The 115343-nt window shown below is 71.3% G+C and carries 98 protein-coding genes, 1 pseudogene and 1 riboswitch (2 of these 100 cut by a window edge); of the genes and pseudogenes, 34 read left to right on the top strand and 65 right to left on the bottom strand.

Translation table 11 applies throughout. The features are described 5' to 3' along the window. The 3 genes from ACIQ6R_RS29335 to ACIQ6R_RS29345 all read left to right on the top strand — a co-directional run. On the top strand, positions 1-348 hold the 3' portion of the coding sequence (locus ACIQ6R_RS29335; protein WP_404224573.1) for a hypothetical protein. Its footprint begins 204 nt before the window's first position; 348 of the gene's 552 nt are visible here — the last part of the coding sequence; its start codon lies beyond the left edge, outside the window; the stop codon is at positions 346-348. A gap of 3 nt (positions 349-351) precedes the next feature. After that, positions 352-750: an Imm10 family immunity protein gene (locus ACIQ6R_RS29340; protein WP_404224574.1), complete on the top strand. Its 399-nt coding sequence runs from the start codon at positions 352-354 to the stop codon at positions 748-750. A gap of 292 nt (positions 751-1042) precedes the next feature. Beyond that, positions 1043-1444: a hypothetical protein gene (locus ACIQ6R_RS29345; protein WP_404224575.1), complete on the top strand. Its 402-nt coding sequence runs from the start codon at positions 1043-1045 to the stop codon at positions 1442-1444. Positions 1445-1678: 234 nt separating this feature from the next. Here ACIQ6R_RS29345 and ACIQ6R_RS29350 read toward each other — a convergent pair whose 3' ends face one another. From ACIQ6R_RS29350 to ACIQ6R_RS29365, 4 genes are all read right to left on the bottom strand, one after another. After that, positions 1679-2071, bottom strand: coding sequence for a type II toxin-antitoxin system death-on-curing family toxin (locus ACIQ6R_RS29350; protein ID WP_404224576.1), 393 nt, complete (start codon positions 2069-2071; stop codon positions 1679-1681). Next, positions 2068-2262, bottom strand: a complete 195-nt coding sequence (locus ACIQ6R_RS29355) for a ribbon-helix-helix protein, CopG family (RefSeq protein ID WP_404224577.1) — start codon at positions 2260-2262, stop codon at positions 2068-2070. Before ACIQ6R_RS29355 ends, ACIQ6R_RS29350 begins: the two co-directional genes overlap by 4 nt. 231 nt (positions 2263-2493) lie before the next feature. Next, complete coding sequence (locus tag ACIQ6R_RS29360) at positions 2494-3846, bottom strand: class I SAM-dependent RNA methyltransferase (protein WP_404224578.1); 1353 nt, start codon at positions 3844-3846, stop codon at positions 2494-2496. Between the two features lie 77 nt (positions 3847-3923). Beyond that, a complete protein-coding gene (locus tag ACIQ6R_RS29365; protein WP_404181661.1) occupies positions 3924-5987 on the bottom strand; it encodes an APC family permease in 2064 nt (687 codons plus the stop codon). 550 nt (positions 5988-6537) lie between these two features. On the opposite strand from ACIQ6R_RS29365, the gene ACIQ6R_RS29370 reads away from it, so the two are divergent. Together ACIQ6R_RS29370 and ACIQ6R_RS29375 are read left to right on the top strand one after the other, a co-directional pair. After that, positions 6538-7209: a TrkA family potassium uptake protein gene (locus ACIQ6R_RS29370; protein ID WP_121749678.1), complete on the top strand. Its 672-nt coding sequence runs from the start codon at positions 6538-6540 to the stop codon at positions 7207-7209. Continuing rightward, positions 7209-7886: a potassium channel family protein gene (locus tag ACIQ6R_RS29375; protein ID WP_404181658.1), complete on the top strand. Its 678-nt coding sequence runs from the start codon at positions 7209-7211 to the stop codon at positions 7884-7886. The genes ACIQ6R_RS29370 and ACIQ6R_RS29375 overlap by 1 nt, the downstream gene beginning before the upstream one ends. A 126-nt stretch (positions 7887-8012) precedes the next feature. On the opposite strand, the gene ACIQ6R_RS29380 is transcribed toward ACIQ6R_RS29375, so the two are convergent. The 8 genes and pseudogenes from ACIQ6R_RS29380 to ACIQ6R_RS29415 form a co-directional block, all read right to left on the bottom strand. Then, positions 8013-8801: a DUF3159 domain-containing protein gene (locus tag ACIQ6R_RS29380; RefSeq protein ID WP_404181655.1), complete on the bottom strand. Its 789-nt coding sequence runs from the start codon at positions 8799-8801 to the stop codon at positions 8013-8015. 3 nt (positions 8802-8804) lie between these two features. Further along, positions 8805-9203, bottom strand: a complete 399-nt coding sequence (locus ACIQ6R_RS29385) for an OB-fold nucleic acid binding domain-containing protein (protein ID WP_404181652.1) — start codon at positions 9201-9203, stop codon at positions 8805-8807. Positions 9204-9287: 84 nt separating this feature from the next. After that, positions 9288-10004, bottom strand: coding sequence for a response regulator (locus ACIQ6R_RS29390; RefSeq protein WP_404224579.1), 717 nt, complete (start codon positions 10002-10004; stop codon positions 9288-9290). Next, on the bottom strand, positions 9992-12559 hold the full coding sequence (locus tag ACIQ6R_RS29395; RefSeq protein ID WP_404181646.1) for an ATP-binding protein: 2568 nt from the start codon (positions 12557-12559) through the stop codon (positions 9992-9994). The genes ACIQ6R_RS29390 and ACIQ6R_RS29395 overlap by 13 nt, the downstream gene beginning before the upstream one ends. 124 nt (positions 12560-12683) lie before the next feature. Further along, positions 12684-12875, bottom strand: a pseudogene (locus ACIQ6R_RS29400) (ABC transporter ATP-binding protein); the annotation flags it as partial. Between the two features lie 331 nt (positions 12876-13206). Continuing rightward, positions 13207-13959 (bottom strand): DUF3710 domain-containing protein, encoded by a 753-nt coding sequence (locus ACIQ6R_RS29405; protein ID WP_404224581.1) that lies wholly within the window; start codon positions 13957-13959, stop codon positions 13207-13209. Position 13960: 1 nt separating this feature from the next. Beyond that, a complete protein-coding gene (gene dut, locus ACIQ6R_RS29410) occupies positions 13961-14539 on the bottom strand; it encodes a dUTP diphosphatase (protein WP_404181640.1) in 579 nt (192 codons plus the stop codon). After that, positions 14536-15120 (bottom strand): PaaI family thioesterase, encoded by a 585-nt coding sequence (locus ACIQ6R_RS29415; protein WP_404224583.1) that lies wholly within the window; start codon positions 15118-15120, stop codon positions 14536-14538. The genes dut and ACIQ6R_RS29415 overlap by 4 nt, the downstream gene beginning before the upstream one ends. A gap of 57 nt (positions 15121-15177) precedes the next feature. Here ACIQ6R_RS29415 and ACIQ6R_RS29420 point away from each other — a divergent pair, with 57 nt between their 5' ends. Beyond that, positions 15178-15639, top strand: a complete 462-nt coding sequence (locus tag ACIQ6R_RS29420; protein ID WP_404224585.1) for a DUF3093 domain-containing protein — start codon at positions 15178-15180, stop codon at positions 15637-15639. 12 nt (positions 15640-15651) lie between these two features. Here the strand turns inward: ACIQ6R_RS29420 and ACIQ6R_RS29425 are convergent, their stop codons facing one another. The 4 genes from ACIQ6R_RS29425 to ACIQ6R_RS29440 all read right to left on the bottom strand — a co-directional run bounded on the left by ACIQ6R_RS29425 (position 15652) and on the right by ACIQ6R_RS29440 (position 19222). Further along, on the bottom strand, positions 15652-16602 hold the full coding sequence (locus tag ACIQ6R_RS29425) for a hypothetical protein (protein ID WP_404224586.1): 951 nt from the start codon (positions 16600-16602) through the stop codon (positions 15652-15654). Positions 16603-16615: 13 nt separating this feature from the next. Beyond that, the gene (locus tag ACIQ6R_RS29430) at positions 16616-16912 is read right to left on the bottom strand and encodes a DUF4193 domain-containing protein (protein ID WP_003993510.1); all 297 of its coding nucleotides are present in this window, start codon (positions 16910-16912) and stop codon (positions 16616-16618) included. Between the two features lie 405 nt (positions 16913-17317). Continuing rightward, positions 17318-18562, bottom strand: a complete 1245-nt coding sequence (locus ACIQ6R_RS29435; RefSeq protein ID WP_404181633.1) for a sensor histidine kinase — start codon at positions 18560-18562, stop codon at positions 17318-17320. 6 nt (positions 18563-18568) lie between these two features. Continuing rightward, positions 18569-19222: a response regulator transcription factor gene (locus ACIQ6R_RS29440; RefSeq protein ID WP_064730231.1), complete on the bottom strand. Its 654-nt coding sequence runs from the start codon at positions 19220-19222 to the stop codon at positions 18569-18571. Between the two features lie 470 nt (positions 19223-19692). Here ACIQ6R_RS29440 and ACIQ6R_RS29445 point away from each other — a divergent pair, with 470 nt between their 5' ends. Further along, positions 19693-19866, top strand: a complete 174-nt coding sequence (locus ACIQ6R_RS29445; RefSeq protein ID WP_279564697.1) for a hypothetical protein — start codon at positions 19693-19695, stop codon at positions 19864-19866. Positions 19867-20687: 821 nt separating this feature from the next. On the opposite strand, the gene ACIQ6R_RS29450 is transcribed toward ACIQ6R_RS29445, so the two are convergent. After that, positions 20688-21506 carry an inositol monophosphatase family protein gene (locus tag ACIQ6R_RS29450; protein WP_404224588.1) on the bottom strand — a complete coding sequence of 273 codons (819 nt, stop codon included), beginning with the start codon at positions 21504-21506 and terminating at the stop codon, positions 20688-20690. Between the two features lie 8 nt (positions 21507-21514). Then, a complete protein-coding gene (locus tag ACIQ6R_RS29455) occupies positions 21515-22642 on the bottom strand; it encodes a ferrochelatase (RefSeq protein WP_404224590.1) in 1128 nt (375 codons plus the stop codon). A gap of 174 nt (positions 22643-22816) precedes the next feature. On the opposite strand from ACIQ6R_RS29455, the gene ACIQ6R_RS29460 reads away from it, so the two are divergent. Together ACIQ6R_RS29460 and ACIQ6R_RS29465 are read left to right on the top strand one after the other, a co-directional pair. After that, positions 22817-24073, top strand: a complete 1257-nt coding sequence (locus ACIQ6R_RS29460) for an MFS transporter (RefSeq protein ID WP_404181625.1) — start codon at positions 22817-22819, stop codon at positions 24071-24073. After that, positions 24015-25352 carry a D-arabinono-1,4-lactone oxidase gene (locus tag ACIQ6R_RS29465; RefSeq protein WP_404224592.1) on the top strand — a complete coding sequence of 446 codons (1338 nt, stop codon included), beginning with the start codon at positions 24015-24017 and terminating at the stop codon, positions 25350-25352. The genes ACIQ6R_RS29460 and ACIQ6R_RS29465 overlap by 59 nt, the downstream gene beginning before the upstream one ends. Here the strand turns inward: ACIQ6R_RS29465 and ACIQ6R_RS29470 are convergent. After that, the gene (locus ACIQ6R_RS29470) at positions 25276-26124 is read right to left on the bottom strand and encodes a hypothetical protein (RefSeq protein WP_404224594.1); all 849 of its coding nucleotides are present in this window, start codon (positions 26122-26124) and stop codon (positions 25276-25278) included. The genes ACIQ6R_RS29465 and ACIQ6R_RS29470 overlap by 77 nt on opposite strands. Positions 26125-26596: 472 nt before the next feature. On the opposite strand from ACIQ6R_RS29470, the gene sepH reads away from it, so the two are divergent. Further along, positions 26597-27655 carry a septation protein SepH gene (gene sepH, locus ACIQ6R_RS29475; protein WP_404224596.1) on the top strand — a complete coding sequence of 353 codons (1059 nt, stop codon included), beginning with the start codon at positions 26597-26599 and terminating at the stop codon, positions 27653-27655. Positions 27656-27838: 183 nt separating this feature from the next. On the opposite strand, the gene ACIQ6R_RS29480 is transcribed toward sepH, so the two are convergent. Next, a complete protein-coding gene (locus tag ACIQ6R_RS29480; protein ID WP_404224598.1) occupies positions 27839-28690 on the bottom strand; it encodes a sulfurtransferase in 852 nt (283 codons plus the stop codon). Positions 28691-28943: 253 nt separating this feature from the next. Here ACIQ6R_RS29480 and ACIQ6R_RS29485 point away from each other — a divergent pair, with 253 nt between their 5' ends. Continuing rightward, positions 28944-29783 (top strand): VOC family protein, encoded by an 840-nt coding sequence (locus tag ACIQ6R_RS29485; protein WP_404224600.1) that lies wholly within the window; start codon positions 28944-28946, stop codon positions 29781-29783. Here the strand turns inward: ACIQ6R_RS29485 and ACIQ6R_RS29490 are convergent. From ACIQ6R_RS29490 to ACIQ6R_RS29505, 4 genes are all read right to left on the bottom strand, one after another. Next, positions 29772-30422 (bottom strand): thymidine kinase, encoded by a 651-nt coding sequence (locus ACIQ6R_RS29490; protein ID WP_404181607.1) that lies wholly within the window; start codon positions 30420-30422, stop codon positions 29772-29774. The genes ACIQ6R_RS29485 and ACIQ6R_RS29490 overlap by 12 nt on opposite strands. Positions 30423-30508: 86 nt before the next feature. Then, positions 30509-31702, bottom strand: a complete 1194-nt coding sequence (locus tag ACIQ6R_RS29495; RefSeq protein ID WP_404224602.1) for an alkaline phosphatase family protein — start codon at positions 31700-31702, stop codon at positions 30509-30511. Beyond that, complete coding sequence (locus ACIQ6R_RS29500) at positions 31702-32298, bottom strand: DUF5998 family protein (protein ID WP_386317340.1); 597 nt, start codon at positions 32296-32298, stop codon at positions 31702-31704. Before ACIQ6R_RS29500 ends, ACIQ6R_RS29495 begins: the two co-directional genes overlap by 1 nt. Before the next feature lie 62 nt (positions 32299-32360). Further along, a complete protein-coding gene (locus tag ACIQ6R_RS29505; RefSeq protein ID WP_404224603.1) occupies positions 32361-35276 on the bottom strand; it encodes a GNAT family N-acetyltransferase in 2916 nt (971 codons plus the stop codon). A gap of 198 nt (positions 35277-35474) precedes the next feature. Between ACIQ6R_RS29505 and ACIQ6R_RS29510 the strand changes: the two genes are divergently transcribed. Beyond that, complete coding sequence (locus tag ACIQ6R_RS29510; RefSeq protein ID WP_055419832.1) at positions 35475-35756, top strand: HPr family phosphocarrier protein; 282 nt, start codon at positions 35475-35477, stop codon at positions 35754-35756. A 137-nt stretch (positions 35757-35893) separates the two neighbouring features. On the opposite strand, the gene ACIQ6R_RS29515 is transcribed toward ACIQ6R_RS29510, so the two are convergent. From ACIQ6R_RS29515 to ACIQ6R_RS29530, 4 genes are all read right to left on the bottom strand, one after another. Then, on the bottom strand, positions 35894-36589 hold the full coding sequence (locus ACIQ6R_RS29515; RefSeq protein WP_404181597.1) for a GntR family transcriptional regulator: 696 nt from the start codon (positions 36587-36589) through the stop codon (positions 35894-35896). A gap of 197 nt (positions 36590-36786) precedes the next feature. Next, a complete protein-coding gene (locus tag ACIQ6R_RS29520) occupies positions 36787-37551 on the bottom strand; it encodes a M23 family metallopeptidase (protein WP_404224605.1) in 765 nt (254 codons plus the stop codon). 12 nt (positions 37552-37563) lie between these two features. Then, a riboswitch (cyclic di-AMP (ydaO/yuaA leader) is annotated at positions 37564-37728 on the bottom strand. A gap of 191 nt (positions 37729-37919) precedes the next feature. Further along, complete coding sequence (locus ACIQ6R_RS29525; protein WP_404224606.1) at positions 37920-39308, bottom strand: M16 family metallopeptidase; 1389 nt, start codon at positions 39306-39308, stop codon at positions 37920-37922. Further along, positions 39305-40657, bottom strand: a complete 1353-nt coding sequence (locus tag ACIQ6R_RS29530) for a M16 family metallopeptidase (RefSeq protein ID WP_404224607.1) — start codon at positions 40655-40657, stop codon at positions 39305-39307. Before ACIQ6R_RS29530 ends, ACIQ6R_RS29525 begins: the two co-directional genes overlap by 4 nt. 323 nt (positions 40658-40980) lie before the next feature. Between ACIQ6R_RS29530 and ACIQ6R_RS29535 the strand changes: the two genes are divergently transcribed. Beyond that, positions 40981-43437, top strand: a complete 2457-nt coding sequence (locus tag ACIQ6R_RS29535; RefSeq protein ID WP_404181585.1) for a DNA topoisomerase (ATP-hydrolyzing) subunit A — start codon at positions 40981-40983, stop codon at positions 43435-43437. On the opposite strand, the gene ACIQ6R_RS29540 is transcribed toward ACIQ6R_RS29535, so the two are convergent. Further along, the gene (locus ACIQ6R_RS29540) at positions 43434-44603 is read right to left on the bottom strand and encodes a CobW family GTP-binding protein (protein WP_404224609.1); all 1170 of its coding nucleotides are present in this window, start codon (positions 44601-44603) and stop codon (positions 43434-43436) included. The genes ACIQ6R_RS29535 and ACIQ6R_RS29540 overlap by 4 nt on opposite strands. A gap of 319 nt (positions 44604-44922) precedes the next feature. On the opposite strand from ACIQ6R_RS29540, the gene ACIQ6R_RS29545 reads away from it, so the two are divergent. Both ACIQ6R_RS29545 and ACIQ6R_RS29550 read left to right on the top strand, forming a co-directional pair. Further along, positions 44923-45471: a DUF6082 family protein gene (locus ACIQ6R_RS29545; RefSeq protein WP_404181579.1), complete on the top strand. Its 549-nt coding sequence runs from the start codon at positions 44923-44925 to the stop codon at positions 45469-45471. A gap of 136 nt (positions 45472-45607) precedes the next feature. Beyond that, on the top strand, positions 45608-45844 hold the full coding sequence (locus ACIQ6R_RS29550; RefSeq protein ID WP_121749648.1) for a hypothetical protein: 237 nt from the start codon (positions 45608-45610) through the stop codon (positions 45842-45844). A gap of 172 nt (positions 45845-46016) precedes the next feature. Here the strand turns inward: ACIQ6R_RS29550 and ACIQ6R_RS29555 are convergent, their stop codons facing one another. Then, on the bottom strand, positions 46017-47189 hold the full coding sequence (locus ACIQ6R_RS29555; RefSeq protein WP_404224611.1) for a citrate synthase/methylcitrate synthase: 1173 nt from the start codon (positions 47187-47189) through the stop codon (positions 46017-46019). 124 nt (positions 47190-47313) lie between these two features. Here ACIQ6R_RS29555 and ACIQ6R_RS29560 point away from each other — a divergent pair, with 124 nt between their 5' ends. The 4 genes from ACIQ6R_RS29560 to ACIQ6R_RS29575 all read left to right on the top strand — a co-directional run bounded on the left by ACIQ6R_RS29560 (position 47314) and on the right by ACIQ6R_RS29575 (position 52351). Then, positions 47314-48573 (top strand): citrate synthase, encoded by a 1260-nt coding sequence (locus tag ACIQ6R_RS29560; protein ID WP_404224613.1) that lies wholly within the window; start codon positions 47314-47316, stop codon positions 48571-48573. Positions 48574-48627: 54 nt separating this feature from the next. Beyond that, positions 48628-49578, top strand: a complete 951-nt coding sequence (locus ACIQ6R_RS29565; RefSeq protein ID WP_404224615.1) for a sucrase ferredoxin — start codon at positions 48628-48630, stop codon at positions 49576-49578. Positions 49579-49976: 398 nt separating this feature from the next. Then, the gene (locus ACIQ6R_RS29570) at positions 49977-51674 is read left to right on the top strand and encodes an ATP-binding protein (protein WP_404224617.1); all 1698 of its coding nucleotides are present in this window, start codon (positions 49977-49979) and stop codon (positions 51672-51674) included. After that, the gene (locus ACIQ6R_RS29575; protein ID WP_404224619.1) at positions 51671-52351 is read left to right on the top strand and encodes a response regulator; all 681 of its coding nucleotides are present in this window, start codon (positions 51671-51673) and stop codon (positions 52349-52351) included. The genes ACIQ6R_RS29570 and ACIQ6R_RS29575 overlap by 4 nt, the downstream gene beginning before the upstream one ends. A 51-nt stretch (positions 52352-52402) precedes the next feature. Here ACIQ6R_RS29575 and ACIQ6R_RS29580 read toward each other — a convergent pair whose 3' ends face one another. The 3 genes from ACIQ6R_RS29580 to ACIQ6R_RS29590 all read right to left on the bottom strand — a co-directional run bounded on the left by ACIQ6R_RS29580 (position 52403) and on the right by ACIQ6R_RS29590 (position 56944). After that, entirely contained in the window at positions 52403-53995 is a 1593-nt protein-coding gene (locus tag ACIQ6R_RS29580; RefSeq protein ID WP_404224621.1) for a cation acetate symporter, read from the bottom strand. Continuing rightward, positions 53992-54555 (bottom strand): DUF485 domain-containing protein, encoded by a 564-nt coding sequence (locus ACIQ6R_RS29585; protein WP_404224623.1) that lies wholly within the window; start codon positions 54553-54555, stop codon positions 53992-53994. The genes ACIQ6R_RS29580 and ACIQ6R_RS29585 overlap by 4 nt, the downstream gene beginning before the upstream one ends. 265 nt (positions 54556-54820) lie before the next feature. After that, positions 54821-56944: a type IIA DNA topoisomerase subunit B gene (locus ACIQ6R_RS29590; RefSeq protein WP_404181556.1), complete on the bottom strand. Its 2124-nt coding sequence runs from the start codon at positions 56942-56944 to the stop codon at positions 54821-54823. Between the two features lie 440 nt (positions 56945-57384). On the opposite strand from ACIQ6R_RS29590, the gene ACIQ6R_RS29595 reads away from it, so the two are divergent. Further along, positions 57385-57615: a hypothetical protein gene (locus ACIQ6R_RS29595; protein ID WP_055419847.1), complete on the top strand. Its 231-nt coding sequence runs from the start codon at positions 57385-57387 to the stop codon at positions 57613-57615. 111 nt (positions 57616-57726) lie between these two features. Here the strand turns inward: ACIQ6R_RS29595 and ACIQ6R_RS29600 are convergent, their stop codons facing one another. From ACIQ6R_RS29600 to ACIQ6R_RS29630, 7 genes are all read right to left on the bottom strand, one after another. Then, complete coding sequence (locus ACIQ6R_RS29600; RefSeq protein ID WP_404224624.1) at positions 57727-58581, bottom strand: S1 family peptidase; 855 nt, start codon at positions 58579-58581, stop codon at positions 57727-57729. A 146-nt stretch (positions 58582-58727) separates the two neighbouring features. Next, positions 58728-60260, bottom strand: coding sequence for an RNA polymerase sigma factor (locus tag ACIQ6R_RS29605; protein ID WP_404224626.1), 1533 nt, complete (start codon positions 60258-60260; stop codon positions 58728-58730). A gap of 424 nt (positions 60261-60684) precedes the next feature. Further along, on the bottom strand, positions 60685-61572 hold the full coding sequence (gene whiH / locus ACIQ6R_RS29610; protein WP_404224627.1) for a sporulation transcriptional regulator WhiH: 888 nt from the start codon (positions 61570-61572) through the stop codon (positions 60685-60687). Between the two features lie 160 nt (positions 61573-61732). Next, a complete protein-coding gene (locus tag ACIQ6R_RS29615; RefSeq protein WP_404224629.1) occupies positions 61733-64087 on the bottom strand; it encodes an ATP-binding cassette domain-containing protein in 2355 nt (784 codons plus the stop codon). A gap of 122 nt (positions 64088-64209) precedes the next feature. Next, positions 64210-64968: an NUDIX domain-containing protein gene (locus ACIQ6R_RS29620; protein ID WP_404181538.1), complete on the bottom strand. Its 759-nt coding sequence runs from the start codon at positions 64966-64968 to the stop codon at positions 64210-64212. A gap of 131 nt (positions 64969-65099) precedes the next feature. Further along, positions 65100-67019 (bottom strand): glycogen debranching N-terminal domain-containing protein, encoded by a 1920-nt coding sequence (locus ACIQ6R_RS29625; protein WP_404224630.1) that lies wholly within the window; start codon positions 67017-67019, stop codon positions 65100-65102. 684 nt (positions 67020-67703) lie between these two features. After that, positions 67704-69260, bottom strand: a complete 1557-nt coding sequence (locus ACIQ6R_RS29630) for a DUF4192 domain-containing protein (RefSeq protein ID WP_404224632.1) — start codon at positions 69258-69260, stop codon at positions 67704-67706. 143 nt (positions 69261-69403) lie between these two features. On the opposite strand from ACIQ6R_RS29630, the gene ACIQ6R_RS29635 reads away from it, so the two are divergent. Together ACIQ6R_RS29635 and ACIQ6R_RS29640 are read left to right on the top strand one after the other, a co-directional pair. Beyond that, positions 69404-71569, top strand: a complete 2166-nt coding sequence (locus ACIQ6R_RS29635) for a RecQ family ATP-dependent DNA helicase (protein ID WP_404224634.1) — start codon at positions 69404-69406, stop codon at positions 71567-71569. Positions 71570-71852: 283 nt separating this feature from the next. Then, positions 71853-72467, top strand: coding sequence for a hypothetical protein (locus ACIQ6R_RS29640; protein WP_404224635.1), 615 nt, complete (start codon positions 71853-71855; stop codon positions 72465-72467). Between the two features lie 185 nt (positions 72468-72652). On the opposite strand, the gene ACIQ6R_RS29645 is transcribed toward ACIQ6R_RS29640, so the two are convergent. From ACIQ6R_RS29645 to ACIQ6R_RS29655, 3 genes are all read right to left on the bottom strand, one after another. Further along, the gene (locus tag ACIQ6R_RS29645) at positions 72653-73285 is read right to left on the bottom strand and encodes a hypothetical protein (RefSeq protein ID WP_404224637.1); all 633 of its coding nucleotides are present in this window, start codon (positions 73283-73285) and stop codon (positions 72653-72655) included. 68 nt (positions 73286-73353) lie between these two features. Next, positions 73354-74055, bottom strand: coding sequence for a ribonuclease HII (locus ACIQ6R_RS29650; RefSeq protein ID WP_404224638.1), 702 nt, complete (start codon positions 74053-74055; stop codon positions 73354-73356). Positions 74056-74146: 91 nt separating this feature from the next. Then, positions 74147-74758, bottom strand: a complete 612-nt coding sequence (locus tag ACIQ6R_RS29655) for a TetR/AcrR family transcriptional regulator (RefSeq protein WP_404224640.1) — start codon at positions 74756-74758, stop codon at positions 74147-74149. A 184-nt stretch (positions 74759-74942) separates the two neighbouring features. Between ACIQ6R_RS29655 and ACIQ6R_RS29660 the strand changes: the two genes are divergently transcribed. Next, entirely contained in the window at positions 74943-76490 is a 1548-nt protein-coding gene (locus ACIQ6R_RS29660) for an MFS transporter (RefSeq protein WP_404224642.1), read from the top strand. Positions 76491-76842: 352 nt separating this feature from the next. Here ACIQ6R_RS29660 and ACIQ6R_RS29665 read toward each other — a convergent pair whose 3' ends face one another. From ACIQ6R_RS29665 to ACIQ6R_RS29675, 3 genes are all read right to left on the bottom strand, one after another. Then, complete coding sequence (locus ACIQ6R_RS29665) at positions 76843-77742, bottom strand: ADP-ribosylglycohydrolase family protein (RefSeq protein ID WP_404224644.1); 900 nt, start codon at positions 77740-77742, stop codon at positions 76843-76845. A 12-nt stretch (positions 77743-77754) separates the two neighbouring features. After that, on the bottom strand, positions 77755-78414 hold the full coding sequence (locus ACIQ6R_RS29670) for a histidine phosphatase family protein (RefSeq protein WP_404181508.1): 660 nt from the start codon (positions 78412-78414) through the stop codon (positions 77755-77757). A gap of 119 nt (positions 78415-78533) precedes the next feature. After that, positions 78534-79139 (bottom strand): YdbC family protein, encoded by a 606-nt coding sequence (locus ACIQ6R_RS29675; RefSeq protein ID WP_404181505.1) that lies wholly within the window; start codon positions 79137-79139, stop codon positions 78534-78536. Between the two features lie 158 nt (positions 79140-79297). Here ACIQ6R_RS29675 and ACIQ6R_RS29680 point away from each other — a divergent pair, with 158 nt between their 5' ends. Next, positions 79298-79831 carry a TerD family protein gene (locus ACIQ6R_RS29680; RefSeq protein WP_404224645.1) on the top strand — a complete coding sequence of 178 codons (534 nt, stop codon included), beginning with the start codon at positions 79298-79300 and terminating at the stop codon, positions 79829-79831. A 110-nt stretch (positions 79832-79941) separates the two neighbouring features. Here ACIQ6R_RS29680 and ACIQ6R_RS29685 read toward each other — a convergent pair whose 3' ends face one another. Both ACIQ6R_RS29685 and nrdR read right to left on the bottom strand, forming a co-directional pair. Further along, positions 79942-82836: a vitamin B12-dependent ribonucleotide reductase gene (locus tag ACIQ6R_RS29685; RefSeq protein ID WP_404224647.1), complete on the bottom strand. Its 2895-nt coding sequence runs from the start codon at positions 82834-82836 to the stop codon at positions 79942-79944. Positions 82837-83004: 168 nt separating this feature from the next. Next, on the bottom strand, positions 83005-83556 hold the full coding sequence (gene nrdR, locus ACIQ6R_RS29690) for a transcriptional regulator NrdR (protein ID WP_404181496.1): 552 nt from the start codon (positions 83554-83556) through the stop codon (positions 83005-83007). Between the two features lie 566 nt (positions 83557-84122). Here nrdR and lexA point away from each other — a divergent pair. Beyond that, positions 84123-84902, top strand: a complete 780-nt coding sequence (lexA, locus tag ACIQ6R_RS29695) for a transcriptional repressor LexA (protein WP_404181494.1) — start codon at positions 84123-84125, stop codon at positions 84900-84902. 187 nt (positions 84903-85089) lie between these two features. On the opposite strand, the gene ACIQ6R_RS29700 is transcribed toward lexA, so the two are convergent. The 4 genes from ACIQ6R_RS29700 to ACIQ6R_RS29715 form a co-directional block, all read right to left on the bottom strand. After that, positions 85090-87099 carry an ATP-dependent DNA helicase gene (locus ACIQ6R_RS29700; RefSeq protein WP_404181491.1) on the bottom strand — a complete coding sequence of 670 codons (2010 nt, stop codon included), beginning with the start codon at positions 87097-87099 and terminating at the stop codon, positions 85090-85092. A 178-nt stretch (positions 87100-87277) separates the two neighbouring features. Further along, entirely contained in the window at positions 87278-88003 is a 726-nt protein-coding gene (locus tag ACIQ6R_RS29705; protein WP_404224649.1) for a GNAT family N-acetyltransferase, read from the bottom strand. 77 nt (positions 88004-88080) lie between these two features. Continuing rightward, positions 88081-89925 (bottom strand): IucA/IucC family protein, encoded by a 1845-nt coding sequence (locus ACIQ6R_RS29710; RefSeq protein ID WP_404224651.1) that lies wholly within the window; start codon positions 89923-89925, stop codon positions 88081-88083. Positions 89926-90191: 266 nt separating this feature from the next. Beyond that, positions 90192-91574 carry an aminotransferase class III-fold pyridoxal phosphate-dependent enzyme gene (locus ACIQ6R_RS29715; RefSeq protein ID WP_404224653.1) on the bottom strand — a complete coding sequence of 461 codons (1383 nt, stop codon included), beginning with the start codon at positions 91572-91574 and terminating at the stop codon, positions 90192-90194. Between the two features lie 503 nt (positions 91575-92077). Here ACIQ6R_RS29715 and ACIQ6R_RS29720 point away from each other — a divergent pair. Both ACIQ6R_RS29720 and ACIQ6R_RS29725 read left to right on the top strand, forming a co-directional pair. Next, complete coding sequence (locus ACIQ6R_RS29720) at positions 92078-93307, top strand: trypsin-like serine peptidase (protein WP_404224655.1); 1230 nt, start codon at positions 92078-92080, stop codon at positions 93305-93307. Positions 93308-93550: 243 nt separating this feature from the next. After that, positions 93551-94762, top strand: coding sequence for a trypsin-like serine peptidase (locus ACIQ6R_RS29725; protein ID WP_404224657.1), 1212 nt, complete (start codon positions 93551-93553; stop codon positions 94760-94762). 76 nt (positions 94763-94838) lie between these two features. Here ACIQ6R_RS29725 and hflX read toward each other — a convergent pair whose 3' ends face one another. The 6 genes from hflX to miaA all read right to left on the bottom strand — a co-directional run bounded on the left by hflX (position 94839) and on the right by miaA (position 103113). Beyond that, entirely contained in the window at positions 94839-96332 is a 1494-nt protein-coding gene (hflX, locus tag ACIQ6R_RS29730; protein ID WP_404181470.1) for a GTPase HflX, read from the bottom strand. A gap of 146 nt (positions 96333-96478) precedes the next feature. Beyond that, on the bottom strand, positions 96479-98005 hold the full coding sequence (locus ACIQ6R_RS29735; RefSeq protein ID WP_404224658.1) for a M1 family metallopeptidase: 1527 nt from the start codon (positions 98003-98005) through the stop codon (positions 96479-96481). A gap of 186 nt (positions 98006-98191) precedes the next feature. After that, positions 98192-100360, bottom strand: a complete 2169-nt coding sequence (locus ACIQ6R_RS29740) for a RelA/SpoT family protein (protein WP_404224659.1) — start codon at positions 100358-100360, stop codon at positions 98192-98194. A gap of 216 nt (positions 100361-100576) precedes the next feature. Continuing rightward, complete coding sequence (gene dapF, locus ACIQ6R_RS29745; protein WP_404181461.1) at positions 100577-101461, bottom strand: diaminopimelate epimerase; 885 nt, start codon at positions 101459-101461, stop codon at positions 100577-100579. A 105-nt stretch (positions 101462-101566) separates the two neighbouring features. After that, entirely contained in the window at positions 101567-102067 is a 501-nt protein-coding gene (locus tag ACIQ6R_RS29750) for a hypothetical protein (protein WP_404224719.1), read from the bottom strand. Positions 102068-102174: 107 nt separating this feature from the next. Further along, entirely contained in the window at positions 102175-103113 is a 939-nt protein-coding gene (gene miaA / locus ACIQ6R_RS29755; RefSeq protein WP_404224661.1) for a tRNA (adenosine(37)-N6)-dimethylallyltransferase MiaA, read from the bottom strand. A gap of 303 nt (positions 103114-103416) precedes the next feature. Between miaA and ACIQ6R_RS29760 the strand changes: the two genes are divergently transcribed. After that, positions 103417-103590, top strand: coding sequence for a hypothetical protein (locus ACIQ6R_RS29760; RefSeq protein ID WP_404224663.1), 174 nt, complete (start codon positions 103417-103419; stop codon positions 103588-103590). A 24-nt stretch (positions 103591-103614) separates the two neighbouring features. Beyond that, positions 103615-103923 carry an antitoxin gene (locus tag ACIQ6R_RS29765; RefSeq protein ID WP_404181453.1) on the top strand — a complete coding sequence of 103 codons (309 nt, stop codon included), beginning with the start codon at positions 103615-103617 and terminating at the stop codon, positions 103921-103923. A gap of 119 nt (positions 103924-104042) precedes the next feature. Here the strand turns inward: ACIQ6R_RS29765 and ACIQ6R_RS29770 are convergent, their stop codons facing one another. The 4 genes from ACIQ6R_RS29770 to ACIQ6R_RS29785 all read right to left on the bottom strand — a co-directional run bounded on the left by ACIQ6R_RS29770 (position 104043) and on the right by ACIQ6R_RS29785 (position 108201). Beyond that, positions 104043-104765: a class III extradiol dioxygenase subunit B-like domain-containing protein gene (locus ACIQ6R_RS29770; RefSeq protein WP_404224665.1), complete on the bottom strand. Its 723-nt coding sequence runs from the start codon at positions 104763-104765 to the stop codon at positions 104043-104045. Between the two features lie 49 nt (positions 104766-104814). Further along, on the bottom strand, positions 104815-106332 hold the full coding sequence (gene miaB, locus ACIQ6R_RS29775) for a tRNA (N6-isopentenyl adenosine(37)-C2)-methylthiotransferase MiaB (RefSeq protein ID WP_404224667.1): 1518 nt from the start codon (positions 106330-106332) through the stop codon (positions 104815-104817). A gap of 67 nt (positions 106333-106399) precedes the next feature. Beyond that, positions 106400-107059, bottom strand: coding sequence for a response regulator (locus ACIQ6R_RS29780; protein WP_404224669.1), 660 nt, complete (start codon positions 107057-107059; stop codon positions 106400-106402). After that, complete coding sequence (locus ACIQ6R_RS29785; protein ID WP_404224671.1) at positions 107059-108201, bottom strand: sensor histidine kinase; 1143 nt, start codon at positions 108199-108201, stop codon at positions 107059-107061. The genes ACIQ6R_RS29780 and ACIQ6R_RS29785 overlap by 1 nt, the downstream gene beginning before the upstream one ends. Before the next feature lie 111 nt (positions 108202-108312). On the opposite strand from ACIQ6R_RS29785, the gene ACIQ6R_RS29790 reads away from it, so the two are divergent. Both ACIQ6R_RS29790 and ACIQ6R_RS29795 read left to right on the top strand, forming a co-directional pair. Continuing rightward, on the top strand, positions 108313-108798 hold the full coding sequence (locus ACIQ6R_RS29790) for a cation:proton antiporter regulatory subunit (protein ID WP_404181438.1): 486 nt from the start codon (positions 108313-108315) through the stop codon (positions 108796-108798). Between the two features lie 4 nt (positions 108799-108802). Continuing rightward, positions 108803-110035, top strand: coding sequence for a cation:proton antiporter (locus tag ACIQ6R_RS29795; RefSeq protein ID WP_404224673.1), 1233 nt, complete (start codon positions 108803-108805; stop codon positions 110033-110035). A 172-nt stretch (positions 110036-110207) separates the two neighbouring features. On the opposite strand, the gene ACIQ6R_RS29800 is transcribed toward ACIQ6R_RS29795, so the two are convergent. Next, on the bottom strand, positions 110208-110636 hold the full coding sequence (locus ACIQ6R_RS29800; protein WP_404224674.1) for a MazG nucleotide pyrophosphohydrolase domain-containing protein: 429 nt from the start codon (positions 110634-110636) through the stop codon (positions 110208-110210). Between the two features lie 108 nt (positions 110637-110744). On the opposite strand from ACIQ6R_RS29800, the gene ACIQ6R_RS29805 reads away from it, so the two are divergent. Continuing rightward, complete coding sequence (locus tag ACIQ6R_RS29805; protein ID WP_404224676.1) at positions 110745-111740, top strand: TAXI family TRAP transporter solute-binding subunit; 996 nt, start codon at positions 110745-110747, stop codon at positions 111738-111740. On the opposite strand, the gene ACIQ6R_RS29810 is transcribed toward ACIQ6R_RS29805, so the two are convergent. Then, positions 111719-113173 carry an ATP-binding protein gene (locus tag ACIQ6R_RS29810; RefSeq protein WP_404224678.1) on the bottom strand — a complete coding sequence of 485 codons (1455 nt, stop codon included), beginning with the start codon at positions 113171-113173 and terminating at the stop codon, positions 111719-111721. The genes ACIQ6R_RS29805 and ACIQ6R_RS29810 overlap by 22 nt on opposite strands. Before the next feature lie 9 nt (positions 113174-113182). Then, positions 113183-113869: a response regulator transcription factor gene (locus ACIQ6R_RS29815; protein WP_404181424.1), complete on the bottom strand. Its 687-nt coding sequence runs from the start codon at positions 113867-113869 to the stop codon at positions 113183-113185. Between the two features lie 288 nt (positions 113870-114157). Between ACIQ6R_RS29815 and ACIQ6R_RS29820 the strand changes: the two genes are divergently transcribed. After that, on the top strand, positions 114158-114934 hold the full coding sequence (locus tag ACIQ6R_RS29820) for an amino acid ABC transporter ATP-binding protein (protein WP_404181421.1): 777 nt from the start codon (positions 114158-114160) through the stop codon (positions 114932-114934). 91 nt (positions 114935-115025) lie between these two features. Continuing rightward, positions 115026-115343, top strand: the 5' end (the start) of a protein-coding gene (locus ACIQ6R_RS29825) for a glutamate ABC transporter substrate-binding protein (RefSeq protein WP_404224679.1). The gene runs 519 nt beyond the window's last position; only the first 318 of its 837 coding nucleotides appear in the window; its start codon is at positions 115026-115028; the stop codon falls past the right edge of the window.

Genomic DNA, 115343 nt, shown 5'->3' on the forward strand with positions numbered 1-115343 from the left:
GTTCCGGGTTACGAACCACTAGCGGTCGAGGAAGCAGCCTCCCTTCAGGACGAACACCCAGCTGATCACATTCTTGGGGCGAGATGGTTCCCTATCCTCGGAACCGGCGGAGGTGACTTCTACGCCGTCATCGACGATACGGAATCCAGCCGCCGCGCTGTAGCTAGCGTAACGATTGGAGAGCCCACTAGGATCGCAGCTAACAGCCTGGAGGATTTGCTGGACGTCTTCATTGATTGCTTTCTTTCCGGCATCTTCCATAACGATAGCGACGGCTTCTTCCAGGCAGACGATGAGCGCTGGATTGAGCTTGAGGAGCGAGCGGTAAGCAACCGCAGACGAATGTGAGCGATGGAAATTGTGGCGCAGTCGGTTGGTTTCGAAGTCGACGAAGAAGATGAGGTCCGTGAGGCTGGCTTTTCGGAGGGGGCCGACGAGCCAGGTTTCACACTACTGATTCAGCGATCGGACTATGAGCCTGACGAACAGGACATCTCTCTCGGATTCGACACATATTGCCTCGTCAGCGGCGGAAGAAGTCATTACGGCGGACTCCGGCGCGTGGAACGGGATGCCGAGATGATCCGATTTCTTTTCTCCTCGCAGGCAGCTGCTGTGCTTGGAATCTCTGAGAGCCTTACCGTTCGCTTCGAGGCCCCCACTCAGAGCGTGGAAGCTTATTCGAGCGGTCTGCCAGGAATTCTGGACTGGGGTCGAGAAACGGAACGTCCTATCCTGGTGGGCTTTTAGCACCCGATCCATAACGAGCTGCCCGCCGTCTCGAACGACGGGCAGCTCGTTTCAGGTTATACACAGCGATTAGAGAATTACCTCTCACTGCGCAGCTGCAGCATGCATGACTGTTGGACTCGCCAGCCCTGCACTCAATCCCACTGGCCGTACGAGAAAATTACGCTTTCCGCGCCGCGCTCAAAATCCAGCCTGGAAGGGACCCCAAAGGGTGCTTTTTTGAGACTACAATATGCAGCCTCTACGGGAAAGCTTTGCGAATATTCCGACCGCTCAACGGCTGGACCTAGCGATGAAGGTCATGGACTGGACCATTCAAGTGATCGGTCCCATTGAGGTGGAGGCCGTACGCAGCTACATCAATGTAGGCATGGAGGCGGCACGCAGCGCTGTTCGCTCCGGCCAGGAGACGACCCCGTTGCCCGAGGAAACACTCGACGCATGCACCGAGATCGACGATCAAGCGTACGAGCCTGGCACCTCTCACGTGCTGTCTGCCCTTTTGGCATGTGCTGATGCTCCAGGTGGACTCACGGGAGAAGTTCCCTACGACGTGCTGTCCTACTGCTACGAGGGGGTCCTCGAAAGAGAGGATCTGCCACTCGTGAGCCCTGAAGAAGAACACCGAAATGCTCGATGCATTGAAGCGATCGATTTCCAGCAGCGCTGTATCGCACAAGCTCAACCTGCATGAGCTGAACGGCTCCGGTGGAGGCACGCCAGAAGGCGTGCCTCCACCGAACTTTAGGTCGAAAGCCAGCCGAGGTGTCTGGTTCGCGGTGCGGGTCAGTCATCCCACTCTCGACGCCACTTCCCACCGACCGGAACCAGTACGCGGTCTCTCCACTGAATGAACAGATCTCAGGAAGGCGGAAAACACGGAGCCAGCACCGCTTTCCAGACTCTCCCCACCGCACGACGTCAAACGTCAGGAAACGGGGAACCAGACTGCCAGGCGCTTGGCGATGACCGGTACGTCGACGTTGTCCTGCGCGACATCCTCGACGAACGGGCCGGCCACGGAAACGGGCGGCGGGACGGTACTCGCGCTCACGCCGTTGAACCGCAGGAAGACACGCATGGCGAGCCAGGCGGTGCGCATGTTGCCGTCGATCAGCGCGTGATTGCGGGCAACGGAGTGCAGCAGCGCTGCGGCCTTCTCGTGCAGCGTGGGATACAACTCGGCCCCGAACACGTTCGTCCGGGGCCGTTCGATCGCCGACACCAGAAGGCCCATGTCGCGCACGCTGTGCTCGGTACCGTTGATCGTGCGGGCGATGGCCAGGATCTCGTCGATCTGGACGTAGCGCACGTTCGTCACTTCAGGTAGTCCAGAATTTCCGCATCGCTGCCCATCAGCTCGGCCAGAACGTCATCGACCTTCAGCTCGGCCCGGTTCTGCGCCTCACGGATGGCCTCGATGGCAAGTTCCTGCTTGCTGCGACCCTCCCGACGAGCCCGCTCGGTGAGCTTCGCGTCCAGGTCGTCAGGGAGTCGGAGTGTCATCGCCATACGGCCATGATACCTGGCCGGTATCATGGCTGGCGCGTTCGAGCCGCGCCCCCTGAAAACGTGAGGTCCAAGGCACCTGATGAGGAGGTGCGGCAGAGACTTCCGCTGCGAGCGTCATCCGAGCGTCAAGGATCTCCGGGCGCCCCTCTCAAAGCGTCGCCGACGCAAGCCCCTCGCTCACGAATCCGCGGGTCAGCGGGTCAGCGGGTTGTGGAGATCGATCCGTGCAGGTCAGGAGTCCTTGCCCGCAGGTTCGAGGATCGCCACGCACTCCACATGATGCGTCATCGGAAACAGATCGAACACCCGCAGCATCCGCACCCGGTACCCCCCGTCCCGGAAGTACCCCAGGTCCCGGGCCAGCGCGGCCGGGTCGCACGCCACGTACGCGATCCTCCGCGCGCCCAGCGTCGACAAGTGCTGCACCGTCTTCTTGCCCGCCCCCGCGCGCGGCGGGTCGAGGACGATGAGGTCCACCTCGTCGATGCCGGTACGCGGCAGGACTGCCTCGACCTTGCCCTGTTCGATGCGGACGCGGTCGAAGCCGGCGAGGTTGTGCCGGGCGTCCTCGACGGCGCGCTTGCCGGACTCGATGCCGAGGACCGCGCCCTTGTCGCCGACGCGGTCGGCCAGGGCGCCGGCGAACAGGCCGACGCCGCAGTAGAGGTCGAGAGCCATGTCGCCCTTGCGCGGGAGCAGACCCTGCATGACCGCGAGGACCAGGGTGTCGGCGGCCTTGGGATGGACCTGCCAGAAGCCGCCGGAGCCGACCCGGTAGGTGCGGTCGTCCGCGCGCTCGCGGACGAAGGGGCGGCCGTGGACGCGGTGGACGCCGCCGTCCTTCTCCTCCACGCGCATGACCGACACCGGGCGGTCCAGCTCGACGATGGGGAGCCTCGCGCCCGGGCGGGGGGTCAGGATGACCTGCCGGTCCTGCGAGCCGCTCGCCGCGATCGCCTCGACCGACTCCATGCCGATCCAGTCGCGTTGCTCGATGCCCAGCTCGCTGACGCCCTCGGCGGCGATCATGCAGTGGTCGATCGGTTCGACCTCGTGCGAGCGGTGCTTGCGCAGGCCCGCGTTGCCCTCGTCGTCCACGGCGTACTGCACTCGCGTGCGCCACGACGGGACCTGGCCGGCCGGCACCTTGTCGCCCTCGGCCGGCATCACCGTGCCGTCCCAGCCGGCCTCCTCGGGCGTGAGACCCGCGAGGCGCTTGAGCTGCTCGGCGACGACCTCGCCCTTCAGGCGGCGCTGCGCTCCGGGCTTGGCGTGCTGCCAGTCGCAGCCGCCGCAGCGGCCGGGGCCGGCGTAGGGGCAGGGGGCCTCGATGCGGTCCTTGGAGGCGTCCAGGATCTCGACGGCGTCCGCGCGCAGGAAGCGGGCCCCCTCCTCGCCCTCCGTGACCCGGGCCACGACCCGCTCACCGGGCAGCGTGTGCCGGACGAACAGCACCTGCCCCTCGGACGTACGGGCGATGCAGTGGCCGCCGTGGGCGACGGGGCCGATCTCGACCTCGTACTCCTGGCCCACCAGCGAGACCGCCTGGGACTCCGCCTGCGATTTCTTCGGTTCTGCCTGCATGGCGGGGTGACTCCAGAGAACGGACGACGAGAGACGGACGCCGGAAGACGAACGTCAAAGGACAACAGCCGTCCAGTCTACGTCGACGACGAGGACTCCTTCGCCCGGTCGGGCTGGGCCGGACCGCGCCGGACCGCACCGGGCGCGTTCCAGTCCTGCCGCTTGCGGGCCCGGCGCTTGGCGGCCTCGGAGGACTGCAGCTGGTAGGGGACGGAGGTGACCATGACGCCGGGAGTGAAGAGAAGACGGCCCTTGAGGCGGAGCGCGCTCTGGTTGTGCAGCAGGTGCTCGTACCAGTGGCCGACCACGTACTCCGGGATGATCACGGAGACCGCGTCGCGCGGGGACTCCTTGCGCAGGCTCTTGACGTACTCGATGACCGGCCGCGTGATCTCGCGGTACGGCGAGTCCAGCACCTTCAGCGGTACGGCGATGCCGCGCCGCTCCCACTCGTCGCGCAGCGCCTTGGTCTCCGCCGGGTCGACGTTGACGCTGAGCGCTTCCAGCGTGTCGGAGCGCATGAGCTTGGCGTAGGCGAGGGCGCGCAGGGTGGGGCGGTGGATCTTGGAGATGAGGACGACGGAGTGGACGCGGGAGGGCCGCACCATGTCGTCGCTCTGCGCCTCCTCCGGGTCCTCGGGTGCGGCGATCTCCTCGGCGACGCGGTCGTAGTGCTTGCGGATCGCCGTCATCGTGGCGAAGAAGATGCACATGCCGAGCAGGGCGACCCAGGCTCCGTGCGTGAACTTCGTGGCGAGTACGACGACCAGCACCAGGCCGGTGAAGAAGGCGCCGAACGCGTTGATCGCGCGGGAGCGGTGCATGCGGCGGCGCTTGGCCGGGTCCCGCTCCGTGGCCAGGTGGCGGTTCCAGTGGCGGACCATGCCGATCTGGCTGAGCGTGAAGGACACGAACACGCCGACGATGTAGAGCTGGATCAGGCGGGTCGAGTCGGCGCCGTAGACGAAGACCAGGAGCATGGCCGCGCCGGCGAGGAGCACGATGCCGTTCGAGAAGGCCAGGCGGTCGCCGCGGGTGTGCAGCTGACGCGGCAGGTAGCGGTCCTGGGCGAGGATCGAGCCGAGCAGCGGGAAGCCGTTGTACGCGGTGTTCGCGGCGAGGAAGAGGACGAGCGCGGTGGCGGCGGCCAGGATGATGAACAGGAGGCTGCCCTCGCCGAAGACCGCCTCGGCGACCTGCGAGATCACCGGGTGCTGGACGTAGTCCGAGCCGAGCGCGACGCCGTTGTGGAAGAGGTCGGTGGCCGGGTTCTCCGACATGCGGACGCGGGTCGCGGCGGCCAGCGCGATGATGCCGCAGAACATGGTGACGGCGAGCAGGCCCATCAGCGCGAGGGTGTTGCCCGCGTTCTTCGACTTGGGCTTGCGGAAGGCCGGGACGCCGTTGGAGATCGCCTCGACACCGGTCAGCGCGGCACAGCCGGAGGAGAAGGCGCGCAGGAGGAGGAAGACCAGGGCGAAGCCGGCCAGGCCGCCGTGTTCCGGTTTGATCTCGTAGTCCGCCGTCGGGGCGCGCATGGTGTCGTCCAGCACCAGACCGCGGAAGGCTCCCCACGCGATCATGATGAAGACGCCCGCGACGAAGACGTACGTCGGAATCGCGAACAGGCTGCCCGACTCCTTGACCCCGCGCAGGTTCATCAGCGTCAGCAGCAGGATCACGGCGGCCGCGCAGAGCACCTTGTGCTCGACGACGAAGGGGATGGCGGAGCCGAGGTTCTCGATGCCGGAGGAGATGGAGACGGCGACGGTCAGGACGTAGTCCACCAGCAGCGCGCTCGCCACCGTCAGGCCCGCCTTGGGCCCGAGGTTGGTGTTCGCGACCTCGTAGTCGCCGCCGCCGCTCGGGTAGGCGTGCACGTTCTGCCGGTAGGAGGCGACCACCGTGAACATCAGCACGACGACCGCGACCGCGATCCAGGGACTGAAGTGGTACGCCGACACGCCCGCGATGGACAGGACCAGCAGCACCTCGCCGGGCGCGTACGCCACGGAGGAGAGCGGGTCGGAGGCGAAGACGGGGAGGGCGATGCGCTTCGGCAGGAGTGTTTCCCCCAGCCGGTCACTGCGCAGTGCGCGCCCGATCAGGATCCGCTTGGGCACGTCGGTCAGTTTGGACACAACAGAGGATCGTAAGCGTTCGAACGGGCGCCCGCCCACCCGCCACCCCCGATCGGCCCGCCGTCTGCTCTCCGGGTGAATTCGAGGGCTGCCACGGCTGCGGATTCCGCAGGTCGCGGGGTTCGCATGCCTATATGACAAGCACCGTCCGATTGCCGTTCGCTTCCCGGCCGTTGCCGCCCCTGGAGGTCCCATGCACCTGAGCGCAGAGCTGATCGGCGGCGCCGCCACGCTCGTCGGCCTCGGAATCCTGACTCTCGCCAGCATCCGCAGCATCGGCCGGCGCGGCTCGTCGGCCCGGGGGTGAGACGGCCCCTGCGGGTTCTGGGGGCTTGCCGATACGTTGGGTGCGGACGGGGGGACCCGGCTTCCCGGACGGGGAATCCGGCTTCCCGGGGCCCCGAGAGGCGTCAGCGTCGGTGCTCACCGGCATGATGTTCCCCTGCGGCCCGCACACCGGCCGCGACGTGTCGCCAGGCGAGCCGAAAGAGAGACATGAGCAGGACATCCACAGAGGCCGGCGAGCCCGCGGAAAGCGGGGTGTGAGGCGATGCACATCGTCATCATGGGCTGCGGGCGCGTGGGCTCGGCCCTCGCGCAGACCCTGGAGCAGCAAGGGCACACGGTCGCCGTGATCGACCAGGACCCCACCGCGTTCCGTCGCCTCGGTTCCACGTTCGGCGGCCGTCGGGTCACCGGTATCGGTTTCGACCAGGACACCCTGCGCGAGGCGGGCGTCGAGGAGGCCGGCGCCTTCGCCGCCGTCTCCAGCGGTGACAACTCGAACATCATCGCCGCCCGCGTGGCCCGCGAGATGTTCGGCGTGGAGAACGTCGCCGCCCGTATCTACGACCCCCGCCGCGCCGAGGTCTACCAGCGCCTGGGCATCCCCACGGTCGCCACCGTCCGCTGGACGGCCGACCAGATGCTGCGCCGGCTGCTCCCGTCGGGCGCCGAGCCGCTGTGGCGCGACCCCACGGGCGGCGTCCAGCTCGCCGAGGTGCACACCTCGGCGTCCTGGGTCGGCCACAAGATCAGCCGGCTCCAGGAGGAGACCGGTGTGCGGGTGGCGTTCCTCACCCGGCTCGGGGAGGCCATCCTGCCCACCTCGCAGACGGTGTTGCAGGAGGGGGACCTGGTGCACGTGATGATGCGCGCCGACGAGGTCCACAAGGTCGAGGCGTCGTTCGCCAAGGGTCCCGAAGAGGAAGGCGGTCACTGATGAGGGTCGCCATTGCCGGAGCCGGTGCGGTCGGCCGCTCGATCGCGGGCGAGCTGCTGGAGAACGGCCACGAGGTCCTGCTCATCGACAAGGCGCCGACCGCCATCTCGGTCGAGCGCGTCCCGATGGCCGAGTGGCTGCTGGCCGACGCGTGCGAGATCACGTCCCTGGACGAGGCGGCGCTCCAGCGCTGCAACGTCGTCATCGCCGCGACGGGCGACGACAAGGTCAACCTGGTCGTCTCGCTGCTGGCCAAGACGGAGTACGGCGTTCCGCGCGTCGTCGCCCGGGTGAACAACCCGAAGAACGAGTGGCTGTTCAACGAGTCCTGGGGCGTGGACGTCGCCGTCTCCACCCCGCGGCTGATGTCGGCCCTGGTCGAGGAGGCGGTGAGCGTCGGCGACCTGGTCCGGCTGCTGCGCTTCAGCCACGGCGACGCCAACCTGGTGGAGCTGACCCTGCCGGAGGAGTCGGCTCTGGCCGGCATCCAGGTCGGCGACGTGGAGTGGCCCGAGGACACCTCGCTGGTCACGATCATCCGCGGCACCCGGGTGCTGACGCCGTCCACGGAGGACTCCCTGGAGGCCGGCGACGAGCTGCTGTTCGTGGCGGCCCAGGCCCGCGAGGAGCAGCTGGAGGACCTGCTGTCGCCGCGGAAGGGCAGTACGGCGCGCTGACCGACGCGCGACCCGCGACACGACGGTGGGGCGCCCGGAGATCTCCGGGCGCCCCACCGTCGTATGCCGTCGGCGCCGTCGGCGCTGGGCGCGTCGGCCCTCGGACCCGCCGTCTCCCGGGTGCCGTCAGCCCTTGCGGTGCCTGCCGCCGGGCGCCTGGTCCAGGGCGTCCTCGCCCCGTGCCTCGCGCTCGGCCTTCTCGCGCTCCGCCCGCTCCTCCTCGGCCTTCTCCGCCGCCTCCATCTCCGCGAACACGTCGATGGGGGCCGGCGCCTTCGCCAGGAACACCCAGGTCAGCCACACGGCGAGCAGGAACGGCGGGATCTTCAGGGTGACCAGGACCCAGCCGAGCTGCTCGGTGTCCGCCCACCAGTACAGCGGGAAGAGGATGGCGCTCTTGCCGAGCAGGATCAGGCCCCAGGCGTAGCTGGCCTTGGTGTACGCCTTCTTGCGGCCCGGGTTGCGGGTGCGCCAGGAGAGGTTCTCCTTGAAGACCGGGCCGAGGATCAGGCCGATCAGCGGCACCCCGGCCAGCGAGGTGACGATGTACGCCATGGCCAGGCCCAGGGTGTAGAGCATGCCCGGCAGATAGAAGTTCTTGGCGTTGTCGGTCATCATCGCGAAGACCACGCCGAAGGCGACGCCGAAGACCCCGCTGAAGGCGTGCTTGACGGTGTCCTTCATCGCCAGCCGGACCACGACCAGCAGCAGCGACACGGCGAGCGCCGCGATCGCGGACATGTGCAGGTCGTTGTTGAGGGTGAAGATGGTGACGAAGAGCAGGCCCGGCAGCACCGTCTCGATCATGCCCCGCACGCCGCCGAACGCCTCGAACAGCGCGGCCTCCGTCACCGCCCGGGCGTCGTCGGCTTCCGTGTCTTGGGTGTCTTCGGTCGGCTTGTCGAGCGACGTCACCGGCTACTCCCGTCCGAGGGGTCTCAGTTCGTATTTCGGGTTGAAGAGCACCCGGCGGCCCCGGCTCATCGAGATCCGGCCCGATGCGATGAGCTTGCGCCCCGGCTCTATGCCCACGATGGAGCGTCTGCCCAGCCACACCACGTCCAGGGCGGCGGAACCGTCGAACAGCTCGGCCTCCAGGGCCGGGACGCCCGCACGCGGTCGCAGGGTGACCGTGCGCAAGGTACCAGTAACCGACACGATCTGCCGGTCCTGACAATCGCAGATACGGCTGCAGCCGGCGGTGTCGGCGTCCTCGCGCAGTTCCTCGGACTCCAGGTCCTCCTGCGACGAGGAGAGCCGGTCGAACATGCGCCGGAACCGGCCCACCGGCTTGTCGGAACGCGGAGCAGCACTCATATCTGAAGCGTACCGGGGCGCGCCGACAGCCAGACACCCTCTCCGGCCCGGTATAGCGAGACTCACTTCTCGCTCACTTCTGGCTCACTTCTCGAAGCGGTACCCCATGCCGGGCTCCGTGATGAAGTGCCGGGGGTGCGCCGGATCCGCCTCCAGCTTGCGGCGCAGCTGCGCCATATAGACCCGGAGGTAGTTCGTCTCCGTCCCGTACGACGGCCCCCACACCTCCCGCAGCAGCTGCTTCTGGCTGACCAGGCGTCCGGTGTTGCGCACCAGAACCTCCAGCAGATGCCACTCGGTGGGGGTGAGCCGTACGTCCTTCCCGCCCCGGTTCACCTTCTTCGCGGCCAGGTCGACGGTGAACTCCGCGGTGTCCACGACCACGTCGTCCTCGCCGCCCGGGACCGGCTCGGCCCGGCGGACGGCGGCGCGCAGCCGGGCCAGCAGTTCGTCCATGCCGAAGGGCTTGGTGACGTAGTCGTCGGCGCCCGCGTCGAGCGCCTCGACCTTCTCGTCGGAGGAGTGCCGGGCGGACAGCACCAGGATCGGCACCCGGGTCCAGCCGCGCAGCCCTCTGATCACCTCGACCCCGTCCATGTCGGGCAGGCCCAGGTCCAGCACCACGACGTCGGGGTGGCGGGCCGCGGCGAGCTGGAGGGCGGTGGCACCGTCGTGGGCGGCGTCGACCTCGTAGTGACGGGCCTTGAGGTTGATCACGAGGGCACGCACGATCTGCGGTTCGTCGTCGATCACGAGCACCCTCGTGGAGGTCCGGGGGTCTCCCCCGGTCAGGCTCGGCATCGGGCGGCCTGCCTTTCCGCTGTCGCGTCGTCTGTCGTGAGGTGGGCGGTGCCGGCGGGCGTTCCCGCCGCGCGGAGGGTGAGCACCATGGTGAGACCGCCGCCGGGGGTGTCCTCGGCGTCGAGGGTGCCGCCCATCGCCTCGGCGAAGCCCCGGGCCACGGCCAGGCCGAGCCCCACACCGGCACCGCGCGGGGCGTCGCCGTAGCGCTGGAAGGGCTCGAAGATGCGGTCCTTGGCCTCGTCCGGCACGCCCGGCCCCCGGTCGACGACCCGCACCTCGACGCGGTCCGCAAGGGCGCTGGCGGCGACCAGGACGGTGCGACCGGCGGGGCTGTACTTGACGGCGTTCTCCACCAGGTTGGCCATCGACCGCTCCAGGAGCCCGGCGTCGACGGCGACCATGGGCAGCGTCTCGGGGATGTCCAGTTCGACGCTCCCCTCGGACACCCCGCCCAGAGCCATCGGTACCACCTCGTCGACGTCGATCTCGCGGATCAGCGGCGTGACCGTACCGGTCTGGAGGCGGGACATGTCGAGCAGGTTGCCGACGAGGTGGTCGAGGCGGTCGGCACCCTCCTCGATGCCCTCCAGGAGTTCCGCCTCGTCCTCCTCGGACCACGCCACGTCGTCGGCCCTGAGGCTGGTGACCGCCGCCTTGATCCCGGCGAGCGGGGTACGGAGGTCGTGGCTGACGGCGGCGAGCAGCGCCGTGCGGATGCGGTTGCCCTCGGCGAGCGCGCGGGCCCGGTCGGCCTCCTCGCGCAGGCGCCGCCGGTCCAGGACGACGGCGGCCTGGGCGGCGAAAGCGGCCAGGACCCGGCGGTCCTCGGCGGGCAGGACCCGGCCGGTCAGCGCGAGGGCCATGTGGTCCCCGACCGGCATGTCCACGTCCGCGTCCTCCGGGCGCCGCACCGGCGGTCCCGCCCCGGCGCGGCCGGCGCAGGTCCAGGGGGCCACGTCGCCCTCGCGCTCCAGCAGGGCGGCCGACTCCATGCCGAAGGTCTCGCGGACCCGTTCCAGGAGGGCCTCCAGGCTGGTCTCGCCGCGCAGGACGTTGCCCGCGAGGAAGGAGAGGATCTCGGACTCGGCGCGCAGCCGGGCGGCCTGGTGGGTGCGGCGGGCCGCGACGTCGACGACCGAGGCCACGGAGAGCGCGACGCCCACGAATATGGCGAGCGCGAGCATGTTCCGGGGGTCGGCGATGGTGATCCGGTTGACCGGGGGTGTGAAGAACCAGTTCAGCAGGAGGGAGCCGACCGCGGCCGAGGCGAGCGCCGGGTACAACCCGCCCAGCAGGGCGGCGGCCACGGTCAGCGCCAGGTAGAACAGGACGTCGTTGGCGAGCCCTAGGTGAACGGTGTTCAGCAGCAGCGTCAGCAGCACCGGCCCGCCGAGGCCCGCGAGCCAGCCCCAGACGATCCGGGAGCGGCCGAGCCGCGCCCCCCTGGCCACCGGCAGGCCGCGGCCCTTGGCGACCTCCTCGTGGGTCACGATGTGGACGTCCAGGTCGGGGCCGGACTCGCGGGCGACCGTGGCGCCGACGCCGGGGCCGAAGACGTACTGCCAGGCCTTGCGGCGCGAGGAGCCGAGGATGATCTGGGTGGCGTTGACGCCGCGCGCGAAGTCGAGCAGGGCGGCCGGTATGTCCTCGCCGAGCACGTGGTGGAAGGTGCCGCCGAGGTCTTCCACCAGGGTGCGCTGTACCGCCAGCTCCTTCGGGGAGGCCGAGGTCAGCCCGTCGACGCGGGCTATGTACACGGCCAGCACCTCGCCGCCGGCGCCCTTCTCCGCGAGGCGCGCGGCCCGCCGTATCAGCGTCCCGCCCTCGGGGCCGCCGGTCAGGCCGACCACGATGCGCTCGCGCGAGCCCCAGATCTTCGACACGCGGTGTTCGCTGCGGTACTGCTGCAGGTACTCGTCCACCCGGTCCGCCACCCACAGCAGCGCGAGCTCGCGCAGGGCGGTGAGGTTGCCGGGGCGGAAGTAGTTGGACAGGGCCGCGTCGACCTTGTCCGGCTGGTAGATGTTGCCGTGGGCCATGCGCCGGCGCAGTGCCTGCGGTGACATGTCGACCAGTTCGATCTGGTCCGCGCGCCGCACCACCTCGTCCGGCACGGTCTCCCGCTGTCGCACCCCGGTGATCGACTCGACGACGTCGCCGAGTGACTCCAGGTGCTGGATGTTGACGGTCGAGACCACGTCGATACCGGCGGCCAGCAGCTCCTCGACGTCCTGCCACCGCTTGGCGTGGCGACCACCGGGGACGTTGGTGTGGGCCAGCTCGTCCACCAGGGCCACCCGGGGGGCCCGGGCCAGCACCGCGTCCAGGTCCAGCTCCGTGAAGAGCGCGCCGCGGTGCTCCAGCTCCCGGCGCGGCACCTGCTCCAGGCCGTGCAGCAGCACCTCGGTGCGCGACCTGCCGTGGTGCTCCACGAAGGCCACGACGCAGTCGGTGCCCCGCTCCGTGCGGCGGTGCGCCTCGGACAGCATCGCGTACGTCTTGCCGACGCCCGGCGCCGCGCCGAGGTAGATCCGAAGCTTGCCGCGTCCCATGGCCTCATTGTCTTCCGGTCAACGCTGATTGCGCAGCGTCGACCTTACGGCGAGCAATGCCGACAAATCGGGGCGGGGTACGGGATGGGGGTGCTCTTTGACGGAACTCTGACGTCCGCGGCCGTCAGGGCCCGGCCGTCTCCGCGTCCCGCAGCTCCAGCACCCGTTCGGCGAGGTCCAGCAGTGCGGCGTCGCGGGTGGCCACCAGGGCGGTGACCCGCTCACTGCGTACGACCGCCCGCAGCAGCTCCCTCACGGCGTGGCCGGTCTCCGCGTCCAACCGGCCGGTGGGCTCGTCGGCCACGAGCAGGGCGGGGCCGGCTGTTGGCGAGGGCGCGGGCGGCCCTCCTCGCCCAGCTCCGCCGGGTCGCGGCCGTCGACCTCGACCCGTCCGGCATCGAGTAGGTCGAGACCACCGACGGAGACCACCGACGATGTCGAGCGGCCCCGCCGGAAACCGGGCGCGAGTATCGCGAGCGGACCCGACGCCGTTCCACGGTCCGGTCCGGACCGGTTCGTCGAACGTGAGTGGCTTCCCACGTGAGTGGCCTCCCATGGCAGAAGGGCCGCGCCCCGAGCGGGGCGCGGCCCTTCACGCGCGCGTGCGGACGCTCACGCGCGTACGGAAGACCGTACGGAGACTTTACCTACCGGACCTCGGTGATCTCCGGTCCGCGCTGGAGCTGGCCCATGCCGCCGGCGAAGCGGGAGCCTTCCTCCTGCTGGACGCCCTCGGGGACCATCTGCGCGTCGTTCGGCAGCTTGAGGACGATCGGGTCGCGGGGGGCCATCGGGCCGTCGCCGCGGACCACGACCGTGTCCCGGAAGATCTGCTCCAGCAGCCCGGCGGCCTGCGGCTGCACCGCACCCTGGCCCGAGATCACTCCGCGCAGGAACCAGCGGGGGCCGTCCACACCGACGAACCGTACGACCTGGAAGCCGCCCGTGCCGTCCGGCAGCTGCACCGGGACCTGGGCCCGCAGCTCCCAGCCCAGCGGACCCTCGACCTCGTCGATGATGCCGCCCTGCTGGGTGATACCGGAGCCGATCTCCTCGCGCACCTCGCCCCAGATGCCCTCGCGCTTGGGCGCCGCGAAACCCTGCAGCTGGATGGCGCTGTCGCGCAGCACGACGGTCGCGGCGACGATCGCGTCACCCGCGACCTCCACGCGCAGTTCCATGCCGTCGACTCCGGGTACGAACAGGCCGCCCAGGTCCACTCGGCCCTCGGCCGGGTCGCGGACCTCGGTGCTGTCCCAGGGCCCGTCGGGCCGCGGTTCGGGCTCGAGCCGCACGCGCTCGCGCTCTTCGTCCGCCTCGGTGTCGACGCTGTCGACGACCTGCTCGGTCTCGCCGGCCGCGTCCTCGGCGGCATCCCTCTTCTTGCGACGTCCGAACACGTCACTGTCCTTCCCGGTCGGATACGACCGAAGCGTATCGATTCCCACCCGTCGGGCCGCCCTCGGCGACCTGACCGCTTGTGCCGCTTGCACGGTCCAACCCGGCGTGGCCGCCGGTGGACCCGAAGCCCCCTCCGGCCCGCACCGAGTCGGGAAGCTCCGCGACCTGACGGAAGCGGACCCTCTCGACCTGTTGGACGACCAGTTGGGCAATCCGGTCGAAGCGCTCGAACCGCACGGTCTCGCGCGGGTCGAGATTCACCACGATCACCTTGATCTCCCCACGGTACCCGGCATCAATCGTCCCCGGGGCATTCACGAGGGCGACACCGCAGCGGGCGGCCAGACCGGAACGTGGGTGCACGAAGGCCGCGTACCCCTCCGGGAGCGCCACAGACACACCGGTGGGCAGTACGGCCCGCTCGCCGGGGGCGAGTTCGCAGTCGGCGGTAGTGCGCAGATCGGCGCCCGCGTCGCCGGGCTGCGCGTACGTCGGGAGCGGTACGTCGGGGTCGACGCGGCGGATCAGGACGTCGAGTTCCGGCCTCGGCTCCCGGTGTCCGGAATGCGGGAGGGTCACGGGTTCACCTCGAAGGCGCGCGTGCGGCGGACCTGGTCCGGGTCGTCCATGGCGGCGCGGATCTCCGCCTCGCGGCCGTGGTCGACGAAGTGATCGATCTTGACTTCGATGAAGAGGGCGTCGGCGCGGACGGCCACGGGCCCGTCGGGGCCGCCGATCCGTCCGGTGGCGGTGGAGTAGATCTTCCGCCCGGCCACGGCGGTCACCTCGGCCTCCAGGTGCAGCGTCGTGTCGACGGGCACGGGCCGCAGGAAGTCCGTCTCCAGCCGTCCGGTCACCGCGATCGTGCGCAGCAGCCAGTTCAGCGAGCCGAGGGTCTCGTCCAGGGCGGTGGCCAGCACTCCGCCGTGGGCCAGACCGGGGGCGCCCTGGTGAGCGGGCTGGACGGTGAACTCGGCGGTGATCGACACGCCTTCGCCCGCCCGCGCCTGGAGGTGCAGTCCGTGGGGCTGGTCGCCACCGCAGCCGAAACACTGGCCGTAGTGCGCGCCGAGCAGTTCGCCGGGGGCGGGCGCGTCGGGGTGCCGTACGGGTTTCACGGCGTCGGCGGGAGGCTGAAGACCTGGGGAAGTACCACTCACAGGCGCAGACCTTACCCGCGCGTCGGCCGAACACCGATACCGTGCCAAGCTTGGTTCATGCAGCTCTCCACCGCCCCGTACGATGAACGCCTCACCGCGCCGCGCTCCTGGTGGCTGGTCTCCTTCCTGGTGGGGCTCTCGTTCGCCCTGATCCTGCTGCCCTTCGGCACGCTGCCGATGCTGGGCGGCCTGGCCGGCGGGACGGCGGTGGCGGCGGTGGCCGCCAGTTCGTACGGCGCGGTCCGCATCCGGGTCGTGGGCGGCTCACTGATCGCGGGCGAGGCGAAGGTGCCGGTCTCGGCCCTGGGCGAGGCGGAGATCCTCGATCCGGAGGAGGCCCGCGCCTGGCGCACCTACAAGGCCGACACCCGCGCCTTCCTGCTGCTGCGCGCCTACATCCCGAGGGCCGTGCGCGTGCTGGTCACGGATCCGGAGGACCCGACTCCGTATCTCTACCTGTCGACCCGCGAGCCGGAGCGGCTGGTGGAGGCCCTGACGGCGGCGAAGGCTGCGGCCTAGCACCCAGCGGGATCAGTGCCCGCCGTCCCCTCCGGGGCGACGGCCGAGCCCTTTCGGGCCGAGCCTCTTCGTGAGGGCGCCCATGTCCAGCGCGTCCCGCGGCCCCTCCAGCTCCGGCAGTTCGCCGAGGGCGCTCCACGGCACCTGCTTCTTGCGCAGGTCCGCCCGGATTCTGGTGGCCAGCTTTCTGGTGTCGCGGCGGTTCATGACGGCGCCCACGGCCGCGCCCACCATGAACGGCATCAGGTTAGGCAGGTCACGCACCATCCGCTTCATGATCTGCTGACGGAGCTGACGCTTCATGTGGCTGTTCATGGCCGAACCGAGAGTCGACGGCTTGGACACGTCGACGCCGCGTTCGTCCGACCAGGAGTTCAGATACGCGGTGCTGCGCTGAGCGAGGCCGCCGGGCGGTCGTACGCCGTAGACCTCGTGGAGTTCGGCGATCATCTTGAGTTCGATCGCCGCGACGCCGGTGATCTCGGCGGCCAGTTCCGCGGGCATCGCGGGCGGTACGGGCATCATCGCGGCCGCGCCGATCCCCGCTCCGACGGTCGCGGTGCCCTTGGCGGCGCCTGCCACCAGTTGGTCGGCGAGTTCCTCTGGTCCGAGATCGGGGAACTGCCTGCGGAGCGTCGCCAGGTCGCGTACGGGCACGCGCGGCGCCAGGTCGATGATCCGGTCGGCGAGGTGCGCCAGGGCGGCCCTGGCGCGCTGACCGCCGTTGCGGACCCCCTGTCCGGCCTTGTGCCGGAACGCCGCTGCCCGTCGCCGGGCAGCGGGTGCCGACGTCTCGGCGGTCGCCGGGAGGTCACCCCGGTCGGCCACTGATTCGAGCGAGGCCGTCCCCGTATCGGTCGGGCCCCGCTCGTCGTCACGCGCGCCGTAGGAACCGTCGGACGGTCCTTGGTCCGCTTCCCGCCTGGAGAAGCGGCGCTTCCAGGGAGGGGTCGAGCCAGTCACGGCCGACCCCGCCTCAGTCGCAGTCGCGGCAGATCGGCTGGCCGTTCTTCTCCCGGGCCAGCTGGCTGCGGTGGTGCACCAGGAAGCAGCTCATGCAGGTGAACTCGTCCTGCTGCTTCGGAAGTACACGGACGGCCAGTTCCTCGTTCGAGAGGTCGGCGCCGGGAAGTTCGAGGCCTTCCGCGGCCTCGAACTCGTCGACGTCGACGGCCGAGGCGGACTTGTCGTTCCGCCTCGCCTTCAGCTCTTCGAGGCTGTCCGAGTCGACGTCGTCGTCGGTCTTGCGTGGAGTGTCGTAATCGGTTGCCATGGTCGCTCTCCCCCTCTGGGTGTCTGCGGTGTCTTCAGCGCACGTAACGCGTGAGAGGCCGGACTTGTGCCCGACCCGAGGCGGAGATTTTGCCTCACATCAAGGTCTGTTACTCAATCGACACCCAACCGGACCCCTCATGAGTGATCGGCTTGGATGGCGATGGGGACCGTACACGGTCCGAATGCCGCACTTCAAAGGCGTCTCACCGTGTACTTCCCGTGATCAGGACCCCTGAAAACCAGGATTTTCCCGGCTTTCCGACAGGGTGCATGATCACGGAGAGTAGATGGCGGGAAAGCCTCCGCTGTGATCGATCACACAGGCGACTCCAGGGCCGATGGCCTGGAAATTCCGCTCAAAGCGAACATCCTCGGGTCTCGGTGAGATGTCGGGGTCATGATCTCAGACGGACAGCGTCACCCGCATCACGAGCCCTCCGCCCTCGCGCGGCTGTGCGTCGATGTGCCCGCCGTGCGCCCGGGCCACCGACCGCGCGATGGAGAGGCCGAGGCCGACTCCCTTGTCGCTGCCCGTGCGCTCGGTGCGCAGCCGCCGGAACGGCTCGAAGAGGTTGTCGATCTCGTACGCCGGCACGACCGGGCCCGTGTTGGTGACCACCAGGACCGCCTGACCGTTCTCCACGGCGGTGGTGACCTCCACCCAGCCCGCCTCGGCCGCGTTGTAGCGCACGGCGTTCTGTACGAGGTTCAGGGCGATCCGCTCCAGCAGGACGCCGTTGCCCTGGACCACGGCGGGCTCGCGCGTACCGCGAAGGTCCACGCCCTTGGTCTCCGCCTCGGCACGCACCTGGTCGATGGCCTGGCCGGCCACCTCGGCGAGGTCCACCGGCTTGCGCTCGACGATCTGGTTGTCGCTGCGGGCGAGCAGCAGCAGGCCCTCGACGAGCTGCTCGCTGCGTTCATTGGTCGCCAGCAGTGTCTTGCCGAGCTGTTGGAGCTCCACCGGAGCGTTCGGATCGGACAGGTGCACCTCCAGGAGGGTGCGGTTGATCGCCAGGGGCGTGCGCAACTCGTGGGAGGCGTTGCCGACGAAGCGCTGCTGGGCGGTGAAGGCCCGTTGCAGCCGCTCCAGCATGTCGTCGAAGGTGTCCGCCAGCTCCTTCAGCTCGTCGTCCGGGCCGTCCAGCTCGATCCGGCGGGAGAGGTCGGAGCCCGCCACCGCGCGCGCGGTGCGGGTGATCCGGCCCAGCGGCGACAGGACGCGTCCGGCCATGGCGTAGCCGAAGGCGAAGGCGATCACGGCGAGGCCGAGCAGGGCCAGCAGCGAGCGGCTGAGCAGCCGGTCCAGGGCGACCTGGCGCTGGTGGTCGATGCAGTCGCTGATCGCGGCGTTGAACTGCGACAGCGACAGGTTGCCGTTGGTGACTCCCGGGCAGTCGTTGCTCGCGACCTGGAGGTCCTGGAAGTCGACGATCTTGTACAGCGGTTGGTTGCCGGTGCGTACCGCCTGGGCGGCCAGCAGGTAGATGATCGACAGCAGCAGGATGCCGGCGATCAGGAACATGCCGCCGTACAGCAGCGTGAGCCTTATCCGGATGGTGGGCCGCAGCCACGGCAGCGGGGTGGCCGACCGCGGGTCCCAGGTGGGCTTCGGAGGCGCCCCTGGGGGCGCGGGTGTCGTCGCCACGGTCGATCAGATCCGGTAGCCGGAGCCGGGGACGGTGACGATGACGGGCGGCTCGCCCAGCTTGCGGCGCAGGGTCATCACGGTCACACGCACCACGTTGGTGAACGGATCGGTGTTCTCGTCCCAGGCCTTCTCCAGCAGCTGCTCCGCGGAGACGACCGCGCCCTCGCTGCGCATGAGGACCTCCAGGACGGCGAACTCCTTGGGCGCGAGCTGCACCTCATTGCCGTCCCGGAAGACCTCGCGGCGGTTCGGGTCGAGCTTGATGCCGGCCCGCTCCAGGACGGGCGGCAGGGGCACGCTGGTACGCCGGCCAAGGGCGCGCACGCGCGCGATGAGCTCACTGAACGCGAACGGCTTGGGCAGATAGTCGTCGGCGCCGATCTCCAGGCCCTCGACCCGGTCGCTGACGTCGCCGGAGGCCGTGAGCATCAGCACGCGCGTGGGCATGCCCAGCTCGACGATCTTGCGGCACACGTCGTCGCCGTGCACGAGCGGGAGGTCGCGGTCGAGGACGACCACGTCGTAGTCGTTGACGCCGATGCGCTCCAGGGCGGCCGCACCGTCGTACACGACGTCGACGGCCATGGCCTCCCGGCGCAGTCCGGTGGCCACCGCATCGGCGAGCAGTTGCTCGTCCTCGACGACGAGTACGCGCACGTCGCTTGTCCTTCCTGTGTCCACCCGCGTAGCGCTTCTGGGGCGCACGGGGGCAGGGGGCTGGTGGGTGTGTTGCCTCCATCCTGCCCTTTTCGGCCATAAGTCGGCTGTAAGGCGGGTGAGGGGCCCGTGACGAACCCGGAACGGCCCGCGCCGGACGGAACGGCCCGCGCCGGACGGGACGGCCGGGAAAGGCGGCGGGAGCGGGAATGCGGGATTTTCTCGCGCGGTTGAGGTTTCCGCGGAAGGGAGCGGGGGGAGGACGGCTTTACACCCCGCGATCACGCTCTGCCTGTACCGCGTTACCGCGCGGTACGCCGCGGTCCGCTTCCGCAGAGCGGGCGTGGGTGTCCGGCACCGTCGCCGCCCGGCAGGGCTGCGCTGGGCACTCCACCGGAGACGTGATCGTCCCTTTCCGAACGGCACACCCCCGTGCCACCGACCCACGACCCAGGACGAGGGGGCGCAGCATGGACGCTTTCACCGCAGGACTTCTGCAGCGCATAAAGACGACCGAGTCCGACCTGTCCCGGGCCCGCGACGAGGGGGACGAGTTCCTCGTCGAGGTGGAGCTGGGAGAGCTCGACGACCTGCGCCGTCTCGCTGCCGAGCACGGTGTGGAGGTCGGCGCGACCAGCGTCTGACCGGCCCGTGAGCGACAAGGCCCCGGCGGGATCCAGCGCCGGGGCCTTGTCGTGCCGGTTGCCGTCCGGCGGTGAGCGGGCGGGGACGTGGACGCCGGGCGCCGTTCCGCCCGGGCGAGGGCCCGCCCCGGCGGAACGGATAACGGGCAAGGCCGGTGTCCGGCAGGTCGCCGTCCGGCGGTGAGCGGGCGGGGACGTGGACGCCGGGGCCGGTCGGCGCCGGGGCGGCGTACAGAGCCGCGTGGCGGCGTCGGGCCGACGGTCGGTGCCGCCACGCTGTGGGACCGCGGGGGCGAGCCGCGGGGCCGTACGGTGCCGGGTGGCGGGGCGGAAGCGAGCCGTGACCGCGCCGAACCGGTGGCACCACCAGAGCGGATGCCGACGCCGAACCCGCAGCCGGAGTCGGCCACCGCACCACCGGAGCCACGAGTACATCGCACGCGACCAGCTACGACAGTGCCGGACGCCCCGGCACGGCAGGCATGGGCGGTGATCGCGCCAAGCCGGGCGGCGCTCAGGTCGAGGCGCTGGGCGGGCGGTTCGGCGTCCGTGCGCGGACACCCGGCCCCGCAGAGGCCGGGCCGGGTGAGCGCGCCGGATCCACAGCCGGGGTCGGCCGCCGCACCGCCAGGGTGTCGCGCGCGGCCGGTGCCTGCGTCGGGCCGATCGTCGCGGTCGGCCGCCGCGTCGGCACGGTCGCGGGTGGCGCCGCGCGGGGCAGTCTGCCGCTGGGCGTGGTGGGTCCGCCGGACGGCGCGGGCACGGAGTGGCACACGCCGCCCGGGGCTGGCCGACGTGCCGTCCGCCGAACCGCCGGAGGCCTACGCGCCGAAGTCCACCAGGAGCCGCTGGAGGGGCTCGAAGACGCCGGGGGTGGCCGCGATGGTCAGGTCTCCGGACGGGCGCTCACCGAGGCGCCCACCGGTCACCGCGCCCGCCTCCCGGGCGATCAGGTCGCCCGCCGCGAGGTCCCAGGGGTGCAGACCGCGCTCGTAGTAGCCGTCGAGGCGTCCTGCGGCCACGTCGCACAGGTCGATCGCGGCCGAGCCGCCGCGCCGGATGTCGCGCACCAGCGGAATGAGCCGCCGCGCGATCTCGGCCTGTTCGGCGCGGACGTCGGCGACGTAGTTGAAGCCGGTGGAGACCAGTGCCCGGTCCAGGGGTGCCGTAGGGCGGCAGGCGAGCCTGCGTTCGCCGTCCCAGGCGCCCGTCGCCCAGGCCCCGCCGCCCAGTACCGCGTGGTACGCCTCGCCCCGCATCGGGGCCACGACCACCCCGGCCACCCTCTCGCCGTCCTGCTCGGCGGCGACGGAGACCGCCCAGGTGGGCAGCCCGTACAGGTAGTTGACCGTGCCGTCGAGCGGATCGATGACCCAGCGGATGCCGCTCGTGCCCTCGGTGGCGGCGCCCTCCTCGCCCAGGAACCCGTCGTCGGGGCGACGGTCGGCGATCAGGCCGGTGATCAGCTTCTCCGCCGCGATGTCCATCTCGGTGACCACGTCGATCGGGCTGGACTTGGTGGCGGCGACCGCGAGGTCGGCCGGGCGGCCGTCGCGCAGCAGCTCGCTCGCGCGGTGGGCGGCCTCCTGGGCGATCTTCAGCAGCTCGGCGTGGAGGGGATGGGGCGTCACGTCGGTCACGGGGCTCCTCACGCGTAGGGGCTGTCGGCGCCCGCGGCGGCGGGACGGGGGGCGCGGGCGGGGCAGCAGCCGGCCGGGCACAGATGGTGGCTCGCGCCGAGGGCGCCGAGGGCGCACGGCGCGACCTCCTGCCCGAGTTCGTCGGCGGCCCGCTCCAGGACGAGGTCGCGGACCGCCGCGGCGAACCGCGGGTCGGCGCCGACGGTGGCCGAACGACGTACCGGCAGTCCCAGCTCCTCCGCCTTGGCCGTGGCCTCGGTGTCGAGGTCGTACAGGACCTCCATGTGGTCGGAGACGAAGCCGATGGGGGCCATCACCACGGCGGGGGCACCGGCCGCGTGGCGCTCCTCCAGGTGGTCGCAGATGTCGGGCTCCAGCCACGGGATGTGCGGGGCGCCGGAGCGCGACTGGTAGACGAGCTGCCAGGGGTGGTCGACGCCGGTGCGCTCGCGGACGGCGTCGGCGATCACCTGCGCCACGTCCAGGTGCTGGCGTACGTACGCGCCACCGTCACCGTGCTCCTCGACCGGACCGGAGGTGTCCGCGGCGGCGGTGGGGATCGAGTGGGTCGAGAAGGCGATGTGCGCGCCGTCCCGGACGTCGTCGGGCAGCTCGGCGAGGGAGCGGACGAGCCCGTCGACCATGGGCTCGACGAAACCCGGGTGGTTGAAGTAGTGCCGGAGCTTGTCGATCTTCGGCAGCTCCAACCCCTCGGCCTCCAGGGCGGCGAGCGCGTCCGCGAGGTTCTCGCGGTACTGCCGGCAGCCCGAGTACGAGGCGTAGGCGCTGGTGGCCAGGACGAGGACGCGGCGGCGGCCGTCGCGGACCATCTCGCGCAGGGTGTCCGTCAGGTACGGCGCCCAGTTGCGGTTGCCCCAGTAGACCGGCAGGTCCAGGCCGTGCTCGGCGAAGTCCTCGCGGAGGGCGTCCAGCAGGGCGCGGTTCTGGTCGTTGATGGGGCTGACCCCGCCGAAGAGGAAGTAGTGCTGGCCGACTTCCTTGAGGCGTTCCTTGGGGATGCCGCGCCCTCGTGTCACGTTCTCCAGGAACGGGACCACGTCGTCCGGGCCCTCCGGGCCGCCGAACGAGAGCAGGAGCAGGGCGTCGTAGGGGCTGGCATCGAGCACGTCTGGCATGTGTCGATCCTGCCACCCGGCACTGACAGCGGGAAAACGGCGGGGTGCCGACCGTGCGTTTCGCCAGGTCCGCGGGGGTGTTTCCGGGCCGCCGGACGAGTAATCTGTATCGACTGCGTTCGCACCTTACTGAGCCCTTTCCGAGCTGTTACTGAGCCGTCCCCGGAGACCTCGTTGCCCAGCCCCTACCGCGCCCTGTTCGCCGCCCCCGGCACCAAGGCCTTCTCGACCGCGGGTTTCCTCGGCCGGATGCCGTTGTCGATGATGGGCATCGGCGTGGTGACGATGATCTCGCAGCTCACCGGGCGGTACGGACTGGCCGGGGCCCTGTCGGCCACCATCGCGCTCGCCGCCGCCGTGGCCGGACCGCAGGTCTCCCGTCTGGTGGACCGGTACGGCCAGCGTCGGGTGCTGCGCCCGGCGACCCTCGTGTCGCTCACCGCGGCGGCCGTGCTGCTGCCGGCCGCGCACTACGGATGGCCGGACTGGGTGCTGTTCCTCGCCTGCGTCGGCATCGGCTGCGTGCCGAGCGTCGGCGCTATGGTCCGGGCCCGCTGGGCGGCCCTGTACCGGGGCACCCCCCAGCTGCACACCGCGTACTCGTTCGAGTCCGTGGTGGACGAGATCTGCTTCATCTTCGGGCCGATCGTCTCCATCGGCCTGTCCACGGCCTGGTTCCCGGAGGCCGGGCCGCTGCTCGCCGCCTGCTTCCTGGCCACGGGCGTCTTCTGGCTGACCGCGCAGCGCGCCACCGAGCCGGAGCCGCATCCGCGCGTACACAAGGGCGGCGGCACCCCGCTGCGCTCCCGGGGACTTCAGGTCCTGGTCGTCACGTTCGCGGCGACGGGGACGATCTTCGGGGCGGTCGACGTGGTCACCGTGGCCTTCGCCGAGGAGGAGGGGCACAAGGCGGCCGCCAGCCTGGTGCTCGCTTTGTACGCGGCGGGTTCCTGCACGGCGGCCATGATCTTCGGGCTGATGCGCTTCGCCGGGCCGCCGGAACGCCGCTGGCTTCTGGGCGTCTGTGCGATGGCCGTGAGTATGATCCCCCTCCTACTGGTCGGAAACCTGCTGTTTCTGGCCGCGGCGCTGTTCGTTGCGGGTCTGTCCATCGCTCCCACGATGATCACGACGATGTCCCTCATCGAAGAGCACGTACCACGCACGCAGCTCACCGAAGGCATGACCTGGGTGAGCACCGGCCTCGCGGTCGGGGTCGCGCTCGGCTCCTCCGCGGGCGGCTGGGTGATCGACGCCTCCGGGGCGCGTGCGGGGTACTGGGTTCCGGCGGTGGCCGGGGCCGTCGCGGTCGCGGTCGGTTTCCTCGGGTACCGCCGGCTCAAGCGGCCGGATCCGCGTCGGGGAGGGACCGTTGAGCAGCACACGCACGGCGAGCGGGAAGACGAGCGGGAAGAACGGCACATGGCGTAACTGGGGCGGCAACGTCTCCGCGCGCCCCGCGCGGGAGGTCACTCCCGCCTCCGTGGACGAACTGGCCGAGGCCGTTCGCAGGGCGGCCGAGGACGGCCTGCGGGTCAAGGCCGTCGGCACCGGGCACTCCTTCACGTCCATAGCCGCGACGGACGGTGTGTTGATACGCCCTCATCTGTTGACCGGCATCCGCGGCATCGACCGCGACGCCATGACGGTCACGGTCGAGGCCGGCACACCGCTCAAGAGGCTCAACCTGGCCCTCGCGCGAGAGGGTCTGTCGCTGACGAACATGGGCGACATCATGGATCAGACCGTCTCCGGGGCCACCAGTACCGGCACCCACGGCACGGGCCGCGACTCGGCCTCGATCGCCGCCCAGATCCGGGGCCTGGAACTGGTCACGGCGGACGGCTCGGTGCTGACCTGCTCCGAGCGGGAGAACCCCGAGGTCTTCGCCGCCGCCCGGATCGGCCTGGGCGCACTGGGCGTCGTCAGCGCGATCACCTTCGCCGTGGAGCCGATCTTCCTGCTCACGGCCCGCGAGGAACCGATGCCGTTCGATCGTGTCCTCGCCGACTTCGACGAACTGTGGACCGAGAACGAGCACTTCGAGTTCTACTGGTTCCCGCACACCGGCAGCACCAACACCAAGCGCAACAACCGCAGCGCCGGCCCCGAGCAGCCGGTGGGGCGGCTCCAGGGCTGGTTCGAGGACGAGTTCCTGTCCAACGGCGTCTTCCAGGCGGCCAACTGGGTCGGCCGCGCGGTGCCCACCACCATTCCGGCGATCGCCCGGGTCTCCAGCAAGGCGCTGTCCGCGCGGACGTACACGGACACGCCCTACAAGGTCTTCACGTCTCCGCGCCGGGTGCGCTTCGTGGAGATGGAGTACGCCGTTCCGCGTGAGGCCGTCGTGGAGACGCTGCGCGAACTGAGAACGATGGTCGACCGGTCACGGCTCCGGATCAGCTTCCCGGTCGAGGTGCGTACGGCACCGGCCGACGACATCCCGCTGTCCACGGCATCGGACCGCGACAGTGCGTACATCGCCGTCCACATGTTCCGGGGCACGCCCTACCAGACGTACTTCACCGCCGCCGAGCGCATCTTCACGGCGCACGGGGGGCGGCCGCACTGGGGCAAGATCCACACTCGGGACGCCGAGTACCTCTCGCGGGTGTATCCGCGCTTCGGCGAGTTCACGGAGCTGCGGGACCGTCTTGACCCTGATCGTCTGTTCCGGAACGACTACTTGCGCCGGGTTCTGGGGCCGTAGCCGAGGCATCGGGGGCCGGGGTCGTGGCGTCGTCGGAGCCGTCGGTTCCGCCGACGTCCGGGGTGGGCGTCGGGCTGGACGCCGTACCGCCGTCCTCGGTGGAGGTGCCGCCCGGCGACGTGCCGTCACCGGTTTCGCCCGGGGTACCGGACGGCGTGGGCGTCGGGGTGTCGTCGCCGGAGCCGGAGCCCTCCGAGCCACCGGGGTCACCGGAGTGCTGATTGTCCTTGTTGTCCTGAGAGTCATCCGATCCACCGGAATCGCCCGACTCCCCTGGATCCGGTGCGGACTTGCCGTGGCCGGTGAAGGCGCTGCCGACGGTAGTGCTGCGGCCGCCGCTCAGACTCTCGCCGGAGGCGAGTTCGTACGCGGTGATCCCGGCCATGGTGACGCCGAAGACGAGGGCCGCCGCGACCACCGGGCGCTTCCAGCCCGTGGTCCGCGCGCGGTAGACGGTGGCCTCGGTGAACTCGCCCGGGCCCGGTGCGGCCGGCCCGCCGGTCCGCACGGTGCCGGCGGTGCGCTTCACCCTCATCTGCTCGCCGGTGCGCTTGAAGAAGTGCTGGAGGACCGAGCCTCCGCACGTGGCGACGACACTGATCAGACCGGCCCCGAGGATCGTGCCGTACACGCCGAAGGAGGAGGCGAGTTTGGCGGCCACCACCGCCGCGAGGGCGCTGCCGGCGACCTGGGGCACGCTCAGGTCGATTCGCTTGGACTTCACCTCCGCACGCGTATCCGTTTCGCCTGCTCCATCGGGCTTTTCACGCATTCCCGGACCTTGCCTGTCTTTCCCGTACGTGATCGATCAACTGCACGAGAAAGGGACGTGGGGGCGAAACCATTAGTTCCGTTTCTGGCGATTCCGTGAAGTACGCCACGTCCAAGATCGCGGGGGTCGCGCCGGGAGCGGCCGGGCGTCACCCCTTGACGGAAGTTGGGCGGCGCGCCAATCCACGCGCGTGGCCCGAATGGAGTACTGTTGCGAGCCCTGGGTCCGGCCTCCCGACAGGGGGTTCAGGACCTTGAAGGACCGCCGGGAGGGGGCTAGTTGCACAGGGTGATGGAGTTGGTCACTTAGCGTTGCAAATAGGTAACCGTGCCATAACGGCGATTCAGGGCCCGTGCCCGACACGCCGGGCAACTCGGCAAGGTTGTGGCAGGCTGCACCCGGGCAGGTCACACTCGACAGAGCGGAAGCAGCGACGCACGTGACGTCGGCAGGCACCACCCGGGAGGTCCCCATGCCCGAACTGCGTGTCGTGGCCGTCTCGAATGACGGCACACGGCTGGTGCTGAAGGCTGCGGACAGCACGGAGTACACGCTTCCGATCGACGAGCGGCTCCGGGCCGCCGTTCGCGGCGACCGTCCCCGCCTCGGCCAGATCGAGATCGAGGTGGAGAGTCATCTCCGCCCCCGCGACATCCAGGCGCGTATACGTGCCGGCGCGACCGCGGAAGAGGTCGCGCAGATGGCCGGCATCCCCGTCGACCGCGTACGGCGCTTCGAGGGGCCCGTGCTGGCCGAGCGCGCCTTCATGGCGGAGCGGGCCCGCAAGACCCCCGTGCGCCGTCCCGGCGAGAACTCCGGACCGCCCCTCGGCGAGGCCGTCCAGGAGCGGTTGCTGCTGCGCGGCGCCGACAAGGACACCGTCCAGTGGGACTCCTGGCGCCGCGACGACGGCACCTGGGAAGTCCTCCTGGTCTACCTGGTCGCGGGCGAGCCGCACTCGGCGAGCTGGACGTACGACCCGCCCCGGCGGCTCGTCCAGGCCGTCGACTCGGAGGCGCGCGCGCTGATCGGCGAGACCGACGACCTCGCCGCGCCCGAACCCAGCTTCCCGTTCGTCCCGCGCATCGCACGGCTGCCGCGCGACCGGCCGCTGGACCGCACTCTCGACCGGGAGCAGCGGGAGCGGCCGAGCCTGCCTCCGGCGCCGTCCGAGCCGGCCGAGGAGCCCACGACCGCGGCGACCGCCTCGGCCGAACGCGACTCGCTCACCAGCCTGCTGGAGGCGGTACCGAGCTTCCGGGGCGACCTGGTGGTGCCCGAGCGCGCTCCGGAGCCGGCGGAGGAGCCGGTCGAGGAGCCCGAGCTGGAGGAGCCCCCGGCACCTGCGGCGTCGGCCGGTGCCGCCTACGCCGACGTACTCATGCCGCGCTCCGTGGCCAGCCACCGCGACCGCCTCACCGGTTCCACCGACCGCCAGGCCGAGGCCGACGGCGTCCGCCCGGGCCGCCGGGCCGCGGTGCCGAGCTGGGACGAGATCGTCTTCGGGACGCGGCGGAAGAAGCAGGAGTAGGCGGTCTTCGCCGGTAGGGGCCGCGCCCAGGTGGGCGCGGCCCCTGCCGTCGGGCCAACCGGGCGGTGGGACCCCCTGCGGCTTCGTCGCCCCGCCACGCCCGACCCCGCCACGCCCTCGCCGGCCCCGCTCGGTGCCGACCCGACCTGCCCGGCCCCCGGCCCCACCATGCCCTCGTCCGGCCTACTGCGGGTCCGGCCCCACGGCGACCGGTCGGTCCGGATCCGAGGACCACTCCGACCACGAGCCCACATACAGTGCCGCCGGGATGCCCGCCACCGCCAGCGCCAGCACCTCGTGGGCGCCCGACACGCCCGAGCCGCAGTACACACCCACCTCATCGTCGTCCGTGGCACCCAACGTCTTGAAGCGGGCGCGGAGTTCCTCCGCGGGCAGGAACCGGCCGTCCGGAGCCACGTTGTCCGTCGTCGGCGCGGACACGGCGCCCGGGATGTGACCACCGACCGGATCGATCGGCTCGACCTCGCCCCGGTAACGCTCCCCCGCGCGGGCGTCGAGCAGCACCCCGGAGCGGGCCAGCGCGGCCGCTCCGTCGGCGTCCAGCAGCCCCGCCGCGCCCGGTTCCGGGACGAAGTCGCCTTCCGCGGGCGCGGGGACGTCGGTCGACAGCGGCGCCTCCCAGGCCGGCAACCCGCCGTCCAGGACCCGCACGTTCGGGTGACCCGTCCAGCGCAGCAGCCACCAGGCGCGGGCCGCCGCCCACCCCTGGCCGCCGTCGTACACGACGACCGGCCGGCCCGACGACACGCCCGCGCGGCGCATCGCCGCGCCGAACACCGCCACGTCGGGCAGCGGATGCCGGCCGCCCCCGCCGGGCGCGGAGGCGAGTTCCCTGTCCAGGTCGACGAAGACCGCACCGGGAAGGTGCCCGGCGGCGTACTCGGCCCGGCCGTCGAACGGCGGAGCGCCGGCCGCCTTGGCCGTGCTCAGCTGCCAGCGGACGTCGAGCAGGACCGGCGGGTTCGCGTCCGCCAGTTCGGTCACGAGTTCGGATGCGGAGATGGTGGCGTTCATGGCCCCATCCTGGCGTACCGAGTGGCCGCCGCGTCGATGTCGGGCTACTCTGCCCGCCGGACAGTACCGATCACGAGGCGTATGGGTTCGGGCACATGCTGTACTACCCGTACAGCCCCGGGCTGCCCCACGGGCGCGCCCGAAGCGCGCGGCACCCGATCCGGTGCCGGCATCGGCGCGAAGGTCCGTCAAAGCGGAATCCGTCAGGCGGAAGCGGACGCACGGCCCGCGGAGGGCCGAGAAGAGAGTGACGATGACCGACGCACGGGGGTCGGCCGGCCGGAACGGCGAGACGAACGCCCGGCACACGCCCGGCACACCCTGCTGGGTGAGTCTGATGGTGCACGGACCGGCCGCGACCCAGGAGTTCTACGGCGCACTGTTCGGCTGGGAGTTCCGGCCCGGACCGCAGCAGTTGGGTCCGTACGCGCGGGCCCTGATCGACGGGCGCGAGGTGGCGGGTATCGGCCAACTGCCGCCGGACCGGCATCTGCCCATCGCCTGGACGCCCTACTTCGCCTCCGACGACGTCAACCGGACGGCCGAAACGGTACGCCTGTGCGGTGGCACGATCGGCGTGGGCCCGCTGGACGCGGGCGAGGCCGGGCGTCTGGCCATCGGCTCCGACCCCTCGGGCGCCGTCTTCGGCATCTGGCAGGCCGCGGCGCACCTCGGCACGGCCGTCACGGACGTGCCCGGCACACCGGCGTGGAACGAGCTGTTGACCTTCGAGTCGGCGAGCGTCGCCAAGTTCTACGAGACGGTGTTCGGTTTCGAACTGGTGCCGGAGGTCTCCGCCGACTTCGACTACGTGACGCTGTGCCTCGAAGGCCGTCCCGTCGCCGGCATCCACGGCGTCGGCAACGCCCTGCCCCGTGACCGGGGGCCGCACTGGGTGACGTACTTCGAGGTGGCCGACGCGGCGGAGTCCCTGGAGCTCCTCGCCGATCTGGGCGGGCATGTACTCAGACCGGCGCAGGACACCGCCCACGGCCGATCCGCGATGGTGGCGGACCCGGAAGGGGCGCGGTTCTCACTGCTGGAGGGCCGACGGGGCCCGGCCGCGGGGTCCCGAAGTCGCTCAGGCGGGTGACACCGGCAGCACGTCCGGTGACAGCGCCGCCGCGCGGGCCGTCGCGGCGGTCGTACGGCGCCGGTGGTGCCGTCGGCACAACACCTCGTAGCCGATCTCGTCGGGGGACTGGGCCACGTCGCCGACGACCACCTGGGCGCCCTCGACGACCATGACGCCGCCCACGGTGCGGGCGTTGTGCGTGGCGCGGGCGCCGCACCAGCACAGGGCCTCGACCTGGAGCACCTCGACGCGGTCGGCGAGTTCGACGAGGCGCTGGGAGCCGGGGAACAGCTTGGAACGGAAGTCGGTGGTGATGCCGAAGGCGTACACGTCCATGCCGAGATCATCGACCACGCGCGCGAGCTGATCGATCTGGTCCGGCGCGAGGAACTGCGCCTCGTCCGCGATCACGTAGTCCGCGCGTCCGCCCTGCGACAGGTGGTCGACGATGTAGGCGTACAGGTCCCGTCCGTCCTCGACCTCCACCGCGTCGGTGACCAGGCCGAGGCGGGAGGAGAGCTTGCCCTCCCCCGCGCGGTCGTCGCGGGTGAAGATCAGACCGGCCAGGCCGCGAGCCGAGCGGTTGTGCTCTATCTGGAGAGCCAGTGTCGACTTCCCGCAGTCCATCGTTCCGGAGAAGAAGACCAGCTCGGGCATGAGGGGTTGAGCACCTTTCGGCAGCGGCAGCGGCGGCGGGAAGCGGGGCGGAGGGGGACGGGACGGGATGGGATGGGGGCAGGGCTTCAGGAGCGTACTTCGAGCAGGGGGACGAGTTGTTCGGCAGGGGTCATCGACCCGTGGTTGCCGACCATCGCCGACTCCTTCGGCTCCCGCTCGGAGGCGATGAGCAGGACGTCGTCCCGCGCGGCGGCGATCACGTCGCCGATGCGGTCGTACACCCGGTCGTCGATGCGGGGGCCGAACCAGCCCGCCGCGATCGCCTCGTCCCGCGACGCCACCCAGAACTGCTCGCCGAGCACCTCGCGCCAGCAGGTCAGCACGTCGTTCGCCGCTCCGGGGACGGCGTAGACGTGCCGGGCGCGGCCCTCGCCGCCGAGGAGGGCGACGCCCGCCTTCAGCTCCCAGTCGTCGTCGAAGTCGATGCGGTGGTCCTCGTCGAAGGGCACGTCGACCATGCCGTGGTCGGCGGTGACGTACAGGGCGCTGCGCGGCGGCAGCTGCTCGGCGAGGCGCTGGACGAGCCGGTCGACGTGCCCGAGCTGGCCGCGCCAGGTGTCGGAGTCGACGCCGAAGCGGTGGCCGGCGCCGTCGACCTCGGCGTAGTACGTGTAGACGAGGGCGCGGTCGGCCCCGGCCAGTTGCTCGGCGGCGCAGTCCATCCGGTCCTCGCCGGACAGCCGGCCGTGAAACGTTCCGCCGCTGAGCGCGACCTTGGTCAGCGGGGTGTTCGCGAAGGTCGGGGAGGAGACCTGGGCGGCGCGCACACCCGCCTCGTGGGCCAGCTGGAAGACGGTGGGGTACGGCTGCCAGGGGCCCGGCGCGGTCCACGGCTGCCAGCGCAGCTGGTTCATCAGCTCGCCGGTGGCCGGATCGCGCACGGTGTAACCGGGCAGGCCGTGGGCGCCCGGTGGCAGGCCGGTGCCGACGGAGGCGAGGGAGGTCGCGGTGGTCGCCGGGTAGCCGGCGGTGATGGGTCGACCGGTGCCCCCGCGTGAGCTGCTCAGCAGCGAGCTGAGGAAGGGGGCGTCCTCCGGGTGCGCCCGCAGCTGCTCCCAGCCGAGGCCGTCGATCAGGAACACGCAGTTCCGGTCGGCGGGGGTCAGTTCCGTGATGCCGGCGGTCATGCCGGGGACGCCGAGGCCCGCGGCCAGGGTGGGCAGCAGGTCGGCGAGCGAGCCCGTGCCGTACTCGGGTACGGGGGCGGAGTCGACGGGGAGGGGCTCCGGGTCGGTGTCCCAGGCGGCGGGCTGCACCATCAGCGGGCGGAATCCGCGGTCGCCTCGGATAGGGCCTGGGCGAAGACGAGCGCCTGGCGCACCGTCTCCGGACCGTCCCCGGCCTCGCTGACGCGCAGGCTGAGGTCGTCGGCCGTCGAACTGCCCGTGTAACCGTGGTCGGCCTCGCAGTTGGGGTCGCCGCAGGCGGCCGGCTCCAGGTCGATGCGGGAGACGGCGCCCCAGCCGATGGTCAGCACGATCTCGCGGGGCAGCGTGCCCGGCTTGTACTGCTCCGGGTTGGCGACCACGCGGCTGACGACGATGGACGAGATCCGGCCGAGCTTGACGGACTCCGTGGAGGTGGTGGCGTACGGCGTCGGGGAGGTGTCGTCGGCGGCCTGCTCGTCGGTGTGGCTGACGATGAAGCGGTTGCCGGTGAGCACGAGCACGGTCACGTGCCGGCGCACCTCGTTCTGGTCGAACGTCGTCTCCTGGTGGACCAGGTACGACCGCACGGGCTCGCCGCCCACGGCGGCCTCCACCGCCTCGGCCACGAGGGCCGGGTAGTAGCCGCTGCGCTCGATCGCCGCTCGCAGCCCCTGGGTCGTCGTACTGGTCTTGGCCATGCCGTCCATCCTACGGGGGCGCACCGACTGCGAGGCACGCTCGTGCGGTACCCGGCTCCGGCCGTGGGCGGTCAGTACGCCGGCAGGGTCCGCGGGCCGAGGTCGTCCCTGGCGGGTGGGGGTGCGAGGCGGACGGAGGCGCTGAGGACGCTCAGGCCGCGCGAAGCGACGACGACCGGTTCCAGGGTGACCGCGACGACCTCCGGGTGGTCGTCGACCAGCCGGGAGACCCGCAGCAGCAGCTCCTCCAGGGCGGCGCTGTCGACCGGGGCCGAGCCGCGCCAGCCGAAGAGGAGGGGTGCCGTGCGGATCGAGCGGATGAGCGAGGTGGCCTCCCGGTCGGTGACCGGGATCAGCCGGTGCGCCATGTCGCCGAGCAGCTGGGTGGCGGCCCCGGCGAGCCCGAAGGAGAGCGCGGCACCGGCCGCCGGGTCGATGACCGCCCGTACGACCGTGTCGACGCCGCGCGGTGCCATGCCCTGCACCACCGGGCGCAGTTCCTCGGCCTTTCCGAACAGTTCGGTCAACTCTGCGTACGCCCGACGCAGTTGCTCCTCGTCCGCGAGATCCAGGCGTACGCCGCCCAGGTCGGCGCGGTGGCGCAGGTGCGGGGCGGTGGCCTTGAGGGCGACGGGGTAGCCGATGGTCCGCGCGGCGGCGACGGCGTCGTCGGGGGTGGGGGCGGGCAGGGCACGGTGGACGTGGATGCCGTACCTGCCGAGCAGGTCGCAGGTCTCCTGCGTGCCGAGGGTGAGCCCCTGCCCGCGCGCCAGGTGCCCGGCTATCAGCCCGGCGGCGCCCTTCTCGTCGATGTCCTCGTACTCCGGCACCTTCCCGGGGTCGGCGGCGTCGCGTCGCCACTGGGCGTAGGCGACGGCCTGGGCGAGGGCGCGGACGGCTCGCTCGGCGGCGGGGTAGGCGGGGATGAGGTGGGCTCCTTCCGGAGCCTGGACGGAGGGCGGCCGCTGTGCCGGGGCTGCGGAGCGGGGCTCCTCAGGGGGACTCGAAGCCGCCTGCGGTGCCGTGCTCGAAGCGGCCTGCGGCACCGTGCCCGCGGTGGCCTGCCCTGTCGTGCCCGCGGTGGCCTGCGGTGCCGTGCCCGCGGTGGCCTGCGGTGCCGTGCTCGTCGCCGCGGACAGGGCTTCCGCCAGGCCGCCCAGTTCCACGTGGACCACCAGGACCGGCTTGCCGGGCTCCGCGGCCGCCGCCGACCGCAGGGCCTCCGCCAGCGCCGCGTCACCGGCCGACCCCTCCCCCACCGTCGGGATGGCCGTCACCACCACCGCGTCGCACGTGTCGTCGGCCAGGGCACGGGAGAGCGCCGCGTGGAAGTCGTCCGCCGAGGCCGCCGTCGTCAGGTCCAGGGGCGAGTGCGGCCGCAGCCCCTCGGAGAGGCAGGCGTCGTATGTCAGAAGGCCCAGTGATTCGGAGTTCCCCAGGATCGCCACCCTCGGCCCCGCGGGCAGCGGCTGGCGGGCGAGGAGCAGCCCCGCGTCGACCAGGTCGGTGATCGTGTCGACGCGGATCACGCCGGCCTGCCTCAGCAGCGCGGAGACCGTCGCGTGGGGCAGCCGCGTCGCTCGAACCGCGTGTCCCTGGGGTGCCACGCCGCCGTGCCGGGCGCCCTGCACCACGACCAGTGGCTTGACGGCCGCCGTCCGCCGGGCCAGGCGGGTGAACTTGCGCGGGTTGCCGATGGACTCCAGGTACATCAGCGCGACGTCGGTCTCCGGGTCGTCGTACCAGTACTGAAGTACGTCGTTGCCGGAGACGTCGGCCCGGTTGCCGGAGGAGACGAAGGTCGACACGCCCGTGACGCCGGTGACCCCGCCGCCGCGCCGGTGCAGCCGGGACAGCAGGGCGATGCCGATGGCGCCGGACTGGGCGAACAGCCCGATCCGGCCGGGCCGCGGCATCTCGGGGGCGAGGGAGGCGTTGAGCCGCACCTGGGCGGAGGTGTTGACGATCCCGAAGGCGTTGGGTCCGATGATCCGCATGCCGTACGTGCGCGCGTGCCGCACGAGGGCGCGCTGCCGTTCGCGTCCGTCGGGGCCGCTGTCGGCATACCCGGCGGAGATCACCACGAGGCCCTGCACGCCGTGCTCGCCGCACTCGGTGACGACCTCGGGGACGTGCTCGGCGGGGACCGTGACGACGGCGAGGTCGACGGGCCCGTCGATCTCGCGCACCGAGCGCCGGGCGGGCACCCCGTCGAGCTCCTTCTGCGCCTCGGGGAGCGCCTTGTTCACGGCGTACAGCCGACCGGTGTAGCCCGCGTCCCGGATGTTGCCGAGGATGCTGCGGCCGACGCCCCCCGGCGTGCGGCCGGTGCCGATGACCGCCACCGAGCCGGGTTGCAACAGCCGCTGAACGGACCGCGCCTCCGCGCGGTGCTCGCGCGCGTACTGCACGGCGAGCGAGCGGTCGGTGGGCTCGAGGTCGAACTCCAGGCGGACCACGCCGTCCTCGAAGCTCCGCTTCTGGGTGTACCCGGCGTCCATGAACACCTTGATCATCTTGGTGTTGGCGGGCAGCACCTCGGCGGCGAAGCGGCGGATGCCGCGCTCGCGGGCGACGGCGGCGATGTGCTCCAGGAGCGCGGAGGCGACGCCGCGCCCCTGGTGGGCGTCCTGGACGAGGAAGGCGACCTCGGCCTCGTCGGCCGGCGCGGAGGCGGGTGTTCCACCGGCGCCGATCCGGTCGTAGCGTACGGTGGCGATGAACTCGCCGCCGATGGTGGCCGCGAGTCCCACCCGGTCCACAAAGTCGTGGTGCGTGAAGCGGTGGACGTCCTTGGCGGACAGGCGAGGGTACGGCGCGAAGAAGCGGTAGTACTTCGACTCGTCGGAGACCTGCTCGTAGAAGCTGACCAGGCGCTCGGCGTCATCAACGGTGATGGGGCGGACGCGCGCGGTGCCGCCGTCGCGCAGCACCACGTCGGCCTCCCAGTGGGCGGGGTACTCGTGCCGGTCCGACGAGGTCTGCATGGGCCCCAGAGTACGGCTCGCGTACGACAACGGCGCGAGGCAGTCTGTGGAGGACGGAAGGTCGGGCCGAGGCCGCGGTCCGACGACCACACGGGGGCGGCGGCAGCCGTCCTCGCAAGCTTCACGATGTGGGAAACTGGTCTAGACAAGACTGGTCTAGACAACCTGAACCCCTGAACACCTGAAGGGCAGCATCACATGGCTGAGCGCCGCGTCAACGTCGGCTGGGCCGAGGGTCTCCACGCCCGCCCCGCCTCCATCTTCGTCCGAGCCGCCACGGCCACAGGCGTCCCGGTGACGATCGCCAAGGCCGACGGGTCCCCCGTCAACGCGGCCTCCATGCTGGCCGTCCTCGGCCTCGGCGCCCAGGGCGGCGAGGAGATCGTCCTCGCCGCCGACGCCGAAGGCGCGGACGCCGCCCTGGACCGGCTGGCGAAGCTGGTCTCCGAAGGACTCGAGGAACTCCCCGAGACCGTCTGAGCAACGGCAACACCGAAAGGCCCGCCCGGACCACCGGGCGGGCCTCTCGCTTTCTCTTTCCGCTTCCCCGGTTTTTATGGGCAGCCGGAAATAGCCCCCTCCCCCGAATTACTCTCTCTTTGTATACGGCGCCCGTGTTAATGTCGCAGGCTCGGCATGTTTACGGGACGTTGCGATTTCCTCACACGCCCCGTCCGCTCGCCGCCGGAGACGAATCGAAGTCTGTGCGCCGGCGTCGACCGCTCGGTGTGCAGCGTCATGAGCGCCCGCGCGCGCTCGCCGTCGCCCCGGGCCACCGCGTCGACGATCGCGCCGTGCTCCGCCCAGCACTCCACGGGTCCGGCCGACGCCTCCACGACGTACATCCAGGCGATCTTGTGGCGCAGCTGGGTCAGCAAGGTCGTCAGCGACGGGCTGCCGGCGGCCTGGGCGAGGGTCTCGTGGAACCACCCGTCCAGTGAGCGCAAATCCTCGCTGTCGCCTTGCCTGGCGCGCTCCTGCCCCAGCCTGACCAGCCCGCGCAGCACCTTGAGGTGCGCCTCGGTACGGCGCCGGGCGGCCCGGGAGGCGCCGAGGGGTTCGAGGAGCGCGCGCGTCTCCAGCAGGTCGGCGGCCTCCTGCTCGGTGGGTTCGGCGACGCACGCGCCCGCGTGCCGCCGCGTCACCACGAAGCCTTCGGCCTCCAGTGTGCGCAGGGCCTCACGGACGGGGACGCGGGAGACGCCGTAGCGGCGGGCCAGGAGTTCCTCGGTGAGCCGGCTGCCGCGTCCGTGGACGCCGGTGACGATGTCGTCCCGGATCGCCGTGCACACCGAGTGCGCCGGAATACGCATGCCGACCTCCGCCTTAATCCCCGTGAAACGTCGACGATTGACGTGTGCTCAGTGACTCTAGGCCAATCAAGCGCATATTCCGACGGCAGGACGGATTTCATGGGTATTTTTTGGACAGCGACGCGTACACCGAGGGAAAGAAAGCCGAAAGCCCCGGCTCGGGAAGCCGGGGCTTTCGAATGCCGTACCGTCCGTCGTCAGACGTTCACGCCGTGGGAGCGGAGGTAGGCGACGGGGTCCAGGTCCGAGCCGTACTCAGGGCTCGTACGGGCCTCGAAGTGCAGGTGCGGTCCGGTGACGTTGCCGGTGGCGCCCGACAGGCCGATCTGCTGTCCGGCGACGACCGCCTGGCCGACCGAGACACCGATGGACGACAGATGGCCGTACTGCGTGTACGTGCCGTCGTGCATCTTGATCACGACCTGGTTGCCGTACGCCCCGCCCCAGCCGGCCTCGACGACGGTGCCGACGCCGACCGCGTGCACGGACGTGCCGCTGGAGGCGTGGAAGTCGATGCCGGTGTGGCTGCCGGAGGACCACAGCGAGCTGCCGGCCTGGTAGGCGGTGGAGACGTAGGAAGCGGTGATCGGCGACACGAAGGTGTTGAGGCGCTTGCGCTCCGCCTCGCGCGCGGCGCGCTCCTTGGCCTCGCGCGCCTCCTTGGCCGCCTCGGCCGCCCGCTCGCGCGCGGCCTCCTGGGCCGCCTCCCGGGCGGCGGCGTGCAGGGCCGCCTGCTCCTGCGCGGTGGCCTGGGCATCGATCTCGTGGGCTACGGAGTCGCCGATGGTGATGACCGGGGTGAGTCCGCTCTGCTCCGCCTGGGGCTCGGCGGCGAGCGCCGGAGCCGCGAGGGTGCCGACGACGCCGGTGGTGGCGAGGGCCGCGACACCCGCCGCACGGGCGGTGGTGCGGTGCACCCGGCTGGGACGACGGTGCTTCCCGGTGGCGCGCGTGAACGCCATGTAGAGGCTGGTCCTTTCCTTCCCTCTCGCCTACCGGGTTAGCTGACGGGTTCGGAGGTGGAAGGTCTCCTACGGACCCCCTCGCTGCGCGCGCGGGCGTCCGATTCACCCCAGGGACTGCGATGGGTCCCCGGCTCCCCTGGCTCGCGCCGTACGGGGACTCGGCGATGACTGTCCGGTGCCGCGGGTGCGGCGCACTGCCTGACGAACAGCCCGCATGACGCTAAACGCGGCTGCGTTCAATCCTCAAACGCAACAGGACTTTTGTAGCGCACGCCACAGGGCAGACAGGCAGCCTCTCCCCCAATTCGGACAAATGGCGGCCCTGGTGACACTCCGGTCACCAGGGCCGCCGCGCGCGTGTGCCGCTACTCGGCCGCCACCACGGTGACTTCACCGATGCCGAGGGCCTCGACGGGCTCCTTGATCTGCGCCGCGTCGCCGACGAGGACCGTCACCAGACGGTCCACCGGGAAGGCGTTCACGACCGCCGCCGTGGCCTCCACGGTGCCCGTGGCGGCGAGTTGGCGGTAGAGCGTGGCCTGGTAGTCGTCGGGCAGGTGCTGCTCGACCTGGTCGGCCAGCGTGCTCGCCACGGCCGCCGCCGTCTCGTACTTCAGCGGCGCCACGCCCACCAGGTTCTGCACGGCCACGTCACGCTCGGCGTCGGTGAGACCTTCCGCGGCGAGCTTGCGCAGCACCGTCCACAGGTCCTCCAGGGCCGGACCGGTGTTGGGGGTGTCCACGGAGCCGCTGATGGCGAGCATCGCGGCGCCCGTGCCGTCGGGCGCGGAGCGCATGACCTGACCGAACGCCCGTACGCCGTAGGTGTAGCCCTTCTCCTCGCGCAGGACGCGGTCCAGGCGCGAGGTGAGGGTTCCGCCGAGGCAGTAGGTGCCGAGCACCTGCGCGGGCCACACCCGGTCGTGCCGGTCGGCGCCGGTGCGGCCGATCAGCAACTGCGTCTGGACGGCACCGGGTCGGTCCACGATGACGACCCGGCCGGTGTCGTCGGCGCTCACCGGGGGTACGGGACGCGCCTCGGCCACGGAGCCGGTCCACGCGCCCAGCGTCTCGCCGAGCAGCGCGTCGAGGTCGACGTCGGTGAGGTCGCCGACGACCACGGCGGTGGCGGTGGCGGGTCGGACGTGCTTCTCGTAGAAGGCGCGTACGGCCGCCGAGTCGATGCTCGCGACCGTCTCCTCGGTGCCCTGGCGCGAGCGCGACATACGCGTCCCGGCCGGGAACAGCTCCTTGGAGAGTTCCTTGGCCGCGCGGCGTGACGGGTTGGCCAGCTCGTGCGGGATCTCGTCGAGCCGGTTGCGGACCAGCCGCTCCACCTCGCTGTCCGCGAACGTGGGCGCCCTGAGCGCGTCGGCGACCAGGCCCAGGGCCTTGGCCAGGCGTGAGGCCGGCACCTCCAGGCTCAGCCGGACGCCGGGGTGGTCGGCGTGTGCGTCGAGGGTGGCACCGCAGCGCTCCAGTTCGGCGGCGAAGTCCTCGGCGGAGTGCTTGTCGGTGCCCTCGGAGAAGGCGCGCGCCATGATCGTGGCGACACCGTCGAGGCCGGCCGGCTCGGCGTCCAGGGGCGCGTCGAGGAGCACCTCCACGGCGACGACCTGCTGGCCGGGACGATGGCAGCGCAGCACGGTGAGGCCGTTGTCGAGGCTGCCGCGCTCGGGGGCCGGGAACGCCCACGGCTTGGGCTCCCCGGCCTGCGGCTGGGAGTGGAATTCCATGGTGGCGAGCTCGGTCACTTGGCCGCCTCCTCGTTCTCGTCGGTGGCGTCGTTCTCGTCGGCGGGGGCGGTCGGCTCGTAGACGAGCACCGCGCGGTTGTCGGGGCGCAGGCGGGCCTTGGCGACCTCCTGGACCTCCTCGGCCGTCACCTCGAGCACGCGCTGCACGGCGGTGAGGGCGAGCTGCGGGTCGCCGAACAGGACCGCGTACCGGCACAGTTCGTCGGCGCGGCCCGCGACCGTGCCCAGGCGGTCCAGCCACTCGCGCTCCAACTGGGCCTGGGCGCGCTCCATCTCCTCGGCCGTGGGGCCCTCCTCGGCGAACCGGGCGAGCTCCTCGTCGATGGCGGTCTCGATGACCGGCACCTCGACGTCACCGGACGTCTTCACGTCCAGCCACCCCAGGGAGGGCGCTCCGGCGAGCCGCAGCAGGCCGAATCCGGCGGCGACGGCCGTGCGGTCGCGGCGTACCAGCCGGTTGTACAGGCGGGACGACTCACCGCCGCCCAGGACGGTGAGGGCGAGGTCGGCCGCGTCGCACGCGCGCGTGCCGTCCTCCGGCAGGCGGTAGGCCGCCATCAGGGCGCGGGCCGGGACCTCCTCCTCTACGACCTCGCGCAGCTGCTCCCCCATGACCTCTGGCAGCGAGCCGTCACGGGGCGGCTGCTTGCCGTCGTGCGAGGCGATGGAGCCGAAGTACTTCTCGATCCAGGCGAGCGTCTGCTCGGGGTCGATGTCGCCGACGACCGAGAGCACCGCGTTGTTCGGCGCGTAGTAGGTGCGGAAGAACGCGCGCGCGTCCTCCAGCGTCGCCGCGTCCAGGTCGGCCATGGAGCCGATCGGCGTGTGGTGGTAGGGGTGCCCCTCCGGGTAGGCGAGGGCGGTCAGCTTCTCGAAGGCCGTGCCGTAGGGCACGTTGTCGTAGCGCTGGCGGCGCTCGTTCTTGACGACGTCCCGCTGGTTCTCCATCGACTCGTCGTCCAGGGCGGACAGCAGGGAGCCCATCCGGTCGGCCTCCAGCCAGAGGGCGAGCTCCAGCTGGTGGGCGGGCATGGTCTCGAAGTAGTTGGTGCGCTCGAAACTGGTGGTGCCGTTGAGCGAGCCGCCGGCGCCCTGCACCAGCTCGAAGTGGCCGTTGCCCTTGACCTGGGCGGAGCCCTGGAACATGAGGTGCTCGAAAAGGTGAGCCAGGCCGGTACGACCCTTGACCTCGTGGCGCGAGCCGACGTCGTACCAGAGGCACACCGCCGCGACCGGGGTCAGGTGGTCCTCGGAGAGCACCACGCGCAGGCCGTTGGCCAGGCGGTGCTCGGTCGCTGTCAGTCCGCCGGAGCCTGCCTGGGCTGTGGCCGTGTGACCCATGGGCATGTACGTCCCTTCGATCGCGGAATCCTTGGTGGAAACACTCGGTGGATCATTGGGCGGAACTGCGGAATTCCGCCGATCCTGCCACTGTATGCAAGCGTGCGGGACACCGGTGGAGTTCCCGGGTCTCGTACGCCGAGAGCGAGAACGGGGTTGGCGGCCCGACCGGCCGGACCGGGGCGAGCGCGCGGGACGAGGGCGTACCCTGCGGGCAGCGCGCCGGGCCGGGCAGCCCGTGACGGGTCCTGGTCGGTCGCTGTCAGTGCCGCGGTCCACAATGGACCGCGTCAGATCACCGTTCACGCTTCAGCAAGGAGCCGGCAGCGATGGCCCGCCGTAGTACGAAGACCCCGCCGCCCGACGACTCGTACGAGGAGAAGATCCTCGACATCGACGTCGTCGACGAGATGCAGGGCTCCTTCCTCGAGTACGCGTACTCGGTCATCTACTCCCGGGCGCTGCCGGACGCCCGCGACGGCCTCAAGCCGGTGCACCGCCGCATCGTCTACCAGATGAACGAGATGGGCCTGCGGCCCGAGCGCAGCTACGTGAAGTGCGCCCGCGTCGTCGGCGAGGTCATGGGCAAGCTGCATCCGCACGGCGACGCGTCGATCTACGACGCCCTGGTGCGCATGGCCCAGCCGTTCTCCATGCGCGTTCCCCTGGTCGACGGCCACGGCAACTTCGGCTCCCTGGGCAACGACGACCCGCCGGCCGCCATGCGGTACACCGAGTGCCGGATGGCCGAGGCCACCAGTCTGATGACGGAGTCCATCGACGAGGACACCGTCGACTTCGGCCCCAACTACGACGGCCAGGAGCAGGAGCCGGTGGCGCTGCCCGCCGCCTTCCCGAACCTGCTGGTCAACGGCGCCTCCGGCATCGCGGTCGGCATGGCCACGAACATGCCGCCGCACAATCTGCGCGAGGTGATCGCGGCCGCCCGGCATCTGATCCGGCACCCGAACGCAGACCTCGAAGCCCTGATGAAGCACGTTCCGGGACCCGACCTGCCCACCGGCGGCCGCATCGTCGGCCTGCCCGGCATCCGCGACGCCTACGAGACGGGCCGGGGCACCTTCAAGATCCGCGCGACGGTCGCCGTGGACACGGTGACGGCCCGCCGCAAGGGTCTCGTCGTGACCGAGCTGCCCTTCGCGGTCGGCCCGGAGAAGGTGATCGCCAAGATCAAGGACCTGGTCGGTGCGAAGAAGCTGCAGGGCATCGCCGACGTCAAGGACCTCACCGACCGCGAACACGGGCTGCGCCTGGTCATCGAGATCAAGAACGGCTTCGTCCCCGAGGCGGTCCTCGAACAGCTCTACAAGCTGACGCCGATGGAGGAGTCCTTCGGCATCAACAACGTCGCCCTGGTCGACGGCCAGCCGCTCACCCTGGGCCTCAAGGAGCTGCTGGAGGTCTACCTCGACCACCGCTTCAACGTCGTACGGCGCCGCAGCGAGTTCCGCCGGAGCAAGAAGCGTGACCGGCTGCACCTGGTCGAGGGCCTGCTCACCGCCCTGATCGACATCGACGAGGTCATCCGCCTCATCCGCTCCAGCGAGAACTCGGCACAGGCCAAGCAGCGCCTGATGGAGCACTTCTCGCTCAGCGACGTCCAGACCCAGTACATCCTGGACACGCCGCTGCGCCGGCTCACCAAGTACGACCGCATCGACCTGGAGTCGGAGAAGGAGCGGTTGAACGCGGAGATCGAGGAGCTGACCCGGATCCTCGACTCGGACGCGGAGCTGCGCAAGCTGGTCTCGACCGAACTGGCCGCGGTGGCCAAGAAGTTCGGCACCGACCGCCGTACGACGCTGCTGGAGTCGTCCAGCACCCCGGTCGCCGCCGTTCCGCTCCAGGTCGCGGACGATCCGTGCCGGGTGCTGCTGTCCTCGACGGGTCTGCTGGCCCGCACCGCGAACGACGACCCCCTCGTCGCGGAGGCCGGCGCCAAGCGCGTCAAGCACGACCTGATCGTCTCGGCGGTGCCGGCCACGGCCCGCGGCGAGGTGGGTGTGGTGACATCGGCCGGACGCCTGCTGCGGGTGAACGTCGTGGACCTGCCCCAGCTCCCGGAGCCCATGCCGACGCCGAACCTGTCGGGTGGCGCGCCGCTGGCGGAGTTCGTGACCCTGGAGGACGACGAGACGGTCGTCTGCCTGACCACGCTGGACGAGTCCTCGCCCGGCCTGGCGCTCGGCACGGAACAGGGTGTCGTCAAGCGTGTGGTACCCGACTACCCGTCCAACAAGGACGAGTTGGAGGTCATCGCCCTCAGGGAGGGCGACCGGATCGTCGGCGGCGCCGAGCTGCGCACCGGCGACGAGGATCTGGTCTTCGTCACGGACGACGCGCAGTTGCTGCGCTACCAGGCCTCGCAGGTCCGCCCGCAGGGCCGTCCGGCGGGCGGTGTGGCGGGCGTCAAGCTCGCCGAGGGCGCGAAGGTCATCTCCTTCACGGCGGTGGACCCGGCCGCGGAGGCGGTGGTGTTCACGGTCGCCGGTTCGCGCGGCACGCTGGACGACTCCGTTCAGACCACGGCCAAGCTGACGCCGTTCGACCAGTATCCGCGCAAGGGCCGCGCCACAGGCGGCGTGCGCTGCCAGCGGTTCCTGAAGGGCGAGGACTGCCTGGCCTTCGCCTGGGTGGGCGCCACCCCGGCGCTCGCCGCGCAGAAGAACGGCACCCCCGCCCAGCTCCCGGACATCGATCCGCGTCGCGACGGCTCGGGCGTGTCGCTGCCGAAGACGGTGTCGGTGGTGGCGGGACCGGCCTAGGACCCCTCCTGAGAACCGGGCGGCGGTTCCTCGCCGCCGGGTTCTTCGGCGTCGGGTTCTTCGGCGTCGGGTTCTTCGGCGCCGGGTTCTTCGGCGTCGGCCGCCTCGGCCTCCGGTTCCTCGCCGTCGGGGTCCGGTACGTAGCGCAGGACGCCCCACATGCCGTGCTCGTCGGCCGGTGGGGCGCCGGCGCCCCCGCGGCACGCGTCGAGTTCCTCGCCGAGGGCCGGCGCGTCGATGCCGGAGCCGATGAGCACGAGCTGGGTGCGGCGGGCATCGTCGGTCGCCCAGGGCTCCGGGTAGAAGCGCAGGAAGCGCCCCACGGCGTGGACGGCGTACCGGTTCCGCGTGTCGTACGGGCCGAAGTCGACGTACCCCTTGATCCGGTACAGGCCCTCCGGGCGGCTGTCGAGGAACCTCATGAGCCGGCGCGGATCGAGCGGGAGGTCGGAGACGAACGACAGGGTGTCGTAGGCGGCGTGCAGATGCTCGGCGTGTGCGCCGCCCCTGGAATGGTCGTGCAGGTCGTCGAAGGACAGCTGCCCCACGCGCTCCTCGCTCGGTCGGCAGTCGTAGAGGAACTCGGGGTCGATACGGCCGTAGCTCGCGGGCACGACGGCGGCGCGGTCGCTGAGCGACCGGACGAGCCTGAGCACACGCTCGGCGTCCGGGACCCGGTCGGTCTTGTTGACCACGACCAGGTCCGCCAGCGCCAAATGCCGGTCGATCTCGGGGTGCCTGGCGCGCGTGTCGTCGAACTCCGCGGCGTCGACGACCTCGACGAGTCCGCCGTAGACGACCCCGGGCTGCTCGCTGGCGAGGAGCATGCGCACGAGTTCCTGTGGCTCGGCGAGACCGCTGGCCTCGATGACGATGACGTCGATGCCCGCGTCGGGGCGGGCGAGCCGCTCCAGATACCCGTCCAGTTCACTCGCGTCGACGGCACAGCACAGGCACCCGTTGCCGAGTGACACGGTGGAGTCGCCGAGTGCGCCGGCGACGGCCATCGCGTCGATCTCGATCGAGCCGAAGTCGTTGACGATGGCACCGATGCGGCTGCCTCCGCTGCGGTGGAGGAGATGGTTGAGGAGTGTGGTCTTTCCGGAGCCGAGGAATCCGGCGAGTACGACGACCGGGATCTGCTGCGGAGTCGGGCGATGCCCCACCGTGCGACCTCTCTCTCACCTACGCGTACGCCGGCCCGCGGCAAGGCGTACACCCACGTACGGAACTGCCTGCTCAGGATACGAGCCGCCGGAGTGCCCGCGGAGTGAACGATTGTTAGCAGCACTTGCTGGGCAGACGTTTTGCATGGCGCCGGACCGTGCGACCCTCGCTTCCCTCCGTGCGCCGCCTCTCCGCCTCCCCGCCGGTCAGCGCCGCTCGGCACTCTGGAGGCGGCAGCGCCACCACATCGCTCGCCGGTCCCCGTCAGCCGACCCGCACTCGACGACCGGCGGGCGGTCGCCTGATTCGGGGGTTGACATGGTCACACGGAAGAACATCACGGGGAGGTTCGGCTCCGCCGCGGCCGGCATGCTGCTCGCCACGGGGGTGACGCTGGCCGCGCGCCGGCGCGGGCTGGAGAAGGCCCGTCTGCACGAGCGACAGCTGGAGCTGGAGAAGCTGGCGATCCGGCGCAAGTCGCTGCGGCATCAGCAGCGTATGCACTGGGAGTTGCTGGCCAGGGCGATCGACGACCCCTCCCTGGCCGAGGTCATCGACACGTACGACAAGGGCATCCCGGCGCAGAAGCGACGCCAGTTCTTCTACGCGAACGCGTGGTACGTCAACCTCTACCACCTCTACGAAGCGGGCCTCCTGGATCAGGAGGAGCTGTTCGGGCGCTTGCGCGAACTCTTCCAGACCCCACTGATGCGGGAGTACTGGGCGGCCTCGAAGGAGCAGCGGGCGTCGCTCAAGGCGACATCCACCGAGTCACGCATGGGCGGCATGGTGGACGGACTCATCAGAGATCTGGACGAGTCCGACACGGACGAGTGGTGGGTGGTGGGCACGCCCCCGTCCGTCTGATGCTCCGGGCCGTAGGTCAATCTCTGGAGAGAAATGGTTCTCACGAGTGTCTTTCGGCCATGCAGTCACACCGGTCCCATCGATCCCAGTAACGTGCTCCCCAGCACAGTGCCCAACCTGTAAGGACCGGTACCCCTTGAAAATCGTGCGCCGCATCGGTGTGCCTCCAAGCTCGCGCGGCAGTACCTCGGGAGCCAGCTGTCCGGACCTCTTCGAGCTGAGCGACGGCAATTTCGCCGTCATCGGCACCGAGGCCACCGAGACCCTGGAGCGCGAACTCCCCGCCGATGCCTCCCGTGCGGGCTATGAACGCATCGTGGTCATCAGCAGGGAGACCCTGATCCGCGCCAAGGCGGACATCCCCGACGCCTGATCTCCCGCGGGCACGCGTCCACCCCGACCCGTGCCCCGTCACGCCGTCCCGGCCGCACGAAACCGTCCGCCGCGCCGGACCAGCCGTCCGTCGAGCCCTCGGCACCCCGTCCCGCTCGACGGCCCCACCGATGAGGCCTGGCGCCAGAACGGCACCAGGCCGCACGCATTCCTCAGCCCGCCGCAGGCACTCCGACCGGCGCCCCCGGTCCCACGTACCGCGCCGCCGGCCGGATGATCTTCGAGTCCCGTGCCTGCTCCAGGATGTTCGCGCTCCAGCCCACCATCCGCGCCGCCGCGAACGTCGGCGTGAACATCTCGCGCGGCAGACCGCACAGTTCCATGACCACGCCCGCGTAGAACTCGACGTTGGTGTGGAGCTCGCGCCCCGGCTTCAGTTCCGCGAGGATCGCCTCGACCTGCCGCTCCACCTCGACGGCGAACTCCACACGCGGACCGCCGAACCGCTGCGCCACCTCTCGGAGCATCCGGGAGCGCGGGTCCTCCGTGCGGTAGACCGCGTGACCGAACCCCATGATGCGGTCACCCGCGAGCACCCGCTCACGGATCCAGGAGTCGACGCGGTCGGGAGTGCCGATCGCGTCCAGGGTGTCCAGCGCCCGGCTGGGCGCCCCGCCGTGCAGCGGGCCGGACAACGCCGACACCGCCCCGGCGAGGCAGGCGGCAACGTCCGCACCCGTCGAGGCGATGACCCGCGCGGTGAAGGTCGACGCGTTGAAGCCGTGATCAACGGTGGAGATCAGGTACTGCTCGATCGCCCGCGTCCGCCGCTCGTCCGGCTCCGTACCGGTCAGCATGTAGAGGTAGTTGGCGGCGTACGACAGATCCTCGCGAGGCTCCACGGGTTCGAGTCCCCGCCCCAGCCGGTGCAGCGCGGTGAGCAGCGTCGGTACGGCCGCGGCGGCCACGAGGGTGTCCTGGCGGCGCTCGTCGGCCGTCAGGTCGTACACGGGCTTGAAACCGTGGGCCGCACCGAGCAGTGACAGGGCCGTGCGCATCCCGGTGAGCGGTCCGGAGCGTCCACCGGCCGCGGCGACGGCGGGCAGTGCCGTGCGTACCGCGTCAGGGAGCCGACGTAGCGCCGCGGTCTCGGCGGCGAAGGCGGCACCGCGTCCGGCGTCCGGCAGTTCGCCGTGGACCAGGAGGTGCCATACGTCTTCGAAGCCACGGCTCTGGGCGAGCTCGACGGCCGAGTACTGGCGGTAGTGGTAGAAGCCCTCGAGCCCCCGCACGTCACCGACCTCGGTGTCGGCCACCACGACACCCGCGAGCCCTCGCGGCACGTCGACGAGCGTCGCGGCTGCTGCGGTTCTGTTGACGGACATGATTACCTCCCTGGTATTGAATTCACTGTCTATAGTTGACGTGCTTTCTGTCAATATTGATTGAATCAATGTAACGCTTCATGTGCAGACCAAAGCAACCGTCGCGATCGATACGGTGACCTTCATGCGCGATCAAGAGCCCGATCACCCCGCCGACGGCGAGCGGCGCCTGACCACCAAGGAGGCGGCCGAACTGCTCGGGGTGAAACCCGAGACCGTGTACGCGTACGTCAGCCGCGGCCAACTCGGCAGCCGACGCTCGCCCAGCGGCCGGGGCAGCACCTTCGACGCGAAAGAGGTGCGGGCGCTCGCCCGGCGCAACCGGCGTGACGGCGGCACCCCGGCGGCCTCCGGCCAGGAGATGGCCGTGCGCACCCGCATCACGCTCATCGAGAGCGACCGGTTCTACTTCCGGGGCGTCGACGCGGTGGAACTCGCCACGCGCCACAGTTACGAAGAAGTGGCCGAGTGGCTCTGGACCGGACGGCTGCGCCCCGGCATCGCCTTCACCGCGCCCGATGCCTCCGTGGCCGTCGCCCGCCGGGCCGTCGACGCGCTGCCCGAGCATGCCGGTCCCACCGACCGGTTGCGCGTGGCCGCCATCGCCGCCGCGGCCGCGGACCCACTCCGCTTCGACCTCTCCGAGGAGGCCGTGCTGGGCACCGCGCGCGTCCTCATCCCCACCCTCGTCGCCGCGCTGCCGCCCGTGTTGCACTCCGGCCACGACCAGGGCCCCCTCGCCCATCGCCTGTGGACGCGGCTGAGCGGACGGCCCGCCGACGAGGCGGCGCTGCACGCCCTCGACACGGCGCTCTCCCTGCTCGTCGACCACGACCTGGCCGCCTCCACGCTCGCCGTGCGCGTCGCCGCGTCGGCCCGGGCGCACGCCTACGCGGCCGTGTCCGCCGGGCTCGGCGTGATCGAGGGTCCGCTGCACGGCGCGGCCGGCGGCCTCGCCCACCGACTGCTGCTGGAGGTGCTCGAACAGGGCAGCGCGGCGCCGGTGGTGGCGGAAGAACTGCGGGCCGGCCGCCGCATCCCGGGACTCGGCCACCGGCTCTACCCGGGCGAGGACCCGCGCGCGCGGGCCCTCTTCGCGCTCCTGGAGGACATGCCCCGGGCTGCGCCAGCGCTCGCGGCGGCCCGTGACATCCAGGCCACCGCCGCCCGCCACACCCCGCTGAACGCCAACGTCGACCTGGCGCTCGCCGTACTCACCGCGTCCTGCGGCATGCCCCCCACCGCAGCGGAGACGATCTTCGCTGTGGCCCGTACGGCGGGCTGGATCGCGCATGCGCTGGAGGAGTACGGGGAGCGCCCCCTGCGTATGCGTCCGAGTGGGCTCTACTCGGGTCCCAGGCCGCCCCAGCCACTGCCGGAGTAGCGTTCAGGCGCGGCTGGAAGTCACCGCGGCTCAAGTCAGGTTAGGCTCACCTCTGTGAGTACGTGCTCAACCGTCTCCCGGAACCTCGACGAGCCCGTTTCGGGCACCGCACCCGTCGCGAGGACCTGGTTGCTGCTCGAACAACCCGGCCCGTGGGGCGCCAAGGCGCTGACGTCGAGCCACCTGGATCCCGCACTGGGGCGCGCCCTGGAGGCGGCGGTGAAGGGTACGGGCGTACGCATCGCGCTCATCCGCCGGCCCGGGCGCCACGCGGACGCGGATCGTGGCGCCCCCGCCGAGCGCAGGGTGTACGCGGCCCACACGGTGCCGGGAAACGTGTGGCTGCACACCACAAGGCTTACCGACCCGCGGCGGCTGCTCGCCCTCGACTTCGCCGCGCTCGGCAGGGGCGATCGCCGTAGCTTCGACTCGGTTCTCGAAGGCGGTCCCCACCCGGGCGCCCCGCTCGCTCTCGTCTGCACCAACGGCAAGCGCGACCGGTGTTGCGCGCTCCTCGGCAGGCCGTTGGCGGCCGAGCTCGCGGCGTCCGGGGCCGAGGACGTGTGGGAGGTCACCCATCTGGGTGGCCACCGCTTCTCGCCTGCGGTGCTTGTGCTGCCCCACGGATACGCGTACGGCCGGGTCCGCGCCCACACCGTCAAGGAGATCCTGCGCGGTGCGGCGCAGGGGCGGATCGTCACCGAGGGCTGCCGCGGGAACTCCGCGTGGGAGCGCCCCGGCCAGGCGGCCGAGCTGGCCGTGCGCGCCGCCGTGGACGAGGACGCGGCCCAGGCGCTGAACGTCGTACGGACGGACGGTGCCGCACCGCGTTGGGAGGTGACCCTGGCCCACGCCGACGGCCGGCACTGGCGGGTCACCGTCACCCAGGGCGCGGCGGCGCCGCCGCGTCCGGAGAGCTGCGGGGCCTCGGTGCTGGGCTCGCCGGCGCGGATGGAGGTCACGGCGGTGCGCGAACTGTCGATGACGGCGGCGCTCGCGAGCTGATTTCCCGCTCCGAGGGGCGAGCGGGGCCGGCCCCGCGGTGGCGGCGACGGCGCTGGAATCGGCGTGAGAGCCGGGAACGCGGCTCAGACGTCCGGGACGTCCGGGAAGGCAGCTCAAGCTCCGGGAGGCGGCGCAGACGCCCGGGACCGCGACTCAAACCCCTGGGACCGCGACTCAAACCCCTGGGACCGCGACTCAAGCCCCCGGGACCGCCGCTCAAGCCCCCGGGACCGCCGCTCAGGCCCCGGATCGCCGCTCAAGCGCCCGGGGGAACGGCGCGAGCCCCCTGGCCGAGCGACACGGGCGCGGGACGGCGAGGCCCGGCCGGGTCACTCGCTCGGGAGATCCGCGCCACACCCCGTACGGCATGCCGCCACCTCCCACGTACCGTCAGGGGTATGAGCCCCACTCCCCCCGCACGCCGCCTGCGCCTCGGCCTGCCGCGGCGGGTGTTCTCGCAGGTGCTGCTGATGCAGCTGGCGATCGCCGCGGGAGTCGCCGTTCTCGCGACCGGGCTGTTCCTGGCGCCGCTCAGTGACCAGCTGGACGACCAGGCGATGCGCCGTGCTCTCGCGATCGCGCAGACCACCGCGCAGCAGCCGCAGGTCGTACGGGACCTGCGGACCACCCGGCCGGCGCCGGACGGCCCGGTGCAGCGGGAAGCGGAGCGGATCCGGAAGGCCACCGAGGCGGAGTACGTCGTCGTGATGGACCGGCAGGGCGTGCGATGGTCGCACACCGATCCGGAGCGGATCGGCGACGTCGTGTCGACCGACCCCGGGCAGGCATTGGCGGGCCGCGAGATCATGGAGATCGACGACGGCACCCTGGGGCGGTCCGCGCGCGGCAAGGTACCGCTGCGTGACGGCGACGGCGACATCGTCGGCGCGGTCTCGGTCGGCATCGCTTACGACAGCGTCCGGGCCCGGCTGATCCACGCCATCCCCGGGCTGTTCGCGTACGCCGGCGGAGCGCTGGCCGTGGGCGCGCTGGCCGCCTGGCTGATCTCCCGCCGGGTCCAGCGGCAGACGCGTGACCTCGCGTTCTCCGACATCGCTGGGCTGCTCGCGGAGCGCGAGGCCATGCTGCACGGCATCCGGGAGGGTGTCGTCGCCCTGGACCGCGGCGGCAGGGTGCGACTGCTCAACGACGAGGCGCAACGCCTGCTGGGCATCGGCGGCGAGGCCGTCGGCTGCTCCCCCGACGAAGCGCTCGGCGCGGGGCGTACGGCCGACGTCCTGGCCGGCCGGGTGACCGGCACCGACCTGCTGACCGTGCGCGGCCAGCGGGTCTTGGTCGCCAATCGGATGCCCACCGACGACGGCGGGGCCGTCGCCACCCTGCGTGACCGCACCGAGCTGGAGCAGCTCGGCCGGGAACTGGACTCGACACGCGGCCTGATCGACGCCCTGCGCGCGCAGGACCACGAGCACGCCAACCGCATGCACACCCTGCTGGGTCTGCTCGAACTGGAGATGTACGACGACGCCGTGGAGTTCGTCGGCGAGGTGGTCGGTGACCACCGCGTCACCGCGGAGCAGATCACCGAACGCATCCAGGACCCCCTCCTCGCCGCCCTGCTGGTCGGCAAGGCGACCGTCGCGGCCGAACGCGGAGTGGTGCTGTGGGTGTCCGACCGGACGCGACTGCCCGACCGTCTGGTCGACCCCGGAGGGCTCGTCACGGTCGTCGGCAACCTGGTCGACAACGCACTCGACGCCGTCGCGGGCGAGCCGCACGCGCGCGTGGAGGTCGAATTGCGTGTGCGGGGACGTGCCGCCACGCTCCGGGTGCGTGACACGGGGCCCGGGATTCCGGCGGAACACCGTGAGCTGGTGTTCACGGCGGGATGGTCCACCAAGGAGCCCCCGGCGCACCGTCAGCGCGGCATCGGGCTGTCGCTGGTACGCAGGCTGGCCGAGCGGCAGGGCGGCAGCGCCACCGTCCGTGAGGCGCACGGCGGGGGCGCGGAGTTCGTCGTCGTCCTGCCCGAGGCGCTGGCCGAACCGGACCTGGACCCCGCCCTCACCGCCCCCGCCGTCACCACCACCCTCACCGCCCCCGTGAACACCGTTGCCGAGGAGGAGTCCCGATGATCGAGGTCCTGGTGGTGGACGACGACACGCGGGTCGCGCGGGTCAACGCCGCCTACGTCGAGAAGGTTCCGGGCTTCCACGTCGCCGGCGAGGCGCACAGCGCGTCGGAGGCGCTGCACAGGGTGGAGACGCTGCCCCGCCTGGACCTGATCCTGTTGGACCACTACCTGCCCGACCGGACCGGTCTGGACGTCGTCCAGGAGATGCGGCGGCGCGGCCACCAGACAGACGTGATCATGGTGACGGCGGCACGGGACGTGTCGACCGTCCAGGCGGCGATGCGCCAGGGTGCGCTGCAGTACCTGGTCAAGCCGTTCGCGTTCGCGGGGCTGCGCGCCAAGCTGGAGGCGTACGCGGAGCTGCGGCGCACTCTCGACGGTGGTGGTGAGGCGGAGCAGGCGGAGGTCGACCGCATCTTCGGCGCCCTGTCGGCGCCGTCGGAGCCGGGCCTGCCCAAGGGGCACTCCCCCACCACCGTCGAGCTGGTTCGCCAGTGCCTGATGAAGGCCGACGGTGCGCTCTCCGCCCAGGAGATCGCCGAACGGACCGGGGTGAGCCGCCAGACCGCTCAGCGCTATCTGAAGCTCCTGGAACGCACAGGACGGGCCAGGCTGACCCTCAAGTACGGCGACGCCGGCCGTCCGGAGCACCGCTACGAGTGGGCGACCCGGCCCTGAGGAGCGTCGGGCCGCTCGCTCCGTCCTGCCCGGACCCGCCCCCGCCGCCTCCTACACGGCCCCCGCCCCGGTCAGCGACCGCACCTCCGTCTCGGCGTGCTTGGCCTCGTCCGGCACCTCCCGCGAGGTGACCGTGCCGAGCCAGCCCGTGAGGAAGCCCAGCGGGATCGATACCAGGCCTGGGTTCTGCAGTGGGAAGTACTGGAAGTCGACGCCCGGGAACAGCGCCTGCGGGCTGCCCGACACCACGGGAGACAGCAGCACGAGCGCCACGGACGGGACCAGACCGCCGTAGACGGACCACACGGCGCCGCGTGTGGTGAAGCCGCGCCAGAACAGCGAGTAGAGCAGCACCGGCAGGTTTGCGGACGCGGCGACGGCGAAGGCGAGGCCCACCAGGAAGGCGACGTTGAGGTCGCGGGCGAGCAGGCCGAGAGCGATCGCCACGGCGCCGATACCGACGGCCGCGATACGCGCCACGGCGACCTCACTGCGCGGCTTCGCGTCGCGGCGCCGCAGGGACGCGTACAGGTCGTGGGCCACGGAGGCCGAGGAGGCCAGGGTGATACCGGCGACCACCGCGAGGATGGTGGCGAACGCGACGGCGGCGACGACCGCGAACAGAACCGTCCCCCCGGTGGACCCCGCCCCGCCGCCCAGGTCGAGGGCCAGCAACGGGACCGCCGTGTTCCCGGCGGCGTTCGACGCTCGTACGGCACCGGGGCCGACCAGGGCGGCGGCACCGAACCCGAGCACGATCGTCATCAGGTAGAAGCCGCCGATGAGGCCGATCGACCACACGACGGACCGCCTTGCCGCCCGGGCGGTGGGCACGGTGTAGAAGCGGGACAGGATGTGCGGCAGCCCGGCCGTGCCCAGCACCAGGGCGAGCCCGAGGCTGATGAAGTCGAAGCGCGAGGTCCAGTCCCCGCCGTACGCCAGCCCGGGCGCCAGGAACGCCTCGCCGTGACCGCTGCGTTCGGCCGCCGTGCGCAGCAGCCGGTCGAAGTCGCCGTGGAAGCGCACCAGGACGAGCGCGGTCAGCGCCACGGTGCCGCCGAGCAGCAGCACGGCCTTCACGATCTGGATCCAGGTGGTGGCCCGCATCCCTCCCAGCGACACGTAGATCACCATGAGGGCGCCGACGCCGATGACCGTCCAGGTCCGCGCCGCCTCGGTCGTGCCGCCGAGCAGCAGTGCGACCAGGCTGCCCGCGCCCACCATCTGGGCCACCAGATACATGACGGACACGGTGACCGAGGAGGTCCCCGCCGCGATCCTTACCGGTCGCTCCCGCATCCGTGCCGCCACGACGTCGGCGAGGGTGAACCGTCCGCAGTTGCGCACCAGTTCGGCGACGAGGAACAGCACGACGAGCCAGGCGACCAGGAAGCCCACCGAGTACAGCATGCCGTCGTAGCCGTAGAGCGCGATGAGGCCCGAGATACCGAGGAAGGAAGCGGCCGACATGTAGTCGCCCGCGATGGCGAAACCATTCTCCATCGGGGAGAACAGGCGGCCGCCCGCGTAGAACTCCTCCGCCGAGCCCTGCCTCTTGCGGCTCACCCACGTGGTGATCGCCAGGGTGACGGCGACGAAGGTGCTGAACAGCAGCAGTGCCAGCGTCTGGTGGTCGCCCGTCACGACGCACCGCCTCGTAGTCCGCGCGTCAGTTCCTGGGTGTCCCAGCGCAGTTCGAGCGCGGCCCGGTCCCTGCGCAGCCGGGCGTGCCGGGCGTACGCCCAGGTGAGCAGGAACGTGGTGAGGAACTGCCCGAGTCCGGCGACCATCGCCAGGTTCACCGCTCCGGCCACCGGCCGGGCCATCAGCGCGGGCGCCGTCGTGGCGGCCACCACATAGGCGACGTACCACACGAAGAAGGCGGCTACCGCCGGCACCACGAACCGCCGGTACCGGCTGCGCACCTCTTGGAAGGCCGCGCCGCGCTGCACCTCCAGGTACACGTCGGCCGCGCCCCTGTGCGGCTCCCCCGCCGGTTCCCGGCGCGTCGAGGACAGCGCGGGCTCGGGTACCACCGTGCCGGCCGACTCGCCCCAGCCGGAGGCGAGGGCGTCGTACCACGGGTCGTCGTACCCCGGACTCGGAGACACCTCGGCAGGGGCGCCGTCCGGAACGTCGCGGTGGTCGACCGCGCTTTCGGGACCACCCCGGACACCGCTGAGGCGATCGTTGCTTGGCTGCATGCCCAAGGATGGACAGAACGGGAAGATCCCCGACTCTTCTTCCCCCCGCACTTCACCCCATCAGGTGACCGCACCCCGTGATGACCGCACAAACCCCTTCCCGCACGCATAACGCACCGCCTCCCGGACATCGTGTCTCCGTGAGCGGGACGGGAGAGCTACGGGGAGCTACGGGGAAGATGTCGTGGGACATGGGCGGGACCACGCGGACCGAGCCGGGCCCGGGTCGGCGACGACCCGGGCCCGGCTCAGCGGTTACGCACGGTTACGCGTCGATGCGCGACCGGTCCAGCGTCGCCGCCGAACTGGAGATGAACTCCTTGCGGGGAGCGACGTCATTGCCCATCAGCAGGTCGAATACCTGCTCGGCGGAGTCCAGATCGGTGAGGTTGATGCGGCGCAGGGTGCGGCGCCGCGGGTCCATGGTCGTCTCCGCCAGCTGGTCGGCGTCCATCTCGCCCAGGCCCTTGTAGCGCTGGATGGAGTCCTTGTACCGGATGTTCTTGCTCTGGAACTCCATGAGAGTGTCACGCAGCTCGCGGTCCGAGTACGTGTAGACGTACCTGTCCTGCCCCTTCTTCGGCTGGACGAGCTCGATGCGGTGCAACGGCGGCACCGCGGCGAAGACCCGGCCCGCCTCCACCATGGGCCGCATGTAGCGGTGGAACAGGGTCAGCAGCAGGGTGCGGATGTGGGAGCCGTCCACATCGGCGTCGGTCATCATGATGATCTTGCCGTAGCGGGCCGCGTCGATGTCGAAGGTACGGCCCGAGCCGGCTCCTATGACCTGGATGATCGCGCCGCACTCGGCGTTCTTCAGCATGTCGGTCACGGACGACTTCTGGACGTTGAGGATCTTGCCGCGGATCGGCAGCAGCGCCTGGAACTCGGAGTTCCGGGCGAGCTTCGCGGTGCCCAGCGCGGAGTCGCCCTCGACGATGAACAGCTCGCTGCGGTCGACGTCGTCGCTGCGGCAGTCGGCGAGCTTCGCGGGCAGCGAGGAGGACTCCAGGGCCGTCTTGCGACGCTGGGCGTCCTTGTGCTGACGGGCGGCGATGCGGGTCCGGGCCGCGGCGACGGCCTTCTCCATGACCACGCGGGCCTGCTGGGCGGCGTCGCGCTTGGTGGAGGTCAGGAACGCCTTGAGTTCCTTGGTGATGACGTTGTTCACGATGCGGCGGGCGGCCGAGGTGCCGAGGACCTCCTTGGTCTGGCCCTCGAACTGCGGCTCGGCCAGGCGGACCGTCACGACCGCGGTGAGGCCCTCCAGAGCGTCGTCCTTGACGATGTCGTCCTCGGCGACGCGCAGCATCTTCTTGGTCCGCAACACCTCGTTCATCGTCTTCGCCACCGCCTGCTCGAAGCCCGCGACGTGGGTGCCACCCTTGGGCGTGGCGATGATGTTGACGAACGACTTGAGGGTGGTGTCGTAACCGGTGCCCCAGCGCATCGCGACGTCGACGCCGAGGTCGCGGGTGACCTCGGTGGGCGTCATCTGGCCGTGCTCGTCGAGCACGGGGACCGTCTCCTTGAAGCTGCCGTTCCCGCTGAAGCGGAGGACGTCGCAGACGGGCCTGTCACTGGCCAGGAACTCGCAGAACTCGCTGATACCGCCGTCGAAGCGGAAGGACTCCTCGCCCTTGCTGCCGCCGTCGCCGAGGCCGAACTCGTCGCGGACGACGATGGTCAGCCCCGGCACCAGGAAGGCGGTCTGGCGGGCCCGCTGGTGCAGCGTGTCCAGGGAGAGCTTGGCGTCCTTGAGGAAGATCTGGCGGTCGGCCCAGTACCGCACGCGCGTGCCGGTGCGGCTCTTGGGGATCTTCTTGGCCTTGCGCAGCCCGCTCCCGGCCTCGAACTTGGCGTCCGGTCCCCTCCCGGTGAACGCGCCCGGAACGCCACGCCGGAAGCTGATGGCGTTGGTGTGCCCGCTGCGGTCCACCTCGATGTCCAGCCGGGCGGACAGGGCGTTCACCACGGATGCGCCGACGCCGTGCAGACCGCCGGAGGCCGCGTACGAGCCGCCTCCGAACTTGCCGCCGGCGTGCAGCTTGGTCATGACGACCTCGACACCGGACAGGCCGGTCTTGGGCTCGACGTCGACCGGGATGCCCCGGCCGTTGTCCCGGACCTCCACCGACGCGTCGTCGTGGAGGATCACCTCGATGTGGTCGCAGTAACCGCCGAGGGCTTCGTCGACGGAGTTGTCGATGATCTCCCACAGGCAGTGCATCAGGCCACGGCTGTCGGTAGATCCGATGTACATGCCCGGACGCTTGCGTACGGCCTCGAGCCCTTCGAGGACGAGCAGGTGCCGCGCGGTGTAGTTGGATCCGTCCCGGTCTGCTCCCGCCAGCAGCGCAGTGGACGGCACGGATGTCTCGGCGGTCACGCGGTTCGCTCCTCGCTGAATTTCAGATGGGGCCCCGCTGGGTAAGGGCGCGGCTCGGTTCACCGGTCAGAGGGTACCGAGGCCTGGTAGAGCCGTTGTAACGCCACCCTCGTCGTGGACACACCCTAGTCCAGCGTCGTATACCTGTTCGATCCCTCGATGGGGTGAAGTACACATCACGTTCCCTTCGAGGCATGAACCATTTAGGCTCCGGGCACGTCCTCATGAACAAACCGGCAACCCAGCCGGCGGGACTGCCACTGACCGACTGCGCGAACCCGTACGACACAGAGACACGCAATACGGCACATTCGCCGCCAACCGGCAACAGCCTGCCCCTCGGAAAGTTTTTTCGAGGAAAAGCCACGAGCGGGAACGTTTTGGGGCTGGTTGGATGTTGACCCTGGTACGACAGCTCGTCGAGCTAGAGAAGAGGCGACGTGACTACTGTTCTGACTTCCGCAAGCCCGCTGACGGCCGCTGATCGCTGCGACCGCTGCGGCGCCCAGGCATACCTGCGCGTCGTCCTGCTGAGCGGCGGAGAACTGCTCTTCTGCGCCCACCATGGGCGCAAGTTCGAGCCGGAACTCAAGAAGATCGCCGCTGAGATACAGGACGAGACGGAGCGACTGACGGCCGTTCCCGAATCTTCCCCGGAGGAAGAGCGCTGACGCTACGCGCCCGACGACGAGCCGGCTCGGCACAGGCCGACGAACGGGCGGCCGCCCCCGAAACCTGGAGGCGGCCGCCCGTGCTTGTGCCCGGCAAGCTCTCAGAGGCCGTCAGACGCCCTCGTGCTGCCGCGCGGCAGAGTCCCATCCCAGCGTCCGCAGAACGGCGGAGACGCGCGTGTACACGCCGGGACTGCCCGGACGCCCACAGCCGCTCCCCCAGGACACCAGCCCGATGAGCCTCCCCTGGGCCACCAGCGGCCCCCCGCTGTCCCCCTGGCAGGCATCACGGCCCCCTACGTCCTCGCCGGCACAGAGCATGGTGTCGGCGCGATACCGCCCATCGTCGCTCCCCGGATACGCCCGCTCGCAGAGCGCGTCGGCGAGCACGCGCACGCGTGCCGCCCGCAGGCCGTTGGCGTAGTCCCCGGCGCCCGAGGTGTCGCCCCATCCGTAGACGAGCGCGTCCGTCTCGGGCCCGTACGCGGGGTCACCCTCCGCGGCCATGCCTATGGCCGAGCCGGCGGGGAGGGCTTCGGAAAGGGTGAGCACCGCGAAGTCACCGGCGTTGCTGACGTCGTCGTGCGCCGGGTTCACCCAGACGTCGCGGACGGGAATCTCCTGGCCCTGGTCCGAGAGCAGGTCCGTCCGGCCGGCGACGACCCTCAGGTCGCGCACCTGCTCGGGCGGCGACCCGAGAACCTCCTCGCCCAGACAGTGTGCCGCCGTGAGCACGGTGGTGCGGCCGACGGCCACTCCCCCGCAGAACTGCCCCGCCCGCGTACCTCCGAACCGGTCACGACTGGACAGGGCGACGGTCCACGGACTGTCGGACACTTCGACCGGAAAGCCTCCGACGACGATGCTGTCGGCGGACGCGGGGGCGGCGGACACCAGCGGTATCGCGGTCGCCGCGGCCGCCAGGACGAGCGGCCGGGCCAGTGCCCGGGCAAAGAGGCGACGCATGCAGGCTCCTCACTCCGAGGTGGTTGTGGAACACCCAGAGTGATCCAGCCCGCCGTACCGCGCACCCGCTGGTCAACACGAAGGCCCGGTCCCCACCTGGTGGGACCGGGCCTTGTCGCTCGTACGACCGCTCGTACGACCGCGACCTAGTCGAGGTAGTCGCGCAGCACCTGGGAGCGCGACGGGTGACGCAGCTTCGACATGGTCTTCGACTCGATCTGGCGAATGCGCTCACGCGTGACGCCGTACACCTTGCCGATCTCGTCGAGGGTCTTCGGCTGACCGTCGGTGAGACCGAAACGCATGGAGACGACGCCCGCCTCGCGCTCGGACAGGGTGTCGAGGACGGAGTGCAGCTGCTCCTGCAGGAGCGTGAAGCTGACCGCGTCGGCCGGGACGACCGCTTCGGAGTCCTCGATGAGGTCACCGAACTCGCTGTCGCCGTCCTCGCCCAGCGGGGTGTGCAGCGAGATGGGCTCGCGACCGTACTTCTGGACCTCGATGACCTTCTCCGGGGTCATGTCGAGCTCCTTGGCCAGCTCCTCCGGGGTGGGCTCGCGGCCCAGGTCCTGGAGCATCTGGCGCTGCACGCGCGCGAGCTTGTTGATGACCTCGACCATGTGCACCGGAATACGGATGGTGCGGGCCTGGTCGGCCATCGCGCGGGTGATCGCCTGACGGATCCACCAGGTGGCGTACGTGGAGAACTTGTAGCCCTTGGTGTAGTCGAACTTCTCGACCGCGCGGATCAGACCGAGGTTGCCCTCCTGGATGAGGTCCAGGAAGAGCATGCCGCGGCCGGTGTAGCGCTTGGCCAGGGAGACCACCAGGCGGAGGTTGGCCTCCAGGAGGTGGTTCTTGGCGCGGCGGCCGTCCTCCGCGATGATCTCCAGCTCACGCTTGAGCTTGGGCGCGAGCTTGTCGGAGTTCGCCAGCTTGTCCTCGGCGAACAGACCCGCCTCGATGCGCTTGGCGAGCTCGACCTCCTGCTCGGCGTTGAGCAGGGGGACCTTGCCGATCTGCTTGAGGTAGTCCTTGACCGGGTCGGCGGTGGCGCCGGCCGCGGCGACCTGCTGGGCCGGAGCGTCGTCCTCGTCGTCGTCGGACAGTACGAAACCCGCGTTCTCGGTGCCCTCGGGCTCCTCCGTCGCGGCCTTCGGCTCCTCGACCACCTCGTCCTCGAGAAGCTCGCCGTCTTCCTTCTTGGCGGTGGTCTTCTTGGCCGCCGTCTTCTTGACGGTCGTCTTCTTCGCTGCCGCCTTCTTGGCGGTCGTCTTCTTGGCCGCCGCCTTCTTGGCAGTCGTCTCTTCCTCGACGGCGGGGTCGGTGGCGGGCTCCGCCGGGGTGGCGGGGGCGGCTGCCTTCCTGCTGGTCACCGGCTTCGCCGCTACCGCCTTGGTGGCGGTGCGCTTGGCGGGACTCTTCGCTGCGACGCTCTTACGGGTGCGCTTGGGCTCTGCGGCACTGACCATCAGCGTCACACCCTCTTCCTCGAGGATCTGGTTGAGGCTGCGCAGTACGTTCTTCCACTGAGTGGCCGGAATCTGGTCAGCTTCGAAGGCCCGACGCACGTCGTCGCCGGCGATCTGCCCCTCAGCCTTTCCCCGCTCAATGAGCGCCATGACAGAGACGGACTCGGCGATCTCCGGCGGGAGCGTACGGGATGTGCTGGCCGACACGAACAACCTCTCGGAACGTTGGAAAACGGCTTCCGGCCCCGTCCATGACGGACAGGAGCCGACCGCCGGCTTGGGAGTGGGCCGACGGCGCGGGCGCGCCGGGGAGATGCACAGCGCCATGAACGGCGTCCGTATTCCCTCCGCGGCTGTCACCTCTTAGGTCATCGCGTTGTTCCCACGAGCGTTACGCCCAATCCGCGTGGCCCGAGTCACACCCCGTAAGCGGTCAAAATTGGTCAGACACGAATAAACACGGTCATCGACGAGTGCATCGTGGCCGCAGCAGGGGGCTCAGCCTCTCATCACACCGTCGGACCCCGCGGAATCACAGGGATTCCACGGGGTCCGGTGGCGGCGAAGCGGCCGATCACCGCCATAGGAGGGGTCTGGCGTGTCCGGCCCGCGCCGCTGCGGCGGAACGCGGTCAGTGTTCGCGCGGGGCGGGCACCACGCGTTCCACCTCGGGGTGGACGGTCAGAAGTTGGCGCATGGCGGCCTCGGCCGCCGCGCCGTCCCCCGTGGCGAGGGCGTCGACGATCCTGCCGTGCTGCGCCAGCGAAACGTCGTTCGGCCGGTCACAGCCCGTGACCGGGCCCCCGGAGACGTGAAGGGCGGCGGAGACGATCCCGGACAGGTGGTCCAGCATGCGGTTGCCCGCGATCTGGATGAGGAGCGTGTGGAACTCGGCGTCGGCACGCGCGAAGGTGAGCGCGTCGCCCTGCCCCATGGCGTGACCCATGATCCCGACCATGTCGGACAGGCGCTGCTGGACGTCCTCACGCCCGTGCCCGGCGGCGAGGCGCGCGGCGAGGGGCTCGATCGTCCAGCGCAGTTCGCTGAGCTCGCGGCGCTGGTCATCGCGCTGCGGCCCGAACGCACGCCATTCGATGATGTCCTGGTCGAGGAGATTCCAGTCACTGACGGGCCGCACGCGCGTGCCGACATTCGGGCGGGCACTGACCAGCCCCTTGGCTTCCAGGACGCGGAGGGACTCACGGACGACGGTACGGGACACCTCGAAACGCTGGCCGATCTCCTCGGGCACCAGCGGACGGTCGGCGCCCAGGTCACCCGAAACGATCATCTGGCCCAGCTGCTGGACGAGTTGCCCGTGCAGCCCGCGGCCACGGCTGCCCGCGGTGCGCCGGCCCACGCGGCCCAGCTCGGGCTCCACCCCTTCCCAGGCAGGCACCCCGACGCGGTCGACGGCGGGCGCCTCGGCGTAGGGGTAGCGGTCGAGTTCGCCCGGGTTCGCGAGGCCGGAGTCGGCGGAACGGGCGGCGGTCATCATGGTGTGCGCAAGGGTACTCACGCATCCTTTGTCGGCGCCGTCCTCAACTCCCTTGAGGTCTTTGGTGAAAAGCACACGAAAGGGTGATCGCTCACCCCGTCGCAATTGACGCCTTATCGGAAAGAAATGGGCTTTCCCCGGGGAGTTGCGCGCACGGTCGAACCGGAAGGGGAGACGGGGGTCATCGGACCCCGCTGCGCAGGGTCATGAGCAGGTATGCGCAGAGCAGAGCGGTCAGCGACAACGTCAGCGCGCTGCCGACGGGTTGGACGATCATGCGCAGCACCTCGGCCAGATACCGCTCGCCACCGAACGGCCACTGCGTCAGGAGGACCTCGCGCACCCTCATCGGGAAACCGGCGGCGGTCCGCACGGACGGGCCCTCCCAGACCCTCTGTACGAGCGGTACGACGAGGACGGGGACGGCGACCACGGCGGCGAGCCCGGCCGTGGTGGACCGGAAGACGCCCGCGGCGAGCACACCGGACCAGGCACATCCGACGACGAGTCCGAGCCAACCAGCGGTCAGTGCGGGCCAGTCCGCGGGAACCCTCGCGAGTTCCGGTCCGTAGAACAGATGAAGCGCCTCGGCGTCGCAGCCGACCGTCAGGGCGGCCAGCACCAGCGCGGTGGCCGCGGATACGAGAAGTTTGGCGGTCAGCAACCCCATCCGTCGGGGCACGGTGCCGCGGTCCGCCGCCAAGGCGGGATGGCGGAACTCGTCACCGAAGGCGAGCGCACCGAGCAGCCCCGCACCGAGCGCCGCGGGCGGCAGCGGCAGTTCCCGCGGCCACGCGGCCAGGAGACGTGGCTGCGGAGTGTGCCCGACGCGTGCCAGGACCACAGCGGTGACGGCGGACACGACGAGTACGACGGCGCCGATGACGAACCCGGTGCTGATGCCGACCGCACGGCGGAGTTCGTAGCGGAGTGGGCTGAGGGGGCTGGGGGCGGAGCGGACGGAGATGGGAGGCGGAAGCGAGGACGCCGCCCTCCGGGTGTCCGCTGCGGCGGGGAGGAGGGCGGTGTACGGGCGCGGTGTGCGCCGGAGGGTGGCGGGGGCGGGGGCGTCTCCGGTAACTGGAGCATCCCTGCTCACAGGGACATCATCGGGAGCAGAAGTGTCCCCGGGCACATGGGCATCGTCGGGAGCAGAAGTATCCCCGGGCACGGGGGCAGCGTTCGGAACAGCAGTACCCCCGGTCACGGGTCGATCGTCGGGGGTACGGCCGTCCGCGCGCACGCCGGGGACGGTGTCGGCGCCTGTGTCCGCGGCGGTAGTCGCCTGTCCGACACCGCCGATGTGTTGGAGATCTTCGGCGAGCGGCCGGAAGGCGCCGGGCCCGGGACGAGGACCATCGAGGAGAGGCGCCCCCTCGGAGACGGGCCGGGGCGCGTCGGCGAGGGGCTGTTCGGACGGGGGCTGTTCGGACAGCGACTTCTCGGACAGCGGCTTTTCGGCGGGTGACGCTTGTGGTTCACCGGGCTGCGGGCTGTCGTCGTCCGAGAAGGACCGGTGCGCGTCGGCTCCGCCGGTGTCGGTCGCGGCCGGGAGCGGCGGGTCGGCGAGGGGCGGGCGAGGGGCGGTCGGGTCCCCCGCGTCAGGTGCCCGGCTGCCTTCGGCGCCCAACTGCCGGACTACGGGCACCGCGCCCGCCCCTGGGCCCATATCACCGATCTCGTCGGCCAGTTGGTGTACGAGGATCCCGTGACGGAACGCGGTCTCTCCGATGTCGGCGCACGTACTGCCGTACACCGCGAGGCGGTTGCCGCCTTCGCGTACGACCTCTACGGAACGGCGGGCCGCGCGCGCCTCTTTGGCCAGCAGGGCGGCGAGTCGGGCGGCGTGCGGGCTGCGGACCGCGACGCGGGGGCGCAGTCGTGTACGGGAGAAGTCCGCAACCTCCTGATCGGCGACGACTCTGCCGTGTTCGAGCGTGACGACGTGATCGGCGGTACGCGCGGCCTCCTTGGGATCCGCGGTACTGAACAGGACGGTGCCGCCCTGGTCGGCATAGGCACGCAGCGCGCCGTGGAGGCGACGGGCGTCATCGGCGGACAGCGCTCCCGCGGGGTCGTCGAGCACCAGGGTGTGCGGATCGGGAAGCAAGGCACAGGCCAGTCCGAGGCGTCGGTCCATACCGCGGGAAAGGGTGCCGAGGCGTTCGCCGCTCAGGCCCACGAGTTCGGCCGACTCCAGGACTTCGTCGGCCCGCCGGACGGGGACCCCGGCCGCGGCGCACAGCATGCGGAGGTGGCCGCGAACCGTGCGGGCCGGGTGCCCCGGCACATCTCCCAGCAAGACTCCGACCTCGCGTGAGGGATGGGCGATACGGTGCAGAGGCCGGCCTCTGAAGTAGGTGAGACCACGGCCGTGCTGGAGTTCGAGCATGAGTCTGAGCGCCGTCGTCTTGCCGGCGCCCGCTGCTCCGAGCAGTGCGGTGACGTGGCCCGCACGCGCCTCGAAGGAGACGTCGTCGACGGCGGGCGGAAGCTCCTTGCGGGGGTTGCTGGTCAGTCCGAAGGCCTGGATCACCCGTAGCAAGATAGCGTGCTATATCCGGTTTTTCGGGCATGGCGAGGCCTGCCGGGCACAGGGGACGGGCCCCGTCGATCCCTTGTTCGCCGTTCGCTCCGGGGTCCCGGCCCGGCTCACCCTCACACTTCGGGACGCAGCATCGGGGGGTTGAGAAGAGTCGCGCCGCCGGCCCGGAAGAGCTGAGCGGGACGGCCGCCCTGGCGGGTGGTCGTGCCCCCGGTGGGAACCAGGAAGCCCGGCGTGCCCGTCACCTTGCGGTGGAAGTTGCGCGGGTCGAGGGCCACGCTCCACACCGCCTCGTAGACGCGCCGCAGCTCGCCGACGGTGAACTCGGGCGGGCAGAACGCGGTGGCCAGCGACGAGTACTCGATCTTGGAGCGGGCGCGTTCCACCCCGTCCGCCAGGATCTGGGCGTGGTCGAAGGCGAGCGGCGCCACCGGCTCGCCGCCATGGCCGTAACCAGCCTGCTCCAGCAGTTCCTCGACCGGAGCCCAGCGCGCGTCGCCGGCGTCGCCGCCCGCCCGTGGTGCGGGCAGGTCGGGAGCGAGCGCGAGGTGGGCGACGCTGACCACGCGCATCCGGGGGTCGCGCCCGGGGTCGCCGTACGTCGCGAGTTGCTCGAGGTGGGCGCCGTTGTCCTGGGTGGGTGCGACCGGGTCGTGGACGCACAGTCCCGTCTCCTCGGCCAGCTCCCGCGCCGCCGCCTGCGCCAGGTCCTCGTCGGCCCGTACGAAGCCGCCGGGCAGGGCCCAGCGGCCCTGAAACGGCGGCTCGCCCCTGCGCACCGCCAGCGCGCACAGGGAGTGGCGACGCACGGTCAGCACGACCAGGTCCACAGTGACGGCGAAGGGCGGAAAGGCTGACGGGTCGTAGGGCATGCGGCGATCATAGTCGTCTTCCTGACGATAAACACTCCCTTCGCTCCCGCTTCGTCGGCTGATCCACTTCGGTGTCACCCGCCTCTCGGCGTCCGTTCCCCGGACACCGTGCGAGGCCACGTACTGCCAGGTCAGGACCTTAGTCGCAGCCCTTCGGCGGCCTCTTCGACCATGGCCAGACCGAGTCGGCTGACCCGGACCGAGAACGGCGCTCCGGCGACCCGCAGCCCCGTGAGGCCGAGCTCCCCCAGAGGCGCGTCGCGTACGGGACGCAGGGTGACGGCCTTGGCCGGGGCGTCGGGGCGGATGCCCGCGAGCGCGGTCAGCAGCAGCACCCCGGCGGCAGCCGCGGTGGCGGCGGGACGGCAGGCCGCCGGGTGCGGGAGGGGCACGCTCGCGTCGGTGCGCTGCTCGCCCGCGTACATCTCCGGCAGGCGGTGGCCGAAGGTGCCCGCCGCGGCCACCGCGCCGCGCAGCAGCGAGCCCGCCTCCTTCTCGTGACCGGCAGCGGCCAGACCCGCCACCGCGATCGCCGTCTCCTGGACGCGTACCGCCCCGGCGCGATGTCCGAAGGGGTTGTAGCCCGTTTCCTGCTCGGCCAGTCCGCGCAGACCCCAGCCCGAGTCCATGGCCGGATTGCCCAGCAGCCGGGCGAGGCGGCCGGTCCGCACCGGATCGAGCAGGCCCGGGGCCAGGATGCCTCCACCGAGCAGCCCGGTGTCGAGGAGGTGAGCCGCGGCCGCGCTCAGGTGCGGCACGAGGCGTCCGTCCGGGGCTCGTGCCGCCGCGGGCCGTCCGCCTGCCGGGTCCTCGATCCAGAAGTCCCGCTGGAACGTCGTCCGCAGCCGCCGGGCCCACTGCCGCAGTCCGTCGCCGCCCGGTCTGCCGAAGTCATCGAGCAGCTCGGCACCGAGCAGGGCGGCGCGGTGGGCGTGAGCCTGGGTCTCGCACCGGACGGGTCCGCCCGGGTGCGGATCGGGCACGTACGTGCCGTCCCCGGCCGTGGCGCGCAGCCACGCCAGACACCGCTCGGCCGCCGGCATCAGCTCCCGCGTCTCCTGTTCGCTGAGCCCCCAGCGGCGGGCTTCCGCGAGGAGCACGGGGAACAGCAGGGTGGCCTCGGTACCGGTGCAGCCCGGTGGCAGGTGCGGGCCGGTGTCACGTCTGGGTCCGGGGATCATGCCGGACCGCGGACCGGGGCCGCGGTACTGGGTGCGGGCGAGGGCGCGCAGCGTTCCGGCGGCGAGCCGGGTGCCGAGAGGAAGTGTCATCCGGGCGGCGGCGAGAGCCTCGGCGGGCGCCGGACCGCAGCGCCAGGGAACGCCGGCCGCGAGATGGACGTCGGCGGGATGCGCGGGATCGCGCAGGAGCAGGCCTCTGAGGTCTTCGATGCTGGTCCGCAGGAGGGCGGGGGCCCCGGGATCGTCGCCGGTGGCGTGCGCGGAGGCCAGCGGGTCGGCCGCCGTGCGGCCCACCGCCCGGAGCGGGCCCGCGCCGTCCGGTCGCACGCGCAGTTCGAGGCTCGTGCTGCCGCCCGGAGGCAAGTGGAACTCCCACCGCAGCAGTCCGGCGGAGGCCAGCGCCTCGGCGGGCGGCGGGACGGCCGTGACCGACGCGCTGCCCGCGGCACCGGACCACCGCAGGCCGGAGTCGTGGACACTGGCCGACAGGGCGGGGCCCGCGCGGCCGGCGGCGATCGACCCCAGGTCGGCCAAGTCCGTACCGAGGGCCACCTCGACCGGCAGCCGCAGGGGGTGGGGTGCCCAACTGCGCAACGTGATCCGCTCCGTACCGTCGGCGTCCCGGGTCCGCTCGACCATGACGTCCGGGTCCGGGCCCGGCGCGGACGACGTCCGGAGCGTCGCCACGAAGCGGGCACGGTGGGCGCCTGTCATCCGGGCCTGCGACGCTAGGGGTTCACGCCCGGCCACGCGAAGGCGGCACCGGGAGAGCAGGCGCCGACCCGCGCGGTAGAACCCCTCCAGTCCCAGACCGGTCAGCTGCCCCTGCTCCGTCGAGATCACGAGGCCGGGAAGGGCCACGCCGATCATGGTCTTGTGAGCGGGAGGCAGGTCCCCGGGCCTGTGAGCGGGAGGCAGGTCCCCGGGCCTGTGAGCGGGAGGCAGGTCCCCAAACCTGTGCGGCGTCGCGGACGGCACACTCCGAGGAGTCACCGGCTCCGCATCTGACCACGACGGTGAGAAGGATGCCCCCGGCCGGGGACGGGCCGTCGGCGGGCCGAGGTTCTGATCCTGCCCCGAGCCGCGCCTTCCGGCATGCGCCACGGAAACGGCGAGGGACGGCAGCGCGGCCCTCCGTCCGACGGCAGCGGTGTCCGGGGCGGCGAAGGGAGAGACGGGGACGGTGAAGGGCGGGGTCGGCTGGTGCATGGCAGGGCTCCCTCTTTGCTCGGTGCGCCTCCAGCGGAACGGCGCCGTGTGGGGTCCGACCGGACAGCTGGGGCGCGGTGTCCCGGTCGGTCCGGGTGTACCGCCACTCAGGTGAACGGAACGGGTCTCCTCCGGGTCACGCTTGCGGCGGGGTCGCCCGGCAGATGAGGGCCCCGGCCGCAGGCCGCCTCCCCCACCCTGTCCGCCGGTATCTGCCGACCGGCCACGACGGCACAGCGGAGTTCGGTGCCGGACGGCGCCCGCCGCTTGAGCGACGTCCGGCTTCCCCCGACGAGCACCGTCGATCTGTAGTCCCCAGCCTCCTGGAGCCCCCTCCCCGCGTCCTCAGGCTCGCTCTTCGCCCCCTTCGGTCCCGTGCTCGCCCCCACTTGTCCTTTCCGCGCAGGCCTCCCTCCGGCCCGTTGCCTCTGCCCCCGTGGCGCGCGACCGCGTTCGGCCCGTCCGTGCGCCGCCCGGGCGTTCACCACCCGCCGGAGTGCGGGGGCGCCCGATCCTCCCGCCCGGCTCACGGCCCTGCGCCCTCGCACGGCGACGGACTGCATCGGCCGGGACGACGGAGCGCGTGCGGCGCCGGCGGCCGGCTGGCACCTGAGGAGCGGACGAAGACACGGCCGGCTCGCGTTTCACGGACCCGTCGGCCTGCTCCTCCCCGTCCGCGGCGCCGCCTCCCCCGCCTCCACGGCCCCCGCGCTCCGCTCGCAGGCAGCGGCGGACCGACTCGGGATCGAGGCCCTCGTTGCACGCCTGGTGCAGAAGTCGGGCGAAGAGGTAGTCGGGGTCCGCGCCGAGTGCCATGGCCAGAGCCTCCCGGGCCTCCAGCTCATCGCCGGCGGACCACGCGACCCAGCCCGCGAGAGTGAGGGGCGCGGCGGCGTGTTCGCCGTAGGAGCGGACGCAGCGACGGGCCAGGGCCCGCCAGAGACGCAACGCGGGTCCCGCCTCGTCACCCTCCATCCACTCCGCCGCACGGTCGCGGGTCGTGCGGTCCTGGAGGCCGAGGATCAGCGCCGCCGCCTCGTCGTGCGCGAGCAGTTGGTCGTCGCGCAGATCCTCGGCGGGCATGCCGGACACGGGCGGTGCGTCGGCGAGGCGTCGCATGACCCGCTGTGCCAGATCCAGCGTCTCCTCGGCCACGTCCGAACGCCCGGCGTCATCGAGGATCCTTGAGACCACGGTCACGGCAGCCGCGTCCAGGGCCGCCTCCTGTTCGCGTGCCGTGGCGTTCTCCCCGGGCAGCAACCTGGCCCGCAGCTCGCTCAGCGAACCGCGCACCTGGATTCCGGCGTAGGTGGCCGCCGCGGCCAGCACGGACGTGCCCGGCAGTCCCATGGGCACGCCCTCCGCCGGGCAGCAGGCTTCCTCGTCGCAGCAGTACGACCAGAAACGGCCCGCCGAGATGCACAGCGCCTCGACGACCGGTACGTCGAGGGCGCCGCACTCGACACGCAGCTTCTGGGCCAGCGGCCGCAATCGCTCCATCACCTCCCGGCCGGTCTCGCCCTGCGCCGGTTCCTGGCAGAGGTAGGCGACCATCTGCTCGGGCCGCACGCCTCGGCGCTCGCTGCCGGTCACCAGGCCGTGGACCAGTTGTGCGGCGGCGCCCGCCCAGTCGTCCGCGTTCGCGGGAATGCCGAGCCGGGCCCGGCCCCCGAAACGGCCCCGTCCGTCCCTGTCGCGCAGGGCGGCCAGAACGATGCTGTCCTCGGGTCGGTACCCGAGCAGGTACGGCAGGGCGTCGGCCAACTCGGCGGGGGTGCGCAGGGTGATCTGGTGCTCGTCGCCAGGGCCGTCGTACCGGGTACGGGCCGTCCGGCCCGGCGTCACGGAGCCGGGGATGTCACCGTTCTCGGAGGAGCCAGTCGTCTCGCTGTGGTTCGTCATGGCCCGACGATCTCGCGGATCGAGAAGTTCCGCTTTGCCCTGTGGATAAGTCCCATCAGGGACACGTCACCTGGCGGCGCCCGCCGACCGCGCCGTCCCGCCCCACCGCCCGGCTGTCAGTCCCGTCCTGTTGTATGGAACGCATGGAGCACACGAGCAACGCGGATCTCCGGACAGCCGCCGACACGGTCCTCGCCCGCCTCGTCGGGGACGCCTCCGGCGCCGCCCGGCTGCGGGAGGACCAGTGGCGGGCCATCGAGGCGCTGGTCGCCGACCGGCGCCGGGCCCTGGTCGTCCAGCGCACGGGATGGGGCAAGTCCGCGGTCTATTTCGTGGCGACCGCGCTGCTCCGTGACCGGGGGGCCGGACCCACGGTGATCGTCTCCCCGCTGCTCGCCCTGATGCGCAACCAGGTCGAGGCCGCGGCACGGGCCGGCATCCGCGCCCGGACCATCAACTCCTCCAACACCGAGGAGTGGGACGCGGTCCAGGACGAGATCGCCGCGGGCGAGGTCGACGTACTGCTGGTGAGTCCCGAGCGGCTCAACAACCCGGACTTCCGCGATCAGGTCCTGCCCAAGCTCTCCGCCGCGACCGGGCTGCTCGTGGTGGACGAGGCCCACTGCATCTCCGACTGGGGCCACGACTTCCGTCCGGACTACCGGCGGCTGCGCACGATGCTCACCGACCTACCGCCCGGCGTGCCCGTCCTGGCGACCACGGCCACCGCCAACGCGCGCGTGACCGCCGACGTGGCGGAGCAGCTCGGCACCGGCGGGACGTCGGACGCGCTGGTGCTGCGCGGCCCGCTGGACCGGGAGAGCCTGAGCCTGGGTGTGCTGCGACTGTCCGACGCCGCGCACCGGATGGCCTGGCTCGCCGACCACCTCCACCGGCTGCCGGGCTCCGGGATCATCTACACGCTCACCGTGGCCGCCGCCGAGGAGGTCACCGCCTTCCTGCGGCAGCGCGGCCACACCGTCGCCTCCTACACCGGCAAGACCGAGAACGCGGACCGGCAGCAGGCCGAGGACGACCTGCTCGCCAACCGGGTCAAGGCACTGGTCGCCACCTCGGCGCTGGGCATGGGATTCGACAAGCCCGACCTCGGTTTCGTGGTGCACCTGGGCTCGCCCTCCTCCCCCATCGCGTACTACCAGCAGGTCGGCCGTGCCGGGCGCGGTGTCGAGCATGCCGAGGTGCTCCTTCTGCCGGGGAAGGAGGACGAGGCGATCTGGGAGTACTTCGCCTCGCTGGCCTTCCCGTCGGAGGACCTGGTGCGCCGCACGCTCGACATCCTCGCGGGCGCGGAGCGCCCCCTGTCCCTGCCCGCTCTGGAGCCCCTGGTGGAGCTGCGCCGCTCCCGCCTGGAGACCATGCTCAAGGTCCTCGACGTGGACGGCGCGGTCAAGCGGGTCAAGGGCGGCTGGATCGCGACCGGGCAGCCGTGGGCGTACGACGCGGAGCGGTACGACTGGGTCGCGCGGCAGCGGAAGGCCGAACAGCAGGCGATGCGCGACTACGCCTCGACGACGGACTGCCGGATGGAGTTCCTGCAACGCCAGCTGGACGACGAGGGGGCCAAGCCCTGCGGCCACTGCGACAACTGCGCGGGCCCGCGCTTCACCGCGGACACCTCCACCGACGCCCTCGACGCCGCGCGGGTCGATCTGGGCCGGGCCGGCGTCGAGGTGGAGCCGCGCCGCATGTGGCCGACCGGGCTTCCGGCCATCGGCGTCGAGCTGAAGGGGCGCATTCCGGCCGGGGAACAAGCCGAGCCCGGCCGGGCGTTGGGACGACTGTCCGACATCGGCTGGGGCAACCGGCTGCGACCGATGCTCTCCGCCCAGGCTCCGGACGGCCCCGTGCCGGACGATGTCGCGCAGGCCGTCGTGGCTGTACTGGCCGACTGGGCGAAGGGTCCCGGCGGCTGGGCCTCGGGCGCGGCCGGCGGCCGGCCGCGTCCCGTCGGGGTGGTGACCGTCGCCTCGCGCACCCGGCCTCAGCTGATCCACTCGCTCGGTGCACGCATCGCCGAGGTCGGACGGCTGCCGCTCCTCGGTTCGGTCGAGTACACGGGCGAGGCGTCCAGGGCCTCCCGCAGCAACAGCGCGCAGCGGCTCAAGGCACTCGACGGCACGCTGACGGTACCGCCCGCCCTCGCCGCCGCGCTCTCCGGACTCGAGGGCCCGGTTCTCCTCGTGGACGACCGCACCGAGACCGGCTGGACCCTCGCGGTGGCGGCCCGGCTGCTCCGCCGCGCCGGTGCCCGGGGGGTGTTGCCACTGGTCCTGGCCGTCCAGGGCTGATCAACCGCCGGGGGCGCACGGCGCCGGACCCAGGGTCCGCGCGGGCCGCGGGCGGGACGTCCCGTGCGTCACCCGGGTGCGCTCTGGGTAGGGATATAGGACGCGCATCATCCGATAACGGTCGTCGGCCCCAATTGCTCGTTGCCGCAACCAAGTTCGACAGGAAGAATTGAAGTCCGCTCCCCGCACGGCTCGTCCGTGATCCGGCAGGGCTTCACTGCGGTGCGCGCTCCCCCGAATCCGACCCCGCCCGCAGTGTGGGCGCGTAGCCGAAGGGAGGAACGTGACCTTCGGATTCGCTCCGTCCTCGGCGGCTTCATTGTCGTCGTCCGCCGCTTCCGCCACTCGCATGCTCGAACCGGCGGAGTGGGCCGCTGCCGGAATCCCGCTGCTGCGCAATCCACGGGAGATCGTCGGCGGACTGCATTCGCGGCACCGCCCCAGGCCGGCGACCGCGATCGTGGCCGTGCTCGATCCGGACGAACGACTGCGTGCGAGCGCCTCGTTCACCAGCCACCGGGCCCCGGCCGACGGATGGATGTTCCGCAACACTCTGCTCGCCCAGCTTCGCCGGGTCATCCCGCACGACCTGCGGCGGCGCACTCCGGTGCGCACCGCCGTGCTGCTCTACTGCCGCGAGGGCGACGCACGTTGGACGGAGGAGGACGGCGCGTGGATGTGGGGGCTGCGGGACGCGTGCACGTTGCACGGACTGCGCTGCGGCGCGTACATCACGCTGACCCGTGACGGCTGGCAGGTCCTCGGCGAGGGCCGTGGGGGACGCCGGCCCAACGCGGCGTCGACGCCGGAGCCGTTCGCCACGTCGGAGACGCCGCCACCGCCACCGCGCACCGGCGGCGTCGCCTCGGACGTGCTGCGCCGCGCGGCGGCTCGCTGAGCGCCACGGGCGCGGCGCAGTCCGGGGGCGCGCCGCGACGTCCAGGTCTGTGAGATCACCTGGCAACACCCGTACGCCGCCCAGCGGACGTCGGCCGGACGGACGCGTCGAACCCGCCAGCGTGCGGGGGCCGACTCGGCGGCCCCCGTGTCACACCGGCGTCCGCCGCGCGCGGCGGACGTGGCTCAGACGCCCGCGCCCAGCACCGAGTTGATCCGCTGCGGGTCACCGCAGACGATCAGCAGGGCGCCGGCCAGGGAGTGGGCCACGGACAGGGCGGTGACAGCGGCGGATTCGGGGCCGCCACCGAGCGCGACCACGACCACGGCCCTCGACGCGGCACGGTCCGCGACGGCGGCGTCAGCGTAGAAGACGTCGTCGCCCGCGTCGTGCTGTGCCCAGTAGGCGGCATCGCCGAAGGACAGTTCGTGGGCGGCCCACGGGTGCGGTTCGCCGGTGGTGATCACCAGCACGTCGCCGGGGGTGCGGCCCGAGTCCAGCAGCAGGTCCACGGCCTCCTCGGCAGCGTCGAGCGCGCCTTCGGGAGAAGCCGGGATCAGCTGGATCTGCGGGGCGGCCGGGGCGGCTGCCGGAGCAGCCGGACCCGACGGTCCGGGTTTGGTCACGGCCGTGTCGCGCGACGCGCGTTGCGCCGGCGGCGCCGGCCGCGCGGGACCGGGACGGCCGGGGCGCGGCGGAGCCGCGGGGCGGGGGCCGGGTACGGGGCGGGGGGTCGGCGCGGTGCGGCCGCTGGCCGGAGTGGCGCGGGGACCCTGGGCCTGCTCGTGAATCTGAGGCTCCTCGGGAATGAGAGGCATGAGCTGATATTTATCAAACGTTGGTGCGGCTCGCGTCGGCGGGTGACACATACCTGCGAGCGGAATCGTCAGAAATCGAATCCGAGCTGGCCCTCGATTTCCGGAACGCTTCCGTCCACCCAACTGCGGACCTTCTTGAGGTGCCGCCACTGGGGCAGCGCATCAAGATACGCCCACGACAACCGGTGGTGCGGGGTGGGTCCCCGTTCCGCCAGTGCGGCCTTGTGCACGGGCGACGGATACCCGGCGTTGTCCGCGAAACCGAAGTCTGCATGGTCGACACCCAGTTCGGCCATCATTTTGTCGCGCTGGACCTTGGCGAGCACCGAGGCGGCCGCGACGGCCACGCAGGACTGGTCACCCTTGATCACCGTACGGACCTTCCAAGGCGTCCCGAGATAGTCGTGCTTGCCGTCGAGGATGACGGCGTCGGGGCGGATCGGCAGGGTCTCCAGGGCGCGCACCGCCGCGAGTCGCAGCGCCGCGGTCATCCCCAGCGCGTCGATCTCCTCCGGAGAGGCGTGCCCCAGGGTATAGGAGGTCACCCAGGTCCGCAGCTCCGCGGCGAGTTCCGTGCGTCGCTTGATGGTGAGCAGCTTGGAGTCGGTGAGGCCGACCGGGGGCCGACGCAGTCCGGTGATCGCGGCGCAGACGGTGACCGGCCCGGCCCACGCACCGCGCCCCACCTCGTCGACACCGGCAATGATCTTCGCTCCGGTCGTGGCGCGGAGAGAGCGCTCGACGGTGTGAGTAGGTGGTTCGTACGGCATGGCGTGCTTAGCGTACGCCGCCCCGAACCTCCGGCGACACCCCGGTTCCCCAAACGGGACCCGGGCCCACGCAACCGAGGGCCGCAGGCCGTCAGGGCCGCAGCAGCGGAACCATCAGCTGGTCGATCATTTCCTCGATCTCCTGGTCCGTCCATTCACTTCCACAAATCTTCGAGCGGTACATCATCATCGCCGGGATGGCGTCGAAGACGTATCCGTTCGCCGCGTCGCGCCGGACCTCTTCCCGCTCTATTCCGCGGCTGATGACCTCGCGGAGCATCGTGAGAGTCGGCTCGACCACCCCCTTGAGGATCACCGCATGGAAACGCTCCGCCTGCATGGTGTCGCATTCGTGAATCACTGATCGCAAGGCGGACCCGGGGCGGGAGAACATCGCGTCGCGCGCCCTCAGGCACAGCGCCAGGAGGTCCTCACGCACGCTCCCCAGGTCGGGCACCGTGTCGAAACGCGGCAGCCCGGCACGGAGTGCGTCCGCGACCAAGTCCTCCTTGGACGGCCAGCGGCGATAGACCGCGGCCTTGCCGGTCTGGGCTCCGGCGGCCACACCCTCCATCGTCAGGCCGTTCCAGCCGACGGTGCCGAGCTGGTCCAGCGCGGCGTCGAGGATCGCGCGTTCGAGGACCGCGCCACGCCTGCGGGAGGGTGTCCGGGCGGAGGCGGCCGCCCAGTGCGAAGCAACCATGTCGGGGGTCTCCAGGAAGCGGGGGACGGAATTTCGGGGTCGGGGGCGTACCGCGCGGACACAACGGGGGACGACGCGCACGGCCGCACAACAAGTGAACGCTTGCGTTCACTGTCGGGGAGTCACTAACGTTGAGGCAACAGTGAACGCCAGCGTTCACTAAGTCAGTCGTGGGGGACACACAGTGACAACGTCTTCTCTGATCAAAGACCAGAAGCCGGGAGCGGCCCGCCGGGAGGGGCGTCCCGGCATCGCGCTCACGGTCATCGCGGCCTGCCAACTCATGGTGGTACTCGACGCGACGATTGTGAACATCGCTCTCCCGCACATTCAAGAAGCGCTCAGCTTCAGCACCACCGACCTCACGTGGGTCGTCAGCGCCTACACGCTCACCTTCGGCGGTCTGCTCCTGCTCGGCGGCCGGGCCGGTGACATCCTCGGCCGTCGCCGGGTCTTCATGACCGGCATCCTGCTGTTCACCTTCGCCTCGCTGCTCGGTGGCTTCGCCCAGGAGCCCTGGCAACTGCTGGCGGCGCGTGTCCTGCAAGGTGTGGGAGGCGCCATCGCGTCGCCGACGTCGCTGGCCCTCATTACCACCACCTTCCCCGAAGGGCCGGAACGCAACCGGGCCTTCGGCGTCTTCGCGGCCGTTTCCGCGGGCGGCGGCGCCATAGGCCTGCTGGCGGGCGGCATGCTCACCGAATGGCTCGACTGGCGCTGGGTGCTCTTCGTCAACGTGCCGATCGGTGTCCTGATCGCCGTGCTCACCCCGCTGTACATCAGCGAGTCCGAGCGGCACTCCGGACGATTCGACATCGCCGGGGCGGTGACCTCGACGGCGGGCATGGCGTCCCTCGTCTACGGCTTCATCCGCGCCGCGGACGAGGGCTGGCGGGACAACCTGACCATCGGTTCCTTCGCGGCCGCGGTGGTCCTGCTGCTCTCCTTCGTGTTCATCGAGTCGCGAGCCAAGGAGCCGATCACTCCTCTGAGGATGTTCGCCGACCGCAACCGCGCCGGCACGTACGTGATCATGCTGAGCCTGGCAGCGGCGATGTTCGGCATGTTCTTCTACATCGTGCTGTTCGTTCAGAACGTGCTGGGCTACACCCCCATCCAGGCCGGTCTGGCCTTCCTCCCGGTCACAGTGGTGATCGCGCTCGGGGCGGGGCTGTCGCAGCGGTTCCTGCCCGTGTTCGGCCCGAAGCCGTTCATGGTCGTGGGCTCGACACTCGCCGCGGTCGGGCTCGGCTGGCAGGCCCTGATCAGCTCCGACAGCTCCTATGTCGGCGGAGTCCTCGGACCGATGCTGATCTTCGGGTTCGGCATGGGTCTGAACTTCGTGACGCTCACGCTGACCGCCGTCTCCGGGGTCGCCCAGCACGAGGCGGGCGCGGCTTCCGGCCTGCTCAACGCGATGCAGCAGGTGGGCGGATCGATCGGCCTCGCCATCCTGACGACGGTGTTCGGCACCGCCACCAAGGACGAGGCGGAGAAGCAGGGCGCGGACTTCCTCACCAACGGCTCCGCGGAACAGAAGGCGGAGTTCGCCCAGACGCACCAGCTGCCGGCGCCATGGGGGCACGAAGTGCTGGCGCAGGGCATCTCGGCGGCCTTCATTCCGGCTGCCGTCATGGCCGTACTCGCCCTGGCCACGGCCTGGCTGGTGATCCGGGTACGCAAGAGCGATCTGGAGGCCCTGTCCGGCTCGGCCGGGCCGGGAATCGGCTGACGGTGCGCTCCCGCGGGCCGGACGGTGTGCACCGGCGGGCGTGCCGCACGCCGGCCGGTGCCCGCCCCGGCGGCTCGCGGTCGGCGGCGCGCTCGACCGGGCGAGCAGCACGAGGAACAGCAGCATGAGGGACAGCGGCACGGAGACCGGCAACAGCAGCATTCCCATGACCCACCCCCTCGTGACACTCCGGGCTGTGCGGGGCTCATGTCTCGCACAGCGGATGTCACGACAACGGACGGGCAGTCACGGAGAGTTCCCGTCGCACACGGAGAGTCGAAGCGGATTCCGCCGCCCCTCCGTCGGCCGCCGTCGCAGACCGGCTGGCCCGGCTGACCCGGCTAGGCCGACGTCACATCGCCATCCACCCGGGCAGCGCCTCGACCCGCCCCGCCCACTCGGCCGGCGGCGCTCCCGCCTTGCCGGCGGCGACCACCCCGCCCACGATGGCGCAGGTCGTGTCCACGTCCCCGCCGACCTGGGCGGTCGTCCAGAAAGCGCGCTCGTAGTCGCCGAGGGCGCGTGCCGCGGACCAGAGGGCGAAGGGAACCGTGTCATGGGCCGTCGTACGCCTGCCGCAGCCCAGCACCGCGGCGACCGTGGCCGCGTCGCCGTAGTCGAGCATGTCCCGGGCGCGGCGGAGTCCGGCGCCGACCGCGCTCTTCGGTACCAGGGCCACGACCCCGTCGAGGAGCGCGTGCGGAGCGGGCGGGCCGGCGGGATCCGCGGCCAGTGCGGCGGCCGCGGCGACCGCCATGGCGCCGACCACCGCCTCGCGGTGCTGATGCGTGGGGTAGGCCGAGATCTCCGCCTGATGGGTCGCCTGCTCGGGGTCGTCCGCGTACCAGGCACCCAGCGGGGCGATGCGCATGGCGGCACCGTTGCCCCAGGATCCCTGACCGTTGAACAGCGCGGCGGCGAGTTCGCGCCAGTCGCCGCCTTCCCGGACCAGTCGCAGGAGGCGGTTGACCGCGGGCCCGTAGCCGCGGTCGAAGTCGTGGTGCCGGGCGAAGGAGAGCGCCAGCGCGTCCTGGTCGATGCGGTGGTGCGTGGCCAGGACGGAGACCACGGAGCAGGCCATTTCCGTGTCGTCCGTCCACTGCCAGGTGCCGGGGGGCAGCTCGCGCCGTTTCAGCAGCGGGTAGTTCGCGGGCACGAAGAACTGTGAGCCCAGCGCGTCCCCCACCGACAGTCCGCGCAGGCTGGACAGGGCCCGGTCCAGGCGCCCGTCAGGAGATGAATGAGCGGTCATCGCACTGCCACTCTATCCGGTGATCCCGTACGGTTCCGGATCTCGCCAGCGATCGAAGGGGCGGTCAAGGGTGTACTTGCCGTCCTCACCGAGAACGAGCATCCGCATCTCACCGTTCCCGGGGTTGGACAGCGACTCGAATTCCGCGACCGTCCAGTGGAACCACCGCATGCAGAACAGCCGCATGGCCAGACCGTGGGTCACCAGGAGCACGTTCGGCGGATGATCGGGATCCTCGAAGCTGCGGAAGAGACTCTCCAGGAAGCCGCCGACCCGGTCGTACACGTCGGCTCCGGACTCACCCTGGGCGAAACGGTAGAAGAAGTGGCCGTAGGCGTCCCGGTAGGCCTTCTGCAGACGCACGTCGTCCCGGTCCTGCCAATTGCCCCAGTCCTGCTCACGGAGCCGTGGCTCCTCCCGAATCCGTATAAGGCCAGGGTCGAGGTTGAAGGCGCGCAGCGTCTCGTGCGTCCGGCGGTACGGGGAGACGTACACACTGACCCGCTCGCCGCCGAAGACCTCGCGCAGCCTCTTGCCCGTCTCCTCCGCCTCCGCCCGGCCCTGCGCGGTGAGGGCCAGCGCGTGGTCGGGTTCGCGCTCGTACACGGAGTCATCGACGTTGCCCGTCGACTCGCCGTGCCGGACAAGAACGATGCGCCGTGGTCGTGCCATGCCAGAACCCTAGATCGAGACGGGCGGAAGCAAGCACTCCAACGGGCCCCATACGGCGTACGTCACACAGTCCCCACACCCCGGTCGGCGCACGTCGACACCGGGAGAGTGGGACCGGCTCAAACGGTCCACGAGGGTTCCAGTTGCACGATGTCTCCCGTCAGGGCGGCGATGTCGGCCTCCGTCTGGGCGCGCAGCGCGAGCCGCTCGACCCGCTCGGTGCGGTACTTGCCGTGCTCGGCGGCCGACCGCCACATGGACAGGACCAGGTACTCGTTCCCCGGTGCCTCGCCGAACAGCCCGCGGATCATGCCGGGCGAGCCGGCCATCGCGGGGTTCCATACCTTCTCCTGCATGAGGACGTAGTGCTCGGCCCGCTCCTCGTGGACGCGGCAGAGCGCCACCCGCAGCAGGTCGGCGTCCGTGAAGCGCGGCTCGAACCCGGTCTTCACATCGAACCGGTAATCGAAGAGCCTGACCTGGGCGTCCTTGAAGGTGCCCGCCTGGGCAGCCGCGAGCCGGTCGTGTGAGCGGGCCATGAAGGAGTCGTAGAAGGCACGGCTCTCCCAGAAGGCGAAGACGTGCGCCACGTCCGGTCGCCCCCGGCTCCAGCCACCCCCCTGCCCCCGAAAACCCGGCTCCCCCGGAAGCCCCGCCCACTTCCGCTGCCCCCGCTCGAAACCGCGGCGGTCCACCACGGTGCAGCGAATCCACTTGACCAGCACCGCGCCATGGTAAGGCCAGGGAACGTGGCACCGGTCACTCTCGGGAGGACCGCTTGCCCGCGACTGCCTCGCTGTGCGTGGCAGGATGGACAACCGGCCGTCACCGCTCGGCACTTGAGGTGGCCGGGCAGGGCGGGGGACCTGGGAAGGGGAAGTTCGTGAACGGCCTCAGCAAGGGAATCGGCAAGGTCGAGGTCGCGCTGCGGTGGGACCCGAGTCCGGCGGGTGAGCCGCCCGCCGACCTGGACGTCGTCGCGGGGACCTACACGGCGGCGGATCCGTACGGCGATCCCTCCTACGTGGTGCATTTCGACAGCCGCTCCCCCGACGGCACCATCTATCTCAACCGGGACAGCAAGGACGGCAAGGGCTTCGGTTTCGACGAGGTCATGACACTGGAGCTGGGGCGGCTGGACGCCCGGTACGCGCGCGTGGTGGTGGGCGTCGCGATCCAGCAGGGCACCGAGGACCGGACCTTCACCGACGTGACCAACCCTGGCCTGCGCATCAGGGAGGGCTACACCGACCTCGCCACGGACGACTTCAGCGGTGTCCGGGGCGCGACGGCGGCGACGGTCGCGGAGTTCGTCCGGGACGAGACGGGGGCCTGGCAGTTCCGGGCCGGGGTGCACGGCTTCGAAGGCGACCCGGCAGCGTTCACACGCGTCATGGGCACGATCCGCCGCCCCTGACCTCGCCACCTCGCCCGTACGACGAGCGGGCGGGACCCGTGCGTGAGCTGCGTGAGTAAGGGGCGCCCGCCAGTGGCGGGCGCCCCTTACTCATGTGGACCTACGCGTCGTCAGCTGCAACCGCTGGTCGAGCCGCAGCCCTCGCAGATGTAGCAGGAACCGGCGCGCTGCATCTTCGTGCCGCAGGAGAAGCACAGCGGAGCGTCGGCCTGGATGCCCAGCTGCATCTCCACCAGCTCGGCGCTGGTGTGCGCCTGCTGCGGAGCGGGCTTGGCCGCCTCGACCTCGGCCTTCGGCGTGGCGACGGCCTTCAGCTCCTGGGCGCGCGGCGCCGACTGGGCCAGGCCCTCGACGTCGAGCTCGTCGTCGGAAGGCTCGTACGAACCCGTCTCCAGGTGACGCTGACGCTCCTCGGCGGAGTGGATGCCGAGCGCGGAGCGCGTCTCGAAGGGCAGGAAGTCCAGCGCCAGGCGGCGGAAGATGTAGTCGACGATCGACTGCGCCATCCGCACGTCCGGGTCGTCCGTCATACCGGCCGGCTCGAAGCGCATGTTGGTGAACTTCGAGACGTACGTCTCCAGCGGCACGCCGTACTGGAGGCCGACGGAGACCGCGATGGAGAAGGCGTCCATCATGCCCGCCAGGGTCGAGCCCTGCTTGGACATCTTCAGGAAGACCTCGCCGAGACCGTCGTCCGGGTAGGAGTTGGCCGTCATGTAGCCCTCGGCGCCGCCGACCGTGAAGGAGGTGGTGATCCCGGGACGACCCTTCGGGAGGCGCTTGCGCACCGGGCGGTACTCGACGATCTTCTCGACCGTCTCGCGGATGGTCGCCTCGGCCTTCTCCGTGACCTCGGCCTTCTCCTTCTCCTTGGTCTTGGCGGAGAGGGGCTGACCGACCTTGCAGTTGTCGCGGTAGATGGCGAGCGCCTTGACGCCCATCTTCCAGGCCTCGAAGTAGACCTCCTCGACGTCCTCGACGGTCGCCGACTCCGGCAGGTTGACCGTCTTGGAGAGGGCACCGGAGATCCACGGCTGGATCGCGGCCATCATACGGACGTGGCCCATCGCGGAGATGGAGCGCTCGCCCATGGCGCAGTCGAAGACCTCGTAGTGCTCGTGCGCGAGGCCGGGGGCGTCGATCACGTTGCCGTGCTCGGCGATGTGGGCGACGATCGCCTCGATCTGCTCCTCCTGGTAACCCAGGCGGCGCAGGGCCTGCGGGACGGTGCCGTTGACGATCTGCATCGAGCCGCCGCCGACCAGCTTCTTGAACTTGACCAGGGCGAGGTCGGGCTCGAGGCCGGTGGTGTCGCAGGACATCGCGAGACCGATGGTGCCGGTCGGGGCGATGACGGACGCCTGGGAGTTGCGGAAGCCGTTCTTCTCGCCGAGGCGCAGCACGTCCTGCCAGGCCTCGGTGGCGGCGGCCCAGACCGGCGTGTCCAGGTCGTCCATGCGGACGGCCTTGGCGTTCTCGTCGGAGTGCTGCTTCATGACCCGCAGGTGCGGCTGCGCGTTGCGGGCGTAACCGTCGTACGGGCCGACGATCGCGGCGAGCTCGGCGGAGCGCCGGTACGACGTGCCGGTCATCAGGGAGGTGATGGCGCCGGCCAGGGCGCGGCCGCCGTCGGAGTCGTAGGCGTGGCCGGTCGCCATCAGCAGGGCGCCGAGGTTGGCGTAACCGATGCCGAGCTGGCGGAAGGCGCGGGTGTTCTCGCCGATCTTCTGGGTCGGGAAGTCCGCGAAGCAGATGGAGATGTCCATCGCGGTGATGACGAGCTCGACGACCTTGGCGAAGCGCTCGGCGTCGAAGGACTGGTTGCCCTTGCCGTCGTCCTTCAGGAACTTCATCAGGTTCAGCGAGGCGAGGTTGCAGGACGTGTTGTCCAGGTGCATGTACTCGCTGCAGGGGTTCGAGCCGTTGATCCGGCCGGACTCCGGGCAGGTGTGCCAGTGGTTGATGGTGTCGTCGTACTGGATGCCCGGGTCGGCACACGCCCACGCGGCCTCGGCCATCTTGCGGAACAGCGACTTGGCCTCGACCTCTTCGATGACCTCGCCGGTCATGCGGGACGTCAGGCCGAACTTGCCGCCGTCCTGGACGGCCTTCATGAACGTGTCGTTCACGCGGACCGAGTTGTTGGCGTTCTGGTACTGGACGGACGTGATGTCGTCGCCGCCCAGGTCCATGTCGAAGCCCGCGTCGCGCAGGGCGCGGATCTTCTCCTCCTCCGAGACCTTGGTCTGGATGAAGTCCTCGATGTCGGGGTGGTCGATGTCGAGGATGACCATCTTCGCGGCCCGGCGCGTGGCGCCGCCGGACTTGATCGTGCCGGCGGAGGCGTCGGCGCCGCGCATGAAGGAGACCGGGCCGGAGGCGTTGCCGCCGGAGGAGAGCAGCTCCTTGGAGGAGCGGATCCGCGAGAGGTTCAGGCCGGCGCCCGAGCCGCCCTTGAAGATCATGCCCTCTTCCTTGTACCAGTCGAGGATCGACTCCATGGAGTCGTCGACGGACAGGATGAAGCAGGCGGAGACCTGCTGCGGCTGGGGCGTGCCGACGTTGAACCAGACGGGGCTGTTGAAGCTGAAGATCTGGTGCAGGAGGGCGTAGGCCAGCTCGTGCTCGAAGATCTCGGCGTCGGCGGGCGAGGCGAAGTACTTGTGGTCCTCGCCGGCCTTCCGGTACGTCTTCACGATGCGGTCGATGAGCTGCTTCAGGCTCACCTCACGCTGCGGGGTGCCGACGGCACCCCGGAAGTACTTGCTGGTGACGATGTTGACCGCGTTCACCGACCAGAACTCGGGGAACTCGACGCCACGCTGCTCGAAGTTGACCGAGCCGTCGCGCCAGTTGGTCATGACGACGTCACGACGCTCCCAGGCCACCTCGTCGTAGGGGTGGACGCCGGGAGTGGTGTGGACGCGCTCGACGCGGAGTCCCTTGCCCGCCTTGGTGCCCTTGGCGCGGGAACTCCGTGCCGGACCGCTCGCCGTCTCTGTCATGCCGCCTCCCTGTACGGGCGAAAACGCCCTGAAGTGCCCCGATTGTTCCCGTGGCACGGTGTTCTGTCTTGTGTTGCGGACATCTCTCGCACCGCCCGCAACAGGTCTTTGTCACTCGCCGCCGTCCGGCCTGGCCCCGGGCGCCGATGTCCGGGTCCGGCCCGCCGGTCAGTCGGCGGCGCTCGCAGGCTCGGGGACCTGTGCCGCCCCCGTGGACCCGCGGTCGTTCTCCTGGCTCCCCGCGCCGGCGTCGTCGCCGTCTCCGCCGGGATGCCCCGTCGCCTCCCTGAGTTCCGCGATCGCGGCCTCGAAGTCGTCGAGCGAGTCGAACGCCCGATAGACGGAGGCGAATCGCAGATAGGCGACGAGGTCGAGTTCCTGCAGCGGGCCGAGTATGGCCAGCCCCACGTCGTGGGTGGTCAGCTCGGCGCTTCCGGTGGCCCGCACCGCCTCCTCGACCCGCTGGCCGAGCTGCGCGAGCGCGTCCTCGGTGACGGGCCGGCCCTGACAGGCCTTGCGCACACCGTTGATGATCTTCGTGCGGCTGAACGGTTCGGTGACCCCGGACCGCTTCACCACCATGAGCGAGCACGTCTCCACGGTCGTGAAACGACGGGAGCAGTCAGGGCACTGGCGGCGCCTGCGGATCGACGTGCCGTCGTCGGTCGTACGACTGTCGACGACTCGGCTGTCGGGGTGCCTGCAGAAGGGGCAGTGCATGAACTCCGAACCCTCCTCACAGCAGACTCAATAGCCTCGAAAGGCCCTTCAGGCCCCTCGAAGCAGCCCCCAGCATAGGCGATCGCGGCGGGCCCGAAGACCCGGGGGACCACAACTTGTGGGCTGCTGATGCAATCCAACCACTAGATGTGGGGCTTGGCTCATACATACACGCCCTGCACGCGTGTCGCTCCGGTACGTACAGGTCCCATACGGCCAGAGCGGCGCGGCGGACGCGCGCACGCACGGCCGTATCGCCCGGGCGCATGCGGAGATACCGTGGGCGCCGCGAGGAGGGGGCGTGGGACTACCGCAGAGATGAGGGGACCCGCACCGTCGAACGGGATGCCGGATGGCAGACTGGAGCGACGTCCCCGAGGTTTGTCACCACGGCGGTGAAGAGTACAGCAATGGACCCTTTTGTCCGCCAGTCACCGCGAGAGCCATACACCCAGAAACGCGTTCCGGGCGAGCGATTCGCGATTTTTCACTCGAACGTGTGTTTGGCGCAACCTTTCGAAAGCTACTACCGTTGTGCAGCAGGGAGACCATCGAGAGGGGCCGACGTGACCACCACCGCCGACAGTGCCACCATCACTGCCCAGGAGCGCCCCCAGGGCCGACCTGAGCCGGTGCACGCCATGAGCGACGCCACGAATCCCGAGGGGCACAAGCGCTCCCTGCCAGGCCGACCTCCTGGCATCCGGGCCGACAGCTCGGGACTCACCGACCGCCAACGCCGGGTGATCGAGGTCATCCGCGACTCCGTGCAACGACGCGGCTACCCGCCGTCGATGCGGGAGATCGGCCAGGCCGTCGGCCTCTCCAGCACCTCCTCCGTCGCGCACCAGCTGATGGCGCTGGAGCGCAAGGGCTTCCTGCGCCGCGACCCGCACCGCCCGCGCGCCTACGAGGTGCGCGGCTCCGACCAGGCCGCCTCTGTGCAGCCCACGGACACCGCGGGCAAGCCGGCCGCGTCGTACGTCCCGCTCGTCGGCCGCATCGCCGCCGGTGGCCCGATCCTCGCCGAGGAGTCCGTCGAGGACGTCTTCCCCCTGCCCCGGCAGCTGGTCGGTGACGGCGAGCTGTTCGTCCTGAAGGTCGTCGGCGACTCGATGATCGAGGCCGCCATCTGCGACGGCGACTGGGTCACGGTCCGCCGCCAGCCCGTCGCCGAGAACGGCGACATCGTGGCCGCGATGCTCGAGGGCGAGGCCACCGTCAAGCGCTTCAAGCGCGAGGACGGCCACGTCTGGCTCCTCCCGCACAACTCGGCGTACGAGCCGATCCCCGGTGACGACGCGACCATCCTCGGCAAGGTGGTGGCCGTACTGCGCCGCGTCTGAGCGCCACGGCGGGCGGGTACGCCGCGACAGCGACCCGCCGACTCGACCGGGCCCCGGAACCTCTGCGCCGGTTCCGGGGCCCCGCGCTGTGCGGGGCCGGGTGCCCGGAGTCGGTATCCGGCGTTGCACCCAGCCCGGCGCCCGGCGTGAAGCCCCTGCCCGGGTCACCGGGAGCCCTTGCCCAGGGTCAGTCGCCTTCCGTCTCCTCCGTCTGCCGCGCCTTCGCGTCGATCGCGGCCAGCGACTTGCGGACCTGATTGCGGTCGGTGGTGAACCAGAAGTCGGGCAGTGACGCCTTCAGATAGCTCCCGTACCGGGCCGTCGCCAGTCGCTGGTCCAGTACGGCGACCACGCCGCGGTCGCCCGACGCCCGTACGAGGCGGCCCGCGCCCTGGGCCATCAACAGCGCGGCGTGCGTGGCGGCGACCGCCATGAAGCCGTTGCCGCCGGCCTCCTCCACCGCCTTCTGGCGGGCGCTCATCAGAGGGTCGTCCGGGCGCGGGAACGGAATCTTGTCCATGACGACCAGCTGGCAGCTCGGTCCGGGGACGTCGACGCCCTGCCAGAGCGACAACGTGCCGAAGAGGCAGGTCTTCGGGTCGGCGGCGAAGTTCTTGATCAGCTCGCCGAGCGTCTCCTCGCCCTGGAGCAGGATCGGGTACTCCGGGATACGGGAGCGCAGTTCCTCGGCGGCCAGCTGGGCAGCCCTCATCGAGGAGAACAGCCCCAGCGTCCGGCCCCCGGCCGCCTGGATCAGTTCCGTGAGCTCGTCGAGCATGTCGCCGCGGTCGCCGTCCCGCGCGGGGCGCGCCAGGTGCTTGGCGACGTACAGGATGCCCTGCTTGCGGTAGTCGAACGGCGAGCCCACGTCGACGCCCTTCCACTGGGGCACGTCGTCGCCCTCGGTGCCCTCGGGGGCGAGGCCCAGGGAGGCCCCGACGCCGTTGAAGTCGCCGCCCAGCTTGAGGGTCGCCGAGGTCAGGATGACCGAGCGGTCGGTGAAGAGCTTCTCCCGCAGCAGTCCGGAGACGGACATGGGAGCGACCCGCACGGATGCCCCGCTGTGCCGATATGCGGCTCCGCCGCGGGGCTCGTGCCGCTCGTACCAGACGACGTCCCACTCGGAGCCGTTCGTGATCCGCTCCGCCACGTCGTGCACGGACTCCACGGAGGCCAGCGCCTGCTTGCGGACGGCGTCCTCGTCCTGCACCGACTTGTCGCGGGTCGCGCCGATCGCGGAGATGACCGTACGGCAGGCGTCGCGCAGTGCCATGAGCGCGTAGCCGAGGTCCTCCGGGACCTCCTCCAGACGCCCCGGCAGCGCCAGCTCCATCAGCCGCTCGAAGCCCTCGGCCGCGGTCTGGAGCTGGTCGGCGGCCTTCTCGTTCACGAGCTTCGCGGCCCGCCGCACCGCCCGGTTGACCTGGCCGGGGGTGAGTTCGCCGGTGGCGACGCCGGTGACCCGGGAGACCAGTTCGTGCGCCTCGTCGACGATCAGCACCTCGTGCTGGGGCAGGACCGGAGCGCCCTCGATGGCGTCGATGGCGAGCAGGGCGTGATTGGTGACGACCACATCGGAGAGCTTGGCGCGCTCCCGGGCCATCTCCGCGAAGCATTCGGCTCCGTACGCGCACTTCGAGGCGCCCAGGCACTCCCGGGACGACACCGACACCTGCGACCACGCCCGGTCGGACACACCGGGCGTGAGGTCGTCACGGTCGCCGGTCTCGGTCCCGTCCGCCCAGTCGCGCATCCGCAGCAGGTCCTGGCCCAGCTTGCTGGTGGGAGCGGCGGCCTCGAACTGGTCGAAGAGGCCCTCCTCCTCGTCCTGCGGCACTCCCTCGTGGAGCCGGTGCAGGCACAGGTAGTTCGACCTGCCCTTGAGCATCGCGAACTCCGGACGCCGACGCAGCTGCGGATGGAGCGCGTCGACCGTCCGCGGCAGGTCACGCTCCACCAGCTGGCGCTGCAGGGCCAGGGTGGCGGTCGCCACGACGACCCGCTCCCCGTGCGCCAGAGCGGGCACCAGATAGCCCAGCGACTTGCCGGTGCCGGTGCCGGCCTGGACCAGCAGATGGGAGCCGCCGTCGATGGCTTCCTCGACGGCTTCGGCCATGGCCACCTGGCCGGGGCGCTCCGTGCCGCCGACGGCGGTGACGGCGGCGTGCAGGAGTTCGGGGAGTGAGGGCTTCGTCATAGCGCGACCACCCTACGGCCCGGCACTGACAAACGGACGGGCGAGGCGGCAGCGAGGGCCGGCAGGGGCGGGACGGATTGCAGGGAGGGCGGGGGCGGGACGCTTTGCGGGGAGGACGGGGGCAAGGGCGGGCTCCTGGGCGGGCGGGGCGCCGGACGGCGAGTGGAGGCGGCGCTGATCAGGACGTCGGGACTGGGCCGCATGTCGCTACGGCAGCGCGCGGTGTCCGGTCCCGGATCATGAGAGCGGCTCGCTTGGCGGGCAGGTCGACCTCGGCGGCGAACCGGAACCCGGCGCCGAGGAACGCGGCGACGGAGGCCGTGTTGCGGACGTCGGGTTCGGCGAGCACCCGCGTGCAGGCGGGCCGCCTCGCGAGGGCGAGGTCGGTGACGGTCCTGATCAGAGTGGTCCCGATGCCCTGCCCGCGGTCGGTGCCATCGCCGATCAGGAGGTGGAGTCCGGTGTCGTGCGGCCGGACGGGACAGTACCGGGCCAGCGGGTCGAGGTCGGCCCGGTAGATCTCCCAGTAGCTCATCGGCAGCCCGTCCAGCATGCCGACGCATGGGACGCTGCGCCCGTCACCGGCGAGCTGCGCCCGTACGTGCTCCTCGGTCACGCTCTGCGGCCCGGCCAGTTCCCAGAACGCGGCGACGGCGGGGTCGTTCATCCAGCGGGTGATGACCGGGACGTCCCGGTCGGCACGGACGGGCGCCAGGTGGAACACGCCCGCGGGAGTGACGACCGGACCCCAGTCGGCGACACGGTCGAGCAGGTCGTCGCCGGCCCGCGTCGTCTCCGTCCCGGCTGGGTCGTCCCCCGGCTCTCCCTTCCCGAAGAGGGCGACGAACTCCTCGGGGAGGTGCAGGTCCAGGGTGTCGTCGGCGCTCGCATCGGTGGAAGCCACGGTGTCGCTCTTTCGGGAGGCGGAAGGGGAATCGGGGAAGCGGCTCGGGGGCCGGTGAAGGGTCCAGCGGAGTGTGCTCAGGCGCGCAGCGGGTTGGTGATGGTGACGTAGGCGGACTGGGTGTCCACCGGGCCGACGAGTTCGTCCAGGCCGCGCAGCCGGGTCAGCAGATTGGCCTTGCAGCGCAGTACGGGCGAGTCGAGGAGCTGCGCGGGCAGCGGGCTGCGCAGCGGGGCGGAGCCCGACGCGAGATCGCCCAGGAAACGGCGGAAGGCCGCGAGGAGCAGCCGCTCGTCGGCGAGGTGCTGGGAACCGAAGGCGCCGATGAGGCCGAAGACGTTGTTGATGGCGAGGTAGTACGCGAAGCGCTCGTCGGTGACCTCGTCGGGGACGAACGTGTCACTGTGCTCGCCGATGCCGGGCAGCCGGGCGTCGAGTTCCGTGCGCCGGGACTCGCGGAAGTAGTAGCCCTGGTTGTCACGGTAGCGGCCGCCGGCGGGCCAGCCGTCGGTGTCCAGCAGGAGGAGCGTGTTCTGCTGATGCGCCTCCAGAGCGATCCCGGCGTGCGCGTCCAGCCACAGGACGGGGCGTACGACGTGATGGAGGTAGCGCAGGAACCACTCGGCGGCGACGGCTTGGCGGAGGCGGCCGGTCCGCCCGGCGAGTCGGGTGACGACCTCGGCCAGCCGGGAGCGCGGGACCCGGGCGGCGGCCCGGCCGGAGCCGTCCGCCTGCCCGTACGGCCGGGGCGCGACGAGACCCGCGACGCAGGAGACGTCGTCCGTGGGCCGGAAGGGATTGTGCCGGATGACGACGTCGAGCCCTCGCAGCGGCGCTCCGTCCGGTCCGTCGACGGCGAGCCAGGCCGGGTCCCGAACGATGTCGAAGTCGGGGTGGACGGCCTGCCACTGACGGGCCACTCCGGTGCGCAGCAGGCGGTGGACCTCGACTCCGCGGTGGAGTTCCTTGCGGAGGTTCTCCCGGCGGGAGTTGGTGATGTGCAGGGCCAGCGAGAGCTTGAGCATGGCGGGGGCGCCGGTGCGGTAAACGGTTCGCAGGGAGGAGGTGGCATGCCAGGGGGCGCCCTGCGCGCCGAGATCCCTGAGCAGTCCCGCGTCCAGCAGGGCCGCGGTCTCCGGTCGGTGCCGTACCGCGCGGTACTGCCAGGGATGCAGGGGCAGGAGCGCGTAGCCGTCCGGCGGGGCCTGTCCGTCCCCTGCGAGGCGTGCGGTGAGCCGGGGCGCGGTGACCGGGCGGCCTCCCTCGGTCCAGGCCGAGTCGGTGGCGAGGGCGGAGGGGGCGACGGCCATCCAGTGCAGGGGGAAGGAGCCGCGCGTTTCGGGTGAGTACCGCTGCGCCTCCGCCTCCGTGAACCCTTCTCGGCTCTTGGGTGTGGGGTGCAGTGGGTGCCCGAGGAGCAGCGCCTGCTCGGCGGCGAGGAAGAGGTCGGGGCCGCCGCCTGGGCCCCCGGAGCCGCCGGGGCCGCCGGCGGAGCGGTCCTCCCGGCGGTCACGGAGGAAGACGGCGGTACGGCGGACGGAGTCGGCGACACGCGCCACGAGGTCGGTCCCTTCGGGGCCCGGGTCGCCGGCCGTCTCCCGTACGAACAGCGCGGCGACCGTGACGGCGTCGGCAGGTGGCGCCGAGGCGGGGGCGTCGGCCAGGCGCGGGAGGCCGAATCGGTGCCGTCCCGTAGGCGACCAGTAATGGACGGGAACGGCCAGGGCAGTGCCGCTGGCCGGGAGCGGCACATGGAGGACACCGCTGCCGGGGGCGGTCGCGTCCGTCTCGCGCGCCCAGCAGCGCAGCAGGTTCTCCACGGTCGCCGCCTGGGCCCCGGTGTACGGGTCGGGGTGGTCATGGGCGTCGGCGGTGAGCGGGGGCGCGGTCGCGGGGAGGGTGGCGAGGGCCGTTACGGGCATGGGGTCGGCGGCGACGACCGGATCGGGCCCCGAACTGGTCGCGGCGGCCGGAACCGAGCCCGGAAGGGCGGCAGCGGCCGGAGCCGAGCCCGGAAGGGCAGCGCGGACCGGAACCGAGCCCGGAAGGGCGGCGGCAGCCGACGGCGGCGCCGGGACGGCAGAGGTGGCCGACGCCGATCCGGTGATCGCGGCGGTTGTCGGTCGGGGTGTGGGGGTGGTGTGCAAGGCGAGTCCCTCGTGACGTGCTCTGGCCTGGGCGGCGGATCTCAGCGCGCGGCGCGCGCCCCGGGCGGTGGGGCATGGTCGCCATGGCTTCGGTCCACCGCCGCCACCGCGTCGGCGAGGCGGTCCAGGACCGCCGACGTCTGCTCCTCGGTGACGATCAGCGGCGGCAGTAGTCGTACGACGTTTCCGGACGGGCCCGCGAGGTCCACGATCAGCCCGCGGCGCAGACACTCCCGCCGGACGGCGGCGGCGACTTCGGCGGCGGCGCCCGGCGCGAGGCCTGGGGCCGCGCCGTTGGTCTCGATCTCACGCGCACCGTCGGGTGCGACCAGTTCGACCCCGAGCATCAGGCCCCGCCCCCGCACGTCACCGACGCACCGGAACTCCTCGGCCAGGCCGCTCAGTCGGGTCAGCATCCGGCTCCCCAGTACGGCCGCGTGCTCGGCGAGGCGGTGCTCGCGTACGTGGGCGAGGGTCGCCGCGCCCGCGGCCAGGGCGAGTTGGTTGCCGCGGAAGGTGCCGGCACCGGGCTCCCCGGTGTGCAGGTCGTCGCGGTGCACCACCGCGGCCAGCGGCAGGCTGCCGCCGATCGCCTTGGACAGGACCAGCACGTCGGGCATGGCCCCGCTGTGTTCGACCGCCCAGAAGGCCCCGGTCCGCCCCACGCCCGTCTCGGTCTCGTCGGCGATCAGCAGAACGGAGCGCTCCGCCGTGATCCGACGCATGCGCCGCATCCAGGCGTCCGGCGCCGGAAGCACCCCGCCTTCGCTGTGGACCGGTTCAAGGATCATCCCGGCGGGCGGCCGCTCCCCCGAGCGGCGGTCGTCGAGGACGGACTCGGCCCAGTGGGCGGCGAGTTCGGCCCCGTGCTCTCCCCCGACGCCGAACGGACAGTGCAGGTCCTGCGGGTAGGGCAGGGGAGCGCGGTGGGTGTCGCAGGCGTCACCGGTGTCGGCGAACGCCTCAGCGGCCGCCTGGTGGTGGGTTCCGGTGAAGGCGATCACCCGATTCCGCCCGGTGGCGGCGCGGACGACCCCGACGGCGGTGGCGACCGGTTCCGTACCGGACGGTCCGCAGAACCGCACGCGCGCGTGGTCGGCGAGTCCGGGCGGCAGGGTGTGCAGCAACTCGGTGACGAAAGCGTCCTCGACGGGGGTGGTGAGGTCCATGACCTGCAAAGGAGCCCCGGAGTCGAGGACCTTGCGGATCGCCTCCAGCACGACCGGGTGGTTGTGTCCCAGGGCCAGTGTCCCCGCGCCCGAGACGCAGTCCAGGTAGCGGCGGCCGTCGGCGCCCTCGATGGTGAGCCCCCGGGCCCGGACCGGTACGACGGGAAGGGCGCGTGCGTAGGTGCGTGCCGCGGACTCACGCGCCGGCTGGCGCTTCGGGGCGCTCTCCCGCGAGGTAAGCCCCCGCGCGGGCACCGCACCCGCAGTGCCCTTCCCCGCGGTCGGCCCGGCGTCCCTGCCCTCGGGCGCAAACCCCCTGCACGCGGATTCCGCCACGGCTTCCCGACCTCCCGCTGTCCAGCCGCGACCCGACGTGTCGGGGCGCCCTCGGCACGGGGGGCCGCACTCGGACAGCGGGCCCCCACCGCTACCAACAGCAGGCCGTTCGCCGGGTTACGGGTTACCCGAGAATCCTCGCCGGGGCGGAGCAGCGGCCACGCCGGGCCCGCCTCGCCCGGCTCTCGCCGCCCCGCTCGTCAAGGAGGTCCCCGTACTCCCGCGCGGCCGGGCCGACCTCCACCTCCGCCCGCCGCCCGGCGAGTTGGGCAGGCATCTGGCCCGACGCACACCCACACGGACGCTTGCCTGGTCAGACGGCTTGTATCCGAACCGTTGCCGTTCCGTCGGAACTCCCCCACAGCGAACGAATAGTGTGTGGTGCCGTTCCAGGGCAGTTCACCATAGGGGGAATCACCAGCATGCGATCCATACGGCCGTCGTTCACCACGCGCGGGCACAGGCGCGGGCGGCGCGGAAAGTCCCCCGTGCCGGTCGCCGTGGCACTCGTCTCGGCGCTCGCGCTCACCGCCACCGCCTGCGAGTCCGGCGACCCCGAGGCGGGCGGCGACGCCTCGGCCTCGGCGTCCACCGCGGACGGCGGCAACGGCGAGATCCGGATCCCGGACCACATCAAGGACAAGCTCAAGGAACACGGGATCGACGTCGACGAGTGGAAGAACGGCGCCTGGAAGAACTGGAGCAAGGACGACTGGCTGCGCGAGGCGCAGGACTACGTCAACCCGATCATCGAGGACCTGTGGGACCCGGACCGCATGCGGGACGCCCAGGAGCCGGACCAGGAGGTCGACGACAGCGACCTCTCCGGTGACCAGGGCGTGACCGACCCGGAGCCGCAGCCGGTGCAGGCACGGACGGTGCCGCCCAAGTACCACGACAGCGCCGCCACCGCGGGCAAGCTGCTCTTCGACTCCCCCAAGGGCTCGATGGTCTGCTCGGCAACGGTCGTGGAGGACCCGGCCAACCCGGGCAAGTCCAACCTGGTCTGGACGGCCGGCCACTGCGTGCACGCGGGCAAGGAGGGCGGCTGGTACCGCAACATCGCGTTCGTGCCCTCGTACAACGACGCCGGCAAGCCGACCGAGGAACTGCAGAGCGCCACGAAGGAGGAGGTCGCTCCCTACGGCGTCTGGTGGGGCGACTGGGCGCAGACCTCGGACCAGTGGATCGAGCAGGGCGGCGCGACGGGCGGTGACGGCGCCTCGCACGACTACGCCGTCATCCATGTGACGCCGGAGAAGGGCAGCGACGGCAAGTCCCTGGAGGAGACGGTCGGCGACGCGCTTCCGGTGGACTTCGACGCGCCCGCGGTGCCGAAGGTGAAGAGCCTCAAGGCGATCGGCTACCCGGCCGCGGCGCCGTACGACGGCCAGAAGCTGTACCAGTGCGACGACAAGCCCGGTCGGCTGTCGATCGCCGCTTCCGACCCGACGATGTACCGCATCGGCTGCACCATGACCGGCGGTTCGTCCGGCGGCGGCTGGGTCTCGGCCGGTTCCGACGGCAAGCCGGCGCTGGTGTCCAACACCTCGATCGGCCCGGTGACGGCGGGCTGGCTGGCCGGTCCGCGGCTGGGCGAGGAGGCCAAGGGTGTGTTCGACGAGGTGAGCGGAAAGTTCGCCGGCCAGTGACCCGGCGCTGAGGCACAGCGCGTCGACTCGGAGGACGGTGGGGTGCGTCGGGCGCACCCGGCACCCCACCGCGCCTTCGGTGACATTCGTACGTTCGGCATTCGCACGTTCACCTTCGTACGTTTCACCCGTATGTTCCGCCTTCGTACGTTCCGCATCCGTGCGCTCTGCTCCGTGCGCTCTGCATTCGTACGTTCCGCATCCATGCGTTCCGCATTCATACGTTTCAACGGGGGTCCCACCATGCGTTCCGCACCAGCGCCCGCCGCTCCACGGCACCGGCGGCGCACCGCGCTCGCCGCCACCGGTCTCGTCGCCGCCCTGGCGCTCACCGCGACCGCCTGTGGCGGTTCGGAGCAGGACGAGGCCGACGCCAAGCCCAGCGGCGGCACCTCGCAGGCCGCCGACACCGGCGGCGACGGCAAGGTCGAGGTCCCGGCCGGCCTCGCGGACCGGCTCAAGAAGCACGGCATCGACGTCGACCAGTGGAAGGACGGCGGCTGGAAGAACTGGGACAAGGACAAGTGGCTCACTGAGGCCAAGGACTTCGTCAACCCGGTGATCGAGGGCCTGTGGAAGCCGGACCGGATGCGGTCCGCGACGGAGGCCGACAAGACCGTCACGACCAAGGACACCGCCGCCGACCAGGGCGCCACCGACCCGGAGCCGGCGCCCGTCGAGGCCGTGGCCGAGAAAACGCCCTACCACGACAACGCGGCCCCGGTCGGCAAGGTCTTCTTCGACTCCCCCGAGGGTTCGATGGTCTGCTCCGGCACCGTCGTCAAGGACGCGAACAACCCGGGCAAGTCCAACCTGGTGTGGACGGCGGGCCACTGCGTGCACGCCGGTGGCAGCGGCGGCTGGTACCGCAACATCGCCTTCGTGCCCTCCTACAACGACCTCGGCAAGTCCGAGACGGAACTGGCGGGCGCGGCGACCACCGAGATGGCCCCGTACGGCACCTGGTGGGCCGACTGGGCCTCGACCTCCAACCAGTGGATCCAGGGCGGTGCGGAGGACGGCGGCGACGGCGCCGCGTACGACTACTCCGTGCTGCACGTGAAGCCGGAGCAGGGCAGCAAGTCGCTGGAGGAGACGGTCGGCGCCGCGCTGGAGGTGGACTTCTCCGCCCCCTCCGCGACGGAGGTCGCCAGCATGGGCGCCTGGGGCTACCCGGCCGCCGCGCCGTACAACGGCCTGAAGATGTTCAGGTGCGTCGACCGGCCCGGCCGGCTGTCGCTGAGCCCGTCGCTGCCGACGATGTACCGCATCGGCTGCACCATGACCGGCGGTTCGTCGGGCGGCGGCTGGTTCCGGGTGGTGGACGGCGAGACCAAGCTGGTCTCGAACACCTCGATCGGCCCGCTGGAGAACACCTGGCTGGCGGGTCCGCAGCTGGGCCCGGAGGCCGAGGCGATGTACCAGAACATGAGCAAGACGTACGGCGGTCGGTGACCCGCACGTACACGTGCTGAGGGCCCGCCCCCTGGCCGGCAGGGGGCGGGCCCTCGTCGTCGCTGTGCGACCGAGCCTAGGCGAGCGGCGCCGGAACGAACGGCGTGAGCTCCGCCGCCAGTTCCTCGTGCACCCGCACCTTGAGCAGGGTTCCCTCCGGGGTGTGCTCCTCGGAGATCACCTCGCCCTCGTCATGAGCGCGGGCGACCAGCTTGCCGCGGGTGTACGGCACGAGCGCCTCGATCTCGACCGACGGGCGCGGCAGCTCGTTGTCGATCAGCGCGAGCAGCTCGTCGATGTTCCGGCCGGTGCGCGCCGAGACCGCGATGGACCGCTTCTCGACCCGCAGCAGCCGCTGGAGCACCAGCGGGTCGGCCATGTCGGCCTTGTTGATCACGACGATCTCGGGCACGCCGGTGGCGCCGACGTCCCTGATCACCTCGCGCACGGCGGCCAGCTGCTCCTCCGGGGCCGGGTGCGAACCGTCCACCACGTGCAGGATCAGGTCGGAGTCGCCGACCTCCTCCATCGTGGAGCGGAACGCCTCGACCAGGTGGTGCGGCAGGTGCCGGACGAAGCCGACGGTGTCCGCCAGGGTGTACAGCCGTCCGCTCGGCGTCTCCGCGCGGCGCACGGTCGGGTCCAGGGTGGCGAACAGCGCGTTCTCCACCAGCACGCCCGCGCCCGTGAGGCGGTTGAGCAGCGAGGACTTGCCGGCGTTGGTGTAGCCCGCGATGGCGACGGACGGCACCTTGTGGCGCTTGCGCTCCTGGCGCTTGATCTCGCGGCCGGTCTTCATCTCCGCGATCTCCCGGCGCATCTTCGCCATCTTCTCGCGGATCCGGCGCCGGTCCGTCTCGATCTTGGTCTCACCGGGGCCACGGGTGGCGAGGCCGCCGCCCTTGCCGCCGCCCATCTGCCGGGACAGCGACTGACCCCAGCCGCGCAGCCGCGGCAGCATGTACTGCATCTGTGCGAGCGCGACCTGCGCCTTGCCCTCTCGGGACTTGGCGTGCTGGGCGAAGATGTCCAGGATCAGGGCCGTACGGTCGATGACCTTGACCTTGACGACGTCCTCGAGGTGGATCAGCTGTCCCGGGCTGAGCTCACCGTCGCAGATGACGGTGTCCGCGCCCGTGTCGTGGACGACGTCCCGCAGTTCCTCGGCCTTGCCGGAGCCGATGTAGGTGGCCGCGTCGGGCTTGTCGCGGCGCTGGACGACGCCGTCGAGCACGAGCGCGCCGGCGGTCTCCGCGAGGGCGGCCAGCTCGGCGAGGGAGTTCTCCGCGTCCTGCACGGTGCCCGAGGTCCACACGCCGACGAGGACGACCCGCTCCAGACGGAGCTGGCGGTACTCGACCTCGGTGACGTCCTCGAGTTCGGTGGACAGGCCCACCACCCGGCGCAGCGCCGCGCGGTCGGAGCGGTCGAACTGCTCGCCGTCCCACTTGGGGTCGATGTCGTGGCTCCAGGCGACGTCCTCTTCCATCAGGGCATCGGCCCGGAGGCCCTCGGGATAGGTCTGCTCGAGACGCTCGGTGTCCTGGGAGGGGGAAGAAGAGGAGGTCATTGGATCCTTACGCAGCTGGGAAACGATTCGCGCGGCATGAGTACCGCGACACTCAGCACAACGCACGAGCCGCCGGGGAGATTCCCGCGGCCCCTGCCGTGCCGTCCCGAAGATGGTCGCACGGCACGGGCCGTCTCGTCACCGGCTTATTCCCCGTGCGTCTTCCCCGTGGCAGCCGCCGGCGCCCGGTCGGTCGCCGTCGGCTTCCAGTCCGGGTGGCCGGGCATGGGCGGGGTCTTCTCGCCGTACAGCCAGGCCTGGAAGAAGTCGCCCAGGTCGCGGCCGGAGATCTCGGAGGCGAGCCGGACGAAGTCGGCGGTCGACGCCGTGCCGTCCCGGTGACGGGTGACCCAGGCCCGTTCGACGCGCTCGAAGGCCGGGCGGCCGATCTCCTGACGCAGGGCGTAGAGCACCAGGGCGGCACCGTCGTACACGTTGGAGCGGAAGATGCCCGTCTTGCTGCCGTTCTTCGGCGGCTTCGGCGCGGCCGGCGGTCCGCCCGCCGTGCGCCAGCGGTCGGAGGCGCCGTAGGCGGCCTTCATGCGCGCCGCCATGGGCTTGTCCGCGGTCTCCTCCGCGTACAGCGCCTCGTACCAGGTGGCGTGTCCCTCGTTGAGCCACAGGTCGGACCAGGTGCCCGGGCTGACACTGTTGCCGAACCACTGGTGGGCCAGCTCGTGCACCATGATCGACTCGACGTACCAGGCGGGGTAGGCGGGCTCGGTGAACAGCTCCCGCTCGAAGAGGGAGAGCGTCTGGGTCTCGAGTTCGAATCCGGTGGTGGCGTCGGCCATGAGCAGGCCGTACGTCTCGAAGGGGTAGCGCCCGACCTTGTCCTCCATCCAGGCGATCTGGTCGGGGGTCTTCTTCAGCCACGGTTCGAGCGCCGCGCGGTGCTTCGTCGGCACGACGTCCCGGACGGGCAGTCCGTGCGGGCCGGTGCGGTGCAGCACCGTGGAGCGGCCGATCGACACCTGGGCCAGCTCGGTGGCCATGGGGTGCTCGGTGCGGTACGTCCAGGTGGTCGCTCCGCCGGTCGGGTCCACGCCGGTCGGCAGGCCGTTGGCCACGGCCGTGAGCCCGTCGGGGGCGGTGACGCGGAAGGTGAAACGCGCCTTGTCGGAGGGGTGGTCGTTGCAGGGGAACACCAGGTGCGCGACGTCGGCCTGGTTGGCCATGGCGAGGCCGTCGGCGGTGCGCACCCAGCCGCCCTGGCGGTCCTCGGGGTACACGGGGTCGCTGCTGTGCCGCACGGTGATCCGCGTCCACTCGCCCTCGTCGAGCGCGTCCTCGGGCGTGACGACGAGGTCCTCGCCGGCCGTGGCGAAACCGGCGGGCTCGCCGTCGACCTCGACGGAGTCGACCTTGCCGTGGGCGAAGTCGAGGTTGACCCGCTCCAGGTCGGCCGTCGTCCGGGCGTCGATGATGGTGACGGCCTTCAGCGGTTCGCTGTTGCTGCCGGAGTACGTGAAGGACAGGTCGTAGGCCGCCACGTCGTAGCCGGGGTTGCCCAGGTGCGGGAAGAGGCGGTCGCCGACGCCCAGGGGGGCCGGCGGGGCGCTCGCGGCGACCAGGCAGACGGAGACGGCCGAGGCGAGCAGCGCCGCGGCCCTGAGCCGGCGGCGGGACCACGCGCGGGGCCGCGGAGTCGGGGGGTGAGGGGTGTGCAGCATCCCCCACGGCTATCAGCGCGTACGTGCGCTGCGGCGACGGCGCGCGCCCGGAACACCCGAACGGGTACGTCCCGGCGGCCGACGCCCCGCACGGGTATGACCCGCCCGGACGCGATCCACCCGGACGCGACCCTGCCGGGTACCCCTCGCCCGGACACGACCCACCGGTCCCGGTCCGGGCGCGGCTCAGACCTCCGTGGTCTGCGGCTGCGCTCTGCTCACGTCGTACACCCCGGCCACGTCGCGCATCGCGCGCATGAGGGCGGGCAGCCGGGCGGCGTCCGGGAGCAGGACGGTGTAGGTGTGGCGGACCCGCTGCCGGTCGGGGGGTTCGACCGTCGCCGAGACGATCTCGGCACCTTCGACCGCCATGGCCTCGGTGAGGTCGGCCAGCAGGTGCGGGCGGCCGAACGATTCGGCGAGCAGGGTGACCCGGCACTGTGTGCTCTCCCCCCAGCGCACGCCGACCTCCGCGCGCCCCGCACTCTTCATTCGCGCCACCACAGCGCACTCCGCGCGGTGCACGGTCACCACTCCCCCGCGCACCGCGAAGCCGGTGATCTCGTCGGGCGGTACGGGCGTGCAGCAGCCGGCCAGCCGTACGGTCGCACCCGGCGGGTCGACGAGCACGTCGGCGGAGGCGCGACGGGCGGCCGGTCTGTCGGGCGTCGGGCGCGAGACGGGTGCGTCACCGGCGGCTGGACCTCGGGACGTCGCCTCCGCTTCGGCGGGCGGCTGCGCGGGGTGGGCCGCGAGCCGGCGCTGAATGGCGATCCGCGCGGCAGGTGTGTGGGCGTGCTCCAGCCACTCCTTGGAGGGCTCGGAGGCGGGGTCCTGGCCCATCAGGAGCTGCACGGTGTCACCGTCCCTCAGCACCGTGCTCATGGTCGCCAGGCGGCCGTTGACCCGGGCGCCCATGCACGCGTGCGCGTCCTCGCCGTACTGGGCGTACGCGGCGTCCACGCAGGTCGCGCCCTCGGGCAGGCCGAGGGTGCCGCCGTCGGGCCGGAACACGGTGATCTCGCGGTCCTGTGCGAGGTCCGCGCGGAGGGTGGACCAGAAGGTGTCGGGATCGGGGGCGCCCCGCTGCCAGTCGAGCAGCCGGGAGAGCCAGCCGGGCCGGGTCGGGTCGGCGCGCTCGCCGTCACCCGCGGTCTGCTCCTCCGACGGCGGCGCGTAGGGGTTGCCGAGCGCGACGACACCCGCCTCGGCGACCTTGTGCATCTGGTGGGTGCGGATGAGGACCTCGACGACCTGGCCGTCCTGTGCGCGGGCCACCGCGGTGTGCAGCGACTGGTACAGGTTGAACTTGGGTACGGCGATGAAGTCCTTGAACTCCGACACGACGGGCGTCATGCAGGTGTGCAGTTCACCGAGGACGGCGTAGCAGTCGGCGTCCTCCTGCACGAGCACCAGGAGGCGGCCGAAATCGGCGCCGCGCAGCGGGTCGCGTTTGCGGGAGACGCGGTGCAGGGAGACGAAGTGCCGCGGCCGGATGAGGACTTCGGCGGTGATGTCGGCCTCGCGCAGCACCTTGCGCACCTCGTCGGCGACCGCGGTGAGCGGGTCGTCCGCGCGGGCGGCGTTCTCGTCGATCAGCTCCCGCGTGTGCTCGTACTCCTCGGGGTGCATGACCGCGAAGACGAGGTCCTCCAGCTCGGACTTGAGCGCCTGTACGCCCAGCCGCTCGGCGAGCGGGATGAGCACGTCCCGGGTCACCTTGGCGATGCGCTCCTGTTTCTCCTTGCGCATGACGCCGAGGGTGCGCATGTTGTGGAGCCGGTCGGCGAGTTTGATCGACATCACGCGGACGTCGTTGCCGGTGGCGAGGAGCATCTTGCGGAAGGTCTCGGGCTCGGCGGCGGCGCCGTAGTCGACCTTCTCCAGCTTGGTGACGCCGTCGACGAGGTAGCGGACCTCGGCGCCGAACTGCTCGCCGACCTGGTCGAGGGTCACCTCGGTGTCCTCGACGGTGTCGTGGAGGAGGGAGGCGGTCAGCGTGGTGGTCTCCGCACCCAGCTCGGCGAGGATCAGGGTCACGGCGAGGGGGTGGGTGATGTACGGCTCGCCGCTCTTGCGCATCTGGCCGCGGTGCGAGGACTCTGCCAGCACGTAGGCGCGGCGCAGCGGGTCGAGGTCAGCGTCGGGGTAGTGGGCGCGGTGGGCCTCGACGACGTGGCCGATGGCGTCGGGCAGCCGGCCGCGGGTGGCGGAGCCGAGCAGTGCGGCGCGGCCCAGGCGGCGCAGGTCGATCCGGGGGCGGGCCTTCCGGCGGGGCGCCGTCGGCGCGACGGCGCCGTTGACCGCGGGCGTCACAGGGCCTGGGCTCGCTGGATTCACGGCCTCCGCATTCATGGGCACCTCCGGCTGCACGGACCGGCGGACGGGGTATCCCAGGGCGGACACGGCTCAGGGGATGGTGTCGGTCCCCCGTCCGGGCCGGTGCTTGATGCTATCGAGCCCATCACGTGCGGCTGACCGCCTCTCGCCGAGCGTGAAACGGATCACCCATTCGAGCGATGGTCCGAGGGTTTACGTTTTCGCACTGAGTGTCATGGACCGGGCTGTGGTTCACCGGGTCGTGGTTCGGACGAGTACCCCCTCCAGCCACGCGGAGTCGAACTCTCCGGCGGCGACGATCACGGCGGGGCCCGTCATCTCGATCTCGCCGTCGGGGCGCTCGGTGATCACCAGGGTGCCGCCGGGCACGTCGACCGTGTACGTCGCCGGGGTGCCGGTGACCGCCGGGTCGGCGCCGTCCCTGCGGGCGGTCGCGACGGCGACGGCGCACGCGCCCGTGCCGCAGGAACGGGTCTCCCCGGAGCCGCGCTCGTGCACGCGCATCGCGACGTGCCGGGGGCCGCGGTCGACCACGAACTCGACGTTGACGCCGTCCGGGTAGGCGGTGGCGGGCTCGTGGGGCGGCGGGGAGTACAGGTCGCCCGCGTGAGCGAGGTCGGCGACGAAGGCGACCGCGTGCGGGTTGCCCATGTTCACGTTCCGCGCGGGCCAGCTGCGTCCGTCGACGCTCACCACGACGTCGCCCTCGGGGAGCAGAGCGCGGCCCATGCCCACGGTCACGTCGCCGTTCTTCGCGAGGTGAACGCGCTTCACGCCCCCGCGCGTGGCGATGGTGAGGTCGCCCTCGGCGACGTGCCCGGCGCGCTGGAGGTAGCGCGCGAAGACCCGCACGCCGTTGCCGCACATCTCCGCGACCGATCCGTCGCCGTTGCGGTAGTCCATGAACCACTCCGCGTCGGCCGCCATGTCCTTGGCCTCGGGGTGTGCCGCGGACCGCACCACGTGCAGCAGTCCGTCGCCGCCGATGCCCGCGCGGCGGTCGCACAGGGCGGCGACGGCCGCCGGGGGCAGGTCGATGGCGTTCTCCGGGTCCGGGACGATCACGAAGTCGTTCTCGGTGCCGTGACCCTTGAGGAAGGCGATCCGCGTGCTCATTCCTCGATCGTACGGGGTCGGTACGACAGGACGACGAGGCGTGGACGAGGGGGGACGTGCTCGGACGCGGGCACCCGCGCACGGCCCCGCGCCGGTGGGCTCGTGTCAGCCCCGCAGGCGGGCCACCCGCCACACGGCGAGGACGACGACGGCCGCGACCGCCAGGGCGTACACGACGATCATCCGCCAGTCGGCACGGCGCCCCGATCCGCGCTGCGGCAGACCCGGCCAGGTGTAGCCGACCCGGCGGGCGGCCATCATGCCCCAGCCGGCCGCGCAGGAGCAGATCAGCAACCCGAGCATCGCGATCACGGCGCCACTGTCGCCGAAGTCGAAGGCGAGCGGGAAGGCGAACATCAGGGAGCCGACCGCGGCCAGGCACACGATGGGCGCGAGCTGCCAGATGCGCAGCCGTCGCTGCGGACGCAGCTCGACCTCGACCTCGTCCCCGTACATCTCGTCGGGCTCGGGACCGTCGGCCGCCACGCCCTCCGGCGTCTCGTCGGGGCCGTCGGGGGTCAGACCGGCTCCGTCCGGCTCCGGTCCGCCGTGGTCGGCGGTGCCGTGCTCGGTGCTCGGTGCGGTGTCACGAGGGCCGGCCTCCATCGCCACGCGCCCTCCCAACTAGGACTCACTCGGTCGATCGAAGCTCGATGATGGCACGCCGCCGAAGGCCCGGATGACGGCCGGGGCGTCCCGATGCCATCACGTGATCAGGCTGTAACCGGTCGTTCGACCAACGACAGGGCGAGCCGCGGAAGTTCCGTGCGATCCGCCACAGCCCCACTCAACCAATGCACCCGCGGGTCGCGCCTGAACCACGAATCCTGACGGCGCGCGAAGCGTTTGGTGGCACGGACGGTCTCGGCCCGCGCGTCGTCCAGCGTGCACTCGCCGGCGAGCGCCGCGAGCACCTGCTGGTAGCCGAGCGCGCGCGACGCCGTACGCCCCTCGCGCAACCCCTGCGCCTCGAGTGCGCGCACCTCCTCGACCAGACCCGCCTCCCACATCCGGTCGACGCGGTGGGAGATGCGCTCGTCCAGCTCGGGGCGCGCGACGTCGACGCCGATCTGCACGGTGTCGTAGACGGAGTCGTGGCCGGGGAGGGTGGCGGTGAAGGGCCTGCCGGTGATCTCGATCACCTCCAGGGCGCGCACGATCCGGCGCCCGTTGCTGGGCAGGATGGCCCGCCCGGCCCCCGGGTCGGCGGCGGCCAGGCGGGCGTGCAGCGACCCCGAGCCGCGCAGTGCGAGCTCCTCCTCCAGCCGGGCCCTGACCTCGGGGTCGGTGCCGGGGAACTCCAGGTTGTCGACGGCCCCGCGGACGTAGAGGCCGGAGCCGCCGACGAGGATCGGCCAGCGCCCGTCGGCGAGCAGCGCGTCGATCCGCTCCCGCGCGAGCCGCTGGTACTCGGCGACGGATGCGGTGACCGTCACGTCCCAGATGTCGAGCAGGTGGTGCGGGACGGCACCGCGCTCCTCGGGCGTCAGCTTGGCGGTGCCGATGTCCATCCCTCGGTAGAGCTGCATGGAGTCGGCGTTGACGACCTCACCGCCGAGCCGCTGGGCCAGGAAGACGCCCAGATCGGACTTTCCGGCCGCGGTGGGTCCGACTACGGCGATGACGCGGGGGGCGGGGGGTGCGCTGCTCACCGCACCAGTCTCGCAAACCTCTCGCCCGGCCCTCGAACGAGTTACGTGACGGCGCGGGGCCGGGATCGTTGCCCGTTGCGAGGTTCCCGCGCCCCGGACCACCGGGGCCACGGCCCCGGCCACGCAAACGGACGCACCGGATGCCGCGGGATTTCGCCCGCACGAGTAACGTATGGAGTTGATATGGGCGTTTTTGCACGGCTTTTTCGGAGGTCGAAGACCACGGAGGAGGCGCCGGCCACCGCGACGTCGGCCGATACCCCGGAGCCCGAGCGTGCGGCGGAGGCGAGCGCGGCAGAAACCGTGGAATCGACCGAAGCCGGGCCCCGGAACACGGCACAGCCCGCGGAGGCCGACGAGGCCGCCGAGGCCGCCGAGGCCAACGAGTCCGCCGACTCGGAGGGCGTCGGCATCCCCAAGCAGCAGTCCGCCGGGGAGGCCGTCGACAACGAGGCCGACAAGGGCGCCCGCACCTGACTGCCCCGTGAGGGAAGGCGAACCATGGGTCTGCTGGACAACTTGAAGGCCAAACTGGGACCGGCGAAGGGCAAGGTCTCCGACCTCGCGCAGCAGCACGGGGACAAGATCGATCGCGGTCTCGACAAGGTGGCGAAGACCGTCGACGAGAGGACCAAGGGCAAGTACAGCGACCGGATCCAGACGGGCACCGGCAAGGCCAAGGGCGCCATGGACCGCCTCGCCCACAAGGACACCGGTGGCATGGACGGAGACGGAACCACTCCGGGCACCACCCCGGGTGGTACCACCCCGGGCGGCACCCCGCCGGCCGGTCCGCCTCCGGCTTCCTGACCCGCGCCCCGCGCTCCGGCACACGGGCGGGTCACGGCACATCGGCGGACGGTCACGAGCGGGTCAGCTCCGGGCCGTCCGCCGGCTCGTGCGCCACGGATGTCCTGCGGCCGCCTTCCCTACGACCAGGTGGCCGCGACGTACCCCACTCCGTACGGCGCGTCCTCGTACAGCAGCACGCCGGCGAGAGCCGAGTCCTCGGCCGCGCCCGCGAGGACCTGCCAGGGCGCCCGGCCGGACACCTTCAGCTCGCGGGCCAGCGCGATGTCCAGCGCCGCGAGGGCGGTCACGTCCGCCGCTGCCAGCGCGCGCCCCACCTCCGCGTCGAAGGGCGCCGCCCGCTCGTCGAGGTACCCGGGGGCCTTGAGCGTGCGGCACGCGCTGGCGTCGCCCAGCACCAGCAGCGCGATCCGCCCGGCTCGGGCGGCGATGTCCCGGCCGAGCGCCGCACAGCGATCCGCGGGGAGGGCCTCCCCCACACCGATGCCCTCGACGGGGGCGTCGGCCCACCCGGTCCGTCCGAGCAGCCAGGCTCCCACGGCGAACCCGTACGGCAGCTCGCGACCGGTCGGCTCCGCTTCCGTACCGAGGTCCGCGCCCAGGCGCACGTCCAGATCCACGCCGAATCCGCGGAACGAGCCCCGCGTGCCCTGCGGATAGACCTCGGGACCGGTGCCGTCGTCGGGCCCGACCACCACGAGCCGGTCGGGCCGGGCCGCGGCGAGCACACCCAGCGCGTCCGTGCAGGCGGCACGCGCGGCGTCCAGCTCGGGTGCGGCGCCCGCGGCCACCTCCGGCACGAGGAGCGGCGGGCAGGGACAGACGGCGGCGGCGACAAGCATGATCGGCAGCGTAGCCCCGTGCCGCCGCCCGCCGCCGCACGCCCTGCGGTCAGTCGCAGCCGCAGCCGCTCGCCACCGCGGGCTGGGGCTCGGGAACGCCGATCTTCGGCAGGCCCAGCATCACGCCCACGGGTTTGGCCTGCTCGGCCGCGTTGCGCTTCTCCCAGGCGTCGCCCGCGCGCGTGTGGCGCACACCGAGCACCTCGCCCTCCGCGAGGAGGTGGTGCGGAGCGGCGTAGGTGATCTCGACCGTCACCACGTCGCCCGGGCGGACCTCCTGGTCGGGCTTGGTGAAGTGCACCAGGCGGTTGTCGGGGGCGCGGCCGGAGAGGCGGTGGGTGGCGCCGTCCTTGCGGCCCTCGCCCTCGGCGACCATCAGCTCCAGGGTGCGGCCGACCTGCTTCTTGTTCTCCTCCCAGGAGATCTCCTCCTGGAGGGCGACGAGACGCTCGTAGCGCTCCTGGACGACGGCCTTGGGGATCTGGCCGTCCATCTCGGCGGCCGGGGTGCCGGGCCGCTTGGAGTACTGGAAGGTGAAGGCCTGGGCGAACCGGGCTTCGCGCACCACGTGCAGGGTCTGCTGGAAGTCCTCCTCGGTCTCGCCGGGGAAGCCCACGATGATGTCGGTGGTGATCGCCGCGTGCGGGATGGCGGCCCGCACCTTCTCGATGATCCCGAGGTAGCGCTCCTGGCGGTAGGAGCGGCGCATCGCCTTCAGCACCGGGTCGGAGCCGGACTGGAGCGGCATGTGCAGCTGCGGCATCGCGTTGGGCGTCTCGGCCATGGCGGCGATGACGTCGTCGGTGAAGTCGCGCGGGTGCGGGGAGGTGAAGCGGACGCGCTCCAGGCCGTCGATCTTCCCGCAGGCCCGCAGCAGCTTGCTGAACGCCTCGCGGTCGCCGATGTCGGAGCCGTAGGCGTTGACGTTCTGCCCGAGGAGGGTGATCTCGGAGACGCCCTCGGCGACCAGGGCCTCGACCTCGGCGAGGATGTCGCCGGGACGTCGGTCCTTCTCCTTGCCGCGCAGCGCCGGGACGATGCAGAAGGTGCAGGTGTTGTTGCAGCCGACGGAGATGGAGACCCAGGCCGCGTAGGCGCTCTCGCGCCGGGTCGGCAGCGTGGACGGGAACGCCTCCAGGGACTCGGCGATCTCGACCTGCGCCTCCTCCTGCACGCGGGCGCGCTCCAGCAGCACCGGCAGCTTGCCGATGTTGTGCGTGCCGAAGACGACGTCCACCCAGGGCGCCCGCTTCACGATGGTGTCGCGGTCCTTCTGCGCCAGGCAGCCGCCGACCGCGATCTGCATCCCGGGGCGACTCGCCTTCTTCGGGGCGAGGTGGCCGAGGTTGCCGTACAGCTTGTTGTCGGCGTTCTCCCGCACGGCGCAGGTGTTGAAGACGACGACGTCCGCGTCGCCGTCGGCACTCTCGGGGGCGCGGACGTAGCCCGCTTCCTCCAGCAGCCCGGACAATCGCTCGGAGTCGTGGACGTTCATCTGGCACCCGTAGGTGCGTACTTCATAGGTGCGCGTGCCGCCCACTGACTGGCTCCGGTCGATGCTGCTCATGGCAATAAGGGTAGGCGCTCGGCGGCGATGGCCCGGGCCACCTGTGGACAACCGGGGTCGGGGCTGGTCAGGGCTCGATGAGACCCGCGCGGATCGCGTACCGGGTGAGCTCCAGGCGGTCGCGGACGCCGAGCTTCTGGAGCAGGTTGGCACGGTGGCGTTCGACGGTCTTGGCACTGATGAACAGCAGCTCGCCGATCTCCTTGGAGGTGTGACCCTCGGCGACGAGCTTGAGGATCTCCTCCTCGCGTTCGGTGATGGGCCGCTCGGGCAGGCCACCGCCGCTGTGCAGACGGTCCAGGTAGGAGCGGACCAGGGCCCGTTCGGCCCCCGGATAGATGAACGGCTCGTCGCGTACGGCCGCCCTGCACGCCTCGACCAGGTCGCGGTCGGCGACGGACTTGAGGACGTAGCCGCAGGCACCGGCCTTGAGGGCCTCGAAGAAGTACTGCTCGTTGTCGTACATGGTCAGGATGAGGATGCGCAGCTCGGGCCGGCGGCGGGAGAGTTCGCGGGCCGCCTGGAGGCCGGTCATGCGGGGCATGGCGACGTCCAGGACGGCCAGGTCGACCTCGGTGGTCCGGGCCGCCGCGACCGCCTCGGCCCCGTCACCGGCCTCGGCGACGACGGTCAGGTCCGGTTCGCCGTCCAGGATGAGGCGCACTCCGCGGCGTACGAGGGTGTGGTCGTCGGCGAGCAGGACGCGGATCGGGGGCCGGACGGGCATCAGGGGCGGTCTCCGGTCCGGTCTTGGGATCGGTCCCCGGTCGCGTCCACGGCCTGGTTCGCGCATCGGTCCCCGACCGCGTCCACGCCCCGGTCTCCGGATCGGCCCCCCGGCGGGGCGGGGACGCGCAGGCGTACGTCGGTGCCCCGTACGGGGGCGGATTCGAAGTGGATCTCGGCTCCTATCAGCAGGGCACGTTCGCGCATGCCGCGGAGGCCGGCGCCCTCGGAGGCCGCACCGAGACCGGAGCCGTTGTCGCGTACGAGCAGTTCGACGCCGTCGGGCAGCGGGCGGAGGCTGAGCTCCGCGCGGTCCGCGGCGGCATGGCGGGCGGTATTGGTCAGGCCCTCCTGGGCGACCCGGTAGAGCACGAGTTCCGCCTCCGGGGCGAGCGGCGGCAGGTCGCCGGCGACGTGGTGGTGGACGGTCAGCCCGTGGTGTGTGAACTCGGCGGCGAGCGAGCGCAGGGCGCTGGCGAGGCCGAGCTCCTCCAGGACACCAGGGCGCAGGCGACGGGCGATGCGGCGGATCTCGTCGAGGCCGTCCCGGGTGGCCTCCTGCGCGAGGGACACTTCCTCGCGCAGTTCGCCGGGCACCCGGTCGGCGACGCGCTTCAGCTGAAGAAGGACGGCCGTGAGAGTCTGACCGACCTCGTCGTGGAGCTCGCGGGCGATGCGGTGGCGTTCGCGTTCCTGGGCGTGCAGGGCGCGGCCGGCGCCGGCGGCACGTTCGGCCTGGAGCCGGTCCAGCATCGTGTTGTACGTCGCGATCAGCTGCGCCGCCTCGGCCGGTCCGGCGACCGTCGGGCGGGCCCCTGGCACCAGCAGGTCGGCGGTGGCCATGGACCGGCCGAGCCGGTGCAGCGGGGTGAGTCCTATGCGCAGGACGACCGCGTTGCCGGCCAGCAGCGCCGCGAGGCCCGCCAGCAGGACCAGCGCTTCCCCGGGCAGGACAGGCGTCGAAACGGTGACCGGTCCGAGCAGCAGCGCTGTGGCGACGACCAGACCCGCGGCGTTGAGCGAGAAGATCCGCCAGAACAGCGACACGGTCCTCTTCCCGCTCCTCCCGGTCTTCGCGCACGACACCGCCGCAGCCAGCTTCGCCGCCCACGACCGGCTGCGTATATCCGTCACGACACCCATATCGTCACCGTACGTGCGGATGACAGCATGGCGAGGCCGCGAGCACGTCGCTCACGTGCCTCACGTGCCGGAAGCGCGGTGAGGGAAGCAAGACGAATGAGGGGAAAGCTCGTGTCAGCTCCACGCCTGAGGGCGACGCCGCTGCCGGGTATCGGGGTCCAGTACGACCTGGTGACCCGCGAACACCGCCATCTGTCGGTGGTGGCACACCGCGACGGCTCCCGCACGGTGAACATGTACCGGGCCGACGACCCCGATTCCTGTGCCCACTCGCTGCGGCTGGCCGGCGCGGAGGCGGGCGCCCTGATCGACGCGCTGAAGCCTTCCCACCACAGCCCCAGCCTGCTCTACACCACTGACCTCGGGCTGGTCGCCGAGCGGATCGAGGTGTCCGCGACGTCCCGGTGGAACGGGCGCCCGCTCGGCGAGACGTGCATGCGGACCGAGACCGGCGCGTCCATCGTCGCGGTGCTGCGGCGGGCCGAGGCCATTCCGTCGCCGGCGCCGGACTTCCGGCTGGTGGGTGGTGACACCGTGATCGTCATCGGTACCCGCGAGGGCGTCGACGCCGCCGCGGCGATACTCGGGCAGGAGTGAGCCGGTGCACTCCGCGGTTCTGCTGATCGAGTTCGGTTCCATCATTCTGGGGCTCGGGCTGCTCGGCCGGTTCGCCGGCCGTTACCGCCTCTCCCCCATCCCGCTGTACCTGCTGGCCGGGCTGGCGTTCGGGGAGGGCGGCCTGCTGCCGCTGGGCGCGAGTGAGGAGTTCGTCGCCGCCGGCGCCGAGATCGGCGTCATCCTCCTGCTGCTGATGCTGGGCCTGGAGTACACGGCCAGCGACCTTGTCACCAACCTGAAGGCCCACTACCCGGCCGGCCTCGTCGACTGCGCCCTCAACGCCGTGCCGGGTGCGGTGGCGGCACTGCTGCTGGGCTGGAGTCCGGTGGCGGCCGTCGTACTGGCCGGGGTGACGTGGATCTCGTCGTCCGGTGTCATCGCCAAGGTGCTCGGCGACCTCGGCCGCGTCGGCAACCGCGAGACCCCGGTGATCCTGAGCGTGCTGGTCCTGGAGGACCTGGCGATGGCGGTGTACCTGCCGATCGTCACGGCTCTGGTGGCCGGTGCCGGGCTGATGACCGGGAGCATCACGCTGGCGATCGCGCTGGCCGCGGCGGGCGCGGTGCTGTTCGTGGCGCTGCGTTACGGCCGGGTGATCTCGCGGTTCGTCTCCAGCGACGACCCGGAGAAGCTGCTGCTGGTGGTGCTGGGCCTGACGATCCTGGTCGCGGGCGTCGCGCAGCAGCTCCAGGTGTCGGCCGCCGTGGGCGCGTTCCTCGTGGGAATCGCGCTGTCCGGAGAGGTCGCGGAGGGCGCGCACACGCTGCTGAGCCCGCTGCGGGACCTGTTCGCCGCGGTCTTCTTCGTCTTCTTCGGGCTGCACACCGATCCGGCCAGCATTCCGCCGGTCCTGCTGCCCGCTCTCGCCCTGGCTCTGCTCACCGCAGTGACGAAGATCGCCACCGGGTACTGGGCCGCCCGGCGGTCCGGGATCTCCGTCAAGGGCCGCTGGCGCGCGGGTGGTGCGCTGGTGGCGCGCGGCGAGTTCTCGATCGTCATCGCGGGCCTCGCGGTCTCGGCCGGCATCGAACCGTCCCTGGGACCACTGGCCACGGCCTACGTCCTCATCCTGGTCGTCCTCGGCCCCCTCACCGCCCGCTTCACCGAGCCGCTGGCGTCCCGGCTGTTCCGTCGCCGGGACAATCCCGACCGCCCCGGCGGCGTTCCCGAGGGGGCGCCGCGGACGGCGGGGGCGGAGGCGTCGGTGGGCGACTGACCCCCGCGAGGACCTCGGTACGACCCCGACACGACCCCGGTACGCGGGTGCCGGGGTCGTCGTGTCGTACGTCGGCGGCAGCGGGGACGGCAGCGGTTACGTTGCGAGCCGCGCGCGCTCGCGCGGGTCTCGACTCGCGCGGGTCTCGACGTAACCGCGCCCCGCACCCGTGTCAGGCGCCCGGCGTCTCCAGGACCTCCGCCGTCCGCGGTGTCCATCCCTGCCGGCGCAGTACGCCCGCCACGTCCGGTGCCTCGTAGTGGTCGCCCTTGAGGACCTTGCCGTCGGCTCTGCGGCTGACCCGGCCGTCGGGACCCAGCTTGGTCATGTTGGAGCGGTGGATCTCGGCGATCACTTCGTCGAGGTCGATGCCGTGGACGAGCGCCGTGCCGTAGGCGACGTAGACCACGTCCGCCAGTTCGTGCGCGAGCCGGTCGAGCGGGCCTGTCACCGACACCTCGGCGACCTCGGCGGCCTCCTCGGCGAGCAGCTCGCCTCTGTGGGCGGCCAGGTCGGGTGAGACCTCGGCCGGAGTGCTGCGGGCGTCCAGCCCGAAGGCGAGGTGGAAGGCGCGTACCAGGTCGGCGGGCGAGGAGCTCATGCCGACGACTGTAGCGAGCGCCACTGACAGTCGGCGTCGCGCTCCCGCACGGTCGCCGTGTGAGCTCCGCCCTGGTCAGCCGGGTTGCGGGCTGGCAGGATCGCGCACATGTCCTCGCTGCTCTCCCGTATCGGCGGACGCCGTGCCGTCCAGGGCACGGTCGCCGGTGCCGTCGCCCTCGGGCTGCTGCTGTGGTGGCTGCTGCCACTGGGCGAGGAACCGCCGGGCGGGGCGATCACGTTCAGCACGGGCACGCGTGCGGGCGTCTATCAGAAGTATGGCGAACTGCTGCGCGCCGAGCTGCGCAAGGACATGCCGGACCTGAAGGTGCGGTTGATGACCAGCGCGGGCTCGCAGGAGAACGTCGAGCGGGTGGCGTCCGGGGAGGCCGACTTCACGATCGCCGCGGCCGACGCCGTGGAAACGTACAAGATCGCCGGCCGTGCCGGTGCCGAGGGACTGCGCGGTGTCACCCGCCTCTACGACGACTACGTGCAGCTCGTGGTGCCGAGTGACTCGGACATCCAGTCCGTCGCCGACCTGCGCGGCAAGAGGGTGGCCATCGGGCTGCCGAACTCCGGCGTACGGCTGATCGCCACCCGGCTGCTGAAGGCCGTGGGCATCGACCCGGAGAAGGACATCACGCCCCGCGCGGACGGGATCGACACAGGCCCGGGACGGCTGGGCGACGAGCTCGACGCGTTCTTCTGGTCGGGCGGCGTGCCGACGGACGGGCTCAAGCAGATCGCGGAGACCTCCGCCTTCCGGTTCGTCCCGATCGGCGAGGACCTCGTCACCAAACTGCACGAGTCAGGCGGCGCGACCCGCTACTACCGGACCACCAACATGCCGGAGTCGGCATACCCCACCGTGCAGAACGGCGCCGTGGTGCCCACGATGGCGGTGTCCAACCTTCTGGTGACCCGCGCGGACATGGATCCGCGGCTCACCGAGTGGCTGACCCGGACCGTGCTCGACAGCCGCGACGGCATCGGGGCGACCGTGCACTCCGCGCAGCTGGTGGACCTGCGCACGGCAATCTACACCGACCCGCTGGAGCTGCACGAGGGTGCCCGGCGCTACTACCGGTCGGTGAAGCCGTAGGGCTGCTCCGGTTCCCTCCCGGTGACCGCCCCCGGCCCGGACCTCGGCACCGTGACCGTCACCTCCAGGCCGTGCGGCTCGTGGTGGCCGAAGTCGATCGAGCCGTCGCCCGCCGCGAGCAGCGCCCGGCAGATGGACAGGCCGAGGCCGGAGCCCTTGATGTTCTGATGCCGACCGCTGCGCCAGAACCGGTCGCCCACGCGCGCGAGCTCCTCGTCGGTCAGCCCGGGACCGTTGTCGGTGACGACGACGGTGGTGGCGTCCCCGACGGAGGCGACCGTGACCCGGACGGTCTCGTCGGCCGGTGTGAACTTCACCGCGTTGTCGATGACCGCGTCCAGGGCGCTGGACAGCGTCACCGGGTCGGCCCAGCCCGTGGTCGGCGGGCAGTCCCCCACCAGCCGCACGCCCTTGGCCCCGGCCGTCGGCGACCAGGCCGCCACCCGCTCGGCGGCCAGCGCGCCGATGTCGGTGACCTTGAGGTCCGCCTGGCTGTGCTCGGCCAGCGCCAGGTCGAGCAGATCGTCCAGGACCCGGGCCAGGCGCTTGCCCTCGGTCTGGACGGAGGCGATCTCCTCGTTGTCCTCGGGCAGTTCCAGGGCGAGCAGCTCGATCCGCAGCAGCAGCGCCGCGAGGGGGTTGCGCAGCTGGTGCGAGGCGTCGGCGACGAAGGCGCGCTGCTGCTCCAGCACGTCCTCCACGTGGTCCGCCATCTCGTTGAACGACCCGGCCAGGCGTCTGAGCTCCGGCGGTCCCCCGGCCGGCGCGACCCGGGACTTGAGCCGCCCGGTGGCGATGTCGTGGGTCGTGGCGTCCAGGACGCGTACCGGCCTGAGCACCCACCCGGTCAGCCGGAGCGCGGCGCCGACGGCGAGCAGCATCGCGGCGATCTCCCCGGCGCCGATGACCAGCCAGCCGCGCAGGGTGCGCGAGCGCATCGAGTCGGTGGGCGAGTCGGTGACCACGACCGCGACCACGTCCCCGTCCCGGATGACCGGCGAGGCGACCACGAGCCGGCCGTCCTCCCAGGGCCACACCTGCTGCGGGTCGTGGCTGCGGCGGCTGAGCAGTGCCTCGTCGAAGGAGTCGCGCACCTCGCCGGTCTGGGGGAGGAACCAGGTCGTCGGCGCGTTGGCCATCGGGATGTGGTTGCGGTAGAAGACGCCGGCCTTGATGCCGTAGACCTCGTAGTAGCTGATGAGCTCGGTCTGCAGGGTCTCCAGGCGCTCGTCCGTGGTCGTCCGGCGCGATCCGCCCGGCACGTCCTCGGTGACGAACTGGGCGAGCGCGGCGAAGCGTGCCGTGTCGTCTATGCGGTCGATGACGACCTTCTGCTGCTCCGCGCGGGCGACGCTGACGCCGAGCGGAACGCCGAGCGCGAGCAGTACGGCCGCCATCAGGACGATGAGCAGCGGGAGCAGGCGTGTGCGCACCCGGCCCCGCTACCCGGCGGGGGCGACGAGGCGGTAGCCGACGCCGCGGACGGTTTCGATGAGCGCCGGCATGCGCAGCTTGGCGCGCAGCGAGGCGACGTGCACCTCCAGCGTGCGCCCGGTCCCCTCCCAGCTGGTGCGCCACACCTCGCTGATGATCTGCTCCCGGCGGAAGACCACTCCGGGGCGTTGTGCGAGCAGGGCGAGGAGGTCGAACTCCTTGCGGGTCAGTTGGACAACCGAACCGTCCACGGTGACCTGGCGTGTCGGCAGCTCGATACGCACCGGGCCGAGGCGCACCACGGTCTCGGTGCTCCCGGTGGTGTCCTCGTGGGCGGTGCGCCGGCTGACGGCGTGGATCCGGGCGAGCAGCTCTCCGGTGTCGTACGGCTTGACCACGTAGTCGTCGGCGCCCAGGTTGAGGCCGTGGATGCGGGAGCGGACGTCGGAGCGGGCGGTGACCATGATGACCGGGGTGCTGGTGCGCTTGCGGATCTTGCCGCAGACCTCATAGCCGTCCTGGTCGGGCAGTCCGAGGTCGAGCAGGACGACGCCGAAGCAGTCGACCTCGGGGACGAGCGCCTGGAGTGCCTCCTCGCCGCTGCGCGCGTGGGTGACGTCGAAGCCGTGCCGTGCCAGGATCGCGGACAGAGCGGCGGCCACGTGGTTGTCGTCCTCGACGAGCAGCAGTCTCATCCGGGCTCCCTTCGGTTCATCGGCCGTACGCTCGGCGTGGGTGGAAAGACATGTGCACGCGCGCGGGCACCTTGTGCAGTGACGCCGATGGAGGGGGACGGCGTCAAGAGACTTCCGGTTGCGGCCGCTCGAAGTTATCCGGCCGATATGCGCCCTGCTCACAAGTGCTACGACTCGTGTCCGATTGCTATCGGATCGTGATGCTCAGATTCCCCTCAGATGTAGAGACGCAGGTCGATAGGCGTTACTACTGTCCTCCGAAACCGAGGAGGACGGAGCCCGAGAGCGATGACCGAAGTATCGGTGGCCAAGGAAGATGTGGCCGCGACCGGCGAACTGGTCGTCCTGAAGAGTGTCAACAAGCACTTCGGCGCGTTGCACGTGCTCCAGGACATCGACCTGACGATCACCCGCGGCGAGGTTGTCGTGGTCATCGGGCCCTCCGGGTCCGGCAAGTCCACCCTGTGCCGCACCATCAACCGCCTGGAGACCATCGACTCAGGATCGATCGCGATCGACGGCAAGCCCCTGCCCGCCGAGGGCAAGGAGCTCGCCAGGCTGCGGGCCGACGTCGGCATGGTTTTCCAGTCCTTCAATCTCTTCGCGCACAAGACCGTGCTCGAGAACGTCACCCTGGGCCAGGTCAAGGTCCGCAAGGCCGACGCCAAGAAGGCCGAGGAGAAGGCCCGCTCCCTGCTCGACCGCGTCGGCGTGAGCGCCCAGGCGGACAAGTACCCCGCGCAGCTCTCCGGCGGTCAGCAGCAGCGCGTCGCCATCGCGCGGGCGCTGGCCATGGACCCGAAGGTCATGCTCTTCGACGAGCCGACGTCGGCTCTCGACCCCGAGATGATCAACGAGGTCCTGGAGGTCATGAAGCAGCTCGCCCGTGAGGGCATGACCATGGTCGTCGTCACGCACGAGATGGGCTTCGCCCGGTCGGCGGCGAACCGCGTGGTGTTCATGGCGGACGGCCGCATCGTCGAAGAGGCCACGCCGGACCAGTTCTTCAGCAATCCGCGCAGCGACCGCGCCAAGGACTTCCTGTCGAAGATCCTGCACCACTGACACGGTGCGGGTCCGACGTCCGTGTCGCCCGCGCTCCAGCCGGCTCGCCTCTCGCCTCTGATCGTCTGATCACAGTCAAAGGATGTTCACCATGAAGCTCCGCAAGGTCACCGCCGCCTCGGCCACCGTGTTCGCCCTCGCCCTGACCGCCACCGCGTGCGGCTCCGACGACGGGGACAGCGGCTCCTCGGGTGGCGACGACAAGAAGATCACCATCGGTATCAAGTTCGACCAGCCGGGCCTCGGCCAGAAGACCCCCGACGGCTACGAGGGCTTCGACGTCGACGTCGCCACGTACGTCGCCAAGAAGCTCGGCTACACCGAGGACCAGATCGAGTGGAAGGAGTCGAAGAGCGCCGACCGCGAGACCATGCTGCAGCGCGGTGACGTCGACTTCATCGCCGCCACG

Origin of the sequence: Streptomyces sp. NPDC096048 (assembly GCF_044763415.1) — a bacterium.
In the GTDB taxonomy this organism is placed as follows: domain Bacteria; phylum Actinomycetota; class Actinomycetes; order Streptomycetales; family Streptomycetaceae; genus Streptomyces.

Coding starts and splice junctions, on each gene's coding strand:
- hflX (WP_404181470.1), bottom strand. CDS start 96,332: ATGACCTCCTCTTCTTCCCCCTCCCAGGACACCGAGCGTCTCGAGCAG.
- ACIQ6R_RS29455 (WP_404224590.1), bottom strand. CDS start 22,642: ATGCCAGACGTGCTCGATGCCAGCCCCTACGACGCCCTGCTCCTGCTC.
- ACIQ6R_RS29575 (WP_404224619.1), top strand. CDS start 51,671: ATGATCGAGGTCCTGGTGGTGGACGACGACACGCGGGTCGCGCGGGTC.
- ACIQ6R_RS29685 (WP_404224647.1), bottom strand. CDS start 82,836: ATGACAGAGACGGCGAGCGGTCCGGCACGGAGTTCCCGCGCCAAGGGC.
- ACIQ6R_RS29805 (WP_404224676.1), top strand. CDS start 110,745: ATGTCCTCGCTGCTCTCCCGTATCGGCGGACGCCGTGCCGTCCAGGGC.
- ACIQ6R_RS29420 (WP_404224585.1), top strand. CDS start 15,178: ATGCAGCTCTCCACCGCCCCGTACGATGAACGCCTCACCGCGCCGCGC.
- ACIQ6R_RS29545 (WP_404181579.1), top strand. CDS start 44,923: ATGGTCACACGGAAGAACATCACGGGGAGGTTCGGCTCCGCCGCGGCC.
- ACIQ6R_RS29505 (WP_404224603.1), bottom strand. CDS start 35,276: ATGCAGACCTCGTCGGACCGGCACGAGTACCCCGCCCACTGGGAGGCC.
- ACIQ6R_RS29740 (WP_404224659.1), bottom strand. CDS start 100,360: ATGAATGCGGAGGCCGTGAATCCAGCGAGCCCAGGCCCTGTGACGCCC.
- ACIQ6R_RS29445 (WP_279564697.1), top strand. CDS start 19,693: ATGGACGCTTTCACCGCAGGACTTCTGCAGCGCATAAAGACGACCGAG.
- ACIQ6R_RS29625 (WP_404224630.1), bottom strand. CDS start 67,019: ATGATCGGCGTGGCCCTTCCCGGCCTCGTGATCTCGACGGAGCAGGGG.
- ACIQ6R_RS29490 (WP_404181607.1), bottom strand. CDS start 30,422: ATGCCCGAGCTGGTCTTCTTCTCCGGAACGATGGACTGCGGGAAGTCG.
- ACIQ6R_RS29520 (WP_404224605.1), bottom strand. CDS start 37,551: ATGGCGTTCACGCGCGCCACCGGGAAGCACCGTCGTCCCAGCCGGGTG.
- ACIQ6R_RS29560 (WP_404224613.1), top strand. CDS start 47,314: ATGCGCGATCAAGAGCCCGATCACCCCGCCGACGGCGAGCGGCGCCTG.
- ACIQ6R_RS29650 (WP_404224638.1), bottom strand. CDS start 74,055: ATGCCGTACGAACCACCTACTCACACCGTCGAGCGCTCTCTCCGCGCC.
- ACIQ6R_RS29620 (WP_404181538.1), bottom strand. CDS start 64,968: ATGCCCTACGACCCGTCAGCCTTTCCGCCCTTCGCCGTCACTGTGGAC.
- ACIQ6R_RS29585 (WP_404224623.1), bottom strand. CDS start 54,555: ATGCAGCCAAGCAACGATCGCCTCAGCGGTGTCCGGGGTGGTCCCGAA.
- ACIQ6R_RS29385 (WP_404181652.1), bottom strand. CDS start 9,203: ATGAGTGCTGCTCCGCGTTCCGACAAGCCGGTGGGCCGGTTCCGGCGC.
- ACIQ6R_RS29600 (WP_404224624.1), bottom strand. CDS start 58,581: ATGCGTCGCCTCTTTGCCCGGGCACTGGCCCGGCCGCTCGTCCTGGCG.
- ACIQ6R_RS29510 (WP_055419832.1), top strand. CDS start 35,475: ATGGCTGAGCGCCGCGTCAACGTCGGCTGGGCCGAGGGTCTCCACGCC.
- ACIQ6R_RS29395 (WP_404181646.1), bottom strand. CDS start 12,559: ATGGGACGCGGCAAGCTTCGGATCTACCTCGGCGCGGCGCCGGGCGTC.
- ACIQ6R_RS29635 (WP_404224634.1), top strand. CDS start 69,404: ATGGAGCACACGAGCAACGCGGATCTCCGGACAGCCGCCGACACGGTC.
- ACIQ6R_RS29725 (WP_404224657.1), top strand. CDS start 93,551: ATGCGTTCCGCACCAGCGCCCGCCGCTCCACGGCACCGGCGGCGCACC.
- ACIQ6R_RS29770 (WP_404224665.1), bottom strand. CDS start 104,765: ATGCTTGTCGCCGCCGCCGTCTGTCCCTGCCCGCCGCTCCTCGTGCCG.
- ACIQ6R_RS29785 (WP_404224671.1), bottom strand. CDS start 108,201: ATGGGTGTCGTGACGGATATACGCAGCCGGTCGTGGGCGGCGAAGCTG.
- ACIQ6R_RS29670 (WP_404181508.1), bottom strand. CDS start 78,414: ATGGCACGACCACGGCGCATCGTTCTTGTCCGGCACGGCGAGTCGACG.
- ACIQ6R_RS29355 (WP_404224577.1), bottom strand. CDS start 2,262: ATGGCGATGACACTCCGACTCCCTGACGACCTGGACGCGAAGCTCACC.
- ACIQ6R_RS29665 (WP_404224644.1), bottom strand. CDS start 77,742: ATGACCGCTCATTCATCTCCTGACGGGCGCCTGGACCGGGCCCTGTCC.
- ACIQ6R_RS29370 (WP_121749678.1), top strand. CDS start 6,538: ATGCACATCGTCATCATGGGCTGCGGGCGCGTGGGCTCGGCCCTCGCG.
- ACIQ6R_RS29750 (WP_404224719.1), bottom strand. CDS start 102,067: ATGGAGGCCGGCCCTCGTGACACCGCACCGAGCACCGAGCACGGCACC.
- miaB (WP_404224667.1), bottom strand. CDS start 106,332: ATGAGCAGCATCGACCGGAGCCAGTCAGTGGGCGGCACGCGCACCTAT.
- ACIQ6R_RS29535 (WP_404181585.1), top strand. CDS start 40,981: ATGGCCCGCCGTAGTACGAAGACCCCGCCGCCCGACGACTCGTACGAG.
- ACIQ6R_RS29360 (WP_404224578.1), bottom strand. CDS start 3,846: ATGCAGGCAGAACCGAAGAAATCGCAGGCGGAGTCCCAGGCGGTCTCG.
- ACIQ6R_RS29390 (WP_404224579.1), bottom strand. CDS start 10,004: ATGCCGAGCCTGACCGGGGGAGACCCCCGGACCTCCACGAGGGTGCTC.
- ACIQ6R_RS29480 (WP_404224598.1), bottom strand. CDS start 28,690: ATGAACGCCACCATCTCCGCATCCGAACTCGTGACCGAACTGGCGGAC.
- ACIQ6R_RS29430 (WP_003993510.1), bottom strand. CDS start 16,912: ATGGCAACCGATTACGACACTCCACGCAAGACCGACGACGACGTCGAC.
- ACIQ6R_RS29555 (WP_404224611.1), bottom strand. CDS start 47,189: ATGTCCGTCAACAGAACCGCAGCAGCCGCGACGCTCGTCGACGTGCCG.
- ACIQ6R_RS29700 (WP_404181491.1), bottom strand. CDS start 87,099: ATGACGAAGCCCTCACTCCCCGAACTCCTGCACGCCGCCGTCACCGCC.
- ACIQ6R_RS29500 (WP_386317340.1), bottom strand. CDS start 32,298: ATGGACGGCATGGCCAAGACCAGTACGACGACCCAGGGGCTGCGAGCG.
- ACIQ6R_RS29710 (WP_404224651.1), bottom strand. CDS start 89,925: ATGCCCGTAACGGCCCTCGCCACCCTCCCCGCGACCGCGCCCCCGCTC.
- ACIQ6R_RS29630 (WP_404224632.1), bottom strand. CDS start 69,260: ATGACGAACCACAGCGAGACGACTGGCTCCTCCGAGAACGGTGACATC.
- ACIQ6R_RS29780 (WP_404224669.1), bottom strand. CDS start 107,059: ATGCCCGTCCGGCCCCCGATCCGCGTCCTGCTCGCCGACGACCACACC.
- ACIQ6R_RS29530 (WP_404224607.1), bottom strand. CDS start 40,657: ATGCCCATGGGTCACACGGCCACAGCCCAGGCAGGCTCCGGCGGACTG.
- ACIQ6R_RS29485 (WP_404224600.1), top strand. CDS start 28,944: ATGACCGACGCACGGGGGTCGGCCGGCCGGAACGGCGAGACGAACGCC.
- dapF (WP_404181461.1), bottom strand. CDS start 101,461: ATGAGCACGCGGATCGCCTTCCTCAAGGGTCACGGCACCGAGAACGAC.
- ACIQ6R_RS29820 (WP_404181421.1), top strand. CDS start 114,158: ATGACCGAAGTATCGGTGGCCAAGGAAGATGTGGCCGCGACCGGCGAA.
- ACIQ6R_RS29340 (WP_404224574.1), top strand. CDS start 352: ATGGAAATTGTGGCGCAGTCGGTTGGTTTCGAAGTCGACGAAGAAGAT.
- ACIQ6R_RS29815 (WP_404181424.1), bottom strand. CDS start 113,869: ATGAGACTGCTGCTCGTCGAGGACGACAACCACGTGGCCGCCGCTCTG.
- ACIQ6R_RS29735 (WP_404224658.1), bottom strand. CDS start 98,005: ATGCTGCACACCCCTCACCCCCCGACTCCGCGGCCCCGCGCGTGGTCC.
- ACIQ6R_RS29495 (WP_404224602.1), bottom strand. CDS start 31,702: ATGGTGCAGCCCGCCGCCTGGGACACCGACCCGGAGCCCCTCCCCGTC.
- ACIQ6R_RS29655 (WP_404224640.1), bottom strand. CDS start 74,758: ATGGTTGCTTCGCACTGGGCGGCCGCCTCCGCCCGGACACCCTCCCGC.
- ACIQ6R_RS29470 (WP_404224594.1), bottom strand. CDS start 26,124: ATGCGTGAAAAGCCCGATGGAGCAGGCGAAACGGATACGCGTGCGGAG.
- ACIQ6R_RS29345 (WP_404224575.1), top strand. CDS start 1,043: ATGAAGGTCATGGACTGGACCATTCAAGTGATCGGTCCCATTGAGGTG.
- ACIQ6R_RS29570 (WP_404224617.1), top strand. CDS start 49,977: ATGAGCCCCACTCCCCCCGCACGCCGCCTGCGCCTCGGCCTGCCGCGG.
- ACIQ6R_RS29720 (WP_404224655.1), top strand. CDS start 92,078: ATGCGATCCATACGGCCGTCGTTCACCACGCGCGGGCACAGGCGCGGG.
- ACIQ6R_RS29800 (WP_404224674.1), bottom strand. CDS start 110,636: ATGAGCTCCTCGCCCGCCGACCTGGTACGCGCCTTCCACCTCGCCTTC.
- ACIQ6R_RS29645 (WP_404224637.1), bottom strand. CDS start 73,285: ATGCCTCTCATTCCCGAGGAGCCTCAGATTCACGAGCAGGCCCAGGGT.
- sepH (WP_404224596.1), top strand. CDS start 26,597: ATGCCCGAACTGCGTGTCGTGGCCGTCTCGAATGACGGCACACGGCTG.
- ACIQ6R_RS29375 (WP_404181658.1), top strand. CDS start 7,209: ATGAGGGTCGCCATTGCCGGAGCCGGTGCGGTCGGCCGCTCGATCGCG.
- nrdR (WP_404181496.1), bottom strand. CDS start 83,556: ATGCACTGCCCCTTCTGCAGGCACCCCGACAGCCGAGTCGTCGACAGT.
- ACIQ6R_RS29765 (WP_404181453.1), top strand. CDS start 103,615: ATGGGTCTGCTGGACAACTTGAAGGCCAAACTGGGACCGGCGAAGGGC.
- ACIQ6R_RS29515 (WP_404181597.1), bottom strand. CDS start 36,589: ATGCGTATTCCGGCGCACTCGGTGTGCACGGCGATCCGGGACGACATC.